Source organism: Flavobacterium sp. (assembly GCF_052437795.1).
Lineage (GTDB): Bacteria > Bacteroidota > Bacteroidia > Flavobacteriales > Flavobacteriaceae > Flavobacterium.
The window spans coordinates 1-115,343 of sequence record NZ_JBQVPA010000006.1 but is presented as its reverse complement, the minus strand read 5'-3'; the positions used below and the strand labels follow the sequence as shown (position 1 = coordinate 115,343).

103 protein-coding genes and 2 tRNA genes (1 of these 105 running past the window's edge) are annotated in these 115,343 nt (G+C 45.4%); 54 read left to right on the top strand and 51 right to left on the bottom strand.

The window, feature by feature from the left end:
• A protein-coding gene (locus tag ACT6R0_RS17280; protein WP_444655109.1) for an AsmA family protein crosses the window boundary here: on the bottom strand, window positions 1-1,896 show its 5' portion. 570 nt of this gene lie to the left of the window's left edge; only the first 1,896 of its 2,466 coding nucleotides appear in the window; the start codon lies at window positions 1,894-1,896; the stop codon falls past the left edge of the window.
• A gap of 248 nt (window positions 1,897-2,144) precedes the next feature.
• Here ACT6R0_RS17280 and ACT6R0_RS17275 point away from each other — a divergent pair, with 248 nt between their 5' ends.
• From ACT6R0_RS17275 to ACT6R0_RS17255, 5 genes are all read left to right on the top strand, one after another.
• Complete coding sequence (locus ACT6R0_RS17275; protein WP_444655108.1) at window positions 2,145-2,480, top strand: hypothetical protein; 336 nt, start codon at window positions 2,145-2,147, stop codon at window positions 2,478-2,480.
• Between the two features lie 206 nt (window positions 2,481-2,686).
• Window positions 2,687-3,244 (top strand): 2'-5' RNA ligase family protein, encoded by a 558-nt coding sequence (locus ACT6R0_RS17270; RefSeq protein WP_444655107.1) that lies wholly within the window; start codon window positions 2,687-2,689, stop codon window positions 3,242-3,244.
• Between the two features lie 54 nt (window positions 3,245-3,298).
• Entirely contained in the window at window positions 3,299-3,913 is a 615-nt protein-coding gene (locus tag ACT6R0_RS17265; protein WP_444655106.1) for a 2'-5' RNA ligase family protein, read from the top strand.
• A 75-nt stretch (window positions 3,914-3,988) separates the two neighbouring features.
• Window positions 3,989-4,567, top strand: a complete 579-nt coding sequence (locus tag ACT6R0_RS17260) for a hypothetical protein (protein ID WP_444655105.1) — start codon at window positions 3,989-3,991, stop codon at window positions 4,565-4,567.
• A 58-nt stretch (window positions 4,568-4,625) separates the two neighbouring features.
• Window positions 4,626-4,699 (top strand) — tRNA-Ile (locus tag ACT6R0_RS17255).
• Window positions 4,700-4,826: 127 nt separating this feature from the next.
• On the opposite strand, the gene ACT6R0_RS17250 is transcribed toward ACT6R0_RS17255, so the two are convergent.
• Window positions 4,827-6,041 carry a hypothetical protein gene (locus ACT6R0_RS17250; RefSeq protein WP_444655103.1) on the bottom strand — a complete coding sequence of 405 codons (1,215 nt, stop codon included), beginning with the start codon at window positions 6,039-6,041 and terminating at the stop codon, window positions 4,827-4,829.
• 136 nt (window positions 6,042-6,177) lie between these two features.
• Between ACT6R0_RS17250 and mce the strand changes: the two genes are divergently transcribed.
• The 6 genes from mce (at window position 6,178) to ACT6R0_RS17220 (ending at window position 10,515) form a co-directional block, all read left to right on the top strand.
• Window positions 6,178-6,585, top strand: coding sequence for a methylmalonyl-CoA epimerase (gene mce / locus ACT6R0_RS17245; protein ID WP_444655102.1), 408 nt, complete (start codon window positions 6,178-6,180; stop codon window positions 6,583-6,585).
• A 119-nt stretch (window positions 6,586-6,704) separates the two neighbouring features.
• Entirely contained in the window at window positions 6,705-7,097 is a 393-nt protein-coding gene (rbfA, locus tag ACT6R0_RS17240; RefSeq protein ID WP_444655100.1) for a 30S ribosome-binding factor RbfA, read from the top strand.
• A gap of 1 nt (window position 7,098) precedes the next feature.
• Window positions 7,099-8,304 (top strand): ABC transporter permease, encoded by a 1,206-nt coding sequence (locus ACT6R0_RS17235; protein WP_444655099.1) that lies wholly within the window; start codon window positions 7,099-7,101, stop codon window positions 8,302-8,304.
• A 179-nt stretch (window positions 8,305-8,483) separates the two neighbouring features.
• Window positions 8,484-9,908, top strand: a complete 1,425-nt coding sequence (locus ACT6R0_RS17230) for an MATE family efflux transporter (protein WP_444655098.1) — start codon at window positions 8,484-8,486, stop codon at window positions 9,906-9,908.
• Window positions 9,909-10,216: 308 nt separating this feature from the next.
• Window positions 10,217-10,291: a T9SS type A sorting domain-containing protein gene (locus ACT6R0_RS17225; protein ID WP_444655169.1), complete on the top strand. Its 75-nt coding sequence runs from the start codon at window positions 10,217-10,219 to the stop codon at window positions 10,289-10,291.
• On the top strand, window positions 10,288-10,515 hold the full coding sequence (locus ACT6R0_RS17220) for a hypothetical protein (RefSeq protein WP_444655096.1): 228 nt from the start codon (window positions 10,288-10,290) through the stop codon (window positions 10,513-10,515). Before ACT6R0_RS17225 ends, ACT6R0_RS17220 begins: the two co-directional genes overlap by 4 nt.
• Before the next feature lie 36 nt (window positions 10,516-10,551).
• Here ACT6R0_RS17220 and dusB read toward each other — a convergent pair whose 3' ends face one another.
• The gene (dusB, locus tag ACT6R0_RS17215; RefSeq protein WP_444655167.1) at window positions 10,552-11,544 is read right to left on the bottom strand and encodes a tRNA dihydrouridine synthase DusB; all 993 of its coding nucleotides are present in this window, start codon (window positions 11,542-11,544) and stop codon (window positions 10,552-10,554) included.
• A gap of 472 nt (window positions 11,545-12,016) precedes the next feature.
• On the opposite strand from dusB, the gene ACT6R0_RS17210 reads away from it, so the two are divergent.
• From ACT6R0_RS17210 to lepA, 3 genes are all read left to right on the top strand, one after another.
• A complete protein-coding gene (locus ACT6R0_RS17210; RefSeq protein ID WP_444655622.1) occupies window positions 12,017-16,057 on the top strand; it encodes an immunoglobulin domain-containing protein in 4,041 nt (1,346 codons plus the stop codon).
• Between the two features lie 5 nt (window positions 16,058-16,062).
• Window positions 16,063-16,281: a hypothetical protein gene (locus ACT6R0_RS17205; protein ID WP_444655093.1), complete on the top strand. Its 219-nt coding sequence runs from the start codon at window positions 16,063-16,065 to the stop codon at window positions 16,279-16,281.
• 477 nt (window positions 16,282-16,758) lie between these two features.
• Window positions 16,759-18,555: a translation elongation factor 4 gene (gene lepA, locus ACT6R0_RS17200; RefSeq protein WP_444655091.1), complete on the top strand. Its 1,797-nt coding sequence runs from the start codon at window positions 16,759-16,761 to the stop codon at window positions 18,553-18,555.
• A gap of 73 nt (window positions 18,556-18,628) precedes the next feature.
• On the opposite strand, the gene ACT6R0_RS17195 is transcribed toward lepA, so the two are convergent.
• Both ACT6R0_RS17195 and ACT6R0_RS17190 read right to left on the bottom strand, forming a co-directional pair.
• Window positions 18,629-19,732 carry an AbiH family protein gene (locus tag ACT6R0_RS17195; protein WP_444655166.1) on the bottom strand — a complete coding sequence of 368 codons (1,104 nt, stop codon included), beginning with the start codon at window positions 19,730-19,732 and terminating at the stop codon, window positions 18,629-18,631.
• Window positions 19,733-19,821: 89 nt separating this feature from the next.
• On the bottom strand, window positions 19,822-19,944 hold the full coding sequence (locus ACT6R0_RS17190) for an AbiH family protein (protein ID WP_444655089.1): 123 nt from the start codon (window positions 19,942-19,944) through the stop codon (window positions 19,822-19,824).
• Between the two features lie 379 nt (window positions 19,945-20,323).
• On the opposite strand from ACT6R0_RS17190, the gene ACT6R0_RS17185 reads away from it, so the two are divergent.
• The 6 genes from ACT6R0_RS17185 to ACT6R0_RS17160 all read left to right on the top strand — a co-directional run bounded on the left by ACT6R0_RS17185 (window position 20,324) and on the right by ACT6R0_RS17160 (window position 27,162).
• Entirely contained in the window at window positions 20,324-21,184 is an 861-nt protein-coding gene (locus ACT6R0_RS17185) for a succinate dehydrogenase cytochrome b subunit (RefSeq protein WP_444655087.1), read from the top strand.
• A gap of 15 nt (window positions 21,185-21,199) precedes the next feature.
• Window positions 21,200-23,206, top strand: coding sequence for a fumarate reductase/succinate dehydrogenase flavoprotein subunit (locus tag ACT6R0_RS17180; protein ID WP_444655086.1), 2,007 nt, complete (start codon window positions 21,200-21,202; stop codon window positions 23,204-23,206).
• Window positions 23,207-23,218: 12 nt separating this feature from the next.
• Window positions 23,219-23,980: a succinate dehydrogenase/fumarate reductase iron-sulfur subunit gene (locus tag ACT6R0_RS17175; protein WP_444655084.1), complete on the top strand. Its 762-nt coding sequence runs from the start codon at window positions 23,219-23,221 to the stop codon at window positions 23,978-23,980.
• A 254-nt stretch (window positions 23,981-24,234) separates the two neighbouring features.
• Window positions 24,235-25,650 carry a glycoside hydrolase family 30 protein gene (locus tag ACT6R0_RS17170; RefSeq protein ID WP_444655083.1) on the top strand — a complete coding sequence of 472 codons (1,416 nt, stop codon included), beginning with the start codon at window positions 24,235-24,237 and terminating at the stop codon, window positions 25,648-25,650.
• Window positions 25,651-25,658: 8 nt separating this feature from the next.
• Window positions 25,659-26,351, top strand: a complete 693-nt coding sequence (locus tag ACT6R0_RS17165) for an SMI1/KNR4 family protein (protein WP_444655082.1) — start codon at window positions 25,659-25,661, stop codon at window positions 26,349-26,351.
• Window positions 26,352-26,397: 46 nt separating this feature from the next.
• On the top strand, window positions 26,398-27,162 hold the full coding sequence (locus tag ACT6R0_RS17160) for an amidohydrolase (protein ID WP_444655080.1): 765 nt from the start codon (window positions 26,398-26,400) through the stop codon (window positions 27,160-27,162).
• On the opposite strand, the gene ACT6R0_RS17155 is transcribed toward ACT6R0_RS17160, so the two are convergent.
• On the bottom strand, window positions 27,146-28,777 hold the full coding sequence (locus ACT6R0_RS17155) for an Ig-like domain-containing protein (RefSeq protein ID WP_444655078.1): 1,632 nt from the start codon (window positions 28,775-28,777) through the stop codon (window positions 27,146-27,148). The two genes, ACT6R0_RS17160 and ACT6R0_RS17155, sit on opposite strands and share 17 nt — an antisense overlap.
• 175 nt (window positions 28,778-28,952) lie before the next feature.
• On the opposite strand from ACT6R0_RS17155, the gene ACT6R0_RS17150 reads away from it, so the two are divergent.
• Entirely contained in the window at window positions 28,953-30,947 is a 1,995-nt protein-coding gene (locus tag ACT6R0_RS17150) for a PKD domain-containing protein (RefSeq protein ID WP_444655076.1), read from the top strand.
• On the opposite strand, the gene ACT6R0_RS17145 is transcribed toward ACT6R0_RS17150, so the two are convergent.
• The gene (locus tag ACT6R0_RS17145) at window positions 30,948-31,628 is read right to left on the bottom strand and encodes a ComF family protein (protein ID WP_444655074.1); all 681 of its coding nucleotides are present in this window, start codon (window positions 31,626-31,628) and stop codon (window positions 30,948-30,950) included.
• 111 nt (window positions 31,629-31,739) lie between these two features.
• On the opposite strand from ACT6R0_RS17145, the gene ACT6R0_RS17140 reads away from it, so the two are divergent.
• Window positions 31,740-33,281, top strand: a complete 1,542-nt coding sequence (locus ACT6R0_RS17140) for a glycine--tRNA ligase (protein ID WP_444655072.1) — start codon at window positions 31,740-31,742, stop codon at window positions 33,279-33,281.
• An 87-nt stretch (window positions 33,282-33,368) separates the two neighbouring features.
• Here the strand turns inward: ACT6R0_RS17140 and thiL are convergent, their stop codons facing one another.
• The 3 genes from thiL to ACT6R0_RS17125 all read right to left on the bottom strand — a co-directional run bounded on the left by thiL (window position 33,369) and on the right by ACT6R0_RS17125 (window position 35,862).
• A complete protein-coding gene (gene thiL / locus ACT6R0_RS17135) occupies window positions 33,369-34,424 on the bottom strand; it encodes a thiamine-phosphate kinase (protein ID WP_444655070.1) in 1,056 nt (351 codons plus the stop codon).
• A gap of 134 nt (window positions 34,425-34,558) precedes the next feature.
• Entirely contained in the window at window positions 34,559-34,975 is a 417-nt protein-coding gene (locus ACT6R0_RS17130; protein WP_444655068.1) for a response regulator, read from the bottom strand.
• Window positions 34,976-35,010: 35 nt separating this feature from the next.
• On the bottom strand, window positions 35,011-35,862 hold the full coding sequence (locus ACT6R0_RS17125; protein ID WP_444655066.1) for a ChaN family lipoprotein: 852 nt from the start codon (window positions 35,860-35,862) through the stop codon (window positions 35,011-35,013).
• A 201-nt stretch (window positions 35,863-36,063) separates the two neighbouring features.
• Here ACT6R0_RS17125 and ACT6R0_RS17120 point away from each other — a divergent pair, with 201 nt between their 5' ends.
• Window positions 36,064-37,356 (top strand): aminopeptidase P family protein, encoded by a 1,293-nt coding sequence (locus tag ACT6R0_RS17120; protein WP_444655064.1) that lies wholly within the window; start codon window positions 36,064-36,066, stop codon window positions 37,354-37,356.
• Between the two features lie 170 nt (window positions 37,357-37,526).
• Window positions 37,527-38,309, top strand: a complete 783-nt coding sequence (locus ACT6R0_RS17115; protein ID WP_444655062.1) for an alpha/beta fold hydrolase — start codon at window positions 37,527-37,529, stop codon at window positions 38,307-38,309.
• 142 nt (window positions 38,310-38,451) lie between these two features.
• Here the strand turns inward: ACT6R0_RS17115 and ACT6R0_RS17110 are convergent, their stop codons facing one another.
• The 4 genes from ACT6R0_RS17110 to ACT6R0_RS17095 all read right to left on the bottom strand — a co-directional run bounded on the left by ACT6R0_RS17110 (window position 38,452) and on the right by ACT6R0_RS17095 (window position 47,202).
• Complete coding sequence (locus ACT6R0_RS17110; RefSeq protein WP_444655060.1) at window positions 38,452-41,223, bottom strand: PD-(D/E)XK nuclease family protein; 2,772 nt, start codon at window positions 41,221-41,223, stop codon at window positions 38,452-38,454.
• 65 nt (window positions 41,224-41,288) lie between these two features.
• Complete coding sequence (locus tag ACT6R0_RS17105; protein WP_444655058.1) at window positions 41,289-42,677, bottom strand: OmpA family protein; 1,389 nt, start codon at window positions 42,675-42,677, stop codon at window positions 41,289-41,291.
• A 109-nt stretch (window positions 42,678-42,786) separates the two neighbouring features.
• The gene (gene kbl, locus ACT6R0_RS17100; protein ID WP_444655056.1) at window positions 42,787-43,980 is read right to left on the bottom strand and encodes a glycine C-acetyltransferase; all 1,194 of its coding nucleotides are present in this window, start codon (window positions 43,978-43,980) and stop codon (window positions 42,787-42,789) included.
• Window positions 43,981-44,058: 78 nt separating this feature from the next.
• On the bottom strand, window positions 44,059-47,202 hold the full coding sequence (locus ACT6R0_RS17095) for a UvrD-helicase domain-containing protein (RefSeq protein WP_444655054.1): 3,144 nt from the start codon (window positions 47,200-47,202) through the stop codon (window positions 44,059-44,061).
• Between the two features lie 118 nt (window positions 47,203-47,320).
• Here ACT6R0_RS17095 and ACT6R0_RS17090 point away from each other — a divergent pair, with 118 nt between their 5' ends.
• Complete coding sequence (locus tag ACT6R0_RS17090; RefSeq protein ID WP_444655052.1) at window positions 47,321-47,929, top strand: superoxide dismutase; 609 nt, start codon at window positions 47,321-47,323, stop codon at window positions 47,927-47,929.
• Between the two features lie 120 nt (window positions 47,930-48,049).
• Here ACT6R0_RS17090 and pyk read toward each other — a convergent pair whose 3' ends face one another.
• The 5 genes from pyk to ACT6R0_RS17065 all read right to left on the bottom strand — a co-directional run bounded on the left by pyk (window position 48,050) and on the right by ACT6R0_RS17065 (window position 52,517).
• Window positions 48,050-49,480, bottom strand: coding sequence for a pyruvate kinase (gene pyk, locus ACT6R0_RS17085; protein ID WP_444655051.1), 1,431 nt, complete (start codon window positions 49,478-49,480; stop codon window positions 48,050-48,052).
• 2 nt (window positions 49,481-49,482) lie between these two features.
• Entirely contained in the window at window positions 49,483-49,962 is a 480-nt protein-coding gene (locus ACT6R0_RS17080) for an IPExxxVDY family protein (protein WP_444655050.1), read from the bottom strand.
• Between the two features lie 116 nt (window positions 49,963-50,078).
• The gene (gene rnc / locus ACT6R0_RS17075) at window positions 50,079-50,825 is read right to left on the bottom strand and encodes a ribonuclease III (RefSeq protein WP_444655048.1); all 747 of its coding nucleotides are present in this window, start codon (window positions 50,823-50,825) and stop codon (window positions 50,079-50,081) included.
• A 10-nt stretch (window positions 50,826-50,835) separates the two neighbouring features.
• Window positions 50,836-52,089, bottom strand: coding sequence for a beta-ketoacyl-ACP synthase II (fabF, locus tag ACT6R0_RS17070; RefSeq protein ID WP_444655046.1), 1,254 nt, complete (start codon window positions 52,087-52,089; stop codon window positions 50,836-50,838).
• A gap of 191 nt (window positions 52,090-52,280) precedes the next feature.
• Window positions 52,281-52,517, bottom strand: a complete 237-nt coding sequence (locus ACT6R0_RS17065; RefSeq protein ID WP_007137004.1) for an acyl carrier protein — start codon at window positions 52,515-52,517, stop codon at window positions 52,281-52,283.
• Window positions 52,518-52,692: 175 nt separating this feature from the next.
• Here ACT6R0_RS17065 and purN point away from each other — a divergent pair, with 175 nt between their 5' ends.
• The 3 genes from purN to rnhA are packed head-to-tail and all read left to right on the top strand — an operon-like array spanning window position 52,693 to window position 54,241.
• On the top strand, window positions 52,693-53,262 hold the full coding sequence (gene purN / locus ACT6R0_RS17060) for a phosphoribosylglycinamide formyltransferase (RefSeq protein ID WP_444655045.1): 570 nt from the start codon (window positions 52,693-52,695) through the stop codon (window positions 53,260-53,262).
• Entirely contained in the window at window positions 53,259-53,702 is a 444-nt protein-coding gene (locus ACT6R0_RS17055; protein ID WP_444655044.1) for a DUF4348 domain-containing protein, read from the top strand. The genes purN and ACT6R0_RS17055 overlap by 4 nt, the downstream gene beginning before the upstream one ends.
• Window positions 53,703-53,761: 59 nt before the next feature.
• The gene (rnhA, locus tag ACT6R0_RS17050) at window positions 53,762-54,241 is read left to right on the top strand and encodes a ribonuclease HI (RefSeq protein ID WP_444655043.1); all 480 of its coding nucleotides are present in this window, start codon (window positions 53,762-53,764) and stop codon (window positions 54,239-54,241) included.
• 12 nt (window positions 54,242-54,253) lie between these two features.
• Here rnhA and ACT6R0_RS17045 read toward each other — a convergent pair whose 3' ends face one another.
• Window positions 54,254-54,733 (bottom strand): hypothetical protein, encoded by a 480-nt coding sequence (locus ACT6R0_RS17045; protein WP_444655042.1) that lies wholly within the window; start codon window positions 54,731-54,733, stop codon window positions 54,254-54,256.
• A 14-nt stretch (window positions 54,734-54,747) separates the two neighbouring features.
• On the bottom strand, window positions 54,748-55,098 hold the full coding sequence (locus ACT6R0_RS17040) for a hypothetical protein (RefSeq protein WP_444655041.1): 351 nt from the start codon (window positions 55,096-55,098) through the stop codon (window positions 54,748-54,750).
• 164 nt (window positions 55,099-55,262) lie between these two features.
• Here ACT6R0_RS17040 and ACT6R0_RS17035 point away from each other — a divergent pair, with 164 nt between their 5' ends.
• The 6 genes from ACT6R0_RS17035 to ACT6R0_RS17010 all read left to right on the top strand — a co-directional run bounded on the left by ACT6R0_RS17035 (window position 55,263) and on the right by ACT6R0_RS17010 (window position 61,854).
• Window positions 55,263-56,198, top strand: coding sequence for a PfkB family carbohydrate kinase (locus ACT6R0_RS17035; protein WP_444655040.1), 936 nt, complete (start codon window positions 55,263-55,265; stop codon window positions 56,196-56,198).
• A gap of 57 nt (window positions 56,199-56,255) precedes the next feature.
• Window positions 56,256-58,154 (top strand): amidophosphoribosyltransferase, encoded by a 1,899-nt coding sequence (locus ACT6R0_RS17030; RefSeq protein WP_444655039.1) that lies wholly within the window; start codon window positions 56,256-56,258, stop codon window positions 58,152-58,154.
• Between the two features lie 545 nt (window positions 58,155-58,699).
• On the top strand, window positions 58,700-59,476 hold the full coding sequence (locus ACT6R0_RS17025) for a Bax inhibitor-1/YccA family protein (protein WP_444655038.1): 777 nt from the start codon (window positions 58,700-58,702) through the stop codon (window positions 59,474-59,476).
• A gap of 279 nt (window positions 59,477-59,755) precedes the next feature.
• On the top strand, window positions 59,756-60,028 hold the full coding sequence (locus tag ACT6R0_RS17020; protein WP_444655037.1) for a hypothetical protein: 273 nt from the start codon (window positions 59,756-59,758) through the stop codon (window positions 60,026-60,028).
• A complete protein-coding gene (locus ACT6R0_RS17015) occupies window positions 59,976-61,220 on the top strand; it encodes a hypothetical protein (RefSeq protein ID WP_444655036.1) in 1,245 nt (414 codons plus the stop codon). Before ACT6R0_RS17020 ends, ACT6R0_RS17015 begins: the two co-directional genes overlap by 53 nt.
• A gap of 10 nt (window positions 61,221-61,230) precedes the next feature.
• Window positions 61,231-61,854, top strand: a complete 624-nt coding sequence (locus tag ACT6R0_RS17010; protein WP_444655035.1) for a DUF6705 family protein — start codon at window positions 61,231-61,233, stop codon at window positions 61,852-61,854.
• Between the two features lie 61 nt (window positions 61,855-61,915).
• Here the strand turns inward: ACT6R0_RS17010 and dinB are convergent, their stop codons facing one another.
• Both dinB and ACT6R0_RS17000 read right to left on the bottom strand, forming a co-directional pair.
• Window positions 61,916-63,025 (bottom strand): DNA polymerase IV, encoded by a 1,110-nt coding sequence (dinB, locus tag ACT6R0_RS17005; RefSeq protein ID WP_444655034.1) that lies wholly within the window; start codon window positions 63,023-63,025, stop codon window positions 61,916-61,918.
• Window positions 63,026-63,059: 34 nt separating this feature from the next.
• Window positions 63,060-65,099, bottom strand: a complete 2,040-nt coding sequence (locus tag ACT6R0_RS17000; protein WP_444655033.1) for a recombinase — start codon at window positions 65,097-65,099, stop codon at window positions 63,060-63,062.
• A 141-nt stretch (window positions 65,100-65,240) separates the two neighbouring features.
• Between ACT6R0_RS17000 and ACT6R0_RS16995 the strand changes: the two genes are divergently transcribed.
• Both ACT6R0_RS16995 and ACT6R0_RS16990 read left to right on the top strand, forming a co-directional pair.
• Window positions 65,241-65,714, top strand: coding sequence for a CYTH domain-containing protein (locus ACT6R0_RS16995; protein WP_444655164.1), 474 nt, complete (start codon window positions 65,241-65,243; stop codon window positions 65,712-65,714).
• On the top strand, window positions 65,702-66,673 hold the full coding sequence (locus ACT6R0_RS16990) for a YpdA family putative bacillithiol disulfide reductase (RefSeq protein ID WP_444655031.1): 972 nt from the start codon (window positions 65,702-65,704) through the stop codon (window positions 66,671-66,673). The genes ACT6R0_RS16995 and ACT6R0_RS16990 overlap by 13 nt, the downstream gene beginning before the upstream one ends.
• A 67-nt stretch (window positions 66,674-66,740) precedes the next feature.
• Here ACT6R0_RS16990 and ACT6R0_RS16985 read toward each other — a convergent pair whose 3' ends face one another.
• Complete coding sequence (locus ACT6R0_RS16985; protein ID WP_444655030.1) at window positions 66,741-67,799, bottom strand: PA0069 family radical SAM protein; 1,059 nt, start codon at window positions 67,797-67,799, stop codon at window positions 66,741-66,743.
• A 145-nt stretch (window positions 67,800-67,944) separates the two neighbouring features.
• Entirely contained in the window at window positions 67,945-68,835 is an 891-nt protein-coding gene (locus tag ACT6R0_RS16980; RefSeq protein ID WP_444655029.1) for a winged helix-turn-helix domain-containing protein, read from the bottom strand.
• Between the two features lie 206 nt (window positions 68,836-69,041).
• Between ACT6R0_RS16980 and ACT6R0_RS16975 the strand changes: the two genes are divergently transcribed.
• Window positions 69,042-70,067: a hypothetical protein gene (locus ACT6R0_RS16975; protein WP_444655028.1), complete on the top strand. Its 1,026-nt coding sequence runs from the start codon at window positions 69,042-69,044 to the stop codon at window positions 70,065-70,067.
• A 131-nt stretch (window positions 70,068-70,198) separates the two neighbouring features.
• Here the strand turns inward: ACT6R0_RS16975 and ACT6R0_RS16970 are convergent, their stop codons facing one another.
• The 4 genes from ACT6R0_RS16970 to ACT6R0_RS16955 all read right to left on the bottom strand — a co-directional run bounded on the left by ACT6R0_RS16970 (window position 70,199) and on the right by ACT6R0_RS16955 (window position 76,652).
• The gene (locus ACT6R0_RS16970; protein ID WP_444655027.1) at window positions 70,199-71,611 is read right to left on the bottom strand and encodes an efflux transporter outer membrane subunit; all 1,413 of its coding nucleotides are present in this window, start codon (window positions 71,609-71,611) and stop codon (window positions 70,199-70,201) included.
• 187 nt (window positions 71,612-71,798) lie between these two features.
• Window positions 71,799-74,963 carry an efflux RND transporter permease subunit gene (locus ACT6R0_RS16965; RefSeq protein WP_444655025.1) on the bottom strand — a complete coding sequence of 1,055 codons (3,165 nt, stop codon included), beginning with the start codon at window positions 74,961-74,963 and terminating at the stop codon, window positions 71,799-71,801.
• Window positions 74,964-74,969: 6 nt separating this feature from the next.
• Window positions 74,970-76,133: an efflux RND transporter periplasmic adaptor subunit gene (locus ACT6R0_RS16960; RefSeq protein WP_444655024.1), complete on the bottom strand. Its 1,164-nt coding sequence runs from the start codon at window positions 76,131-76,133 to the stop codon at window positions 74,970-74,972.
• A gap of 30 nt (window positions 76,134-76,163) precedes the next feature.
• Entirely contained in the window at window positions 76,164-76,652 is a 489-nt protein-coding gene (locus ACT6R0_RS16955) for a GbsR/MarR family transcriptional regulator (protein ID WP_444655023.1), read from the bottom strand.
• Between the two features lie 346 nt (window positions 76,653-76,998).
• Between ACT6R0_RS16955 and ACT6R0_RS16950 the strand changes: the two genes are divergently transcribed.
• On the top strand, window positions 76,999-77,544 hold the full coding sequence (locus ACT6R0_RS16950) for a hypothetical protein (protein WP_444655022.1): 546 nt from the start codon (window positions 76,999-77,001) through the stop codon (window positions 77,542-77,544).
• Between the two features lie 44 nt (window positions 77,545-77,588).
• Here ACT6R0_RS16950 and ACT6R0_RS16945 read toward each other — a convergent pair whose 3' ends face one another.
• From ACT6R0_RS16945 to uvrC, 12 genes are all read right to left on the bottom strand, one after another.
• Entirely contained in the window at window positions 77,589-77,963 is a 375-nt protein-coding gene (locus ACT6R0_RS16945; protein WP_444655020.1) for a septal ring lytic transglycosylase RlpA family protein, read from the bottom strand.
• Window positions 77,964-77,969: 6 nt separating this feature from the next.
• Window positions 77,970-78,449: a septal ring lytic transglycosylase RlpA family protein gene (locus tag ACT6R0_RS16940; protein ID WP_444655019.1), complete on the bottom strand. Its 480-nt coding sequence runs from the start codon at window positions 78,447-78,449 to the stop codon at window positions 77,970-77,972.
• 81 nt (window positions 78,450-78,530) lie between these two features.
• Entirely contained in the window at window positions 78,531-78,971 is a 441-nt protein-coding gene (locus tag ACT6R0_RS16935) for a hypothetical protein (RefSeq protein WP_444655017.1), read from the bottom strand.
• Window positions 78,972-79,173: 202 nt separating this feature from the next.
• Complete coding sequence (gene pgi, locus ACT6R0_RS16930) at window positions 79,174-80,814, bottom strand: glucose-6-phosphate isomerase (protein ID WP_444655016.1); 1,641 nt, start codon at window positions 80,812-80,814, stop codon at window positions 79,174-79,176.
• A gap of 6 nt (window positions 80,815-80,820) precedes the next feature.
• The gene (locus tag ACT6R0_RS16925; protein ID WP_444655015.1) at window positions 80,821-82,056 is read right to left on the bottom strand and encodes a peptidoglycan DD-metalloendopeptidase family protein; all 1,236 of its coding nucleotides are present in this window, start codon (window positions 82,054-82,056) and stop codon (window positions 80,821-80,823) included.
• Between the two features lie 22 nt (window positions 82,057-82,078).
• Entirely contained in the window at window positions 82,079-83,011 is a 933-nt protein-coding gene (locus tag ACT6R0_RS16920; RefSeq protein WP_444655014.1) for a tryptophan 2,3-dioxygenase family protein, read from the bottom strand.
• A gap of 2 nt (window positions 83,012-83,013) precedes the next feature.
• Complete coding sequence (locus ACT6R0_RS16915) at window positions 83,014-83,781, bottom strand: DUF3108 domain-containing protein (protein ID WP_444655013.1); 768 nt, start codon at window positions 83,779-83,781, stop codon at window positions 83,014-83,016.
• 302 nt (window positions 83,782-84,083) lie between these two features.
• Complete coding sequence (hppD, locus tag ACT6R0_RS16910; protein WP_444655011.1) at window positions 84,084-85,244, bottom strand: 4-hydroxyphenylpyruvate dioxygenase; 1,161 nt, start codon at window positions 85,242-85,244, stop codon at window positions 84,084-84,086.
• Between the two features lie 227 nt (window positions 85,245-85,471).
• A complete protein-coding gene (locus ACT6R0_RS16905) occupies window positions 85,472-86,629 on the bottom strand; it encodes a homogentisate 1,2-dioxygenase (RefSeq protein WP_444655009.1) in 1,158 nt (385 codons plus the stop codon).
• Window positions 86,630-86,923: 294 nt separating this feature from the next.
• A complete protein-coding gene (locus ACT6R0_RS16900) occupies window positions 86,924-88,402 on the bottom strand; it encodes an APC family permease (RefSeq protein WP_444655007.1) in 1,479 nt (492 codons plus the stop codon).
• 191 nt (window positions 88,403-88,593) lie between these two features.
• The gene (locus ACT6R0_RS16895; RefSeq protein ID WP_444655005.1) at window positions 88,594-90,798 is read right to left on the bottom strand and encodes a patatin-like phospholipase family protein; all 2,205 of its coding nucleotides are present in this window, start codon (window positions 90,796-90,798) and stop codon (window positions 88,594-88,596) included.
• On the bottom strand, window positions 90,798-92,594 hold the full coding sequence (uvrC, locus tag ACT6R0_RS16890; RefSeq protein WP_444655003.1) for an excinuclease ABC subunit UvrC: 1,797 nt from the start codon (window positions 92,592-92,594) through the stop codon (window positions 90,798-90,800). The genes ACT6R0_RS16895 and uvrC overlap by 1 nt, the downstream gene beginning before the upstream one ends.
• A gap of 107 nt (window positions 92,595-92,701) precedes the next feature.
• On the opposite strand from uvrC, the gene ACT6R0_RS16885 reads away from it, so the two are divergent.
• Window positions 92,702-93,664, top strand: coding sequence for a succinylglutamate desuccinylase/aspartoacylase family protein (locus ACT6R0_RS16885; protein ID WP_444655002.1), 963 nt, complete (start codon window positions 92,702-92,704; stop codon window positions 93,662-93,664).
• A gap of 84 nt (window positions 93,665-93,748) precedes the next feature.
• Window positions 93,749-94,318 (top strand): 5-formyltetrahydrofolate cyclo-ligase, encoded by a 570-nt coding sequence (locus tag ACT6R0_RS16880; protein ID WP_444655000.1) that lies wholly within the window; start codon window positions 93,749-93,751, stop codon window positions 94,316-94,318.
• A gap of 89 nt (window positions 94,319-94,407) precedes the next feature.
• On the opposite strand, the gene ACT6R0_RS16875 is transcribed toward ACT6R0_RS16880, so the two are convergent.
• The 3 genes from ACT6R0_RS16875 to ileS form a co-directional block, all read right to left on the bottom strand.
• Window positions 94,408-95,010: a lipoprotein signal peptidase gene (locus ACT6R0_RS16875; RefSeq protein ID WP_444654998.1), complete on the bottom strand. Its 603-nt coding sequence runs from the start codon at window positions 95,008-95,010 to the stop codon at window positions 94,408-94,410.
• Window positions 95,011-95,161: 151 nt separating this feature from the next.
• Window positions 95,162-95,542, bottom strand: coding sequence for a TraR/DksA family transcriptional regulator (locus tag ACT6R0_RS16870; protein ID WP_444654997.1), 381 nt, complete (start codon window positions 95,540-95,542; stop codon window positions 95,162-95,164).
• A gap of 8 nt (window positions 95,543-95,550) precedes the next feature.
• On the bottom strand, window positions 95,551-98,982 hold the full coding sequence (gene ileS, locus ACT6R0_RS16865) for an isoleucine--tRNA ligase (protein ID WP_444654995.1): 3,432 nt from the start codon (window positions 98,980-98,982) through the stop codon (window positions 95,551-95,553).
• Between the two features lie 163 nt (window positions 98,983-99,145).
• Between ileS and ACT6R0_RS16860 the strand changes: the two genes are divergently transcribed.
• The 4 genes from ACT6R0_RS16860 (at window position 99,146) to ACT6R0_RS16845 (ending at window position 101,870) form a co-directional block, all read left to right on the top strand.
• Window positions 99,146-99,517, top strand: coding sequence for a hypothetical protein (locus ACT6R0_RS16860; RefSeq protein ID WP_444654994.1), 372 nt, complete (start codon window positions 99,146-99,148; stop codon window positions 99,515-99,517).
• 93 nt (window positions 99,518-99,610) lie between these two features.
• On the top strand, window positions 99,611-100,036 hold the full coding sequence (locus tag ACT6R0_RS16855; RefSeq protein ID WP_444654992.1) for a response regulator: 426 nt from the start codon (window positions 99,611-99,613) through the stop codon (window positions 100,034-100,036).
• A 55-nt stretch (window positions 100,037-100,091) separates the two neighbouring features.
• Window positions 100,092-101,714 carry a PAS domain S-box protein gene (locus ACT6R0_RS16850; protein ID WP_444654990.1) on the top strand — a complete coding sequence of 541 codons (1,623 nt, stop codon included), beginning with the start codon at window positions 100,092-100,094 and terminating at the stop codon, window positions 101,712-101,714.
• Window positions 101,715-101,798: 84 nt separating this feature from the next.
• Window positions 101,799-101,870 (top strand) — tRNA-Arg (locus ACT6R0_RS16845).
• On the opposite strand, the gene ACT6R0_RS16840 is transcribed toward ACT6R0_RS16845, so the two are convergent.
• The 6 genes from ACT6R0_RS16840 to ACT6R0_RS16815 form a co-directional block, all read right to left on the bottom strand.
• A complete protein-coding gene (locus ACT6R0_RS16840; RefSeq protein WP_444655163.1) occupies window positions 101,833-102,969 on the bottom strand; it encodes a recombinase family protein in 1,137 nt (378 codons plus the stop codon). The two genes, ACT6R0_RS16845 and ACT6R0_RS16840, sit on opposite strands and share 38 nt — an antisense overlap.
• A 68-nt stretch (window positions 102,970-103,037) precedes the next feature.
• On the bottom strand, window positions 103,038-103,397 hold the full coding sequence (locus tag ACT6R0_RS16835; protein ID WP_444654989.1) for a recombinase family protein: 360 nt from the start codon (window positions 103,395-103,397) through the stop codon (window positions 103,038-103,040).
• 33 nt (window positions 103,398-103,430) lie between these two features.
• Window positions 103,431-103,589 (bottom strand): hypothetical protein, encoded by a 159-nt coding sequence (locus ACT6R0_RS16830; protein WP_444654988.1) that lies wholly within the window; start codon window positions 103,587-103,589, stop codon window positions 103,431-103,433.
• Between the two features lie 101 nt (window positions 103,590-103,690).
• Complete coding sequence (locus ACT6R0_RS16825) at window positions 103,691-104,017, bottom strand: hypothetical protein (protein WP_444654987.1); 327 nt, start codon at window positions 104,015-104,017, stop codon at window positions 103,691-103,693.
• Window positions 104,018-104,019: 2 nt separating this feature from the next.
• Window positions 104,020-104,409 carry a hypothetical protein gene (locus tag ACT6R0_RS16820; protein ID WP_444654986.1) on the bottom strand — a complete coding sequence of 130 codons (390 nt, stop codon included), beginning with the start codon at window positions 104,407-104,409 and terminating at the stop codon, window positions 104,020-104,022.
• Between the two features lie 24 nt (window positions 104,410-104,433).
• Entirely contained in the window at window positions 104,434-104,907 is a 474-nt protein-coding gene (locus tag ACT6R0_RS16815; protein WP_444654985.1) for a hypothetical protein, read from the bottom strand.
• Between the two features lie 170 nt (window positions 104,908-105,077).
• On the opposite strand from ACT6R0_RS16815, the gene ACT6R0_RS16810 reads away from it, so the two are divergent.
• From ACT6R0_RS16810 to ACT6R0_RS16765, 10 genes are all read left to right on the top strand, one after another.
• Complete coding sequence (locus ACT6R0_RS16810; protein WP_444654984.1) at window positions 105,078-105,467, top strand: helix-turn-helix domain-containing protein; 390 nt, start codon at window positions 105,078-105,080, stop codon at window positions 105,465-105,467.
• An 11-nt stretch (window positions 105,468-105,478) separates the two neighbouring features.
• Complete coding sequence (locus ACT6R0_RS16805) at window positions 105,479-106,852, top strand: DUF262 domain-containing protein (RefSeq protein WP_444654983.1); 1,374 nt, start codon at window positions 105,479-105,481, stop codon at window positions 106,850-106,852.
• On the top strand, window positions 106,849-107,985 hold the full coding sequence (locus ACT6R0_RS16800; protein ID WP_444654982.1) for an AAA family ATPase: 1,137 nt from the start codon (window positions 106,849-106,851) through the stop codon (window positions 107,983-107,985). Before ACT6R0_RS16805 ends, ACT6R0_RS16800 begins: the two co-directional genes overlap by 4 nt.
• The gene (locus tag ACT6R0_RS16795) at window positions 107,982-108,674 is read left to right on the top strand and encodes a hypothetical protein (RefSeq protein WP_444654981.1); all 693 of its coding nucleotides are present in this window, start codon (window positions 107,982-107,984) and stop codon (window positions 108,672-108,674) included. Before ACT6R0_RS16800 ends, ACT6R0_RS16795 begins: the two co-directional genes overlap by 4 nt.
• Window positions 108,675-109,125: 451 nt before the next feature.
• Window positions 109,126-110,196, top strand: coding sequence for a DUF932 domain-containing protein (locus tag ACT6R0_RS16790; RefSeq protein WP_444654980.1), 1,071 nt, complete (start codon window positions 109,126-109,128; stop codon window positions 110,194-110,196).
• 272 nt (window positions 110,197-110,468) lie between these two features.
• The gene (locus tag ACT6R0_RS16785) at window positions 110,469-110,858 is read left to right on the top strand and encodes a plasmid mobilization protein (RefSeq protein WP_444654979.1); all 390 of its coding nucleotides are present in this window, start codon (window positions 110,469-110,471) and stop codon (window positions 110,856-110,858) included.
• Window positions 110,846-112,102, top strand: a complete 1,257-nt coding sequence (locus ACT6R0_RS16780) for a relaxase/mobilization nuclease domain-containing protein (RefSeq protein WP_444654977.1) — start codon at window positions 110,846-110,848, stop codon at window positions 112,100-112,102. The genes ACT6R0_RS16785 and ACT6R0_RS16780 overlap by 13 nt, the downstream gene beginning before the upstream one ends.
• 117 nt (window positions 112,103-112,219) lie before the next feature.
• Window positions 112,220-113,779 (top strand): type I restriction-modification system subunit M, encoded by a 1,560-nt coding sequence (locus ACT6R0_RS16775; protein ID WP_444654976.1) that lies wholly within the window; start codon window positions 112,220-112,222, stop codon window positions 113,777-113,779.
• Window positions 113,780-113,899: 120 nt separating this feature from the next.
• Entirely contained in the window at window positions 113,900-114,328 is a 429-nt protein-coding gene (locus tag ACT6R0_RS16770) for a hypothetical protein (RefSeq protein WP_444654975.1), read from the top strand.
• A gap of 177 nt (window positions 114,329-114,505) precedes the next feature.
• Entirely contained in the window at window positions 114,506-115,057 is a 552-nt protein-coding gene (locus tag ACT6R0_RS16765; protein ID WP_444654974.1) for a restriction endonuclease subunit S, read from the top strand.
• Here ACT6R0_RS16765 and ACT6R0_RS16760 read toward each other — a convergent pair.
• Window positions 115,050-115,343: restriction endonuclease subunit S (locus ACT6R0_RS16760; RefSeq protein WP_444667426.1), on the bottom strand; the 294-nt coding region annotated here is incomplete at its 5' end. The genes ACT6R0_RS16765 and ACT6R0_RS16760 overlap by 8 nt on opposite strands.

The window sequence follows — 115,343 nt, the reverse complement described above, 5'->3', positions numbered from 1 at the left end:
GTTTACTTTCCCGCTCTGGGCTAAAAAACCATTAATGACAAGGCTGCCCCCTGCATGCTTCAATCCAGCATTTTTTACCACTACTCCGGCATCGGTCAGCAGCAGGTCGGCTTTTGCATCCGAAGCGTAAAACTTATTATAGTACAACTTGTCCACACGCAGCTTCATGTCAACATTACTTTTATCAAACAGTATATCCAGATCCTCGGTAATGTTGCCCTTGCTTTTTTTTACTGTAGGCAGTTTTCGCTGCCTGCTCCCCAAGAACCCCATGAATTCGCCCAGGTGCAACTGCGGGCTGTGGATGTCCCAGGTAAGCACGATCTTCTGCGGGTCGGTATAATACAGGTTGAGGAAATTTTTGATGCTTCCCTCCATGTTCACGACACTTTTCCCACTTTTTAATATGATCTTACTGATGAACAGGTCATCCTTAGTGAAGTTCAATCCTACCGAGACCCCTTTAAAATCGAGCTTCCTCGGCACATAGCGCACATCGGCATCCTTTACCTCAACGAGGCCTTTTACATATGGTTTAGACAGTTTGAAATCCACTATATCGGCCCGGAAGTCCAGCTTCACATTAGCAGTGCCTTTGGAGAACTTCAGCAGGTCATCATCTATCAATGCCTTAAGCTTTTCAATTTGGAATTTCGAGGAGAAGTCGCCTACCGCAACAGGATTCTCAAGGTCGAGGATAAATACCTTATTCATAACAATGGGTATGCCCGAATAATCACCCTTGAAGTTATACAGCTTTATGGCCGAATTGGCATCGGTATAGCCTTTGCCCCCAATATGCTCATTTGTGAACACACCAAAGAAACTACAGTTCTCCACTACTCCGCCCGGTGTGTCGAGCGTATTATCTTTAACCTCAGCATTTACCCGGATCAGCGGGTCGCCCTTAACATTGAATCCGCCCACTATGTCGCATTTTACAGCGATAGGCTTCTTCATGTCAAACATCTGCAGCCTGCTTGTGATATTTGGCGAAAGAAGATCACCGGCATTTTTCCATAAAATACTATTGTTCTCGATGTTAATGGCAAAGTCGGCATCCGGGCTTGCAGTCTTTATGTTTGCCCCGATGTAAAACTCCTCCCCGCCTATATCCAACCTGTTCCTGTCTACAATAAGGATACCCGTTCCCTCATTAAAGCTGATGTCAAATTTTCCTTCAATGCGCTTGCCTTTTACAAAACTGCCTTTTCGTGTACTGAAGGCCATGCTGTTCGCGAGTGTATTCAGTCGAATGCCTGCCTCCCAGCCCTCGTCGGTATAATCAATGCTTCCGTCCAGCTCATCTACAGAAAAACTGTACAGCTTACCCATTTTTTGGTTATCGATAACAAAATTTACGTTGTCGAGGTCGAGTTTGCGCAATTCGGGGAAGCTGCCTCCTCCACCACCTTCCTTCGCATTTTTATTTTTTTTAAAGACCGAAGCATTGCTATATCCTGTTGTATCGGTAAAAAGGTTTACGGCAGCATTGGCTATGGCGATCTTTTTTATTTCGATGGTACCGCGCATCAGGGCCAGCGCATTAACAGATACATCAAGGCTACCTGCTTTAAGCAGCATTTTTCCGTGGTTGTGATAAAGGCTGTCCTTGAGCATCACATTTTCGAGCCGCAAGGCCACCCGCGGAAATCCCTGCAGGAATGTTGGCTCCATATCGCCAATTTCCAGCGATCCCGAAATGCCTTCATTCAATTCTTTGGTGACCGATGCCAGTACTTCCTCTTTGTGTGTATTAATATACCATGCCAGGGAAACGTAAGCCACGATCATGAAAAGAAAAATGACAAGTACTCCACGGAATACCCATCGGGCCCATCGCGGTATATTTAATGTGGTTGCAAATTTTTTAAAAGCGGTAATTCTTTCTTTCATATACATTTCCAGTTCCGTTTGTACGGAAAACTTTTAAAGTTACATATCGATGTGATGCACAACAGCCTAAACAATGTTAAAATTAAAGCCCGCATATTCAGCATACTATCAGGCGGGATAAAGGTCATTTGTATAGACAAAGTATAGACAAGGGGTATTTTTAGGCTGATCTTCCATCGACATAGCTTAAATTCGCCATCGCAACCAACATGCGCCCCCACCGCAATTACTAAAACACACCTACCAAAATGCCTGCTCTATTTACCATGCCACAACGCGTGCAGATCCTTCGGCGCGCATTTGAAATATTCCTCAAAAAAGGAAAAAAGATCAAGCTCCTTTACTTTAATCATGTACCTGATGCCGACAGTAGAGATACGCTCATCATCAGGTACAGATTTACTAATGCCATATATTATTCTGTAGACGGGAACACCACATTTGATACCCGCCATGTGTTGGTACGCCCCGACGGTACAAAACAGATAGGGCTGACGGTTTATGGCCTTTTCAGGAAAAGCCATTACAAGATCACTGTGGAGCCTAACAATATTTACATTTCCAAAGTATTGCAACCTACCTAAACCTTTCTATTTTTAACCATGAAAGGGTCGCTCGCGGGCGACCCTTTTTCATAACCCCACATGAATGATCAGGAAAACTACTTACCCATTTTTATATTACGTGGTAGTATTGCTCCAGTATCTATTTTAGAAAGACCTGCTTCTTCGGATGGTAAGTCTTTCACGTCCCGGGCGCTACTTATTGCTATGGTTTAGTATATTTGTATATGCCACGCGAAAACCTATACTTTATAGCGCTGTTGCCACACGAGGCCATATCGGACGAGATAACCGCGTTCCGGCAGGACCTTGCACAAAATTACAACAGCAGCCGCGCCCTGCGCAACATGCCCCACATTACCCTGAAAGCGCCCTTTAAGCTGGACGGCAGGGAACATGGGACACTGCTCAAGTGGTTTGAAGGCATCCGTCCCAATACAGGCGTTTTCAATGTGGAGTTGGAGGATTTTGGAAGTTTTGATAATAAGAACAACCCTGTTATTTATGTAAAGCCCCTGATGACCCCACAGCTCGAGGCGTTGCAGCTTTCGGTGATCAATGCCTTTGAGAATAATTATCCCGAGATCGGGATCCATTACGTCGAAAGGAAGTTCCACCCGCACATGACCATCGCCTACCGCGACCTTACGCCGGAACAGTATGAGCGCGCCATGGACGTGTACCAGCACAAAAAATACAATGCCACCTTCAGGGCCGACCGTTTTTTCCTGCTGAAGCACGATGGGGAGCAGTGGAATGTAATTAAGGAACATTTGCTGAGCTGACCGCTAAGATCAAATCCCCATAAAAACCTTATTTTTGCACCACAAATCACCGGAATGGCCAAAAAGAATACAGCACAATTAAGCCTGTTCGCAGAGACCGTATATGAGTACTTCATACTGTTGTCACCTTCTGATCCTATTAAGGAGGAAGTAGACCGTATGAAGGAGTTGCTGCACGGCATGATAGGGCTTGAGCCTTTTAACCGCAATTCCGTTGCACATGTATCTTTATTCAAAACCGAAGCTGTTGAGAATGGCCCTGTAGTTCGGCAGGTAAAAAAGATAGCCTCGGCTGTAGCGCCCTTTACCATAACCCTTGCCGGCCATGAGGTGCTGAAGCACGGTGGTGTTTCGCGCACGCTGTGCCTGAAAATTGAAGATCCAGAACCCATAAATAAGCTTGTCGCACTGCTTAACCCCGCCCCGCAAACTAAGCGCAGCTATCGCCAAACCAGTATACTGGACAAGCGTACACGAGCTAAAAAGATCATTCACCCACATATAACCATAGCGCGCAGCATTCCCACTGCCGACTTCGACAGGGTCGACGACCTATCCGCATTCGATATCTCAGGGGAATGGCTTTGCGACCGCATTACCATATTACGCAGAATAGCCGGGAGTACCGGGCATTTTTCACCTGTGAGTGAAGTGGTGTTGGGGGGTTAGGAAAAATTCCATCCTATATTGCACGGCAAACTTAAAAGCGTATTTTTATCCCACCAATGATCAAATCCAATGAAAATGAAACTCACCACCTTAACATGCCTTCTTCTTTTTGGCATATCTGGAACTGCGCAGTCCATTGCTGAAAACAAAACAGATGCTGTAACCGGAGGCCGTACTATAAGGACCAATAACAATAGTGGCGGTGAACTTAAACTGGGTGACAGCGTAGTAAATGATGGCGCGGTATTCTTCTCGGCAGGCTACCAGTCGGCAAAACCGGGCTCGAAATTAGTAGAGACTTATTTTATTGAACTGTATATCATCCACAACGACAACAGGCTTGGCTGCCTGAATACATATGACAGCCGAATTTTACTGCAATTGGAAGATGGCACAAAGATCGACTGTTTTCAGGTCTCAGAATCGGATTGTGACCCTGTAACCTTCCAGGCAGGGTTTGCCCTTATGCCAAGGAACGGGACGCCGGAGACGATGAAGGAGAATTTTGAAAAACTTCTGACCACCAATATTTCGGGATTGGTGATCGTCACATCAGAAAAGAAGATGGATTTCAAAATTAAGAAAAGCAGCAGGGACTATATGAAAAAACATTTTGCGCTGATTGACAAGACCGTAAAAAGCAGCACGAAATAATCCCTTAAAATAATTTGGATGCAATGAAAAATAGTAGTAATATTGCAACCTCAAAACCGGTCCTATAGCTCAGCTGGTTAGAGTCCCTGACTCATAATCAGGTTGTCCCTGGTTCGAGCCCAGGTGGGACCACTGGTTTTCCGAAAGCCTTCACAGCAATGTGGAGGCTTTTTTGTTTACCATAAACAAAAAACAGCGGTAATTCTCATTACCGCTGCTTCAGGAATTCCTTCCTAAACTAACCCAAGTAACACATATTTTAGTTATGGTTGTATGTCCAGTGTGTCGATTCGCCACTGTTCAGCGTACCGGTCTTGGTCATCACCACGTTATTATTATTCATAACCTTTATCGTAAAGTTGGAGGATGTACTGCCGCTTCCGCAATCGCCATAATAGTCTACCCAAAAAGTATATTGCCCGGAAGGGCCGTTCTCCCAAAACACATTTTCCTGGTCGCAGGCATCACCGCAGGCACAATCAACATCGTGTGTACCGCCCTGGGCTGTTGTATTGCTGTAGTTGATTATTGAGCCATTAGGGGTCTGTACATACAGATCAAGGTCTACATTGCCGCTGTTGCTAAACTGCAGGTTGAACCTCGGGTCGCCGTTTTGGCCGTCAAGTCCGCCACCTTCACATTCCTCGCCATCTTTCTCAAGGCATATTGGCGTAACAAATCCACCATCAGGAGTAGTAACAGTACCGCTGTCGGTAGTGCCATCCATCCAAACCACAGTGTACTCATATTCGGTATTTTCATCAAGTATGAACTGGATCACCGAACATTGTGTAAATGTTTCATACTGTCCATTGAGCATCAAAAGAGTAATATCGGTACAGTAGATCTGGGATTCTTTATTATCCAGGTTAAATCGTAGCTGATGGTGTCCAAAATAATAATTCGAGCAACGGCTTTCCTGCTGGTAGTAGCGATCCAGCCCGCTAAAGGTTACCCCGTTAATAGTGACCGAAGCCAGGCATACCTCATCATGTGTAAATGTTACCCCTGATTTCGTGAGGGCATCCCATCCGCCGTCGTTCATTACATTAGGGTTTTGCGCATTGCCACCAACAGTGACGGGCGAGCCATCGGCGTTGGTGCCACTCAGGTAAATTGTACGTGTATTCACGTCGATAGATCCTGTTATGCCTTCTACTCCTTCAAAGGCGCCGGTAACCTCACTGACAGTAATGTTATAACTATCGCCCGATCTTACCGAAGTGCCTTTCATACTCCCTATCAGCAGGTTGAGTTTTGTCTCACCATCCTCTTCAATGGTTACATAACCTTCTAACTGGGTTGTCTGCCCGTTCTTGTTAAGTGTCCCGGTAAAAATTCCTGAGAATTCATACGCGCTAAGCGGCTTGTTCGAACCTCCTCCGGATGAGTCGTCTTTGCTGCACGCCACAATTAAGAGCAGGCACATAAAGGCAATCGCCGATAATTTTTTTAAAGCTTTTGTTGGTTCCATTTATGGTAGTTGATGTTTATTAATTGATATTGAAGCAAATATAGTGGCGGAGAGTAGGCAAAAAAATACCTATTAGGGGGTATTTTCTTACCACTGTTTATGTGTGGGTTTTTAAGAATATTGAATATATTTGGGTATGAGAAAGATAGAACACATCGGGATAGCGGTAAAGGACCTGCAAACCTCTAACCTGCTTTTCGAAAAACTCTTTGGAGTACCGGCATATAAGGAAGAAGAAGTAGCCAGCGAAGGGGTAAAAACTTCCTTTTTTATGAACGGTCCCAATAAGATCGAACTGCTGGAAGCCACAACGCCCGAAAGCCCCATAGCCAAATTCCTTGAAAAAAAAGGCGAAGGCATACACCATATCGCTTTTGACGTGGAAGACATCGTGGCCGAGATCGAAAGATTGAAAGCTGAGGGCTTTACCGTACTGAATGAGATCCCAAAGCGTGGTGCCGACAATAAGCTGGTGGCTTTCCTCCATCCAAAAGGAACTAACGGGGTATTGGTGGAATTGTGCCAGGAGATGCGCAATGAATAAATGTAATGATCTAACGATGTAACAATTGGCATGTCAGGACAGTTATACTTTTACATTTATAATTGGCGTTGCAGGCACATTGTTACAGTTACACATTAATAAATTGCTACCTTTGCAGTATGGAAACAAACAGGCAAAAAAAGATAGGGGCGCTACTCCAAAATGATCTGGTAGATATATTGCAGGGTGAGGTGAGGAAAAATGGCATCTCCAACCTTATCATTTCCGTATCCAAAGTTGTGGTAACTACAGACTTGTCCATTGCCAAGGTATACCTGAGCGTATTCCCTTCGGAAAAGGGCGGCGAAATGCTCAATGCCATCAAGTCGAACGCGCCGCTCATCAAGCATGACCTTTCGCAGCGCGTAAAACTGCAGCTGCGCAAAGTGCCCAACCTTGTGTTTTACATAGATGACACGCTGGACCAGATCGAAAAGATAGACCGTGAACTTAGCGGCGAAAATAACCCGATCAAGAATCCTGAACTCTTAGAACGACGCAAGAGATCATAATTTGGGCTTCCCTTTTTACATAGCAAGGCGCTACACCATCAGCCGTAGCAAAAGCACTGCTGTAAATATCATTACCGCAATTGCCGCTGTGGGCATACTGGCCAGTACCGCCGCGCTGTTCATCATCATGTCGGCCTTTAGCGGGCTTCGCGATTTCAGCCTTTCGTTTACCGATGCTACCGATCCCGACCTGAAGCTGTCGCCGGCAAGCGGAAAAACGATGGTCCTGTCCCCTGGGCAGGAACAACAGCTCAAAAACCTTAAAGGCATTGCCGTATACAGCAAAGTCGCCGAAGAACGTGTACTTTTTTACTTCGACGGAAAAGAGCAGGTAGCTATACTTAAGGGCGTAGACAGCCTATTCCAAAAAGTAAGTACCATGCCCGAAAAGCTGGCAGGCGGGCAATGGCCCCTTACCGAAACTACACAGGCGGTAGCAGGTGCCGGCATTTTTAATAAATTATCGCTGGGGCTGTTCGACTATAACCGTGTGCTGGAAGTATATGTGCCAAAACCGGGCAAAGGCACCATTGACACACCTGAAGATGCTTTCAATAAAAGTGGCTTATCGGTAGTGGGCGTGTATAACATCAATGACGATATCGACAGCAAATACGTGTTCTGCAACCTTGACCTCGCACAGGAGCTACTGGCTTTTGAGCCCAACAGGATATCTTCATTAGAACTTAAAATGTCGGCAGGCGCCAATGAAACACAAGTGCGCCAACAGCTGGGAACGATCTTTCAAAATAAGGTGATCATCAAGAACAGGGCGCAGCTGAACGACTCGCTTTATAAAATGCTCAACGCCGAAAACCTGGTCACTTACCTTTTTTGTTCACTCGTAGTCGTGCTTACGCTTTTTTGCCTTGCAGGCGCCCTCATCATGCTGATACTCGACAAGAAAGAAAATATACGTACGCTGTACTGCCTTGGCACCGAAGTGAACGGCCTGCGCAAAATATTCCTCTACCAGGGCATATTCATTACCGCTTTGGGTACTTTTTCCGGGATGGCGATAGCAACAGTGCTTATTCTTGTACAGCAGCATTTCCAGCTTTTTATGATCACTGACCAAATGGCCTACCCGGTCGCCTTTCGCGTGGAAAATGTAGCGATAGTTTTGGCTACCATCTTCATCCTCGGCATTCTTGCCTCATTTATAGCGGCTGGCAGGGTAAACAAAAAACTTCTCGAAAATTCATAAAAAATTAGCATTTCTGTAAAAAGATCCATTTATATTTGTGCTTTACTTCAAAGCATATGATAGTATTTGCCTTTGTCCGTACCCGCTAAGCGGAAGACAATATCCACTTATCGCAAATATTCCAGGCATTCGTCTTGCGCAATGCCCTATCTTATTATAAATCTTTTTAATAAAATATCATGACACAAAAAGGAGATCCCTCAAGTGCCGTATCACGTTTTTATACGTTATTAAAGCAATCCCTTAAGGGAGAAAATATAGACTTTACACAAGGCAGCATTCGCCGTGCCGTATTGCTTCTTGCCATACCCATGATGCTGGAAATGGCTATGGAATCGGTATTCGCATTGGTCGACCTGTATTTTGTAGGCCATCTTGAGAATAGCAGCTTCGCCGTACAAACTGTTGGGCTTACAGAATCCGTACTGGCAGTGGTCTATTCCATCGCCATAGGCATGAGCATGGCCGCGACCGCCGTTGTAGCGCGCCGCATAGGCGAAAAAGACCCTGTGGCTGCGGCCAAAGCAGGTATGCAGGCCATCATCATCGCAGTGGCGGTGAATGTGGTCATTGCCGTTCTCGGATTTATTTATGCGACCGACATACTCGTTATGATGGGGTCATCGCAGGAATCGGCGGAGTTTGGTACCGACTTCGTTCGCATCATGATGGGCGGTAGCTTCGTGATCATGCTATTGTTCCTGTTCAACGGAATATTCCGCGGCGCAGGCAATGCTGCCATTGCCATGAAAAGTCTTTGGATAGCCAACATCTGCAACATCATACTCTGCCCCATACTCATCAACGGATGGGGCCCTGTACCGGCCTTCGGGCTTACGGGCGCAGCCATTGCCACCACCATAGGGCGCAGCGTGGGTGTACTGTACCAGTTATACAACCTGTTTAACGGCAATGGCATCCTCAAGGTATTCGTATCCTACTTCAAGCCGAATTTTGACCAGATAAAAGAGCTGGTCAAAATTGCCGCACCGGGCGTACTGCAGTTCATCATTGCCTCCTGCAGCTGGATATTCCTGGCACGGGTGGTAGCACAAACCGGTGGCGACGAAGGTTCGGCAGGTTACCAAAGCGCGCTGCGCATCATGATGTTCTTCATGCTGCCGGCATGGGGGCTTAGCGGTGCTGCAGCAACGCTCGTGGGGCAGAACCTGGGCGCTAAGGATGTGGCCCGTGCCGAACGGTCGGTATTCGTGACCGCTAAGTTCAATGCGATCTATATGGCAGTTATCATGGCCATAACCCTTTTGGCGGCTGAGCCTATGATAACCTTTTTCACAGTTGATAAAGAAGTGCATGACATTGGCGTGGAAGCCATCCGGATATTGAGCGCCGGATATGTGTTTTACGGTATAGGTATGGTGCTCATCAACGCCTTTAATGGTGCGGGCGACACCAAAACACCTACATGGGTCAACCTGTTCGGTTTTTGGGTGTTGCAAATTCCGCTCGCCTACGTGCTGGCGCTACACTTTAAAATGGGTCCGACGGGAGTCTTTCTTGCCATTCCTATAGCCGAAACTGTGATGACGATGATCAGCATTGTGCTGTTCAAAAAAGGACGATGGAAGAAAGTCGAGGTATAATCTGACATTACATTGTAAACACTATTCACTACTGTAGTGTTAATACCAGTTAAATTATAACTTATAAGCCCGCACATTGCGGGCTTACCTTTTTATACTGCTAATTATTATTACGATCTCTGCACATATCACAATAGTTCCGGTTATTTATAAATTAACTTAACATTCTGATTTTTCGGACATTATAACTGTCTCTTTACATCCCACCAAAATCTTAAAATTATGATGATGAAATGTAAAAGAGCTTTCCTGTAGCCTCGTCTACAGCCCACTCAGGTTCAACACTTGAAGTTACACCACTTAGTCCCATGGCATCGGGCATATACATGGTGAACATAATGCAGGGAACGCAAACAACCACTAAAAAATTGATAATACTATGAAAATGATAATGATGTTTAAAAAGGCGGCGTGGGCAGCAGTTATAATATTCCTATTCCTGTCGGCAGCATTGTCGGCAGCACAGGAATTCGAGGATGATGTAGATGACGAAGTTGTTGACGAAGAGCCACCTGTCCCTATAGATATTTATATTCCCATACTGCTTGCAGGGGGAACACTAATAGGATACTGGTTACTGAAAAGGCCGTACGTAAATGTAAAATAAGAAAAAGGGACGATCTCGAAAGGATCGTCCCTTTTTTTATGCTGTCTTATAATCCGCGAATTTCTCCCTAACTTCATCCAGCACTGCATATACATCGGTAGCGGCATCGTGGGTTACCATGCGCTGGCGGTATTCCTTAAAGTTCGGAATGCCCTTAAAGTAGTTGGTATAATGCCTGCGTGTTTCAAATACCCCTACCCTTTCGCCTTTCCAGTCGATGGCCCATTGCAGGTGGTTGCGGGCAGCCTCTACCCTGTCTTCGAGGGTTGGAGCGGCCAGGTGTTCACCTGTTGCCATATAATGCTTTATCTCATTGAATATCCATGGGTAGCCAATGGCGGCGCGGCCTATCATGATGCCGTCTATACCATAGCGGTTTTTATATTCCAATGCCTTTTCGGGGCTATCAATGTCCCCATTGCCAAATATGGGAATGTTGATGCGGGGGTTGTTCTTCACGCGGGCAATGTGGCTCCAGTCGGCCTCACCCTTATACATCTGTGCGCGGGTACGGCCGTGTATGCTCAAAGCTTTAATGCCTACATCCTGCAGGCGTTCGGCTACCTCTTCGATGTTGATGGAATCATCGTCCCAGCCGAGGCGGGTCTTTACGGTCACGGGAAGGTCGGTACTTTCAACCACGGCTTTGGTAAGGCGCACCATCAGGCCGATGTCCTTTAGTACAGCGGCGCCGGCGCCCTTGCAAACCACCTTTTTTACCGGACAGCCAAAGTTGATGTCGACAATATCGGGGTTTACAGTGGCGACGATCTTAGCGGAAAGTGCCATTGCTTCTTCGTCCCCGCCGAATATCTGGATGCCTACCGGTCGCTCATAATCGAATATATCGAGCTTCTGCCTGCTTTTCATCGCATCGCGGATCAGTCCTTCCGACGAGATGAACTCACTGAACATAAGGTCGGCGCCATGGGTTTTGCATAGCCTGCGGAACGGTGGGTCGCTAACATCTTCCATAGGCGCAAGCAATAAAGGGAATTCCGGCAGCTCTATGTCTCCTATCTTAACCATCTTCTTCATTTTGTGCAAAATTACATTTTATTGTCCAAATATAAAGAGGCATTGATCACTGACTTGTATGCTCATTGAAAACTCATGAAGTTAGTACCATAATTAGACAATTTGGATATCTTTCCTAGCAGCCATAATGTTTTTTTTAACATTTTAAATTTTCTAAGATCCTAAACAGCTAATTAACAGACGCATTAGATGTACTATAAATTTCATCAATTATGATATAGATATATAATCGCACTATAATTATTCAAAAATACGTACAGAACTTATTTTTGACCACACAAATGGCAAGAAAATTAACTCAAATATTAAAAATGAAAGAAAATACTCTCAAAATTAAACGTTAATAAAAAGATATTTAACATTTTGTTAAAATTTGCCATCCTTTTTAATCCCTTATTTTGTACCGTCCACATTCAAAAATTAATTTATGATTCACACAATTACCCTCAAAAAACAATTAACCATGTTGTTTTTGCTGATAGCCACAGGGTTATCTGCGCAAACGCTTACAACTACCTCACCTACCCTGGTCACCCACAGGTCAGCAATGATCCTAAACGGATCAGGATTCACTGCGGGTCTAACTGTTCGTTTTTACACAAGCGGTTCTTCAGCAACATCCTCTACTAATTTCGTTGATGTAACACCATCATCTGTCACATCAACGCAAATGTCGGTTATTGTCCCTGCGGTAGCGTCTGCCGGTGCGGGTACAGTAACCCGTTCTATAAGATTTAACAACGGCGGAACGCTCTCCAGTGCTTATAACTACACTTATGTAGCACCTGTTGCTACACCAACAGGGTCGGGCATCACACAGATCGTTACCAATTTTGGAGGAAGCTGGGTTTCCAGCACCGCAGCTAATAATTCTGTTCAGCCGGACACCGGACACAGTGTGGTTGGATTTCGCTACGGCGGGGTGCTTTATAGTACCGGTAGTGAACCTGCAGTAGCAAATGTTCTTACTGCAGCAGGATTTGCATCGGGCAACGGCACGACTGCAAACACTTACCTACCCGGAAATTTCAGGGCACTACCCGTTAAAAGCATTTCGGGAACCGTGCCTGCGTCAAACAGCAGTAACCCATGCCTTATCATATTAGGTAATAAAACGGACGGCAGCTCTACAACCGCAGTACATACTGCCCCCTCTGTAACCGGCCTTTCACCACGTGATGTACTTATTGACGGTATTCGCGGAATGGGAATCGGATCTGGTGTGACTAACCTGCCTACTTATTCTGTATTATCTTTTCAGTCGGGCAATATAGTAAATGACAATACCGTACTTACAGATGCCATACCAGATATCCTTGTATCGCAGATCGCGTCACCAAGCGGCGAATTTGATGTATTCAGCTTTATCGATGTCAATGGTAACATTGTAGGGAATCCGGTTCAGATCGGGTTTAGCGGAACTAGTTCCGCCATTTTGGGACATAATAAGATAGACCTGTTCACCATGGCTACACCAGGGCAGCTTGACACTGCGATCATAAACGGAAGCACCGTAATTGGTACAAATACACGTGAAATACGCATGGTAGGCTATAAGTTATCTGATTTTGGTATCACAGGTACGAATAAAGCCCAGGTAGCGAGCTTTAAGGTAATGCCCTCGGGAACCAGCGACCCGGCCTTCATGGCTTATAACAGGAGTACATTCGAAATTCCTGCTCCGGAGATCAACTCTCAGCCGGTTAGCCAGGCAGTATGCCCGGGCGGCACAGCATCGTTTACCATATCTGTTACCGTTGGAGGCAGCGAGATCACCTACCAGTGGGAAAAAAATGGTAATCCGATCTCTAACGGAGGCAATATAAGCGGCGCTACTTCGGCTACCCTGCAAATAGCAAATGTTACGGCTGCCGATGCAGGTGTGTATCGCTGCCTGGTAACCAACAATACAGGAGCGGCATTCTCTAACGCTGCTTACCTGAACACTGTTATTCTATCGGCTACGGGCACAACGGGCTGTGTGAACACAGGAACCAACACTACCCGCTTTGTAGAAGCAGGAGCACAGGGCATCAACCTTGCTTACCAGTGGTATGATAACGGGACAAATAACAGCAACACAGGGGGTTCACTTATAACAGGAGCTACATCAAGCACCTACTACCCACCAATGAATACGATCGGTACAAAGTATTATTATGCAAAAGTATATAACACAGGTACCTCAACAGCACAATGTACTGCAGTATTTACCAGCGCTGTAGCCGCTACAGTTACAGCTACCGCGAATGCAGGCATAGTATCGGCGAACCAGGTAGTGTGCTCAGGCTCAAGTGCTATATTTACCACTACAGGCTACACAGGCACACTGCAATGGCAGGACTCCGCTGACGGTACAACGGGATGGGCTAACGTTACCACCGGATCTGGAGGTACGACACAAACCTACACCACTGCCCCGCTAACACAGGCACGTTACTATAGGGTGATCGCAACATCGGGCGGTGGAGACTGTACAGCTACATCACAGACAAGAAATGCGACCTTAACAACATTTGCTGTATGGGAAGGCGACGTAAGCAACGATTGGAACACGGCAGGCAACTGGGCTTGCGGCGTAGTACCTACTCTATTGACCGACGCGCAGATACCTGTGGTTACCTCGCCAAACGTATACCCAAGGATAACGGGCGCTACCGGAGGCGGATTTGCAGATGTAAGGAACATAACCATTGCGACCGGAGCCAATATCGTAGTTGCAAACGGTGGATCGGGTGTTTTCCGTATCGCGGGTACAGTGAATAATACCGGCGTATTTGATGCACAGGACGGTACAGTGGTGTTCATGGGAACTTCTGGCGCACAGGCTGTGGGCGGTGATACCTTCTTCAACAAATATGTAAGGAACCTTACCATAAACAATACCAATGGATTTACCCTTGCCGGAGAACTGAACCTTACAGGTATACTTACAATGACAGCCGGCCAATTCACTACAGGAAACCAGCTTACCCTGAAAAGTAATGCGGTACATACTGCAATGATAGCGCCGGTAACAGGAAGCATAAGCGGAACAATGACCATTGAGCGTTACATTCCGGCACGCAGGGCTTTCAGGCTGATAAGCTCGCCTGTTGACGGTTTATCTATTTATGCCAACTGGCAGCAAAGTGGCAGTGACCTGCCAAACTGGGGTACAGACATTACAGGTGCAGGCGGTGCCGCGAACGGCTTCGATGTATCAGGAAGCAATAACCCTTCACTATTTACTTATGACAACGCGGGTGGCACATCGTGGAACGCGGTAACAAGCACACTAACCAACAACCTTATCGCGGGGCAGCCATTGCGTATGCTTGTGAGGGGGGACAGGACAATTAACCAGGCATCGAACTATGCTGTACCAACTACAACAACGCTACGATCTACAGGTACGATAAAAACAGGCACTGTTACAGTGACCGACCTTCGTGATGTTGCAGGAAAATTCAGCTTTGTCGGAAACCCATACCAGGCACCGGTAAATATGGAAAGTGTAATGGCAGAAGCGACCAATATCAACACCGGGTTTTACTATATGTGGGACCCTACCCTTGGAGGAGCGAACCCTACTGTGGGCCAGGCTGGCGGACGCGGCGCATACGTGACCGTACTCCTTCCGGGCGGAACCAATACGGCAGGCTCGGCAGCGAACAAATATGTTATGCCAAACCAGGCTTTCTTTGTGCAGACAGTTAATGATGGAGCTGCGTCACTTACATTCAGGGAGAGCCATAAAACACTCCTTACGAACAACACTCCGAACGTGTACAGGTCGGCTGCGGATGCTACCGACGCATCAATAGCGCTTAAGATCTACGATCAGGCATCGTTCCAGCAGAACGAAACGCCATCTGACGGTTTGATAATCGATTTCAGCGATATGCACTCTAATGAGCTTGATACTATGGATGCTCCTAAAATGGGCAATCAGGATGAGAACCTTGCGATACTTAAAGGGACAGCACGCTATAGTGTAGAGCGCAGGGCTACACCTGTACTTAACGATGTGATACAACTCTTCAACAACCAGTACAGAAAAGAGGCTTACACATATGCGGCCGATGTAAATGGCATGGAGAATGGCCTGACAGCTTACCTGCAAGACAAGTTTGCCAATACAATGACAGAATTGGTGAACGGCGAACGTACACTGTATAACTTTAATGTGGATGCTAACAACCCGCTAAGCGTTGCTGAGAACCGTTTTGACATTATTTTCCAGACTACTGCTTTAGGTAATGGCGGATTTGACGCAGCATCATTTAAAGTATACCCTAACCCGGCTTCTGGAAGCGAATTCTTTATTGATATGCCCGCTTCACCTGAGAATACCACTGTTATTATCTTTAATACCATTGGGCAGCAGATAGGGACAAGCATAAGCACACAGGCAGGGAACACTGTAAAAGTAGTACCTGATACAAAACTGGCCGATGGTGTTTACATGATAAGGATAAGCAATGGCAAAAGCGTTGCGACGAAGAAACTAATAATAAAATAAGAGCCATGAAAAAAACAGTTATAAACAATATATACAAACCGGTACTATTAGTTTTGTTGATGCTGATGCCTGTGATCGCAGTTGCGCAGGATGAGGATACAGAATTTGAAGATGATGTGGATGATGAAGTTGCCATGCCCATCAATGGCTATGTTGCAGCCTCCCTTTTGGGAGGATGCGCAATGGGCTATGTACTATTAAAACGTGGACAGAAAGTCTCATAAATTGATAATTATTTGATCGGAGAAGCGGGGTTAACAGCCCCGCTTTTTTATTTTGAGGATATTTACAATATTTATATAATAAATAAAAGTATTGCATTGAATTTATAGTGAAATTACTACTGACAGCTACAACGTTGTAGTGTTAAATTATTAACATTCTTATAAATTCACCCCTGATAATGTGAATGTTATGAATATTATTTGTTGTTTTGCAATACAATTTCAAGATATCTTTAGAGAATGATAACCCCTGCCCCTGAGGTTATTTATTAGTAAAAACATATTTCTTTAAATTTACTTTGCTATAAGTAAACAGTGCATGAAGCCCCCATTTCATGCACTGTTTTATTTTACGCCCAGGCTGTTTACTACTTGCTAACTTTAACTATATTTGCCGATTAATTAAGCTCCTTTATGGAGGCCCGCACGGAACGCGCCAAATTTTGCCGTACCTGCATAACATGATAACTGACGAAGATGAAGAATATCAGGAATTTTTGCATCATTGCGCACATTGACCACGGGAAAAGCACCCTGGCCGACCGCCTGCTCGATGCCACACAAACGGTGACCGCCCGCGAATCGCAGGCACAGCTGCTCGACAACATGGACCTGGAACGCGAGCGAGGCATTACCATAAAGAGCCACGCTATCCAGATGGAATACACCTATAAAGGCGAGCAGTACATCCTCAACCTTATCGATACTCCCGGGCACGTGGATTTCTCCTACGAAGTTTCACGATCTATAGCCGCCTGCGAAGGCGCACTGCTTATCGTAGACGCCGCGCAGAGCATACAGGCACAAACCATATCGAACCTGTACCTCGCACTGGAGAACGACCTTGAGATCATCCCCGTACTAAATAAGATCGACCTGCCAAGCGCCAACCCGGAAGAGGTAAGCGATGATATCGTAGACCTTTTGGGCTGTAAGCTCGAGGATATTATCCCGGCAAGCGGTAAGACCGGCCTTGGTGTAGAAGCGATACTGGCTGCCATCATTGAGCGCATACCGGCACCAAAAGGCGACCCGGAAGAGCCATTGCAGGCACTGATATTCGACTCGGTATACAACCCGTTCCGTGGGATCGAGGTTATATTCAGGGTGAAGAACGGATCGATAAAAAAAGGACAGAAGATCAAGTTCATGGCTACAGGCAATGAATATTTTGCCGACGAGATAGGTACGCTGAAACTGAACCAAGTGCCGAAACAGATAGTGAGCGCAGGAGATGTGGGTTATCTTATCTCCGGCATCAAGGAGGCAAAAGAGGTAAAGGTAGGCGATACCGTTACCGATGCCAAAAACCCTACGACCAATATGGTAAGCGGATTTGAGGATGTAAAACCGATGGTATTCGCGGGCATTTACCCTGTAGATACCGAGGATTATGAAGAGCTCCGCAACTCGATGGAGAAGTTGCAGCTGAATGATGCCTCATTGGTATTCGCGGCAGAAAGCTCGGCCGCATTAGGCTTCGGTTTCCGATGCGGATTCCTGGGCATGCTCCACATGGAGATCATACAGGAGCGCCTGGAGCGCGAGTTCAACATGACGGTGATCACCACGGTACCCAACGTGTCGTACCTTGCTTACACCAAAAAAGACCCGACCACGCCACTGATCGTAAATAACCCGAGCGACCTCCCGGAGCCGTCCAAGCTGGATCACGTGGAGGAGCCGTACATCAAGGCGACCATCATCACCAAGTCGGATTTCGTGGGCAACGTAATGAGCCTGTGTATCGAGAAGCGCGGCATCATCACCAACCAGACGTACCTGACCACCGAGCGTGTGGAACTGAACTTCGACATGCCGCTGGCAGAGATCGTGTTCGACTTCTACGACAGGCTGAAAACGGTATCTAAAGGCTATGCTTCGTTCGACTACTCCCCTATCGGGATGCGTACGTCGAACCTCGTTAAGGTCGACATACTATTGAACGCCCAGATGGTCGATGCACTGTCGGCGCTTATCCATGCGGACAACGCCTACCACATTGGCAAGAAGATGTGCGAAAAGCTAAGGGAGCTGATCCCGAGGCAGCAGTTCGACATCCCTATACAGGCAGCGATCGGCGTAAAGGTAATTTCACGCGAAACGATAAAAGCCCTCCGCAAGGACGTTACCGCCAAGTGTTACGGTGGTGACATCTCCCGTAAGCGCAAGCTCCTCGAAAAGCAGAAAAAGGGTAAGAAGCGCATGCGCCAGGTGGGCAACGTAGAAATACCGCAGGAAGCGTTTATGGCGGTTCTTAAATTGAACGATTAGTCTTTATTAGACGTTGAGATAAAAGATAATAGATGAGACCCGTAGCAGCAGTGTTACGGGTTTTTTTGTAGATTTATTTAGGATAAGTACCAAAGTTTTTGAACATATTACTTTTATATGAACCTTTTTCGTCGAATCTTACACCCTGAGGTAAAGGCTGACATAGTGATTTGTTTACAATTTTATCTCGCATCATTTTCTTTTTATTAAAATGTCGCGATATATTTTGTACTATGTCTGTATAATTGTCTTTACCATTCCTTTCATGATAAAATACTTTTATTGATCGACAATTATTATGTTCAAAAATAGTGTTGAGTAATATCCTATCCGACAAACCGCAAGAATGACCCATTATATAAACTTGAAATTTATCGCTTTCAATAAAGTCCAACATGTCCTTGTAGTTCGAGTTTTGAAGATATTGAAATGATTTTATATTTCTTAAATATTCATTGTCATCTTTCTTTTCAAGCAAATTGTAGCCCTCATCCATTTCGTCTCCAAATCCAAAATTAATTGAATTTGCAACATCGAATAGCTTGCCATGAATTTGTATCTGCCAAGTTTCTCCGAAAGCAATATTTCGATGCAAATGTGTACCATTTCTTGCTTCAGAAATATATTTATCTATAACCGGAGTGTAATTAAAATTTAATATTAAATTTCTTTGATTAATTTCTCCACTATTAAAATCTTGTTGAAGCGTCCTATTGTACCACGAATCAGCTAATTTGTTGTCAAAAGTTATAAGATCTTTATAATCTTCTTCTGAAAATTCTTTAAAATAAATATGGTCAGGATTTCTACTTAAATACAGTGGCTCTACTGAGAAAATTCTCAATATTTCTTTATAGTTTTCATTGGGAATCTGGAAATCATATCTTTCAGCAATATTGTCTTTTAAATATTGTTCTAAGAGATTTTTTACTTGTTCAAATTCCTCATTTAGTTTCCTAACTTTAGAATTGTCTTCTTCTTTCAGACAATCTTTAAGTAGCTTGTAATATTCATTCTCAATATCGACCCAATTTTGTACCACTTTTTTACTGCAGACAGAGTTGAAAAAAGAATTGCTATAACCTATCTTACACCTATTAAATTGATCTGCAAACATTGGATCATAAGATTCAGAATATTGTTCTACAAAATTCATCATTGTAGAATAATCCGTAATCTTTTTAAAATCGTTACTTGCCGATAAATAGCTTGACGCCTTGAAAGCGAACTTTATATTTACGAATTCATCATCGTATGATGCGCCATTTAATGTTGTTTTGAAATGTTCCCTATTATTCCACTCCAGTATGAGTCAATAAAATGACCATACCCTGTGGGTAACCCATGTGCTAAATCAAAGCCGTTTCCAATAATAACTAACCTGTTCATCTTTACTTGTTTGACTCAAATATAGATTATTAATCAGTATTATGAAAGGCATCTACGAAATGATCCAGGCCTTCCGTAAATTCAAATCATAATCGCCCGGTAACGACGCAGGCACTGCGTCTCTATCCCAAAACTCCAAGCGATAATTCAGTTTCAAAACCCGCCCTCCAACCAAATGAATTCCCAATACTTAAAAAACTTTGAATTATTTTAAGTATTTAACCGTAAAAAAATACAGAATATAATTTTAAAGGGAATAAACCTTAAATATTTCCCACTTTATATTCATTATAAATTAGCCCGAAAAGGTTGTAGCTTTTGAGTTTCTGCCGTAAATTTGTTTGATTTTTCAAAACTTTACCTTCTTTAAACAAACATTATGGCAAAATCTGCACTATTGAAGTCCTCCATAGGAAAAAAATACTGGATGGCTTTAACAGGTTTATTTCTCTGCCTGTTCCTTGTCGGGCACTTGATCGGTAACTTACAGCTCATTTTTGCGGATGCGAAGGCATTTAACGACTATGCGGTCTTTATGACCACTAACCCAGCCGTAAAGATCCTTTCGTACGTTACTTACGCCTCGATCATTTTCCACGCGATCGACGGCATCATCCTTACAGTCCAAAACCAAAAGGCGAGGCCGATAGGCTATGCTATGAACAGACCTTCGAAAAACTCCATGTGGGCTTCGAGGAACATGGCGGTATTGGGTACCGTTATCCTGGTCTTCATTGTAACGCACATGGTGAACTTCTGGGCAAGGATGCACTTTGACGAGAATATGCCGCTTGCCAGCAAGGAGATCACCAACATGGGTGGTACGCAAAAAATGGCTATCGGTGTACTGGGCTCGCCAAACGCAATGATCCCGGTAAGGCCGGACGGCACGATAGACCCTGAATTGCTGAAGCAGTACAAACTGAAGCAGGTACACGTAACATCGGTCGTAGATGAAAAAGGCGAGGAAGTTTTTAAAGGCACCAAAGACCTACACAAAATTACAGTGGATTTCTTCAAGCACGAAAAGTACGGCCTTATCGCCACAATATTATATGTATTCTCAATGATCGTTCTTGGCTTCCACCTGTACCACGGTTTCGGCAGCGCGTTCCAGTCACTGGGCGCCAACAACCCGAAATACAATGGCTTCATCAGGGGCTTCGGTTATGCGTTCGCCATCATCGTGCCGGCGCTGTTTGCCGCCATTCCGCTTTACATTCACTTCTTACTAAAATAATCAACATCACTAAATATGTTAGATTCTAAAATACCTGCCGGGGAAATTTCCCAGAAATGGACAAAATATAAAGACCACCTCAGGCTTGTTGCCCCAAACAACAGGCCGAAGATCGACATCATCGTGGTGGGCACGGGCCTTGCGGGCGCTTCGGCTGCCGCATCGCTTGGAGAGATGGGCTATAATGTAAAAGCGTTCTGCTTCCAGGATTCGCCCCGTCGCGCGCACTCGATCGCAGCACAGGGCGGTATCAACGCCGCGAAGAACTACCAGAACGACGGCGACAGTATCTACAGGCTTTTTTATGACACTATAAAAGGGGGTGACTACCGTGCGCGTGAAGCGAACGTACACCGCCTTGCGGAAGTTTCGGGCAACATCATCGACCAGTGTGTTGCGCAGGGTGTTCCATTCGCACGCGATTACGGCGGAATGCTCGACAACCGCTCTTTCGGTGGTACACAGGTACAGCGTACCTTCTATGCCGCAGGGCAAACAGGACAGCAGCTGTTGCTTGGCGCCTACTCTGCATTGTCAAGGCAGATAGGCCAGGGCAATGTACAGATGTACAACCGCCACGAAATGCTAGACATCGTAAAAATAGGCGGCAAGGCACGCGGCATCATTGCCCGTAACCTTATCACCGGCGAATTGGAGAGGCATTCGGCACACGCGGTGATCATCGCTTCAGGAGGCTACGGGAACGTATATTTCCTTTCGACCAACGCAATGGGCTCTAACGTGACCGCCGCATGGAAGATACACAAAAAGGGTGCTTACTTTGCCAACCCCTGCTTCGTACAGATCCACCCGACCTGTATCCCGGTACACGGCGAGAACCAGTCGAAACTGACCCTGATGTCGGAATCGCTGCGTAACTCAGGCCGTATCTGGGTACCTAAAAAGAAGGAAGATGCTGAAGCGATCCGTTCAGGAAACCTGAAGCCGACACAAATAAAAGAAGAGGACAGGGATTACTTCCTTGAAAGAAGGTATCCTGCGTTTGGTAACCTGGTGCCGCGCGACGTGGCATCGAGGGCAGCGAAAGAGCGTTGCGATGCCGGTTTCGGTATCGAGGCCAACGCGACCAACGAAGGTGTTTACCTTGACTTCTCCTCGGAGATCATAAGTAAAGGAAAGCAGGCAGCTTATGCCACGGGTAACCACAACCCATCTGAAGATGAAGTTATAAAACTGGGTAAGGCGTGGGTTGAAGAGAAATACGGCAACCTTTTCCAGATGTACCAAAAGATCACCGACGAAAACCCGTATGAAACCCCGATGAAGATATACCCTGCGGTACACTATACCATGGGCGGCGTTTGGGTTGACTATAACCTGCAAAGCACCATAGAAGGCTGCTTCGTGGCTGGTGAGGCTAACTTCTCCGATCACGGTGCCAACCGCCTTGGAGCATCGGCACTGATGCAGGGACTTGCCGACGGTTACTTTGTATTGCCATACACGGTTTCCGATTACCTTTCGGCAGATATCCGTACAGGAAAGATACCAACAGATACACCTGAATTTGATGAAGCCGAGAATGAAGTAAGGAACTCTATCGAGAAATTCCTGAACAACAACGGCTCCAAGTCGGTTGACCATTTCCACAAAAAACTGGGCCACATTATGTGGAACAAGGTGGGCATGGGCCGTAACGAACAGGGGCTTACCGAAGCCGTTCGCGAGATCGATGAGCTAAGGAAAGAATTTTACCGCGATGTTTACGTTCCAGGCAGCGCCAATGAGCTTAACCCTGAACTGGAGAAGGCGCTTCGTGTGGCCGACTTCATGGAACTGGGACAGCTTATGGCAATGGATGCATTACAGCGTAAAGAATCGGCAGGAGGTCACTTCCGTGAGGAGTACCAGGATGCGGAAGGCGAAACGCTTCGTGATGACGTGAACTTCAACTTCGTAGGCGCATGGGAATATGGCGGAAGCGACATCAATGCCGAAACTCTCCACAAAGAGGTGCTGAACTACGAATACATTAAGATCGCCGCAAGGAACTACAAATAAAATACAAGAGAGATGGCTTCTAATAAAAATATAAACATCAACCTGAAGATATGGCGCCAGAAGGATGCCAAAACAAAAGGTAAAATAGAAACATACAAGCTTGACAATGTGTCGACCGACAGCTCTTTCCTTGAGATGCTCGATCAGTTGAACGAACAGCTGGTGAACAACCGTCAGGAACCTGTGGCATTCGACCACGACTGCCGCGAGGGTATCTGCGGGATGTGTTCGCTGTACATCAACGGACGCGCCCACGGACCCGATACGGCTATCACTACATGCCAGCTGCACATGCGTACGTTCAAGGACGGCGATACCATCTTTGTTGAGCCATGGAGGTCGAAGGCCTTCCCAGTAATAAAAGACCTTGTAGTAGACCGCAGCGCGTTCGACAGGATCCAGCAGGCAGGTGGATTCGTTTCGGTAAACACTACCGGGCGTACCATTGATGCTAACGCTACACCTGTACCAAAACACGATGCCGACAGGTCATTCGAGGCTGCGGCATGCATCGGTTGTGGCGCGTGTGTGGCAAGCTGCAAAAATGGTTCGGCAATGCTATTTGTAGGTGCAAAGGTATCGCAGTATGCGTTGCTTCCGCAAGGTAAGGTTGAGGCTACGCAAAGGGTACTTAACATGGTAAGACAGATGGACGAAGAAGGGTTCGGTAACTGTACCAACACCGGCGCGTGTGAGGTGGAATGCCCTAAAGGGATATCCCTTGAGAACATCGCCAGGATGAACAGGGAATACCTTTTCGCCAGCGTTAAATAAGAATTACACAAGTTTTATATAGAAAGCATCTGCCTTACGGTAGGTGCTTTTTTTATTTTACCACAAGGGCCACAAAGATTTTCACAAAGGTCACGAAGTTTATCGCCTTTGTGAGGCCACAAAGCTTTATGGATTTAGCTTTGTGAACCTTGTGCAATACCTTTTCGGGCCTTGTGGTAAAAATCTTGTAGTAAGTTGTCCATAATTGTCGTAATTTGGATTTCCGAAAACATCAAACATTCTAAAACGCTACCATGTTCAGAGCAAAACATATAACAGCCGGATTGTCGGCAATACTACTTGCAGGCCTTTTAACAGGTTGTGGGTCTTCCGTAAATAAGAGATCACCGGGCGCGGGACTGTGGGCCACCATGCCGGATAAGTCAATGCTGTTGGATAAACAGCCGGTATCCAACAATGCTTCCGCCGATCACATCAAACTTACCATTAGCCCCGAAGTGAAATACCAGGAAATGGATGGCTTTGGCTGTACGCTGACTGGGGGCAGCGCAATGCTCCTCACAAAAATGGATAAGCGATCACGCGCGGAGCTCTTGCAGGAAATTTACGGAACAGGACAAAATGATATCGGGATGAGCTACATCCGTGTGAGCATTGGCGCATCTGACCTTGACGAGCTGCTATTCTCTTACAACGATCTTCCTAAGGGCCAGACGGATGTTGACCTGAAGAAGTTCGACCTTGGCTACGACAAAAAATACCTGATCCCCGTGTTACAGGAAATATTGAAGATCAACCCTAAGATAAAGATACTCGGTTCGCCATGGTCACCCCCCGTATGGATGAAGGACAACGGCGATACGCGCGGGGGCAGCCTGAAACCTGAATATTACACGGCCTATGCCAAATACCTCGTAAAGTATGTTCAGGAGATGAAGAAGAACGGCATCACCATCGATGCGATCACGGTACAAAACGAGCCACTGCACCCGGGCAATAACCCAAGCCTGCTGATGGAAGCGAAAGACCAGAAGGTATTTGTGCGCGACCACCTTGGGCCTGCTTTCAAAAAGAACAGCATCAAAACGAAGATCATATTGTACGACCACAATGCCGACAGGCCTGACTACCCTATTTCAATTTTAGATGATAAGGAGGCTGCCAAGTATGTTGACGGCTCGGCGTTCCACCTTTATGGCGGGACGATCGACGCGGTATCTAAAGTACACGACGCGCACCCTGAAAAGAACCTGTACTTCACTGAGCAGTGGGTGGGCGCTCCGGGTGATTTTGCCAAAGAGCTTAACTGGCATATAGAGAACCTGAGCATTGGCGCGCCACGTAACTGGTGCAAGACCGTACTGGAATGGAACCTTGCCGCCGACGAAAAACAGGACCCGCACACCGACAGGGGTGGCTGTGACCGATGCCTTGGAGCCGTGACCATTTCCGGTAATAAAGTGACCCGCGAACCTGCCTATTATATCATTGCGCAATCGTCGAAGTTCATCAGGCCGGGTTCGGTAAGGGTGGAGTCGAATACCGTGGAAGGACTGCCTAGCGTGGCCTATAAGACTCCTGACGGCAAGATCGCGGTGCTGTTGCAGAATACCTCCAAAGAAGATAAAACAGTGGATGTAAGCACCGGAAACAAAAAAGCGACCGTGACGCTGAAAGCAGGAATGGTGGGGACGCTGGTGATGAAGTAATTTAATAAATGGAAAACCAGATAGCCAACATAAAGGACAAACTTGAACAGCTAAGAAAGCTGGACAAAAAGTATGTTATCTTTGGTTCTCCCAAACACCGTTACCAATTAAATCCGAAAATTTCAAAACAACAGATTGAAAATTTCGAAATAAAGTATGGAATCGAACTGCCTGATGGATATGCAAAATTTTTGATGCATTTGGGAAATGGCGGGGCCGGGCCTTTTTATGGAGTAGAAACTTTAGAAGGCTCCCTGTTTGATGATTTGGATTATAAAGATCCGGATACAATATTGAATCTTTCCAAACCATTTCCGCATAGTACTGCCTGGAATTTGAATTTCGATTCTGTATTCGATGTAAATGAAAACGAAGCCGAATACTATTTAGAACTTGAAAAATTTGAAGAAGTTTATTTTGCAACTTCACTAATGGATGGCAGTCTTGCTGTTTGTAATTTAGGCTGTGGTATAAATGTTCATCTTATCGTAAATGGAAACGAATACGGCAATATGTGGACTGACAATAGGTCTGGCGATTATGGCATACACCCTTTTGATGAACTTGGTAATAAAGAACGGATAGGATTTTTGGATTGGTATGAACTTTGGCTGGATAATTCGCTTGAAAAGATCAACACTGAACTTTCAGTACAAAACGCTTCTTCCAACCAACCAAAACCCTGGTGGAAAATATGGTAATCTCTTTAATTTATGAAATTAGCTTAATTCGTGGCTCAACAAAACAATGAAGATCTCCCTCATACAAACCTCCCTAACCTGGGAAGACCCGCAGGCCAATCGTGCGAGCTTCGAAAAGCTCATCAACGGCATCGATGCAACTGACCTTATTATACTGCCGGAAATGTTTGCAACCGGATTTACCATGAAACCTGAAGCTGTTGCTGAAACCATGGAGGGCGAAACCACTACGTGGATGAAGCGAATGGCCGCTGCCAAAGACTGCGCCATAACCGGAAGCATGGTAATTTCGGAAAACGGGAAGTATTATAACCGCCTGCTATTTGTTTATCCTGATGGGGAGATCAAAACGTACGACAAGAGGCACTTATTCTCTCTTGCCGGGGAAGAAAAGGCATATACAGCTGGCAGCGATAAACTGATCGTGGAATATAAGGGCTGGAAGATATGCCCGCTGGTGTGTTATGACCTGCGCTTTCCTATGTTCGCCCGTAATGTGGAGGAATACGACCTGCTGCTGTATGTTGCCAACTGGCCGTCGCCGCGCATTTTTGCGTGGGATATTTTACTAAAAGCCCGTGCCATCGAAAATATGTGCTATGTGGCAGGCGTGAACCGCATAGGCGAAGATGCCAACGGCCACCCCTACCCCGGCCATTCGGCAGTGGTGGACTGCCTGGGTGCAACGGTTATTGATGCTTTAGGTGAAGAAGGTGTTTTTTCCGTAGGATTAGATCGTGATAAAATGCTGGAAACGCGCAAAAAGTTCGGTTTCCTGAACGACCGCGACCACTTTACCCTCCGAGGTTAAAGGACTGCTCCACATCCCAGTTTTGCCGTACGTCAATAAGGTCGTCGCGCCCGTTGGTAAACCAAATAACTTCTTCGGGCTGGCGTTTGTCGAGATAGCTTCCGGTGTCCCACTCACGGTCCTTATTGTCGTCGTAAATTACGCGGAGTCGATATTTATCCGGCAGTATCGCATCAAAATTGATCTGTGTCTCCCCTTCGGAATAATAGGTTTCCTTAACCTCTCCTTTGGCATTGGTCAGTTCAAGTATCAGCGGGAAACGGTTCACATTTTCGAGCTTTACCCGCATATTACCGTATTCGCTGTACGTCCTGGTGGCAAGGGAATATTTTAGAGAGTCGGTTTGTTTACCGTAAAAGTCTGTCATAGCGCCCGGCATGAGCCTAAAAGTATACTTCTGGTTTTCTTCTTTGACAAAATCAAATTCGAGCTCCTGCCTGAGGTCATTATACACATAGGTGAACGGCACCCGCACAGAATCTTTGTTGAACAGCCTTATTTTAGTGCTATCTATAGCAACGAGCGGTGTCGATGGCTTCAGCATGAACTTTTCCCTGAAGTGAAGCCCGCCTTTTTGAACTGCTTCTACCTTTAGCGAATCGACCGCTTTCATTTCCTTGAACTTAACGGTAAAATCCTTTATCGAGTCGCGATGGCTTACCTGCACTTTCAGCGAATCAGCCACCAGGCCGCGTGGCAGCCATACGTTAAGCGAATCCTTACCCGGGAACTTTGTCACCACCGATGCGATCTCTTCTGTTCCGGCACCATTACGCACTTTTACCCTCATATCTTTAGGATCGCCCTCATAGGGGGCATACAACCTGTTAGACGATGCCTGTGTAGGCTTAAAATACTTGAAAGCTGGTTTTTCCTGAAAAAGTTCCAGCTGATATCCTGTTATAAGGCTGTCAGGAACATTTACAGTTTCATTCATGAACGCGATCTTATCCGTCTTGGGATCAAACCTGTAATTGTTGTTCTTATCCTTAAGGGCGATAAGATGGTACTTTCCTTCCTTGAGATTTTCCAGTGAGAAGTTGACCATGCTGTCGAGCGTGTTGGTCACATACCTGGGACGTTCTTTATAAATGGTGGAATCGTTGAATGTTTCGTTGGCTTCATACAGCATTACGGTCACGAAATTGTCCGTATCGCGCGAATAAGCATCTTTAATGCCCCCTCTTAACGTGAGCGAGTCGATATAAGTTCCCGTTGAGAAGATGAACTTGAACTGCGAATAAGGGTTGCTTTCATTATTGTCGGTAATACTCTGCCCGAAATTAAAACTATAGGTGGTATTTTCCTGCAGCGTATCTTTTATCTTAATGCTGATAAACCTGCTTGCACTTCCCATTGGGATGATGTCAGGCTGGGTCTTCATCGGCGGGGAAATGATAAGCTGTTTATTGATGTCCTTTACCTTGATGTACTCGTTAAAGTCGATGCGTATCTCCTTGCCTTTGAACCCTGTGCTCATATTTCGTGGCGAACTGCCAACAAGCACTGGCGGAATGGTATCTTTTGGGCCACCGGTAATGCCGCCACGTTTGGCGCATCCGGTCAACATTATCGAAATAAGGAATATATAGAGGAAAAATCTACTTTTCAGCATGTTGTATTCTTTGACTGCACAAAATAACGATTATATTCAGTGTAATTAAAATGTTTTTGGAAAATGTTTCGCCGGTAGGGTTTTTCCGTTGATAAGTGTTACCATGTAACCAACTAGTATAAACTAAGACAATACAGCCTCATTCGCAGGCTGCGGTCGTACATTAACCTGCCAAATGAAAAAAAATTATCTCCCGGCCACATTTTTTATCAACACATTATTGCTTTTAACTTCAATAACCGGCTTTTCGCAAACCCTTCAATGGGGCAAGCGCGGGGGAAGTAGTGACGAGATACCCGGCGGGCTGGTCATGAGACACGAACAAGTAGTCTCAATGGCTGCCGACCATCAGGGAAATGTTTTTGCCTTATCACCAGTTGGGATATCATCGCTGAATGTTGATGGCGTTGAGAAAGAGAACTACAGTGCTTATGACGGAGGCGGAGGCCCGGGGCTTGATTATATGATATCCAGCTTTGATTGCGATGGCGAACTTCGATGGGCCAAGGTGATCGGCGGGCCTGACAGCGATTATTTCAGGACTATAAAAATTGATGGTGCGGGCAGTGTATATACCGCGGGCGATATGTGGAACCTACAAACTACATTTGCTCAGGACATACATTTTGATGAAGACCTCGTGATCCCTTATGGCGATGGTAGTGTGAACAGGCAGTCGCTTTACCTTGTAAAATACAGCAATGACGGCGAACTCGAATGGGTGCGCACACCGCAGCCTGCCGATATAGATTTTGTGGAATCGATCACAAAGAACCGTTCACTTGGCAACGAAGTTGATAAAGAGGGCAATTCCTACTGGCTGTGCAGCATCATGCAGGGAAGCTACTGCAATGGCTCCTACATAAACACTGCCGAAGGCAGTACGCTGCATATTTTTAAATATAATTCAGCAGGCGAATTCGTTTCTGCACATCCTATGGACATTCAGATACAAGGCTACCCCATGTATACTTTTAAAATGGTGCGCAATAACGACACAGGCATAGTATATATTGCAGGCCATCGCTACAGTGCTGAAGAAAGCGATAAGGTCATAATTGACGGACAATTACTGCAGAGTACCATGTACATTGCCGCTTTTGATGATGAAGGTTCATTCTTATGGAAAAAGGAAAATATAGAAACGGTGCAGGGACCATGGCTTAATGACCTTACGCTCGACCCGCAGGGCAATGTTTATATTACCGGCGGAACATGGAACAACGATGGATTTGGCAACCATGTATTCGCATCGCCAACACCTTATATATTCCCGTTTGTAACGAAATTCTCGTCAGGGGGTAATGTGCTTTGGGCCTCCCACGCCATCACTGAAGCCGGGATCGATGCCAAGGCGATCATTGTAAATGGGAACGAAGTGTTAGTGACAGGTGGGGGCATAGGTATCGAATGGGGCAATTTTGAAGTGCCTATGGTTATGAATGCAGGATATGATATTTACATGGCACGCCTTAACCGGGAAACCGGCGCCGCAGTGGGCCTCACATCTGTAGTAAGCGGTGATCCGTCGTGGGACTACGGTTCTGCGCTTGCTTCTGCGAACGGCAACTATTATGTAGGTGCAGAATTTTCTACCAACATTACTGTGGCAGGCGAAACATTGTATAATACAGGCTCGCAATCCGATTTTGCAGTGATGAAGTACGGCACGGAGTCCTGTTGCGTTTTCCCGTTGCCGGAATTCAGCTTTGAAGGCGAAGAAGGCGAATTCAGTTTTGACTATACCGGAGAGGGCTTTACTACTATCGCATGGGACTTTGGCGACGATACCGGGACAGCAACTATAGAAGACCCTGACCATAGTTATACGGAAGATGGCGATTATGTAGTGTGTGTTACCGTTACGAACGACTGTGGCAGTCAGCAATATTGCAGGCAGGTAACTGCAGCCGGAACAGCTGGGACAAGTGATCGTGCATTGGAACAGGTAAAAGCGTATCCTAACCCGGTAAACAATTTACTTACCATAAGCAGTAACAGCGAACTCTCTTATGTTTTATATTCTGTTCCAGGTGCTAAGATACAAGACGGCTCATTGTTTACCGGCCAGCAACAGATCGACATGCGATCATTGCCATCCGGATTTTATATCTTAACGCTTAAGAATGGCCAGGGTGAACAAAAAACAATAAAGGTGGTAAAAGAGTAATTACGAATGTGCGAATGCCATTGCCACTATGCTCACGCGCGCGCCGGGAATCTTCAGCAATTCCCTTCCGCAGGCCTCCAGCGTTGATCCCGTGGTAATAACGTCGTCGACAAGCAAAAAGTGTTTGCCGTGGTCGGCTTCAGTAAAGTTAGCACCGAAAGCCGTTGCTATAGCGGCGCGTGCGGCAAGGTTTTTCTTCGTCTGCGTTTTGGTGTGTACGGTCTTTACCAAAATGCCTTCGTTATGATGCTTACCCAAACCATCCGCCAGTGCCTTACCGAATTCCGTAACCTGGTTGTAGCCGCGCTGGCGTAGTTTCTTCGGGTGCATGGGTACGGGAATGATATCGGTAACCGACCGAAGCGCCTCCACGGTTTTCAGGTCATTCACATACCATTCGCCCAAAAGCCTTGCCACCTCCTGCTGCCTGCGGTACTTAAGATTGTGGATCATCTGCTGCACCATGCCCTCTTTATGGAAATACACGAACGCTGACACATGCTCCACCGGCAGCCTCCCATAGAATTTTTTATACGCCTCATTCTCCGGGTTGAGGTGTTGAAGGGTAAAAGGCATGTCGTGGCGGCAGGCGGTGCACACTACGTCCTCGCTTTCCAGCAAAAGACCTGTGCAGCCGTTGCAGGTTTTCGGGAAAAGGAGGTTGAAGAGGGAGCGGAGCATTTAATGGCTTTTTGGATAAAGATATAAAACTTTTTATTTCTGTAACATCAGCCTGATTTTCTGTGTAATTTACTACACTTATAAATATAGGTTTTATATTTTTGCACCACTATGGCAAAACAAGAAGATCAATTCAAGAATGTTATCTCGCACGCAAAGGAGTATGGATTTATTTTCCAGTCCAGCGAGATATACGACGGGTTAAGCGCTGTATACGACTACGGCCAGAACGGAGCAGAATTAAAGAAGAACATCAGGGAATACTGGTGGAAATCGATGGTGCAGATGCATGAGAACATCGTGGGCATCGATGCCGCGATATTCATGCACCCTACCACATGGAAGGCTTCGGGGCATGTGGATGCGTTCAATGACCCGCTCATCGATAATAAGGATTCCAAAAAACGATACAGGGCCGACGTGCTTATCGAGGATTATGCCGAGAAGCTGAACCAGAAAGCCCAAAAGGAAATAGAAAAAGCACGCGTTCGCTTTGGCGAAGCCTTCAATGAAGAGGAGTTCGTTACGACCAATGCCCGTGTGGTGGAATACAAGGCCAAACAGCGCCAGATACTGGAGCGCATGGCCGCATCATTGGGCAGCGAGAACCTGGCCGATGTAAAAGCCCTCATAGAAGAGCTGGAGATCGCCGACCCGGAAACAGGATCGCGCAACTGGACAGAGGTAAGGCAGTTTAACCTGATGTTCGGCACCAAGCTGGGTGCTGAGGCTGCCAATGCTATGGACCTGTACCTTCGCCCGGAAACGGCGCAGGGTATCTTCGTTAACTTCCTGAACGTCCAGAAGACCGGCCGTATGAAAGTGCCGTTTGGTATCGCGCAAACGGGTAAGGCGTTCCGTAACGAGATCGTGGCAAGGCAGTTCATCTTCCGCATGCGCGAATTCGAGCAGATGGAAATGCAATTCTTTGTCCGTCCGGGCGAAGAGATGAAATACTATGAGTACTGGAAGGAAACCAGGCTGAAATGGCACTTGTCATTGGGTCTTGGTAAGGAAAACTACCGTTTCCACGACCATGAAAAGCTGGCACACTATGCCAATGCCGCTGCCGATATCGAGTTCAACTTCCCATTCGGTTTCAAGGAACTTGAGGGAATCCACTCGCGTACCGACTTCGACCTGAAAGCGCATGAGCAATTCAGCGGGAAGAAGTTGCAATATTTTGATAACGAGCTTAACGAGAACTACGTTCCGTATGTAGTGGAAACGTCTGTAGGGCTTGACAGGATGTTCCTTGCGGTATTCTCTACTGCATTGAAAGAGGAAACGCTGGAGGATGGCTCCACACGTACCGTACTAAGCCTTCCGGCTGTACTGGCGCCGACCAAAGCCGCCGTACTTCCATTGGTTAAGAAAGACGGGCTTCCGGATGTGGCAAAACAGATCATTGAAGACCTTAAATGGGATTTCAATGTGGCCTATGACGAGAAAGATGCTGTTGGCCGCCGTTACCGCAGGCAGGATGCGCTGGGCACGCCTTTCTGCATCACGGTAGACCACCAGACACTGGAAGACCAGACCGTAACTATCCGCCACCGCGACACTATGCAACAGGACAGGGTGAAGATATCCGAACTGAGAGGCATCATCAACGAAGAGGTTTCGGTAAGGAACTGGCTGATGAAGATGTAATAGATAAGGCTCCTTTCGGAGCCTTATTTTTTTGAATGACAATTTATGCAGTGTGAAGTTTTGAATTTAAATAAATCGTAATTTTATCTATTCAACTTCTTCATTCAAAGCATTCCATCCCCTTGCCTTCAACGGTATTTTTGTATTAGCACGCGTTATCAGGTGAACTCCCTCGCTTTCCTGTGTCATGTGGCCAATTACCGTAAAATTCGGATTGCCCTTTATCTTGTCGAAGTCCTCAATTTTAATGGTAAATAAAAGCTCATAATCCTCTCCGCCGTTAAGTGCCACGGTCGTGATGTCGATGTTGAACTCCTCGCAGGTATTGATAAGCTGCGGGTCGACCGGTATTTTTTCTTCGTACAGGTTGCAGCCCACACCACTCTTCTTGCACAGGTGGATGATCTCACTTGACAACCCGTCCGAAATATCGATCATCGATGTCGGCTGTATTTCCAGCGCCTTCAAAATATCCTTAACATCCCTGCGGACCTCCGGTTTCAGCTGGCGCTCTATCAGGTAGCTGTAAGCATCCAGGTCGGGCTGATTATTGGGATTTACCTGGAACACCTGCTTTTCGCGCTCGAGCACCTGCAGGCCCATATAGGCTGAACCCACATCGCCGGTAACCACAAGCAGGTCGGTGCTGCCTGCGCCTTTGCGGTAGGTAATGTCACTTTCGTCCGCTTCGCCTATTGCAGTAATGCTGAGGATCATGCCCTTGGTCGATGACGTTGTGTCGCCACCAATGATATCCACCCCATAGACCTTTGCGGCAAGCTTGATGCCGTCGTATAACTCATCCAGGGCTTCGATCGGAAAACGGTTGGACACCGCTATCGACACGGTTATCTGTGTCGGATTGGCGTTCATAGCGCAAATGTCTGACAGGTTAACTATTACTGCCTTGTAGCCCAAATGCTTGAGTGGCATGTACGCGAGGTCGAAATGTACACCCTCAATGAGCAGGTCGGTAGAGACTACCGCTTTCTTATCCTTAAAATCAAGCACCGCGGCATCGTCGCCAATGCCGGCAATCGTCGACGGCTGGGTTATTTCTATATTGCGGGTAAGGTGCTCTATCAGTCCGAATTCACCCATAGCCGAAAGGCTGGTGCGCTGCTGGTTTTTATCTTCGATCATTTTCTTTTGAGTTGCTCAGGTTCTTAGGGGCTTAGTTGCCGGGGGGGCAAAGGTACGAAGATCGTGGTGCAACGGCAAATAGGACTTTGGCAGTTCCAAAGCCGTATAGTTATCAATACATGATATTGAAGCTCCTATTCCGGTACTTTAGCTGCTTTCCAATACTCTATCACCTTTTTAATTACATCTCTGTATTCACTGTAATCTGTGATCTTGGTAAAAAATCCCTGCGCTGCTTTTTTGTAGGCCATTTTTATGGTCTCGGGATCGCTCGCGGTACTAAAAAATATATAGGGAACGGTCTTGTCATGAAGGTCGTTATCGGCCAATACCAGATCGCGCAGCTCATACCCGCTCATCTTGGGCATGTTGATGTCGGAGAAAATAAGGAATGGTGAACTTTCGGGCCTTTTCAGGTATTCCATTACAAGTGTACTGTCGGGCAATATAACTACTTCATTATCATAACCCAGATCATCGATTACTTCTTTCAGGATCTCTCCATCCTCCTTGTCGTCCTCAATAATTATTATCTGTCCGTTTTTCTTCATAAAAAAGGATTTTAGTAAATGTACGGTATTTAGTGCTAAAAAGTTTTAGTCATGTCCTCGTCTACAACAATGATAAAATCGGCACTGTTCAGGTATTCCTTTTCCAGTTTTGATATGTCCTTTTGCGATACGGCAGCAATGGTCACGATCTTTACGCCCGGCTTTTCCTTTTTGAGGTACCAGTTGATGCCCTCAAAGTTATCACTATGGTACGTACCATTGTAATGTACAAAGATCGTACCTTTTTTGAGGTTCTGAACTATAAAATACCCCATTGTGGCATCCTTTACCGCCTGTGCCTTCGGGAGGTTATCCCCTCCGTGGCCCCCGGCCATTTCCAGCATTTTTACATAGCCGGGCAGTGTGGCATCATAGGCTATGGGTAAAGGGGCGATCCATGTTCTCTCTTCGGCAGCCAGGGCATCGAGCGCTTCAAATCCGCCTTTATATACCTTGCTGGCATAGCGGCGCGGTATGTTGGTGGCAATGAACGGGTAGTTCTTTTCCTTGGCAAGGTCCACCAGCGGCTTGTAGTCGGTCTTATGGTTGTTCCAAAGCCGCGCCACGGTATCGAACGCCTTTTGGTCGATCTCACCCTTCAGGTATTGATCAAGTTGCTTTTGGTTATCGCGTTCTATCATTTCGGCGCCCAGCACAAGGGGCTTTTTTTCAGAAAGGTCTTTAGTAAGTTCCAGCTGCAGCCAGTGGATGAGCGAATTATCATGCTGCTCGCCGAACAGGACGACTTCGGTATCTCCGGCAGCTTTCAGCAATTTTTTATAGGTGGTCTTTTTGCCGTCTTTGTTATAAAGCTGGTAGGGCTGCTTGTCCTGGGCCAGGGATAAAGCCGATATAAGAAGTGTCGCTATAAGTATGCGGAGTTTCATCGTACATTGTTTAGTATTGCAAAAATACGGAATATTGTCAATACCTACTATCATAGAGCCACACTGTCTAAGGCCGGAAAAATGACTGGTCAAACTTTCCATAAAATAATAGATGATAGTGTTTTTCGGATCAATACTTCAAATGCACACAAATTTACCGATAATCTCCTTATTTTTGATGTCCAAACAAAAAGCTACATCATGAAATACCACCAGATAGCCAGCAGCCTTTTCGTTAAGAACCGTAAAAAGTTCATGGCCGAAATGAAGCCGAAAAGCGTTGCCGTATTCAACTCGAATGACATTTACCCTATAAGCGCCGACAGCACCATGCCGTTCCAGCAGCACCGCGACATTTTTTACCTGACAGGTGCCGACCAGGAGGAAAGCATACTTCTGCTATGTCCCGATGCACCGTATGAGCACCTGCGTGAGATCCTCTTCCTGCGTGAGACCAACGAGCACATTGCGGTATGGGAAGGCGAAAAGCTGACCAAAGCACGCGCTACAGAAGTATCGGGCATAAAAAATATCCAGTGGCTAAAGGACTTCGAGAAAACACTCTTCGAAGTAATGACCTACTGCGATACCATGTATATCAATACCAACGAGCATTACCGCTCGGCCGTGGAAACGCAGACGCGTGAGGACCGCTTCATCAAATGGTGGAAAGAGAAATACCCTGCACACCAGGTAGCCAAGAGCAACCCGATACTGCAAAGGCTTCGTTCGGTTAAGGAACAGGAAGAACTCGACCTGATGCAGAATGCCTGCAACATTACCGAGAAAGGCTTTCGCCGACTGCTTGGCTTCGTGAAGCCCGGCGTTTGGGAATACGAGATCGAAGCGGAGCTGATCCACGAATTCGTGCGCAACCGCTCGAAAGGGTTTGCCTACACACCTATCATCGCTTCGGGCAACAATGCCAATGTGCTGCACTACATCGAGAACAACCAGCAATGCAGGGAGGGCGACCTCATCCTGCTTGACGTAGCTGCCGAATATGCGAATTATTCATCCGACCTCAGCCGTACCATCCCGGTATCAGGCCGCTATACGCAAAGGCAGAAGGACGTGTATAACGCCGTATTACGCGTAAAGAACGAAGCGACTAAAATGCTCGTTCCCGGTACGCTGTGGAAGCAATACCATGTAGAGGTGGGCAAGATCATGACATCTGAACTATTGGGCTTAGGGCTGATCGACAAAGCCGATGTGCAGAACGAAGACCCTGCATGGCCGGCCTATAAAAAATATTTCATGCACGGCACCTCCCACCACCTGGGCCTCGACACACACGATTATGGGCTTTTGGCTGAGCCAATGCAGGCCAATATGGTATTTACCGTAGAGCCGGGCATTTACATCCCTGCCGAAGGCTTCGGCATACGCCTTGAAGATAACGTAGTGGTACAGGCCAGCGGTGAGCCATTCAACCTCATGAAAAATATACCGATCGAGGTGGAGGAGATCGAGAGTTTGATGAATGCATAGTTAGAAAGTTTCAAGTTTAAGGTTTAAGTTGCTTACTCCTGCGGAATACAAAAACAGCCCGCGGTCGCGGGCTGTTTTTTATTTAATATAACACTTTAGTTTTTGGATAACCTCTATTTTTGTACTTGTACAACTACTTGCCCCGACAGCGGCAACCTGAAACTTTACACTTGAAACTTCTAAACTATAAAAACATAAACCTTGCCTATTCCGATACCGGGAAGGGCACTGCCATTGTACTGCTTCATGGTTTTTTGGAGAACAGCACAATGTGGGATTTCTTTGCCGGTGAGTTTGCCAAGAAGTACCGCGTTATCACCATCGACCTGCTGGGCCACGGGCAGACGGAATGCCTGGGGTACATCCATACCATGGAGGATATGGCCGATGCCGTGCATGCCGTGTTGCACGAACTACGCATCCGCAAGGCAATATTCATGGGGCATTCGATGGGCGGTTATGTGGCTTTGGCCTTCGCCGAATTGTATCCCGATATGGTTAAGGGTATTGTACTGCAAAACTCCACCTCTTTGGCAGACAGCGATGAACGCAAGATCAACCGTGACCGTGCCATAAAAGCGGTAAAGCAAAACTATACCGCTTTTGTCCGCATGTCAATTGCTAATCTTTTCAGCGAAGAGAACCGCGAAAAGTTTGCCGATGAGATCGAGGCACTTCGAAATGAAGCCCTAAAAACGCCTTTGCAGGGTATCGTTGCCGCGCTGGAAGGGATGAAGGTCCGCAAAGACCGCGAGGTAATATTACACTTTGCGCCCTACCTTATCCTGCTGGTATTAGGCAGGCAGGATCAAAGCCTGATATATGACGAGCATGCGGGCCAGGTGGAAGGCACCGATGTAAAGTTCGTTACCTATCCGCATGGCCACATGAGCCACATCGAAAGCAGGGATGAATTGCTGAAGGAGGTTTTGGAGTTTTTTAAAAACTGCTAGTTGTCTTCCGTTCAGCGTCATTGCGAGCGCAGTTTATGGAGCGCGGCAATCTATACTTCGTTGTAATTAGTCTTATGATACATTGAAAGATCGCTTCGTTGTTCCTCCTCGCGATGACAGATTCGGAAACTGTGACCAAAAACTAAACCTTCTCCACAAAATCAATTCCCTGATCCAAGATCTCATTGATCAAGCCGACCAACTGTGTTTTGAACTCCTCCAATAGTTCGCCGTCTACCACATCCCTTTCTGGCGCCGACCTATCATAACCGTCCTTATAGCTAAAACTCATGAAGCCACTTTTCATATTCTTGAACGATATGATGCCTGCTTCGGTTTCCAGTCCTCCCGCAAGTTCTTCGTACATAAAAACATACGTGAGTAGCTGAATTATCTTTTCGTTCTTTATATCGCCCGTGAGGCCCTCCCAGGCTTTTAGCGTAAGGTCGCGCTTCTCTACTTTGCCGGTCTTGTAATCCACGATACGCAGCCTGCCGTCGCGCTGCTCAATGCGGTCAATATTTCCGGAAATGAGGACGGGATAAGGCAGCCTGACATCATTGAGCCATCGTTCGTAGCGATGCTCAAGTGCCAGTACCTTTACGGCATCGCCATTGGCTAATCCGCTCTTTTCCTGCTTCAGGAAATTATGCACATTGCGTTTGGCTACTTCAAAAGCCAGCAGGTTGCGGCCCTTGCGTATCTCCCCCTCTTTGTAGACTTCCCTAAACTGTACCATAACCTCATCATCGGCAAGCGCAGCCATGTTATCCACATCATGCACTGCAAGGAATTTATTGAGGTATGGCCTGTAGAGCTCTTCCAAAGCTCCGTGGATAATGGTTCCCAGCGTGTTCAGGGCAATGCTCTCCTCTACTTCCTCCGTTTCGCGGATGCGCAGTACCCGTTGGTAGTAAAACTGTATAGGGTTGCGGATGTACCCTGTGAGCGCCGACGGTGAAAACCCTTTATCGGTGGCGATCTCCTTAAGCCTGTCCATTACCTTTTGGGTCTTTGGCACAGTCATCGGGGTGTAGGCTTTATCGGGCAGATAGGCATTGTAAATAACGCTTTCCAGGTTGTGTGCGGGTTTCTTTTCTATCTCGAGCTGTGTCAGGAAGCGGCTTCGTTCGCCCGCATCGAGGCCTTCGCTTTCGGTATTGTACAGCAGGTAAACATTCTTTGCGCGCAACAGCAGGTGATAAAAGTGATAACTGTATATTGCATCCTTTTCCCTGTAGGTGGGCAGTCCGAGCTCGCGTTTTACATCATAGGGGATAAAGGAGTTCTGTACCTTGCCTGTCGGGAACTTACCCTCGTTGACCGATGTGATGATCACATTCTCAAAATCGAGCACACGGCTTTCGAGCACACCCATGATCTGCAGTCCGGAGAGCGGTTCACCCTCAAACGATACTTCAGCCAGTTCGATAACCTGCTTATAAATGGAATGCAGCACACTAATATTGTCCATCTGCGGGTGCGCCTCATAATAATTAATGAGTTTGTTGATGACCTTGAAAATGGAATACAGGAATGCCTTAGTGATCTTATCCTCTTCATCATCGGTGCCCAGGAACGACTTTATCATCAGCAAAAGCTGAGAAAGCCTTTCGAGTATCTGCCCTGCATTATTGTCCCAACGCCCGAACAATAAGTTGAAAAATGGTGATGCCTCCCCTTGTATCTCGAACAGCTTTGAAAGCGAGAAGAAGGTAAAGTTATTGCGGTTGATAATGTCAACAAGCTCTTCCGCGCCCACATAGGGCTCTACCAATGGGTGCGTGAGTATATCGAGCACTTCACGGTAATACAGCGTGTAACTTTTTTCACTTCGCCCAAGCGAATTGGTATGCAGCTTGAACAGCTTCTGCACCAAAATCTGCGCAGGGTTGTTGCGGCTGCTGTACCCCATGGTGATATTCAGACTGCCCACACTTGCCGGCAGGCTGTACAGTATGGGTATGAGCAGGTTTTCCTCTCCCAGTACCAGCGCGGTCTTGTCAAGGGTATGGCCGTCCTGCTGTATCTGCTCTATTATTTCGCCCGCGATCTTAGCCTGTCCCACCGTTTTGGGCGTACCAATGATCTTTATGTTCTTAGGCTTGCTGAACTCGTCTACGATCCACTCGAACGGATGTGTTGAAAACTGCTTCCATTCCTTTTGAAAACGACGAACGAAAAGCCCTGCATCGTGGTATGGATCGTTCAGGAAAGCGTGGTCTATATCCCAATATACCCTTGCCTGGCCCATGGATAGCAGGTGCTGGATGATCTTTTCCTCAGCAGCATTCAGGGCATTAAACCCTGCAAATACCATCTGTTCCTTTTTAAAAGCATTGGAAAAGTGGTTGATGTTGCCAACAGCCTCACGATAAATGAGCCCCTGGTAGCCCACGCCTTTTTCAAGCAAATGGTTATAAAGCGCATCGTAATACAAGGGCAGCTGTTTCCAGAATTCAAGATAGTTGGCGATCATCACGGTACGCTTGTCCACATCTACCGCCCAGTGTTCTATTTCCTGTATGTTCTCGAGATAGGTAAGCACATATTTTGGATCAAGCAGGTAGCGGTCTATCTCGTTCAGGTCCTGGAGGAGGGTTTTGGCCCAGTTGGCATAGGTTTCAAAAGGCTGCTGCTTATCCTTTGGCGTAAGCCCAAGGTAAATGGCGTAGAATTCGAACAACAGTTCGATAGCGTCTATCGAACGTATGCCTGCCATATCCTGTATGAGATCTTCAATGCTTATGATCTCCGGGGCAAAAATAGTCCCGTTCAGTTTTCGTTTCAGTGCTTCGATAAGGAAAACCTTTGCCCGCTTGTTGGGCAGCACAATTACGATATTGGATAACGAACTGCCATAATTGGCTGTTAGTTCGGTGCTGAGCTTGTCTAAAAAAGTCCTGTCGTCCATGCTATAAAAATAAAAAAACGTCCCGATACTATCGGGACGCCTTTCATTTATTTTGATATATCTACTTATTCTTTGATAAGCTTGATCTCAACCCTCCTGTTTTGGGCTTTGCCCGCAGCAGTTTTGTTAGTTGCGATCGGCTTGGTCTCACCGTAACCTGTAGACATTAGCCTGTCAGCAGCTACACCACCTTCGATAAGGAAGTTCCTTACTGCAGAAGCCCTGTTTTCAGATAGCGTCTGGTTAAGAGCGTTGCTTCCGTCGCTGTCAGTGTGTCCTTCGATGCTGAACTTAGCTTGTGGATATTCTTTGAAGATAGCAAGCATTGAGTTCAATACCGGCATAGTTTCTTCTTTAAATGTAGCCTTACCGCTGTTGAACAGGATAGTCCTTGCGAACTCGTTAAGACGCTTGATCACCTCTTCAGTAACTTCAGGACATCCGCGGTTCGCAGCAGTACCTCTTACGTTAGGGCAAAGATCATCTTTATCAAGTACACCGTCACCATCTGTATCTGGCCATGGACATCCGCCATTTTCTTTAGGACCGGCAACATCCGGACATTTGTCATCTTTGTCAGCTATACCGTCGCCATCAGTATCAGGACATCCCTGGAATTGAGACAGACCTGCAACATCCGGACAAGCGTCATCTTTATCAGCTATACCGTCACCATCACGATCCGGACATCCCTGGAATTCAGGAAGGCCTGCTTCTTGAGGACATGCGTCATCTTTGTCAGGAATACCGTCGCCGTCTGTGTCAGGACATCCCTGGAATTTCTCAGGACCTGCGATCTCAGGACAAAGATCGTCTTTGTCATAGATGCCGTCACCATCAGTATCTTTACCGCCAAACTTGAAGGTAAGACCTGCAAAGTGCTGTATATGCCTTGGCACGTTAGCCTCAGCCTGATCTTCGAACGTGTGCTTGTAAGTAGATTGAAGTGTAAGGGCTACGTTTTCTGAGAACCAGAAGTTAACACCCACGCCACCGTTCACAGTACCGTTACCCATGTCGTCGATCCATGTGTAACCACCACCTACTTGTACGAACGGGTTGAACCAGCTCTTTTGAAGGAAGCCGTACTTGATCATACCATCAATACCATAGTAAGTAAGGTTGTCAACTTCATTCATTACATAGTCCTGTGTACCAGGAGTACGTGTAATGACTTTATCAATTTTGTTCACAGATCCTGTAAGGCCAAAAGAGAATCCATCGCCTACGTGCCTTGACACGTTGATGTAAGATACAGACGGCAAGATATTCCAGTCTTTAACTTTGAAATACTGGCTGAAATTGTCGCTAACTTCTGATGCAGCACCAAAACGCGTACTTACCGCGTTGACACCAAATGAGATTGCCCAAGGATTGTCTTCGTCCTGTGCCTGAGCATTACCAAGCCCTAAGGCAAGCAACGCACCGACAAATAGTTTGTTAAGATGTCTCATACTTTTTTGTTTTAATTACGAAAGGTTATATGAGACAAAATTACAGTGTTAAAACAACACAGCAAAACCTTTTATTAATAATTATCCTACTTATTTGCCCAAATTGTAGTTAAATCACTGTTAAAGCTTTGCCAACTTCGGTAAAGGCAGTGATGGCTTTATCCAGATGTTCCTGCGTATGGGCTGCCGAAAGCTGTACTCTAATTCTTGCTTTTCCTTTAGGCACCACCGGAAAGAAAAATCCCGTCACATAGATACCCTTTTCCAGCAATGCATCGGCCATTTGCTGCGAAAGCTTTGCATCATAAAGCATTACCGGCACAATAGCCGAATCGCCATCGATGATATCAAAGCCTGCCTTCTTCATTCCTGCTTTAAAATAATTGGTATTCCACTCCAGTTTGTCACGTAGCGTGGTATCTTTTTTAAGCAGCTCGAATACTTTTATCGAAGCCCCAACAATAGCCGGCGCCAATGAATTCGAGAAAAGGTACGGGCGCGAACGCTGCCTTAATATTTCGATGATCTCTTTTTTACCTGTAGTATAGCCACCCATGGCACCGCCAAGCGCCTTGCCCAGCGTACCGGTAATAATATCCACCCTGCCCATAACGCCTTTGGCCTCCAGCGTGCCTTTGCCTGTTTCGCCGATAAACCCGGCGGCATGGCACTCATCTACCATAACCATCGCATCATATTTATCTGCCAGGTCGCATATCTTGTCCAGCGGGGCCACAAGGCCATCCATAGAGAAAACACCATCGGTCACTATGATCTTAAAGCGCCTGCCTTCTGCATTAGCTTTTATCAGCTGCTCTTCAAGTTCCTGCATGTTGCTGTTCTCATAGCGGTAGCGGGCTGCCTTACATAAACGCACACCATCTATGATAGAGGCATGGTTAAGGCTGTCAGATATAATGGCATCCTCTTCGCCTAGCAACGGCTCGAACACACCGCCGTTCGCATCAAATGCAGCTGCATATAATATAGTGTCCTCTGTTCCGTAAAAATCGGCGATCGCCTTTTCAAGGTTTTTGTGGATGTCCTGCGTACCGCAAATGAAGCGCACTGATGACATCCCGAAACCGTGTGTATCCAACGCATCCTTTGCCGCCTGTATCACTTCCGGGTGCGATGACAGCCCCAGGTAGTTGTTGGCGCAAAAGTTCAGTACCTTTTGCCCGCTGTCGAGCGTAATTTCCGCGCCCTGTGGCGAAGCGATAATGCGTTCTTTCTTGTAAAGTCCGTTCTCTTTAATAGATCCGATCTCAGCCGTCAGGTGATCCTTTATCTTTCCGTACATTTTATGTTGTTTAGTTTATAGTTATTCAAGCTCCATGGTGGTGATCATTGCAAATATATTATAAATTGCTCTTTTCAATTACAGAATTTCCATAATTGTAACGCCATCGCCAATATATACTAATGATCTTTTAACTACGACCAGTCCCATTGCCTCCAGCGCTTTTTGGTAATCGGCCAATTGCCTTTCGTATTTTGGCAAATGCGCACCGGTCTTATAATCCAGCAGCCAGGCTTTGCCGTTCTTTACCGCTACCCTGTCGGGCTTTATGGTCGGCATTCCGTAGGCTATGATGCTCTGCTCGCCGAATATCGCCATACCCTCTGCAAAGAACTCCGCGAGTTCAGGATGGCAGACTACTTCTTTTAGGATCGTTTCAACATCTCCGGCCTGCGAATGGACTATCAACCCGTTCTCAATAGCCTTCATTATAGCGATCGGGATGTCGTGGACAGTGGCCACGAACGATAATATTTCGTGCATAACGTTACCAAACTCGATAGCCATCAATTGCTTCGTGCCCCACATGAGCGATTCGCGCTGCGCGATCTTTACGGCTCGGGGATCGAACCGTTCGCGTACGACCTTTATTATTTTTTGCTCTTCGGTGTGCGGTCCTGTCCCCGATAGCTTTTCAGGATCGCCAAATCCGTATTCGGCCTTCAGGTTATCGAACACGCCCTTTTGCATGAGGTATTTTATGAAGTACGATGACATATTATTGGTAAGCTCGCCCCTCGATGTAAAATTCCTGTTGGATATGATGTAGAGCTGCTCCTCGGCCCGGGTAAGCGCCACATATAATATGTTGATGTTGTCCAGCAGTTCTTCCTGCGACTTGACGAAATACATTTCGGCTGCCTTTTCGCCATATTCGGCAACAGCCTTGCTGCTGTCGATGAGCGCTTTTTGGAATTCAAAGGTCTCATCGTCCACTTCCAGCCACAACTTGTCGCGGCGGGTGCGGGCGTAGTCCTCTTCGGCAAACGGAAAGATCACTACCGGGAATTCCAGCCCTTTTGATTTATGTATCGTCGTGATGCGTACGGCATCGTTGCCTTCGGGCGAAGGAATGCTGAATTTGGACCCGTTATTGTCCCAATATTCCAGAAAGTCCCCTATGCCCGACTGCGTACGGATATCCCTTTCCAATACCAGGTCGAGGAAATACTGCACGTAGCTTTGGTTGCTTTTATCCTTTATAAAGGCATCCACGATAGTTTCCACGGCTTCATACAGTGAGCGCTTCCTGCAATTTTTAAAAGAAATGTGTATGCCGTGCTTACCCAGCCAGTTTTGGAGGGTATCTTCATCGGGCTGCCCCATGCCTTCGGCAATAAAGTCGTGCACGCCCATGCCCTGGTTTTGTGTGGCAGCGGCAAAATACAGGAATTGTGCCTTGGCCTCAATATTGGCATTGCTCTTCAGGTAGCGCAACAGGCTGATGATGAGCTTTACCTCGGTAGCATTCTCTATCAGCAGCGTTTCCGATGATAATATCGGGATGCTGTTCTCGGTAAGGTAAGTGGCCAGCAATACGCCGGGCTGCCTCTTTCGCGTAAGCAAAACAATATCCTTATACTGAAATCCTTTTTCCCGGAGGTTTTTAATGGTTGCCAGTGTCGCCTGGAGGTACAGGTCATTCTTGCTTACCTCATCCTCGAGGTCGTCCTGCTGTATTTCCGGCAGGAAAGATATATTTACGTAGCCGCCTTTTTTTGTGTTATGCTCCTGCCTGCTTGTGGCATACATCGCCTGATAATCTTCATTGCCGAATTCTTCCGAGAGAAAACTAAAAAATTCGTTATTGAAGTCGATCACCTGGCTGTAGCTGCGGTAATTGGTACCCAACTCTATTTTGCCCCAATCGGGGTTCGAGAATGGATTGTTCCCCTTTGCCAGGTCAATGAACTGCTCTGCCTTGCCGCCGCGCCAACGATAAATGGACTGCTTGGGGTCGCCCACGATCATGAGCGAGCCTTTTGTGCCCTGCAGATCTTCTGACGCGAGTGAATTATCTATTAAAGGTATCAGGTTCTGCCACTGCATCTGCGAAGTGTCCTGGAACTCATCGATGAAAAAGTGGCGGTACCTTTCGCCAAGCCTTTCATAAATGAACGGTGCGGGCTGGCTCTGTATCTCCCTATGGATAATGGCATTGAACTCGGATATCGAGAGCACGTTCTGCTCCTTCTGTATACGCTCCAGCTCCTGCCCTATCGAGTTGAGCAGCGACAGCGGAGTGATGTTCTTTAAAAATGCCTGGTAAAAATTGCGCTTCTCATAGTTTTTATAGGCTTTCGCCAAAAGCTCCAATAACTGCGGAAGCAAGGCTTCAATGGCACTTCTGTCTTTGGCCGACTTATTGATCTGAACATCCTCGGGCGCGTGGAATTTTTTATGGGTATTGCTCAAAGTCCCCTCTCTTATATATCCTATATGATTTGGGAAAGTGCCACGGGAAAATGATGTTGGGTCGATGCCACTGTTCTCAAGTGTCGCAGCTAATCCTTCACCAATTGTTTTACACTCCAGCTCCAGCGATGCGACCGTTTCCCGCAGCTTCTCACGAATAAAAATAAATTCCTCTATTGATTTATCCTTAAACTGGTGCAGCTCATTACGGTTATTCTCATCGATGAGCAGGCGGCCGGTCTGAAATAACTCATGGGTCACGTCCCAGCTTTTATCATTATCTGTCTTGTCAAGGGAAAAATCGACAAGTAGCGATGTAAGCACATCATTTTCACCTGCCTTGGCAATAATGGCATCTACGGCCTCCTGCAGCAGTATGTCCGTTTCCAGTGAAACATCAAATGTCTGCGGCAGGTTCAGGTCGTGCGCGAATGCCCTGATCACCTTGTGGGTAAATCGGTCGATGGTCGAAATATCGAACGACGCGTAGTTATGAATGATGTTCTTGATGATCGCCCTCGACTTATCCTGTATTGTAGCCAGTGACAGGCCGGTTTCCCGCGAAAGCACCGTCATCAGTGCTTCGGCCCTGTCGCCCGGTTCGTCTTTGGAAAAGTCCGAGAGGTTCATGACAATGCGCCCCTTCATCTCCTCTACCGCCTTATTGGTAAAGGTTATGGCAAGTATCTTGCGGTAAGCATCATCTGTCGGGGCCTGCAATAATATGCGCAGGTATTCCTTGACAAGCATATAGGTCTTACCTGAGCCTGCCGAGGCATTGTATATGGAAAAGGCAGTTTTAGCCACTTAAAATGAAATGTTTACGATGACATTAACTAAATTATCACAAATTCTTATTTTGTGAGACGCGATAAATCTGTAAATTTGGATTAAAATTAGTACTAATCTTTTAATATACCATCTTATGGCATTTGAATTACCTAAACTTTCCTACGCATACGATGCCCTGGAGCCGCATATTGATGCCCGCACCATGGAAATTCACCATACCAAGCACCACAATGCTTATACTACCAACCTGAATGCAGCCATAGAAGGCACTGACCTTGCAGGCAAGACGATCGAGAACATCCTGATCAACCTGGATATGTCGAACAAGCCTTTGAGGAACAACGGCGGGGGATACTACAACCACAACCTGTTCTGGACCATCCTTTCGCCAAAAGGCGGAGGCGAGCCTACAAGCGAACTGGAAGAAGCCATCGACAAGGCCTTTGGTTCATTTGAGGAGTTCAAGGCAAAATTTGCCAAAGCAGCGGCAACACAGTTCGGATCCGGATGGGCATGGCTTTGTGTTAGTAAAGGCGGCAAGCTTGACATTTGCGCTACGGCCAACCAGGACAACCCGCTAATGCCCGAGATCGGCTGCGGAGGCACACCTATACTTGGCCTTGACGTTTGGGAACATGCCTACTACCTGAACTACCAGAACAGGAGGCCTGACTATATCGAGGCTTTCTTCAATGTAGTTAACTGGGAAGAAGTAGCAAGGCGTTTTGCAACAGAAAAATAAGAAGTTTCATTCTTTATATGGGAACGGGTGCTGAGAGGCATCCGTTTTTTGTTTGTCCCGGCGGGTATAAAAAAACCGCCCCATAATAGGGCGGTCCATTCAATGTTGTTTATATCGGGACTATTCTATTTCCGACACCCTTAGGGTATTTACCATACCTTTATCGGCTACAGGCATGGCAGCAAGGTTAATAAGGATATCGCCTTTTTCTACAAAGCCTTTTTCTTTGGCAAGGTTGTTCACATCCTCAACTGTTTCGTCGGTACTAAGGAAGGCATCATAATAGAATGCCCTTACACCCCAAAGCAGGTTAAGCTGTGTAAGTATCCTTCTGTTCGAAGTAAACACAAGTATGTGTGCACCCGGCCTCCATGCAGAGATCTGGAAAGCGGTGTAGCCTGAATTCGTCAGTGTGCTGATCGCCTTAGCCTTGATGGTGTTCGCCATTTGCGCCGCGTGATAGCATATCGATTTTGTAATAAAACGCTTGGTCCTTACCTGTGGCACGTTTTGCGGTACGTGGATAAGCGGCGAATCTTCAACTGCCTCAATGATCTGGGTCATCTTCTCGATAACCTGTACCGGGTAATTACCCACCGATGTTTCGCCCGAAAGCATCACCGCGTCGGCACCGTCCATAACAGAGTTGGCTACGTCGTTCACCTCGGCACGTGTTGGCGTAAGGCTGGTGATCATGGTCTCCATCATTTGTGTGGCCACGATAACCGGTATGCGTGCAGTTTTGGCACGGTTGATAAGCTTCTTCTGGATAAGCGGCACTTCCTGCGCAGGCATTTCCACACCAAGATCACCACGCGCTACCATCAGGCCATCGCAAAATGCAACGATCTTATCGATGTTCTCTACGCCTTCCGGCTTTTCTATTTTAGCAATGATCGGGATCTTGTGGTCAGAATGTTCGGCGATAAGGTCCTGAAGCTCTTCAAGGTCTTTAGGTGTCCTTACGAACGAAAGCGCGATCCAGTCAACATTTGCCTTGATGGCGAATTTTGCGTCGCGTATGTCTTTTTCAGTTAGGGCAGGCAGTGATACTTTTGTATTGGGAAGGTTTACCCCTTTTTTCGATTTCAACGGGCCTCCCTGGACCACTATAGCCTTAACCCTGTCGGTCTTGTTCGTTTCAAGCACCTGGAACATTAGCTTGCCGTCATCAAGTAAAACCATTTCTCCCGCAGTTACATCAGCAGGGAATGCCTTGTAGTTCATGTACACATTATCAGCGGTACCAGGTACGTCTTCAGCTGTCTGGAAAGTAACAATATCGCCTTTTTTCACGATCACGTCTTCCTTCATCACACCAACGCGGAGCTTAGGCCCCTGAAGATCGGCAAGGATCGAGGTGTTATAGCCAAACTCATCATTAAGTTCCCTTATAATATCTATGCGCTCCTGTACATCGGTATAATCGGCGTGCGAAAAATTGATCCTGAATACATTTACTCCGGCTTCGATCATGTCTTTGATCACTTCCTTTGTACTGCAGGCAGGGCCTAATGTGGCTACAATTTTTGTTTTCTTGTTTGTCGGCATTCTTAAAAGATTAAATTGTTTTTCGATTTTAGTTTGTGGTGGTCAATGGTGTAAGCTGTTGCAATGTGCTTTATGGAAAGCAGGCTCTCCACAACAGTATCCAACGCAAAAACATCGGGTGTATTTTCTATTTTGAGTATATAATCTACTTTTTTGAGTTCGGGCAGCAGGAATGTGCTGGTGGCTACATTAATTCCGGAGGGCGCGAACAGCGAACCCGTGCTTTGCGTGCTCACCACGCTGTTCTTGTTCTGCACAAGGTTCCAAAAGGTCTCATCAGGGTCTTCATATACGAACCTCGAAAAACCGCTTTCGCCTTCGCTGATCGAAAATGCAATGTCAACAGGGCTTTTTTCCAGCAGGATGCCCAATTCACGATTTATGAAATACGCCAGGCGGGAATCTTCAAGGGAGGAATGTATGGCAACCAATCCATAGTCGATTGTAATAAAATCGTCGATCGATAATTTGTGAATAGCCATAACGAAGTATCCAAATAAGCCGTAAATATACGGCTTATAACGCAGAATGTATTAAGAAAAATTAAACTTTTTGTAAATATTTCTACGAAAACGTTTGAGTAAACTGCTAACTTCTGTTATTTTTTGTTAATTTTCTCCTGAAATGCAAAAAACGCCCTTTGCGATGCTTTCTCCTCCGCTTTCTTTTTAGAAGTGGCCCTTGCACGCGAGATCACACGTCCGCCTATGGTAAGCTTCACGGCAAAATGCTTCTGTCCCTCCTTGCCATTGTCTTCATATACTTCGTAGTTGAAAGGCTTCTTTTCTTTTTGGCACCACTCGATCACAAGGCTCTTGTAGCTTATCACCTTGCCCTCAAGCTTGGCAATGTCCACATAGGGATGCACTACCTTTTTATGGATGAATTTCTCGCAGTACTCAAAGCCGCGGTCCAAATATATCGCGCCAATGAGCGCCTCGAAAAGATTGCCGTGGATGTTCTCGCCAAAATGCTGCGCCGACACCTTGCTCTCCACCCACTTGATCAGGTTGAGGTCGCGGCCAAGCTCATTGAGGTGCTCGCGGCTTACGATCTTGGAGCGCATTTTGGTCAGGTAGCCTTCGTCGCCGGTAGGCACTTCATTAAAAAGGTGCGCGGCTATGACCGACCCCAGCATGGCATCGCCTAAAAATTCCAGACGCTCGTAATTTACAGGGTGGCCGTTCTCGTCTAACTTGTTAGACGAGCGGTGGGTAAAAGCCCTGCGGTAAATATCAAGATCTAGCGGGAGGAAACCCAGCATTTTGTTCATTTCCTCAAAAAAAATCCCGCCTTCCTGAGGAAGACGGGGAGTTTTTGAAAATATTTTTTTAAATAAACCCATGATCAGGGAATTACATTTCCAATTTTTTAACCAATACGCAAGCATTGTGGCCGCCAAACCCAAAGGTATTGCTCATTACCACTTTCATGTCCCTTTTCTGGGCCTTGTTAAAGGTAAAGTTAAGCTTAGGGTCTATGTTCTCATCATCCGTAAAGTGGTTGATGGTAGGGGGTACGATACCATGCCTGATAGAAAGTATCGAAGCTATGGTCTCTATAGCCCCGGCAGCCCCAAGCAGGTGGCCCGTCATTGATTTTGTTGAATTCAGGTTCAGTGTGTACGCATGATTGCCAAACACTTCCAGTATCGCCTTAGATTCGGCAATGTCACCCAGCGGTGTAGAAGTGCCGTGCATGTTCACGCCATCTACGTCTTCAGGCTTTAAGCCCGCGTCGCGAAGGCAGTTCAGCATCACGTTGCGCGCGCCAAGCCCTTCCGGGTGTGGTGCTGTAATGTGGTGGGCATCGGCACTCATGCCGCCTCCGCCAATTTCGCAGTATATATTGGCACCCCTTGCTTTGGCGTGCTCATATTCTTCAAGTATAAGTGCGCCTGCCCCTTCGCCCAGCACAAAGCCTTCACGGTCCTTGTCCATTGGCCTGGATGCGGTTTGAGGGTCATCATTGCGTGTAGACAGGGCATGCATGGCATTGAACCCGCCCATTCCGGCAATGGTCACGGCAGCCTCGCTACCTCCTGTCACCATAACGTCGGCATGGCCCAGGCGGATGTAGTTAAAGGCATCTATAAGAGCGTTGGTAGACGATGCGCAGGCCGAAACTGTAGTGAAATTCGGCCCCCTGAAACCATATTTTATAGAGATATGGCCCCCAGCGATGTCGGCGATCATTTTTGGTATGAAGAACGGGTTGAACTTTGGCACACCGCTTCCGGCAGCAAAATTCATCACTTCTTCCTGGAAGGTTTCAAGCCCCCCAATGCCCGAGCCCCATATAACGCCTACCCTGTCCTTGTCCAGCCTGTCAAAGTCAAAATTGGCATCCTTCACGGCTTCCTCGGTAGAAACAAGGGCATACTGGGCATACCTGTCCATTTTCCTTGCCTCTTTTCTGTCTATAAAATCCTCAACCTTGAAATTCTTTACTTCGCAGGCGAATTTTGTTTTGAAGTGGGTAGTGTCAAAATATGTAATCGGAGCTGCACCGCTTACGCCGTTTACAAGGCTGTTCCAGTATTCTTCTACCGTATTGCCTATGGGCGTTAATGCACCAAGCCCTGTTACTACTACTCTTCTTAATTCCATAAGGTACTTTTTATAGTTTCAAATTATAGAACAATACCCATGTGTCGCTAATATACTATAGGAAAACATGGGCATTGATATTATTTTCATGAATGCTCTCAAAAAAAAGCGGTTCATTTTTAAGCGTTGAATGTAAGGCCAATAAATAACAACATCCATGCAATCATGACTGCATGGATGTCATTTATTTATTATTTTTTTGCTTCTTCAATGTAAGAGATAGCCTGACCAACAGTAGCAATGTTCTCTGCCTGATCGTCCGGGATTTGAATGTCAAATTCTTTCTCAAATTCCATGATAAGCTCAACAGTGTCCAGGGAATCAGCTCCCAAATCGTTTGTGAAGCTTGCTTCTGTTACAACTTCGTTTTCGTCAACACCTAATTTGTCTACGATAATCGCTTTTACTCTTGATGCAATGTCTGACATAATCTTTAATTTTAGAATTTAAATTGAACGGCAAAAATAAAAAAACTTATCTTATAACCGCGTGTTAGCCCAAAAATGTGACCACTAAAATAAAAAATTAATTTTACAATTTTATGAATTCGCCGTTATTTTGCAGATTATTTAAACATTTTTGCACTATTAAAAATTTGCCCTGATGAAAAATATAATTCTGTTCGCTTCCGGCGGCGGCTCCAACGCACAGCGTATCATGGAATACTTCGGGCAAAGGGACGGCTACCGTGTCAGGGGCCTGTTCACCAACAACCCGAATGCCGGTGCCATTGCTGTTGCCGACAGCCACGATGTACCCTCGGTCATCTTTACCCGCGAAGAACTTAATGACGGCACACTATTGCGGGAAGTAAAACAGTATGACCCCCACATTATCGTGCTGGCAGGCTTTTTATGGAAATTCCCCGCAGATATTATAAAGGAGTACCCGCATAAAGTGATCAACATTCACCCGGCGCTGCTGCCTAACTACGGGGGCAAGGGCATGTATGGCATGAACGTGCACCGTGCCGTGCATGAAAATAAGGATAAGGAAAGCGGCATTACCATACACTATGTAAATGAACATTACGATGAAGGCAATGTCATTTTACAGAAAGCCATAGCTGTTGAGGAATGCCTGAGCCCGGAAGAGGTGGCGCTAAAGGTTTTGAGCCTGGAGCATGAACATTTTCCGGAGGTTATTGAACAGCTTTTAAATAAGGAAGTATGAAAAACTTAATTTTAATATGCTTAGGACTATTGCTTTTCAGCTGTGATAAAAAAGAGCATAAGACCACACATGTACTGGCTCCCGAAAAGCATTTTAAAGACGCTTATAATGAAGGCCGCTGTGATACAGAATTTGATATTTTTTTCAAAAAATTCCAATCCGATAGCATTTTCCAAAGGCAGCACGTAAAATTCCCGCTTAAGAACACCTACCTAAACAGCGATGGCGATTACGAAGTAGTGAGAAAAGATATCACCATCTTAAATTACCGATTCCTCGATCTCACAAAAGACGTGGAAGCCGCAAAAGCAGAAAATGGTGCCTTTACCATCCATATCGAAAAACGAAAAGACTCGGTTTTTTACCAAACGAGGGGAATTGACAATGGCATTCATGCAGACATCAAATTCGCATTCATCGATGGTTGTTGGCATTTATAGCAATAGAGGATTCTTCAACATAACCGGATCAAGATATCAACAAATAAACCATATCAACATTGTCCCACACAGTCCACATATATACCGATGGCGCAGCCAAAGGAAACCCAGGCCCCGGCGGCTACGGCGTAGTCATGGAACAGGTGGGCACAGGCTACCGCAAGGAGTTTTACGAGGGCTTCCGGCTAACGACCAATAACCGCATGGAATTGCTGGCCGTGATCGTCGGGTTGGAAAAGCTCAGCAAGCCGGGGACAAGCGCATTGGTAGTGTCTGATTCCAAGTATGTGATCGATTCGATCACCAAAGGCTGGGTGCTCGGATGGGAAAAGAAAGGCTATGCGGGAAAAAAGAATCCCGACCTATGGAAACGCTTCCTGAAAATATACCGCCAGCACAAGGTAGATTTCAAATGGGTAAAAGGCCACAACAACCACCCGCAAAACGAGCGCTGCGACCAATTGGCAGTCATGGCGTCAATGCAACCGAAACTGAATGTGGATGCGTATTATGAAGCGGAGGGGAAGAAACTGACATGACAAGAAGTTCAACTATTCCGCTGATTGAACAAAATTGTGATGGTTCAATTTTCGCCCGTTGCTCCTGTAATTGTTTTTGTAGAAATAAAAATTAGTTTGGAACACGTTGTTGTATAAAACTCTGTTAAATCGGTCATAGGAAAGTGCGGAACAGGTCATTAGCCTTTTGTATAATGACAATAATTTAGGGAATACTTCCGGCTCGTTGTCAATATCCAGTCTAAGGCCAAAAAAGAACATGTCGTTTTGGTCGTCCTCGTGTTTCTGCAGGTCGAAGTAGGCAAAAACTTTCTTGTCATTATCCGAATGAAAAACTTCAACATCATTACTACCATGATATTTCTTACTGACTATGTGTTTGTCGAATGGTATCGCTAAAATTTCAAGCAATGCAGGTATTTCGGAGCCATCCAAATTAGTTTCCCACGAGCTGTTTTCATCCGGGAAAACCTCATAAAAACAACATGAAAAGTAGATCTCTAGATACTGCATAAGGTTAATTGTCATTAAAAATCCCACGAGAACGACCCAAAGATGATCGCTGTAAAAACAATGAGCACCACAACCTGTGCGATAATGTAACGCCCGATGGCCTGCTGCTTTTTGCGCTGCTTAATGGATTTGAAAACATTCAAAAAGGTAGGCGGTACTACGATCAGGGCAAGGTAGATGTAAAAGTTAGCCTGTGTAAACGTAAAACTGTCCTTTTCCAGTCCCCATACACGGATAGAAAACACGGGGTACAGGTGGTGCACGATGAATATCCATAAAACCTCGAGCAGCAATATTGCCCATCCACCGGCATAGTCAGTTTTAGCTACAGGCTTTTTTACTTCGGTTTCTTCAGGGTTTTCCATTTCCGTTTTTATGTTTCCCCAAAAATAAGCAAAAACCCGCTGCCAAGGTTTGTAAACCTGTAACTTTGAACTTTCCAACTTTGCGGCCTTCCAACTTTGCGACTTTGAAACTTTTGACTTTGCAACTAATATACTATCTTTGCGCCTTCAAAATCAAAACCTTTATGAACAAATTACTGATCGTTGGCACTGTTGCTTATGACGCTATTGAATCGCCATTCGGCAAAACGGATAAGATCCTTGGCGGGGCCGCAACCTATATCGGCCTTTCGGCTTCATTTTTCAAGGTGCAGTCGGCCATCGTGTCGGTGATCGGTGACGATTTTGACCAAAAGCACATCGACCTGCTGAAAAGCAAGAACATTGACCTTACCGGGCTTGAAACGGTAGCAGGCGGAAAGACGTTCTTTTGGAGCGGCCGCTACCACAACGACCTGAATTCGCGCGATACCTTGTCGACAGAGCTTAACGTACTGGCCGACTTCAATCCTATAGTACCGGAGCATTTTAAGGATGCCGATGTAGTAATGCTGGGCAACCTGCACCCTATTGTACAATCGGGCGTGCTGGACCAGATGACTGCCAAGCCAAAGCTTGTGGTGCTCGACACTATGAACTTTTGGATGGACTGTGCGCTGCCGGAACTGCTTGACGTAATGAAGCGTGTGGACGTAATAACGATAAACGACGAAGAGGCACGCCAGCTTTCGGGCGAATATTCGCTGGTTAAGGCGGCTGCCAAGATACACACCATGGGTCCAAAATATGTGGTCATCAAAAAAGGGGAGCACGGCGCTTTGCTGTTCAACGATAAGCAGGTGTTCTTTGCCCCGGCACTGCCGCTTGAGGAAGTGTTCGACCCAACGGGCGCAGGCGATACGTTTGCCGGAGGATTCGCGGGCTACATTGCCCAAAGCGAGAATGTATCATTCGAGAATATGAAGAATGGCATCATTTATGCCTCTAACCTTGCATCGTTCTGTGTAGAGAAATTTGGCACCGAACGAATGGAAACGCTACGGAAGGAGGAGGTCCAGGCACGCCTCCAACAGTTTAGATCGCTAACGCAGTTCGACATTGCGCTTGAAGAAGAAGAATAAAAGTAAAGGCCTCATTGTGGGCCTTTTTTTAATATGTAACTACACACAACAACAACTATGAGTGACGCTATCAAGCACGAATGCGGGATCGCAATGCTAAGGCTGCTAAAGCCTTTGGAATACTATAAGGAAAAATACGGCTCGGCTTTTTACGGCATACAAAAAATGTACCTGCTGATGGAAAAGCAGCACAACCGCGGCCAGGACGGCGCAGGATTTGCCAGCATCAAGATGGATGTAAAGCCCGGACAGCGCTACATTAGCCGGGTACGTTCGAACCATCAACAGCCCATACAGGACATTTTTGCGCAGATCAATGGGCGGATAAGCGAAGAGCTTGCCCTGCATCCGGAATACAATGATGATGTTGCCCTGCAAAAAGAACACCTTCCCTACATAGGCGAATTGTTCCTGGGCCACGTGCGCTACGGTACTTTTGGAAAGAACAGCATCGAGAGCGTACACCCGTTCCTGAGGCAGAACAACTGGATGCACCGCAACCTGATCGTGGCCGGCAACTTTAACATGACCAATGTAAGCCAGCTGTTCAACAATTTGGTTGAACTGGGCCAGCACCCTAAGGAACTTGCCGACACCGTGACCATCATGGAGAACATAGGCCATTTCCTTGACGATGAGGTAAGCGAGCTGTACCAAACCTGCAAAAATGAGGGTTACACGAAACAGGAGGCCTCGGCGATAATATCCGAAAGGCTTAATATTGCCCGAATACTAAAGCGCGCTTCAAAGCAATGGGATGGCGGCTTTGCCATGGCAGGATTATTAGGACACGGCGACAGCTTTGTATTCCGCGATCCGGCAGGCATACGCCCGGCATATTATTACCAGGACGACGAGATCGCCGTAGTGGCATCTGAAAGGCCGGTGATACAGACCGTATTTAACGTGCCTTTCGATAAAGTGCAGGAATTGGAGCCCGGTAATGCGATCATCATCAAGAAAGACGGTACTGTAAGCATGCAGGAGATCATCCCACCCGTTACAAAAAAAGCATGCTCGTTCGAGCGCATTTACTTCTCCCGCGGGAGCGATGCCGAAATATACAGGGAGCGCAAGGAACTTGGCAGGCTGGTATTGCCGCAGGTGCTGGAGGCAATTGACAATGATACCGATAATGCTGTTTTCTCCTACATCCCGAATACGGCAGAAACCTCATTCTTCGGGATGGTAGAGGCCGCGCAGGATTTCCTTAACGACAGGAAAAACACCGACATCCTGGAAAACAGGCATACCCTGAATGCCGAAACGCTGAAAGAACTACTTTCAGTAAAGATACGTACCGAGAAGATCGCCATAAAAGATGTAAAGCTGCGTACTTTTATTACTGAGGACAGCAGCCGCGACGACCTTGTAGAGCACGTATATGATGTGACCTATGGCGTGATAAAGCCCGAAGACAACCTGGTGATCATAGACGACTCTATTGTAAGAGGTACGACCTTGAAAAAAAGCATCATCAAAATGATGGACAGGCTAAACCCTAAGCGGATCGTAATCGTATCGTCGGCACCGCAGATACGCTACCCCGACTGTTACGGCATTGACATGGCCAAGCTGGAAGGGCTGGTGGCCTTCCGTGCCGCAGAGGAGCTGCTGAAGGAAAGGGGCATGGGCCACATCATTGAGGAGGTATACCAAAAGTCCAAAGCACAGGAAAACCTTCCCGACAATGAGGTGGTGAACTATGTGAGGGATTTCTATGCACCGTTCACCGATAAGGAAATATCTGATAAGATCGCCCAAATGCTGACGGAAGACCACATTAAAGCCGAAGTGAAGATCATCTTCCAGACGGTGGATAACCTGCATATAGCCTGCCCTAAGAATTTGGGAGACTGGTATTTCACTGGCGATTATCCAACACCGGGAGGCAACAGAGTGGTAAACAGGGCGTTCATTAATTATTACGAAGGTAATGATGCCCGTGCGTATTAAACCCTCACAAGCTAAAAATCTGCATTTCAACGAGTATATTGCGCATTTAGTCTAAACCGTTTGTGGGAATAAAACAAGCGCCGTATGTTTGCTCCAGAAAATAGCATTAGTAAATTTAATTTTACGGTATTTTTGGGGGCAGAAAAAGGGAAAACCATTCGTTTTCCCTTTTTTATTTTATTTGCTTTTTGTTTGTAGGAATCCTTCTTTATAGGTCAAAAGGTTAAAAATATAACATATGCATGCATTTCAACGATTTTAGCAGACATTTCATCAGATTTATTTTGCGGTAACAATATTCCTGCTTATGTTTGCTCCAGAAAATAGCATTAGTAAATTAATTTTACGGTATTTTTGGGGGCAAAAAAAGGGAAAACACATCGTTTTCCCTTTTTTATTTTATGCAGTTCCCTGCGATACAAATTCCCTATCTCTCTCCTCTATTAGAATTACGGCATTAGTTTTGCTGTCATTAATACATAGGTATAGCTATGGTTCTTGCCATTTAGCAATAAAAAACTATATTTGGATAAATTTATAAATCTATGAGATCAAGCAATCCATTTTTTAAAGACAGATCATTTACAGCAACGTCCCGCGTTTATGGAGCTGAGCAGGATGCCTACATTGTAAGCCGGAATGAGACCATGACGGTAAACGGTACTATTAATAGATCGATGTTCCTTTTTGCCATACTTGTTACCAGCGCTTTTTTTAGCGGATATTTAATGCTGTTCCAGGGTGTGCATCCGTATGCATTGATGGCGGGCGGTATTATAACAGCTTTGATAGTTGCATTGATAGCACGTTTCAAACCGGCCTATTCGGGCGTACTTGCACCGGCCTATGCCTTGTTCGAAGGGCTGTTCATAGGTGCTATTACACTAATATTCGAAGTAATGTACCCTGGCATTGCCATTAAAGCTTCGGGCGCGACATTAGTTACCTTCATGGTTTGCTTCCTGCTGTACAGGTTTGGCATTGTTAAAGTGACAGAACGGTTCAGGTCGGTGGTTATCGCATCAGTACTTGCCATTATGACCTATTATTTCATATCGTTCATTGTGACGTTAATTACCGGAACGCCATTGGTAGGGGTTTCCATGCAGGACAGTTCGTGGATGAGCATTGGCATCAGCGCGTTCGTATGTGTGGTAGCAGCGCTTAATCTGTTCCTTAATTTCGACATGATCGAACAGGGAGCGCAGCGCAGGCTTCCAAAGCACATGGAATGGTTTAGTGCAATGGGCCTGATGATGGCTGTTATATGGCTGTATTTAGAATTGCTTAGCCTGTTCGCCAAAATATCCGGAAGGGATTAATAGTAAGATATCCGATCTCGGATGTTCCTATTAGTATATAAATTAAGCCATCCACAAGGGTGGCTTTTTATTAATCCATTTTTTGATTAATGCATTATATAGCTATTTATTTAAGCGATGGCTTATTTTGAATTAATAAATAATTAGCCATGTCAATTTTTCATAATTATTTGTTAATTCAAAATATTGAAAATCATAATCCGTTAGTTTTATGACAATTAACCAAACCTTACTATGCAAGCCAAAAAACTATTTAAACAGGGGCTCCTGCTAATTTTAATGCTCTTTTCCCTAACTGGCTGTGACGAAGAGGCATTTGAATTCAACCGGAACAATGAAGAGACCATTACACGAAAGATCTCGCTGGAAGAACTGAAAAAAAGGCCGAAAGCTTACCAAAAGTTGCTGCAATATATGGAAAAGGCCGGCGCCGGCGATTCCCGTAAAAATGTGTATAATAGCAAATATGAATTTGCCGTTGATACGTCAGAGATCATCTATGTGGATAAGGGGGAATTATCATTCCTATACATTTGCGATATACCCGGATGATGACAAGGGTTATGTAGAAAACCTGTTCCTGCACCTACAGCCGGATGGCACCTACATGGCTTTCCTTGTACAGTATGATTTTAACGAGGATGACCTTGACAACCTTAAAAAAGGCAAAAACATGCCAAACCTGAGCGCGCAGACGGTATTTTATCCCCTGCCCGACTTTGACAGCGATGCTGTACTCCAGGGCCGCAGCTGCCTTATGTCATTTGTGGTAAACTGTACCTACCAGGTAACAGTAACCCAGACACCAAAAGAACAGGGTGACCTGGTGGGCTGCGACAGCCCCGACTGCCTGTATGACTACACTTATACCTATACCCTTATAGGCTGCACGTACAGCAGTACCGATTGTGGCGGCCTCATGACGACCGGACCGGTATATGACCGGTTCTCCGCTAATGGCGGCAGCGGGGGTGGCGGCCCTAAAATAGGGGAGCATCCTATAATAGGGATATCGGTTAGTGATGATGCAAAGCATATAAGGGAGTTGAACAGGATAAGCAACAGGACAGGGAACACGCCTAATCCGTTACGCGACTATATAGATAGCCTTAAGGCACAGCTGGGTACAGCGACCGAAGAAAATGGCATGGAGGTTCGCAAAGGACCTAACGGCACATATTACGAAATTGATCCAGTCGACAAAAACTTTGACTATGTTTCTTTTGCCGCGCCTATAATGAATACAGTTTTGTATTTGCACATACATCATAATTATACGTATATAGAAAACGGGGAAGACATATATATTGATCCCGTACCTAGCGGAGGGGACTTTTTTGGGTTCGCAAGGGCATTTGATATGTTAAGCGATACTAACTCACCCGACAAGGATAACCTCACATCAATAATAATCTCACGGAACGGATTGTATGCCATGAGGATTGACGACCCGCAAAAGGTAATTGATTTCTCCACTAATATATCTGAAAATGTAGATATGCAGAATGGGTTAGAAGAAGAGTTTTCTGAAAATGTTACTAAAAAGGGTAGAGCAGAAGCGAAGAACCAATGTAATGGATGCTCTACTGAAGAGTTAAAAGTACTGGAAGATATTGAAGTGGAAAAGGCTTTCATTAACCATATGAAAGATTATAATCAAAAATTTAGTACAGGTATAAAAGTATATAAAGGTACTTTAAATCCCGATACTGGTAACTACAGTTGGACAAAAATCATCGATTAATATTAAGATTATGAAAAAATATATTTGGATTGTTACTTTATTGACTTATGTAGGCTTATATTCTCAAGAAACAATAATTCCACTTGAGGAAAGATATACTAATGAGCTACCTTTTAGCAATCTTTACTTTAAAGATGTAACAGGGTACCTAAACAAATATATTGGAACGTGGGAACACAGTAGCAGTAGCGTTTACTTAAAAGTTAAATTCTACAAGATGCCACATGCCAAAGGAGGTTTTGGAACTTATGAGGATATATTTGAAGACGAGCTTCGTTCGTATATTTTGTATAAGGTATTGGAAAATGGTACTTGGATAACCAAGTATAATACATTTGCTGTAGCTCTTATTACAGATGATGATGCCAATTCACGATCAATTCGTGGCAACTTTAAGACTTATGACGATAAACTTAGTTTGAGCTACACTGAACCTACAACACATTGCAGAAGACGAAAAGCTGCTTCTTTAGACCTTAAAGTTTTTGATGAAAACGGGATAGGAAAATTAAAATGGGACAGGAAAATGCCAAGAAATAACCGTATTGGCGATGGCGTTTGCCCTGACGGGACCCTATGGGATGAATCTGATTTTATTATTCCAGCAAACATGATTTTGACTAAAGTAAATTAATCAAAGGCCATCTTCACCGATGGCTTTTTGTTTTTAAGGAATCCCTAATCTCATACTAAGATCAAAACTCAAATTTCAACTGTACCGCAACCGTCTTTGCGGGTTTACCGGTATCTGTTTCAGTATTGAGGTTGGAGAGCGATATCCCCAGCAGCCGCACAGAGTCCTTGGGCTTTTCCTGGTATAAAAGTTCTTTCACAGTTTCCAGGATAAGGCTTTTATCGGATATGAAATAAGGCAATGTCTTGCTCCGGGTTTGTACGGTAAAGTCGGAATACTTTATCTTAAGCGTAACGGTCTTGCCGGCGATCTTCTTTTTCCCAAGGCGGCGGTCAAGTTCATTAGCAATGTCGGTCAGCTTTTCCTCCATGAATACTTCTGATACCAGGTTCTCAAAAAAGGTATGTTCCGTCCCTACCGATTTGGCTATGCGGTTACTCTTCACCTCGCTGTTATGGATGCCCCGCACCACATAATAGTAGTAGCTCCCCGACTTCCCGAAATGCTCCGAGAGATATTCCTCTGTTTTTTCCTTCAGGTCTTTACCCGTGAAAATACCCAGTTGGTACATCCTTTCCTCAGTCACTTTGCCCACGCCGTAAAATTTACCGATAGGCAGGTTCTCCAGGAAGTCCGAAACCTCATCGGGGTTAACGGTCTTTTGTCCGTTAGGTTTGTTGTAATCACTGGCAACCTTTGCTATGAATTTATTGATGGAAATACCTGCAGAAGCTGTTAACCCCGTAACCTCAAAAATGCGCTTTCGTATCTCGGTGGCAATGAGCGTGGCGCTGGGGTTGCCTTTTTTGTTATGGGTAACGTCAAGGTACGCTTCGTCAAGCGACAGGGGTTCCACCTTATCTGTATACTCATGGAAAATTTGCCGTATCTGGCGCGAAACTTCGGTATACCTATCAAACCTCGGCTTGACGAATATAAGCTCAGGACACCTTTTTTTTGCCAAAAAACCGCTGATGGCACTGCGCACCCCAAACTTTCTGGCTTCATAGCTCGCCGCCGCCACTACCCCCCTGCTCGACCCTCCGCCCACGGCAATGGGCTTGCCCCGCAGTTCAGGGTTGTCCAGCTGCTCTACCGATGCATAGAACGCATCCATGTCTACGTGGATGATCTTACGTTGGTATATTTCCGGCAGCCCCTCTTCTTCCATACTGTAAAATTAGTTATTTTACGGCTAACGGAAATTATGGCTTTGGCTTTCCTAAGGCCGGAAAAAAGAATGACCCCGGCTTTCGCCTGAAATGCCTCCAGATGGACCTTGAAATGGGGCCAAGCTCGGAAAGCGGGATGGCACGCGAACGGAATGCCAGCCCCAATGAAAGCCCAAAGCTTACCAGGAAGTTCATCATGCCGATGATGCCTATTCCCACGACCCCCCATACTATCAGATCGGTCGCCACGTTCCAGTTGGCGCCGTAGAGCCCAAGTGCCAGATTTCCGGTAGCGAAAGTGATGTGGCGAACATCGATATCAAGTCCGAGGAATATTCCTATAGATGCCGTTGTACCCATGAACACGCCAAACCAGAAATTGGAGATTATGCCTGCCCATTTTTTTTCGTACAGCCCTGCCAGCTTTTTGGTTTTTACCCTGCCCAGGCTTTTTTTAAGCAGCGGGTGTTCCTGTATGCGGTAATACACATGCTCGTGCTTGTCGCGGTTGGCAACGCTTCCCGCAATAATGCCCGAAAGGAAAAGGTACACGCCCGCGATCCCGGCATGCAGCACCGCCAGTGAATGTATGGGGCTTTGATCGGTGACCAGGCGGTACCATTTGGTCAAGGCGAGGTTATAATGGAAAATAAGGTCGATGAGCCAAACGCAGAGCAGCGCCATGCCAAACGTGGCGAACACATTGCCCACAAAAGCAATGAATTGTGACCGGAATACGCGTGCAAAGAACTCGGCAAAAGCGCGGTGCTTTTCGTCCTCGCCAACCTGGCTCTTGCGACCACTTTCCAGCGCACGCACCAGTGCCGATGCGGTCATGGCAGGCTGCTTTGTTGCCAGTGTAAACCCAAGCACATAGATCGTGATGAAACCTATAGAATAATTTAGGCTGTAAAAGAAGGCATGTCCAAAAGCGCTGGTATCCATTTTTGAAAGGAAAGCCTTCACGATGCACAACATCCCTACGATCATGCCCCCTCCTGCCGAAGCCCAAAACATCCTGGCATATTCCCGCCGGTCTTTTGTTATGTAATGCTCGCCCGTGTCGGCAGTATGTTGGGTTACCTCGTAAGATAAAAGTTGAGTGCTTTCGTTAATGAGCTTGCGAACATTATTCTTATCGCAGTTGTAGGCAATGATATTCATCCCCAGGGTTATGGAATCTTTCGTAGATTCCTTTTCATCCTCAATGGCCAGGATCGGCAACAGTACCCCAAGCCTCTCCAGTTGTTGGCGGATGCGCAGCAGGCTTTGGTTCACCCTAATGGAGATACCATATTTTTCGCTGTTGCGAAAAGCCGCCCGCACATAGTCTTCGCACTGGTGAAGCAGTATGAGCATTTGCCTGTAGCCGATGTCATCGGGCGAAATATAATTACGGCTTTCCGCAAACAACTTTTCCGACAGCAATGCGAACTCTTTTTGAATGGCTAGGAACGGGCTTTCAAGCCCTTCATACTCCGGCACCATGTTTATTACTTCACTTTCCAGCGCGCGCCCTGCGATACGGTGCACCAGTACTTCCATGGCATACAGCAATTCGGACAACGGGCTTTTGGCTTCGGCCGAAACATAAAGCGAGCGGAACTTCATCAGTATATAAAATTCCTCTAATTGAGTATACGGAATAGAATTTAGCCAAACAGGGTCGGTCTTTTGGTAAAACACCTGGTTGAGCACATATTCAAGCGTGTCCTTTTGCGGCTGGTCGGGTATCAGCTTTGCAAAAAGGCGTTTCCTTACCTCCGACAGGAAAACGGCATCTGCCAATATCCCCGCGTCGGTAAGGATCCTGCTGAATCTTTTGTCCTTCAATATCCCTTTCAGGTAAAGCGAAAGTCCCGTACAGTAGCGCGGGTTATCCCTCAGCACTTGCAAAAGGCTTTCAATACTGGTCCCGCCCGTTCTCTTCAGGTCCTTTGGACGGAAAAGGTCAACAAGTTCGGCAAGGAGGTCTACCTCGTCGGCCTTGTACTCCCACAGGCTGTTCTCATCAAAATTCAATTTGAAGAATTCCTCAACTGTACTATTCGGTTTGGCCTTCCAGAATTTCATTGAAAAGTAAGGTTAGAACGTAAATTTACAAATCCAATCCAAATGCATTGCACGTTCGCCTTACTTTATACAAACGTTAGCATTTCAATAAATGGATTTCAAGCCCAATTCCGTACCTTGCCATTACAATTTACCATTACCATGATCGAGACCGAACGCAAGTTCCTCGTGCTTTCCGATGCCTTTAAGAAGGAAGCGCATACGCAAAAACGCATTACCCAGGGATACCTCAATTCGCACCCGGAACGCACGGTACGCATACGCGTTAAGGGCGATGCCGGTTACCTGACCATAAAGGGAAAAAGCAATAACTCCGGCACCAGCCGCATGGAGTGGGAAAAGGAAATATCGGTCGCAGATGCCGGACAGCTGCTGCCATTGTGCGAGAACGGCACGATCGATAAAGTACGCTATGAAGTTGATCGCGGAAAACACACGTTTGAAATAGATGAGTTCTTTGGCGAGAATACCGGACTCATCATTGCCGAAGTAGAACTTGCCGATGAGAACGAAGACTACGAAAGACCGGAATGGCTGGGTACCGAAGTTACAGGGGACGAACGCTATTATAACGCTTACCTGAGCAACCATCCATACAATACATGGAAGAAATAAAGCCATACGACCTCATTATAGTGGGCGGCGGGCCCATCGGCATGGCGTGCGGTGTTGCCGCGCAGCGCAAGGGCCTCAATTACCTCATCCTCGAAAAAGGCGCACTGGTCAACAGCCTCTTCAATTACCCGCTGTACATGACCTTTTTCTCGACCGCCGAAAGGCTTGAGATAGGAAATGTGCCCTTCAGCTGCATCGCACCAAAGCCCGGAAGGCAGGAGGCATTGGAATATTACCGCAATGTGCAACGGCTTTTCGACCTCAACATCAACCTGTTCGAAGCCGTTATATCGATCAATAAGCAGCAGTCGGGGCAATTCATAGTCCATTCGTCAAAAGGCTGGTACAGGGCTAAAAATGTGGTTATTGCCACGGGTTTTTATGACATTCCCATTACCATCGCTGTGCCTGGCGAAAACCTGCCGCACGTGCGCCATTATTACAAGGAAGCACATGAGTATGCATTTAGGAAAGTAGTAGTGATCGGGGCCAACAATTCGTCGGTAGATGCCGCCTTGGAATGCTACCGCAAAGGAGCAGATGTAACTATGGTGATCCGCAAGGGAGAGATCAACCCAAGGGTAAAATACTGGGTAAAGCCCGATGTGGAGAACCGCATTGCCGAGGGCACCATCAAGGCCTATTTCTATTCGTGGGTGACAGAGATACGGGAAGACGGAGTGGATATCTTCACACCCGACGGAAAAGTGACCCTTGAGGCCGACTTTGTGCTTGCCCTTACCGGATACCGCCCTGATATTGAGTTTTTTAAAAAATGCGGCATCGCAATAAGTGACGATGCGCTATGCACCCCGCAGTACGATCCAGAGACCATGGAGACCAACATACCGGGACTATATCTTGCCGGTGTGGTGTGTGGCGGCATGGAAACACACAAATGGTTTATTGAGAACTCAAGAGTGCACGCGGAGTTGATCATGACCAATATCATGGAATAGTTCCACAGTACATTCCCGTATTATCAAGTGAAGCTGATCCACATCCCTTACCAGGGCTGGGGAGAGCTTAAAACAAGCTAAGCTGTTCCCCTTTTGTACCATCAAATAAGTCCGTACGCAGACGGAATATCTCATCCTTGTCGTGCGAAAAATATTTTTGGCGGCCCACCCTAAAGGTAGTGTGTATCATCTCCGCGATATTCCCTTCGCCCGTGCGCCGCTTGTACACCTTCTTTTCACCCAGCTTGCCCCCGTGCATGGAGGCGATCTGGTGCAGCACCTTGTCTTTCCTGTCAGGATAATGTTGTTCCAGCCATTCTATGAATACAGGCTCAACCGTATCGTTTAACCGCACCAAAGTGTACCCAAAACTGTGCGCGCCTTTTTCGGCAATGGCCTTCAGCGTGGGAAGTATTTCCATGCTGTTTAGCCCCGGGATGATGGGTGCGACCATGATATTGACGGGTATGCCATTTTGCGAAAGCGTTTCTATCGCCTGCAATTTTGTATTGACGGATGATGTGCGTGGTTCGAGCACACGGCGCAGTTCTTCATTGGTGGTTGGAATGCTAAGGGAAACCGTTACCAATTTTTTTTCGGCAAGCTGTGTTAGGATGTCGAGGTCGCGGGTCACGAGGGCATTCTTGGTCAGGATGTTCACAGGGTGGCGGTAGTCCAGGAAAGTCTGCAATATCCTGCGTGTTATCTGAAGTTTGCGTTCAATGGGCTGGTAGCAGTCGGTATTGCCTGATAGCAATATCGATTCCGGTTTATATCCCCTCCTTTTGAAAAATCGCTCCAACAATTCCGGTGCATTTTTCTTGACCATTATTTTCCGCTCAAAATCGATGCCCGCGCTGTAGCCCCAGTATTCATGGGTAGGGCGGGCAAAGCAATAAGCACATCCGTGCTCACAGCCCTGGTAAGGGTTCATGGAATAGGCCATGGAGAGATCGGGGCTTTTTACCGGATTTACAATGGTTTTGGGGAATACCTCAATAAATTCGGTTTTGGCGATCTGCTCCTCATAGTCATCCTGGTAAATGCTGGCCTCATACCTGTTCTTTATAAAATGGTTGTGCACATTGCTTACCGCTCCCTGCCCCCTGATCTTTTCCGGTTTCATCGTTCCTTCACTTTGCGTAAAGGTAAAAATTACTATTAGATTATTTTCTTATATAATAGTAAAATTATCAACATAAAAAATCTGGCGAAGAAGAATAATTGCCTGGCCCTAAAATGAAACGCTTATGAATACCCCGAATATGAATTTACTGAGTTATTTCAAGCTTGTACCCTTTGCCGCGTATCACTAGAATATTAATATTGGGGTCAGGTTCCAGTTTCTTCCTGAGTTTTGAAATGAACATGTCCAGGCTACGGCCGACCACCACGCCTTCATCTTCCCATATTTCTTTTTGAAGGCGGCTTCGCTCTATTGCCTGGTTGGGAGACTGTGCAAAAATGAGCAACAGGCGGGTTTCTGTGCCGGTAAGGTCCGTGGTTGTTCCATTTATTACCAGCTTGCGATTCTTAGGGTCAAATGATGCGGCTCCTAAAGCCAGCACATCGGTATGTTGTGCTCCCGGCGAGGCTTTGCCGGGTTTGATCGACCTGAAGATCAGGAATCCCGCGAAAGCTAAAAACGGCAGGCTCCCCAAAAGATATCCATTCTTTGCTGTGTTGATACCCCCGGAACTAAATTTTACACTGATGGTATAACATCCTTTTGGCTGCAGCCTTCCCCTACAGGCTACAATGTCGTCCTTCTTATCTTTAGATATGGCATATCCGTAAACCACACCGGTGCTGCCGCAATTATGTACATTAACTACATAGTCGCTTGCCACGGGATCTTTGGCCAACACCCGGCCTGTGATATTTAGAAGTGTGTCCGGCATGAATGCGAACTCCTTTTCGAACGCTATCCGGTATTCGTTCCCGGCTATCTTCTCTACCGGAAGCACCCTGGATGTACTGTCGCCTGATCGCAGGAGCAATTCATGCCCAACTTTGCGAAGCAAAACCTCCCTCCTATCACCATTAAGATCATCGCCGCCGGACATACTGAAAGCCACGCAGGCGAATGCGATAAGCAAGAGTACCATCACAACGGGCATGGAGCGCCGCTTGCCGGAAAAGAGGTCTCGGACATCAAACATACTGTATGCGTTTTATTTACAAAGTTTACATTTTTATTTACAATCCATATCCCTCAAGCCCGAAAATATGAAGATAATTTTGCTGTACCAACTTTTCGCGGGTGATCATACTGGCCAATTGACCCCGCAATGATACAAAGGTCAGAATTCAGCATCCTGAAGACCGGCTTTGCTAACAACTATGTTTTAATTTAAAATTTTAAAAAATGAAAAGATCGATCGTATTTATTCCAGTCTTTGCCCTGGGGATGTTCTTAGTGAATTCCTTTGCCCAAAAAGCATCCCGAACGGAAGAAACAATAAGCTATGCCACCAAAGCGAAGAGTAAAAACCCCGGTGCTGCCAACATCATATTAAGATCTCCCGACGGTGGGAAGACATGGCAGGACATTAGCGGGACAATGCCAACAGCTGAACAGCCTGTCAGTTTTTTCGTGGGAGGAACGGACATGTACCTGCATGTAAATAATGCCATGTACCATAGTAAAAGCGATCTTATTACCCCTGTTTGGAAAAAAACAGATGTACCAGAACTGAAAGGTGCCTATTCATCACCCCCTACTTCCATTGCCTTCAGCCGCTCAGGGATAGTGGCATACAACTATAACGGGCAAATGTATCAAAAGGCGCCCACCACGGAAGCCTGGCATCCGGTGCATACAAATTTCAAAAAATATTCGATGCGCTCTGTTTTTGAAACATCCGACGGAACGCTGCTGGCCGGTTATGACAGTTATGGGCTTTACAGATCGGTCGACGATGGAAAGAACTGGAAAAAGGTGTATGAGAATGGACTGGTAACCGATATCACAGAGTCTGGCGGGGTGATCCTTGCAGCAGGCAGTGGCGGCATCCTGCGATCAGTAGATAACGGAGAACACTGGCAAGTGGTGGTCAGCGAAGGCGGCGTGGGCATAGCTGTAGAGAACATCAGGGAAGGGTTTGCCGCCATAGCCTATAACACCGCGACCGGTTCGAGAATGGTCCTTATTTCGCAGGACTACGGAAAAACATGGCAGTCCATTGAAAAAGGTTTGCCTCCGTGTTCGTCTATCTCGTCGATAATTCAAATGGGCAGCTACTTGGTATGCGGCCATCCCGATGGCATATTCCTCTCAGCAGATATGGGTAAAACGTGGAGCAGGGTTCATCCCGGCATTAAAGAAGGCGTATTCACGATATATGCCGCCAGTAATGCATTGTATGCCGTGGCAGGTAATACGGGATGTTAGTCCAAGACCACAAGCTTCAAAGGGGTTTGTATAATACAAAGGCAAAACCGCCCGGTACATTGCTGCAACGGGCGGTCTACATAAAACAAACAATTAATTCTAAAATAATCGGAAAGTTCCCAATTATGCTGTTAGCGCCATCCGCCCCCCAGGGCTTTGTATATATTAATGATGGCGAGGTATTGCTGGTACCGGTTGTCGATAAGCTGAAGTTCGCTGTTCAGGGCATTGTCCTTGGCGGTAAGCACCTCAAGGTAGTTGGCAAGGCCGTAGGTAAGCAACTCATCGGAATAATCTGCCGCCTTGGTTAAGGCATCTACCTGTTTTTCCCTTATCGAGATCTTACGTGTCTCATTATTGTAGTCGGCAAGCGCATCATTCACTTCCTTACTTGCATTTACGAGTGCCTGCTCAAACCTCACATAGGCTTGCTCCTGCTGTGCTTTTGCGATCTCATGGCGTGTACGGATCTGCCTTCCATTGAATATGGGTGCCGTAAGCCCTGATACGATGTTCGCGAAAAGTGAGTTGGTACTGAACCAGTCCTTCAGCTCAATACTCTGTAAACCACCCGTACCGGTTATCCTGAATTGCGGGTAAAAGTTGGCGCGGGCTACATTGGTCAGCTCAAATGCATTGACAAAACCAAATTCGGCAGCTACAACATCAGGCCTGTTCCTGAGGAGTTGTGTAGAAAGCCCAAGCTTTATCTCAGGGTTCAGTTCCTGCATATCAAATGTGCTTCGCTCTACTTTGCGTGCCGGTTCGCCCATCTGTATGCTCAGGGCATTTTCTAAAAGTACGATGCCGTTCCTCAGGTCTTCAATAATAAGCTCAGTGGCATATTTCTGCGCTTCGGTCTGCTTCACGCCTACCTCGGTCACATTGCCCGCATCCTTCAATGCTATAATGGCCTCTACGCTTTGGTTACGGTTTACCAGGGTCGACTCGGCCACCTTCAGCTGCGCGTCCAGCGAAAGCAGTTGGTAGTACAGTGCCGCAATATTAGTAATTACCTGCGTTTTCACAGCCTGGTTGGCGGCAATGGTCTGCATGTAGGCTGCGGCAAAAGCTCTTTTGTTACTGCGTATCTTTCCCCATATATCGGCTTCCCAGCCCAATGTTGCAGTAAGCTGGTACTGGTCTACATTGGTCGCTCCGCCACTTTGGCTGATGATGCGCCCAAACTGCGTGTTCTTCGACAGTTCCTGGTGCGTCCAGTCGGCACCCAGGCTAAGGGTAGGAAAATAGCCTGCCTTGCCCTGCTTCAGGCTTGCTTCGGCAGCTATAATATTCTGCATCGCGATCCTGATGTCAAAGTTATTCTGCAGGCCTTTTTTAATGTGCCCCTGCAATACGGGGTCGGTAAAGATCTTGTCCCATGACACGTCCGCCACCGATGTGGTATCGTTAGATACTATTTCTGTACGGTACAGGTTCTCGGCCTTTATGTCGGGCTTCCTGTATTCCTTTGCCGCAAAACACGATTGCAACAGCAGCCCGCCTAAGGACATGATCAATATTCTATATATTGTGCGTTTCATTTTTTTCGGTTTTCTCGCTGAGTTAATTTAACCACATAGGCACATAGGTTTAATTTGTTCGCAGTAGTTTCAAATTAGCGGCACAAAGGCTGAAGCTTGCTCCAGCTGTGTGAGCTCATGTTGATCTCCTGTTCCTTTGACTATAGATCCTATGTTCCTATGTGGTTAAAATATTTTAGACAGTTGATTATTCTTCAGTGTTTTCGTGTGCTGCTTCCCGGGCTACGCGCTTTGCTGTCATTTTTTCCTGCAGGCTTTGGAATATTACGAACAGTACCGGGACAACAAATACCCCGAACAGCGTTCCTATAAGCATCCCGCCCACAGCGCCCATACCTATCGAGCGGTTACCTACAGCACCCACACCTCCGGCGAACGCCAATGGCATCAATCCAAAGATGAATGCGAACGATGTCATGAGGATAGGCCTCAAACGTGCCCTTGCACCTTCGATAGCAGCTTCCATGAGCTCCATACCGTGCTTACGCCGCTGTATGGCAAATTCTACGATAAGGATGGCATTTTTCGCCAAAAGTCCAATGAGCATGATGAGCGCCACCTGGAAGTAGATGTTATTCTCCAGTCCCGCCAGCTTCACGAAACCTATCGCCCCGGCAATACCTACCGGCAGCGACAACAGTACTGCCAGTGGCACCACATAACTTTCGTACTGTGCGCTTAGCAGGAAGTACACGAATACAAGGCTCAGCAGGAACACGCCTATCGCCTGGTTGCCCGCTATGATCTCCTCACGTGTCATCCCCGAGAATTCGTAGGTATAGGATTTCGGCAAATGCTGGGCTGCGACCTCTTCGATGGCCTTGATGGCATCGCCCGAGCTGAAGCCCGGCTTCGACTTACCGTTCACGTTCACCGCCTTAAGCATATTGAAACGCGATACGGCTTCCGGTCCATAAATCTTCTTAAAATCGATGAACTGGCTTATCGCGACCATTTTACCTTCGGCATTGCGTACGTAGATGCTGTTGATGGATCTTTCTGTAGCCCGTGCTTCAGGCTTGGCCTGTATCATCACGCGGAACTGCTTACCGAATCGGTTAAAGTCAGTAGTGTATAATCCGCCATAATAGCCCTGCATGGTGTTGAAAATGTCGCTTACCGATACGCCCGCATCCTTCGCCCTTTCCACATTAATGTCCATCTGGTACTGCGGGAATCCCGGGTTAAAGTTGGTAATGGCATACTGTATCTCCGGACGCTGCATCAGCGCGCCAAGGAACTCATTGCTCACCTTGCTCACAGTTGCCCAGTCGTCATCGCCCTTATCCTGTATCTTGAACTCGAAACCGTCTGCCGTACCGAAGCCCTGCACCGATGGCGGCGTGAAGAAGAGTATCTTGGCATCCTTAATGCCTGCGGTACGCCCAAAAAGTTCACCTACCACGGCATCCACATGCTGGTTGGCCTCTTTACGGTCCTTCCAGTCCTTCAGCTTCATGATGGTAAAAGCATACGAACCACCATTGACCCTGTTAAGGAGGCTAAAGCCAACTACGCTCATCCTGGCCTCAACGATAGGCATCGAAACGATTATCGAGTCAAGCTGGTTTACAGCTTCCTGCGTTTTCTCAAGTGTCGTACCCGGAGGCATGGTCAGGTCGACCATGATGATACCCCTATCCTCATTCGGGATGAACCCTGCCGGCGTAGTGCTGAACAGCAGCCATGTGATCCCCGTGAATACCAGCAAGGCAATAACGGTTATCCATTTTTTCCTGCCGAGGAATTTCAATGAGCTTGTATATTTATTGTTCATCGAATCGAAACCGGCGTTGAAGGCGGTAAAGAAACGGTCTTTCAGGTTCTTCTTTTTATGCTCCCCTTCATGCTCATGGTCGTGGGGCTTGAGCAACAATGCACAAAGTGCAGGGGAAAGCGTTAAGGCATTTACCGCTGAGATAAGGATGGCTACCGCAAGGGTAATGGCGAACTGCTGGTAGAACACACCCGACGGCCCCTGAAGGAACGACACCGGAATGAACACCGCCGCCATAACCAATGTTATCGAAACGATGGCACCCGTGATCTCGCTCATGGCAGATAGTGTTGCCTTGCGGGGCGAGCGTTCGCCCTCGTCCAGTTTGGCGTGTACGGCCTCGACGACTACGATGGCATCATCCACCACGATACCAATGGCCAGCACCAATGCGAACAGCGTAAGCAGGTTGATGGAGAAGCCAAAGATGTTGAGGAAGAAGAACGTACCTACAATCGCCACCGGAACCGCGATGGCAGGGATGAGCGTGGAACGCAGGTCCTGCAGGAACAGGAACACCACGATGAATACCAGTACGAAGGCCTCGATCAGCGTAGAGACCACTTTTTCTATCGAAGCATCAAGGAACGATTTGGTATTGAACGGTATTACGTAGTCAATGCCTTCAGGGAAGCTTGATTTGCTTTCCTCCATGATAGTCATCACTTCTTTGATGATGTCGTTGGCATTGGAACCCGATGCCTGGAATATACCCATAGCCACACCGTTGTTGCCCATACCGAAGTTCTTCTGCGCGTAGTTGAAAGCGCCCAGCTCAATATTGGCAACATCCTTCAGCTTAAGGAAATTCCCATTGCCTGTAGATTTGATAACGATGTTCTCGTATTCCTCCACTTTAGAAAGGCGGCCTTTGTATTTTATCACATATTCGTAAACGCCTTCGGCATTCTCCCCGAATTTACCCGGGGCAGCCTCTACGTTCTGTTCCTGCAACGCGGCTTGTATGTCTTTTGGGGCAATGTTATAAGCGGCCATTTTTTCGGGGTCGATCCATATACGCATCGAGTAGTCCTTACCGCCAAATACGTTCACCTGGCCAACACCCTTAACCCTTTGCAGTTTCGGCACAAGGTTGATCTTGGCGAAGTTCTGCACGAAGGTCCCGTCATAATCCTTGTTGGTCGAATATAGCGACAGGAACATCAGCGCGCTGGTCTGGCTCTTTACGGTAGTTACACCTGTTTGTACAACAGCAGCTGGGAGCTTGCTCGTGGCACGCGACACACGGTTCTGCACGTTTACCGCGGCAATGTCGGGGTTAACGCCCAATTCGAAAAATACGCTAATTGTGGCAGTACCGTCGTTGGCAGCGGTAGAGGTCATGTAGGTCATGTTCTCCACCCCGTTGATCTCTTCTTCCAGCGGAATTACCACGGAGTTAAGTACGGTGGTAGCATTGGCCCCGGTATATGTCGCGGTGACCTGTACGGTTGGCGGGGCGATCTCAGGGTACTGCTCCACCGGCAGCGACATGAGGCCCAGTACACCCAATATGGTTATCAATATCGAAATTACGGTACTCAGTACCGGCCTTTCTATAAATACTTTTAGCATCTCAGGTTATTTCTTTGTAACGGTTGTTGTTTTGGTTTCGGTCTTGCTCGTGGCAAGGGTATCGGCTTTAGGGGCCGGAGCATCTTCGGCTTTAGCCGGCTGCGGTACTATCGCCATGCCATCCTTCAGCTTCGATGCGCCTTCGGTCACGATGGTCTCGCCCACTTCAAGGCCTTCGCTTACAATGTAATTAAGCCCCGCCGTGCCTTTGGTCGTAATGATCTTAGACTTCACGGTATTATCTTTGTTCACCACATAGATCATCTGCTTGCCCTGCATATCGAACACGGCCATCTGGGGCACCAGTATCACATCCTTCTGTTCGATCGGTATGCGTACTATACCCTTGCTTCCACTCCTCAATATCGCCTGTGGGTTTGGGAAATCTGCCCTGAACTGCGAAGTACCGGTAGCTTCATCAGCCAGTCCGTTCACCGTTTGCAGCCTGCCTTTTTGCTCATACTCGCTGCCGTCAACCAAGAGCAGGCTTACAGCCGGGGCATTCTTCAGTTTTTCCTGAAGGGTGGCACCGTTAAACCTCCTGCTGAAATCGATAAGCTGCTTTTCGTTCATCGAAAAATAAGCACGCATCCCTTTAGTGTCAGACACTGTTGTCAGCGGCTGTTCGTTGGTGGCGCTTACCAGGCTTCCTTCTTTATACGGAAGGCTCCCTATAACGCCGTTTACCGGAGATGTTATGGTGCCAAAGCCAATGTTGGCAGCAACACCGCTGTAGGCTGCTTTGGCCTGTGCCAGCCTTGCTTTTGCGGTTTCCAGCTGTACGCTGGAAATTATCTTGCGGTCCACCAGCGGCTTCAGCCTGTCAACCTCTACCTGTGCGGCAGTGACATTGGCTTTTGCGGCAGCAGCATCCTGGTTCAGGGTTTGGGTTTCCAGCTTAAAGAGCAGCTGGCCCTTGCGTACCTGTTGGCCTTCGTCTACATATATCTTCTGGATGAACCCGTTCACTTTCGGACGTATCTCTACATTTTGCTGCCCTTCGAGGTTGGCGGTATATTCTTCAAACACCAGTGCGTCCTGCTTAACTATCGCCTGTACCGGGAACGGCATTGGCGGTGGGGCAGCCTGTGCGGCCTGGTCTTCTTTTTTGCCGCACGATATTATCATGAGTAAGGCGGCCAACGCGCCTGCTAAGGATCTTTTTTTCATGGGGTAACTATTTGTTTTTTGGATTGATGATCATTTGTTATTGTTCTCTATTTCTTTAAACTTGTTGATGGTATTGGTAAGCAGCTCCTCCATCTGTAAAATGTGCTCTTTATACGCCTTCGTTTTCTCAAGGTCCCCTTTTTCGGCTACGCACATCGCAGTCTTTTCGCGGTAGGCCAGCATACGGTCCACTATCATTTTTTCAAACTCGATCATCTTCATGTAATTGCTAAAGCGCTCGCTGAAGGGAGATGGCTTAAAATATTTTTTACGGTCGCCCGGCAGTGTGTAGTAGGTGATCTTTCCGAGGCTAAGCAGCAGGTTCACATTCGTTGACACCGAACTCTTACTTGCGGCCATTCTTTCTACAAGGTCTTCAAAGGTTATCCCCTTTCCGCAGGCATCTAATATGATGGTGGCAAAAATACGTGCCCCAAGGGGCGGCATATGGTGAAACTTTTCGAAATGGATGCCAAACATCTCTATCAACTCTTCCTTCTCTTTCTGGGTGTCGGACATTTATTAAAAATTTTTGGCAAAGATAAAACTTAGTTCGTTACGAGCCGAACCAACCGAACTGAAATTTGCGTTAAAAATTTGTTAAGAAAAAGATGATGCTTTTTAATTCGATGTAAGATCGAAAGGCGATCTTGGTACCAGCGAGCCCGAAAGGGCTGGCAGAAGCGGGGAGAACTTTGCAACAGGAAGAGTAGTCTTAAAAAAAATACTTACGTTTATACCGCAAAAAAACCAAATGTTCTCACTTCTATACAATGGAGCTTAGTGTCGGTGGCAACGAAAAATTAGGCATATAAAAGTATTTGGCAAAAAATTATTGATCATGAAGTTTAAAACTTATCAATTTATGAAGAAGATATTTATCTTACTACTTATTTCTTTCACGGCGTGTACATCAAAAGAAGAAATTTACACACAAAAAGAAAAAGAGACCCTTAGGAGGGAAAATTTAAAGGCTCAAGCTCTAAAAAGTGGTGATGATTTCATGTATGGAAGCTATCTTGAATCTGCACAAAATGCAGATATAAAATATGAACAACTATCTGTATCACTTATTATGAACCATAAGTTCGATAATCAGCGATCATATTATGAAATTTATAGATCTATGGTTGAATTAAATAATAATTTTAAGTATGAAATAAGAAAGTTGGCTAATTTAAATGCACCTGATAAAGAATTTGCTATGTCATACCTAGTTAAGGGCGCCAAAAAAAATGATATTGATTGCCAAGCTGAATTAGAAAAAATTTACCGAAATGGCTATGGCGTAAAGATCGATCTAAAACGATCAGATAGTTTGTATAGCTTATTAGAAAAAAATGAAGGGATAGGTCACTTTTATGTCAGGCATAAACACAATAAGTCCAAGGTCGACGAGATAGGTGGTTAAACACTCCAACCATTACAGCCTTTGTCTACTTACATCGAATCAGATCACTTCGCTATCTCCAGCGTAACCTTTAAATTCCCATGGTTTTTATTGTCAGTAATGTCCATAAAAGCTTTTTTGGAAAGGTCGATATCCTTTCCTGCAGAGAATGGACCACGGTCGTTGATAATCACAACGACTGATCTGCCATTGGCTTTGTTGGTCACTTTTACTTTCGTGCCAAAGGCTAGTTTCTTGTGTGCTGCGGTATATTTGCTGTTACTGAATTTCTCGCCGCTTGCTGTTTTATTGCCGTTGAACTTATCGGCATAATAGCAGGCAACGGCATTTTTATCATATATGCCAAATGCACCTTTAGACGATGAACATCCAACAGCAATGACTGTAAAAATAAGCAGTACGGCGATCCTTTTGGCCATAGGGGATTATTTTTCCTTATCGATGATCTCCATTTTCACTTTGAACGAGCCGCATCCTTTGTTTGATGCGATCTCCATAAAGGCGGTCTTGGTAAGGTCGATCTCGAGTTTTTTGCTGAAAGGCCCACGGTCATTCACCTTAACATCTACGAACTTACCGTTTGATTCGTTGGTAACGCGCACCATGGTCCCGAAAGGGAGCTTCATGTGGGCAGCAGTATAGTGCTTGTTGTGGAAACGTTCGCCACTGCTGGTTTTCCTGCCATTGAACTTGTCGGCATAGTAAGTAGCCAACGCGCTCTTTTTATACAGGGTAAGCTTTGGGGTTTCCGGTTTTTCGGCAACAGCCGCTTCGGTCGTATCTGCCACAGTAATGGCAGCAACAGGTTTTTCAATTTTTCTTACGGCAACAGTTTCAGTAGTTGCGAAGCCAGTTATTATTATAAATAATAAAGCGGCACTGAAAATAAGACTACTATTCTTCATAATAAGTTTATTTTGGTCCTTTATTAAACAAATAATATGCCACGGATAAAAAAAGCCCACTGAGGGCTTCGTAGGGTTAGCTTAATCGAACCATTGTCCGTATGGTATCCTGCTTAAAAGCAGCACTAATCCTATAGCATATAATATTCCGATACTCTTGAATTTTTTAGCAGATTCCTCTGTCTTTTTGTGCTTCGACCATCCTATCGTGATAAGGGTAATCGCTATCAGGTTTACAAGCGGGTGCTCTACAATCAGCAAACGCAGGCTACTGTCTTTCATCACTGTTCCCATACCGGCAGATCTGGCGATAGCCATTGCGGGGGAAACAAAGATCAATACTAGTCCTATTACAAATTGTACGTGCGTGAATACCATGGCGATCATGGATATCTGCCTGTCTTTTGGTGTAAAAGCCCTCTTGGATGAAAGGCCCGAAAAGGCATTAAGGATGGCAATGACCAGCAATACTAAAACCGCGTATGCCCAATAAGAATGGAGGCCCAAAACACCTTCGTACATAGTTTTTCTAATTTTTAGGAAAAGCAAATATAACACATTACGTACGAAAGTCAACCCAAAATCCCCTGTTAATTAGTTGTTAACAGAGGATTATTGGCTGTGTGTAAGATGTTTAATGCTCGAATTTAACTTCAAACCATAAACAAAAATCCCTGTGATCGCAATGAACCACAGGGATTTTTAAAAGTCTGTGCGGGCTAAATTATTTACCTAAAAAAGTTTTCAACAATAGCGTCGTTGAACCGTCATGCTGTTTTACTTCCCCGGTGTTTATCTCGTCGAGGATAGAGTTAGCTAATTGCTTCCCAAGTTCCACGCCCCACTGGTCATAGCTAAAAATATTCCAAATAACGCCCTGTACGAATATCTTGTGCTCATACAAAGCTACTAGCGCACCAAGCGTCTTTGGTGTAAGCTTTTTGATGAGGAATGTATTGGTCGGCTTGTTGCCTGCGAATACTTTGAACGGAAGCAAATAAGCCGCTTTGTCACCCGTTACGCCCTGTTTTTCAAACTCGTCTTTTACCTGAGTTTCGGTTTTGCCGTTAAGCAATGCCTCGGTCTGGGCAAAGAAGTTCGACATCAGCTTATCATGATGGTCTTTGTTGCCGTGAAGCGGTTCAATGAACCCAATAAAATCCGTCGGGATAAGTTTGGTCCCCTGATGGATCAATTGGAAAAAGGCATGCTGCGAATTGGTACCCGGCTCACCCCAGATGATGGTCCCCGTTTGGTAATTCACCGGATCCCCGTCGCGGCCAACGCTCTTGCCGTTACTCTCCATAATACCCTGTTGCAGGTAGGGAGCCAGCTTTTCAAGGTATTGGGTATACGGTATCAGCGCTTCACTTTCGGCACCGAAGAAATTGTTGTACCAAATGCTAAGCAATGCCAGCACCACAGGGAGGTTCTTATCATGATCGGCCGTACGGAAATGCTCATCCATTTCGTTGGCGCCCTTCAGCAGGTCGTCAAAATTATCAAAGCCTACCGCCAGCGCAATTGTCAGGCCCACCGCGCTCCATAGCGAGAAACGCCCGCCAACCCAGTCCCACATCGGGAAGATATTAGCTTCGGCAATGCCAAATTCCGTTACCTTTTTGATGTTGGTCGATACGGCCACAAAATGCTTCGCCACATCTTCCTGCTTCGCCGACTTAAGGAACCATCCCCTTGCGGTTTCAGCATTGGTAAGTGTTTCCTGTGTGGTAAATGTTTTAGACGCCACTACAAAAAGCGTGGTTTCAGGATCAAGGCCCTTAAGGCTTTCCATTACGTGATCGCCATCTACGTTAGATATGAAGCGCACATTCAGGTGGTTCTTATAAAATTTCAGCGACTCCACCACCATGGCAGGCCCAAGGTCTGAACCGCCGATACCAATGTTCACTACATCGGTAAAAGCCTTGCCTGTGTAGCCTTTCCTGCTCCCGCTTATGACCTCTTCGCAAAACTGCTTTAGCTTGCTTTTAACCGCATATATTTCGGGAAGCACATTCACGCCGTCCACCTTCACATCGGCGCTCTCAGGCGCGCGTAATGCTGTATGCAGCACTGCCCTTCCCTCAGTTCGGTTTATGGCCTCTCCGCCAAAGTAGCTTTGTATGGCACCGGAAAGGCCTACTTCCTTAGCAAGGTTTTGCAGAAGCGAAATTGTTTTTTCGTTGATGATATTTTTAGAATAATCCACCAGGAAGTCTTCCCATTGTATGTGGAATTTTTCTGCCCTGCCGTTGTCTGCCGCGAACATTTCCGGCATTGAGGCGTGCTGCATTTCGTCAAAATGCGCGCGCAATCCCTGCCATGCGGCGGTACCGGACGGATCAATGTTTTGTAGTGCCATGTGAATTTATTTTTGGAATTTGATGTTCGAAATACTGTCCAGCTCTTTTTTGAGCGGGGTCATATAGGCTACGAAGCGCGGCTTATGCTTTGCCGACATCGGCTCGGAGCTTGGCAGCTTTTGACGCAGGGCATCCACCTGCACGCCATTCTTCCAGAAACGGTAGCATACGTGCGGCCCTGTTGCAAGGCCTGTACTGCCTACAAGCCCTATAACGTCGCCCTGGCTTACCCTCTGCCCCTGCCTTACCTTGATCTTCGACATGTGCAGGTACTGGGTAGAATAGGTGCCGTTGTGTTTCACTTTTACAAAGTTACCATTACCCGAGGTATAGCCTGTGCGCTCTACAACGCCGTTGGCCGTGGTCATGATGGGTGTACCGTGAGGTGCGGCATAGTCGGTGCCATTATGTGCCTTCCACGTCTGCTGTACCGGATGGAAACGCTTTGGCGAGAATCGGGAACTGATACGGCTAAACTGCAATGGCGCCTTCAGGAACATGCTCTTGAGCACCTTACCTTCCTCGTCGTAAAAGTCATATCGCTTTGCGTTCTCATCCTGTTTGAACGGGAAGGCATATATTTTTTTGCCCTTGTATTCAAAGTAAGATGCCTCGATGTTGTCAAGCCCGGCATATTGGGTACCGTCGATGTATTTTTCGTTTACCGTTACGGCAAATTTATCACCTTTTTGAATTTTAAAGAAGTCGATGCTCCATGCATAAATTTCGGAGAGTTCGTGTGCCAGCGCGGGAGTTGCACCTGCCTTGGAAAGTGTTTCCGCCAGCGAGCCTTCAATTTCGGCAGCGATGACACGGCGCTTAATGGTAACGGGCTTAATAGTTTTTGTAGCTTTTGCTATGGAGTCCCGAAGATCAACAACATAATAGCTCATGTTGTCGGGCTGGTAGATGAATACCTGCAGCTTGTTCGGGGCAGATCTGTCTTTCAGCATTGTGAACGGCTTGCCTACGCGGATGTTACGCAGGTCGAAAGAATCTTTAATGGCTTCGGTGATCTTATGTACCTGTGCGCCATCGTACCCTTCTTCGCTCAAAAGTTTCCCAAACGTATCCCCATTGTTAATGGTATCGCGCACCACCTTGAATTCTTCGAGCGTAAAGCCGAATTCTTTGGTCACGGGCGCGACAGGTTTGGCAACAGGCTTAGGCTTTGTGGTTTGTTCGTCTTCCTTACAGGCAAATAGCGTGAATAGTAATAGTATGGAGGCCAGGTACTTCAATTGTGCTCACTTGTTTATTCAATTATACATTCTCTCCCCACGACTTCAATTCTTCCTCGCTCCACAGCTCAGGGAAAAATATCCTGCGCTGGTATTTGGGGTGCATGTATTTTTTCCAGTCGCTTCCGCCGGTAGCTTCCTGCGGCCCGGAAACGCTTTCAATATATTTTTTTGCGGTATTAAGATGGCCCATAACCCACGTCACGTTCACCGTATAGTCATAGTGGCGCATGGCTTTTATGAGCATTGCATCTTTTTGATCGGCTTCCGGCAGCTGCCTGAATTTTTGCCAGATGTTGATGGTGTTGTATTCTTCCATGTGCCGAAGGAACTCTCCCTTGTACTTGCGCTCAAATTCGGCAAGCAGGTAGCTCTTTTCGCCGGTGTGGTAGTCCTTGCCTGCCGCCTGCCAGTATAGGTGCTCCAGCGCGTGCTCATAGGACGTATTGCGGTCTATGGTAGCGCGGTAGCGGTAATCGATAAGGTTAATGAGGTCGGTGCTGGCAAATTCTATAAGGCGGTACTGCGCGCTCTGGAAGCCGCTGGCCGGGGTAAGGGTATTGCGGAACTTCATGTACTGCTCTACCTGCATGCCGTCGCCCATAATGTCGAACGAGGTGGTCAGCATGTCAAAATAGCGGCTGATACGCATCAGCTTTTCGGTAAAAAAAGAAGTGGAAGGCGCTTCGTTGTGGCAAAGCTGCTCCACTTCCCAAAGTATCATTTTAAACAGCAGCTCGTTGATCTGGTGGTACATGATGAACACCATTTCGTCCGGCAGTGTGGTTCTTTGTATCTGCAAATTAAGCAGTGCATCGGTCTGGATGTAATCCCAATACGTTATCGGCTTAGCCCAAAGAAGTCCTTCGAGGTGGGTTTCTGTCTTTTGGTTTATTGCCCGGAATTTTTCATCAAGGTCGTTTAATTTTTCCTGTATCGGGGCTGTCAACTCCATGCTTATTTCTTTTTAACCGTGAACGGATGGGCAAGTCCCCTGTAGGATTCAAGGTCTGCTTTCAGCGACCCAACCGCAAGGCTTGCTTTGATACGTACCGGGATTTTATTATCATCGTCTGAAACCCAGACCGTTAAACTCTCTTCCTCTTTGAATACACGACCCGACTGGACCATAGGCCTGAACACCATCGTGGAAACGGTTCCAAATTTAGTTTTTATATCTTCTTTGCCAATGTATTTCAGCTTAAATTTTATCACCTCATCGTCAAAAAACATATCAAGCGCTATGTACTCATTGACTTTCATCGTATTGATGGCGGGGTGGTTCCTAAGGTAATAGAATGCCGAAACGACATCCTGTACCTTTTCAGGAACGGAATAAGTCTTTTCCTTATTCTTCTTCCTGTCCTTTACGGTAACGGTATTATTTGCCTGCTGGAAAAAAGCCTCCTGGTGTTTCTCATACCCGCCCTCGTCGATCTTGCGCAGGTGCTGGTAGGGCTTGCTGGTCGCTTTGTCGAAATAGCTTTCGTAGGTATCGTCTACCTTAAAGAAAAATTTGGTCATTCCGGAAGTATAGCCCTTACCTACTACGTGGTGGATCTTCTTACCGTTCCTCAGTGCTTCCTTAACCTCCAGTGTCGCATAACCGGCATTTACAACCCCATAATGGATGCGGAACTTAAAATATTCCCCCGTTGTAAAAGCCCCCTGTGAAAATGCATTGCAGGCCGTCAGAAGCAAAATCATTGCTATCAATCTTCTCATGGTAATTTTTTGTTTTTTGTGGATACCTGCCATAATTGCAATTTCTGTTCCAAAAATACTAAAACAAAAAAACCCAGTCAAAATAATGACCGGGTTTTTATGCTATTAACCAACCAAAAAACTATAAATTATGAAAATTTACTTTAAAGACCGGGGGCCTATGACCTCCCTCCGATTTTCGAGTGCAAAAGTAGATGCTTTATTGAAGAATAATTTATAAAAATTATACTTTAACACTTATTATGCAAAAAATAGCCTTTTGGAAGATTGAAAATTATACATCTTTCAAAAAAAGAACATTTTTATAGCGTTCCTCTCAATGCCTGTTCGCGTTCTATGCTCTCAAACAGCGCTTTAAAGTTCCCCGCGCCAAATCCGCGGGCACCCATACGCTGGATGATCTCATAAAAAAGCGTTGGCCTGTCCTCTACCGGCTTGGTAAATATCTGCAGTAGGTAGCCTTCTTCATCAGCGTCGATCATAATGGCCAGCTCCTCCAGTTTTTCCATATCTTCCTTCATCATACCCATGTGCTTGCCAAGGCGTTCCGGTATGGCCTCATAATAAGAACGCGGCGGACGCGAAAGGAACTCGACGCCCCTTGACTTCAGGTCCGATACCGTTTTGATGATATCATCTGTAGCGATCGCGATATGCTGAACGCCCGGCCCTCCGTAAAAATCAAGGTATTCCTCGATCTGCGAACGCTTTTTGCCTTCAGCAGGCTCATTGATCGGGAACTTGATCCTACCGTTGCCATTGCTCATTACCTTACTCATCAGTGCCGAATATTCGGTATTGATCTGCTTGTCGTCAAACGACAGGAAGTTCACAAAGCCCATTACCTCCTCATACCATTTTACCCACGTGTTCATTTCGTTCCATCCCACGTTGCCCACCATGTGGTCTACATATTTAAGTCCGGTCGGCTCCGGGTTATAGTCGCTCTTCCACTCACGGTAGCCCGGAAGGAACACACCGTTGTAGTTTTTACGCTCTACGAACATGTGTACCGTTTCGCCATAAGTATAGATACCGGCACGCACCACTTCGCCAAACTCATCAGTTTCCACTGTTGGTTCCATGAATACCCTGGCACCACGTTTGGTCGTTTCTTCGAACGATCTGCGGGCATCCTCTACCCAAAGGGCTACGACTTTTACGCCATCGCCGTGCTTTACGAGATGGTCGTTAAGCGGCGAATCGGCAGTAAGCGGCGTAGTAAGAACGATGCGGATCTTGTCCTGGACCAACACATACGACGCGCGGTCCCTAAGGCCTGTTTCCAATCCGGCATACGCTAATGACTGGTAGCCGAAAGCCGTTTTATAATAGTGCGCTGCCTGCTTGGCGTTGCCCACAATGAATTCTACATAATCAGTACCCATAAGCGGCAGGAAATCCTGCGCGCCTTCAAATATTTTTTCGAGTCCGTACTCGACACTTTTAACTTCTTTTTCCATTAGTTTATGTTTTAATTAACTGACGTGGTGTCAGTTGTTGTGTTGTTGTTGTTCCTCTCCCAGGCCTCTCCAAGGAAGAGGGTAACGGTATGGATATTGTCTCTGACCTCAAGCCTACCCCCTCTCCAAAGAGAGGGGCATTGGAGCGTGAAAATCGTGGTGAATAATTTATCGGTGCAATGTATCTGCTCCCCTCTCCTTCGGAGAGGGGCTGGGGGTGAGGTCTGTTACTCTACCCACGATCTATAATACTGCCCGTCATCAAGGCCCATGGCCTCTTCGGTTACCATCAGCGGGCGGAAGGTATCTACCATCACGGCCAGCTCCTGGGTTTCAGTATGACCTATGCTTCGCTCCATCGCGCCAGGTGCAGGACCGTGCGGGATGCCTTTCGGGTGCAGGGTAATGTGGCCCTGCTCAATGTTGTTGCGGCTCATGAAATCGCCATCCACATAGTACAACACCTCATCGCTGTCGATGTTGCTGTGGTTGTATGGCGCCGGTATCGCTTTCGGGTGGTAGTCGTACAGCCTTGGGCAGAATGAGCACACTACGAATGTAGATGTCTCAAATGTCTGGTGTACCGGAGGCGGCTGGTGTACGCGCCCTGTAATAGGCTCAAAATCATGGATACTGAAGCCGTACGGGAAGTTGTAGCCATCCCACCCTATTACGTCGAACGGGTGCGTGGCATATACCACTTCATGCATCATGCCTTCCTTTTTTATCTTGATAAGGAAATCACCTTTCTCGTCATACGTTTCCAGTTCGTTAGGCAATTTGAAGTCCCTTTCGCAAAAAGGCGAATGCTCCAGATGCTGGCCGCTGCTGTTTTTATAACGCTTAGGTGTATAGAACGGCGCTATGGATTCTACATAAAAGATACGGTTATCCTCGGTCTCAAATTCGATCTGGTAGATCATCCCGCGCGGAATGATAAGGTAATCGCCGTACTCAAAGGATATGTTGCCCATAAAGGTGCGCAGCTTGCCCTTGCCTTTGTGGATGAAAAGCATCTCATCGGCATCGGCATTTTTGTAGAAATATTCCCTCAGGGATCTTCTTGGAGCTGCCAGTCCTATGATACAGTCACGGTTTACCAGCATGGCTTTGCGGCTGTCCAGGAAGTCATCTTCAGGCTTCAGCTCAAAGCCTTTGAAAAGTAGTGATCTGATGTTCTTGCCGATCGCGATCTTTGGCTCTACAGAGTAGGATCTCAGTATCTCCTTTACCTGCGTTGGCCTGTGCACATGGTAGGAAAGCGATGAATGACCATGGAAACCCTCGGTACCGAACAGCTGCTCGTAGTAGAGGCCGCCATTGGGCTTCTCGAACTGTGTGTGACGTTTTTGAGGGAAATTTCCCAGTTTATGATATATAGGCATATTTGAAATGATTAGTATTAAACAATAGTCCGCATACCACTATTGCCTCATTCCGGATTTCTCTTAATGAGGTATTTTAAATATCCTAATAAACCGGCCCATTGTGAGTTCATATTACAAATATCGGAAAATTTTGGTTTTTTGATTGAATATTAGCGAAAAAAATGTCTGAAGTCTTGCGATCTGATCCGTGTGCCTTCATATCTGGCACCGTACTTCCACCATCTTACACAACAAAAAAATCCCGACAGTTTTCACTATCAGGACTTCAGGTGTGTTTGCTTGTATAAGATCTTATAGTTCTGTATTATCGATCGGCGGGTTAGCCAGCTTGCTCTTACGCTTACCATAGGAGAAATATACCAATATCCCTACCACAAGCCATGACAGCGACAGCAATTGCGCATCTACGCTCAGGTTGATCATCAGGTAGATGTTGATAGCGATGCCACAAACCGCGATCACCGGAAGTGCGGGCACTTTAAAGGTGCGCTCCAGGTGCGGCTGCTTTATCCTTAATATCCACACCGCAATGCATACCATTGTAAAGGCGAACAACGTACCAAAGCTGGTCATGTCGGCCAGTTTACTGATCGGTGTAAAGGCAGCTACTATAGAAATGAAAGTACCCAATATGATAAGGTTCCTTTTTGGCGTGCCTGTTATTGGGTGGACCCTTGAGAATACAGGAGGGATAAGGCCATCTTTTGACATACCAAGGAAGATCCTCGACTGCCCCATGATCATTACCATCAGTACCGAGATCAAGCCTATAGTTGCGGCAATGGTGATGATATATCCTGCCCAGGCCTGCCCTGCAATATCAAATGCATAGGCTACCGGAGCCTTGATAGCTTCAGGATAGGCGCCCTGCGGGTCAAAATTCTGGTAATCCATCATACCTGTCAGCACCAACGATACCATGATGTAAAGCGCCGTACAGGCAAGTAATGATGCAATGATCGCAAATGGAATGTCTTTTTTAGGATTGATGGCTTCACCGGCCTGGGTAGAAACAGCATCAAAGCCTACATAGGCAAAGAATATCGCTGCAGCCCCGGAAATGACACCGCCAATACCATAAGCCTCGTGCGGCTTTCCGTCAACCATTATAGTCTTCGCCTCGGGAATGAATGGCGACCAGTTGTCCATATTGATAAAGAAAAGCCCCGCCACGATCACGAATATTACAGCAGAAACTTTAAGTATTACAATAAAGTTATTCGCTTTTGCGGCACCCGATGTTCCCCTTGTAAGGATCCCCACTACGAACAGTACTATGAGTAATGCCGGAAGGTTCATCGAGAAGCCTTCGCCGGTATAACTTGAAGGGTCGGTGGTGAGGTAGTCGGGGAGCGATATCCCGAACATATGGAGCATCTTATTAAAATATCCCGACCAGGACACGGCAACCGTCATTGATCCCATGGCATACTCGAGGATAAGGCCCCAACCAATGATCCAGGCAAATACCTCGCCTATGGTACCATAGGCATACGCGTAAGCAGAGCCTTCTACCGGAAGTATGGATGAAAATTCAGAATAGCAAAGCGCCGCGAATACACAGGCAATACCTGCTATAACGAACGAAAGCGCCAATGCAGGCCCCGCGTGGTTGTAGGCACCCGTACCCGTAAGTACGAAGATACCGCCGCCAATAATGGCCCCGATACCAATGGCCGTAAGACTCCACTTTCCAAGTACCCGCTTTAATTCACTCTTTTTCATGTCTGCCTCAAAGGCAGAAACAGGTTTGACTCTCCACTTAGACATATAGATTTGTTTTATTAAAGTCCCAAATATAGGGTTTTTAATAAAATTATGAAGTTTTTAACTGTAAAAGGTTGATTTGTTTATTCGTTGATACGGTTATACGTTTATTTAATGGATTTGTTACGAATAGATCTGCTTTATTCCACCCCGGATATATAAACACATGAACAAATAAACCTGTCAACAACCAATTAAAACCAAAAGCCAACGCTTACCCATGTAGTATGCTTGTGGGTTTCGGGCGACCAGCTGTGCTTGAGCTCCAACGGACCAATGATCGTTTCCATGCCATAGCCAAGGGCATATCCGCTAAAGCTTGGCCAGGAGAACATCAGACCTTCCTCATACAGGTTGTAGCCAACATTGGCATAATTGGCAGAGAGGTTCAGGTGGTTTTTCCTGGCAAACTCATAATCGAGGGTCGCCATGCCTTTTATGTAGCTGTTACCCGATATGGTCAGGAAATCATAGCCGTAAAAATGCCGGAAGCTGTTGGTCATATAATATCCGTAGCCCCCAAGCATAAAGTCGAAAGTAGGCACCTGGTTCTCCCCCAGTGAAAGGCCTGTTTCCGACTGCAGCTGGAGCGTAAGCCCGTTGCATAGCGTTTTGGCAGTGCCTATCTCCCCTTTTATAAGCGTAAAACGGTCAAATCCGCCGGTATAGTCGGATGAATATACAAAAGCTTTTGCCTCTCCCGAAAAGAACCATCCTTCGCTTGGAAAATATTGGCTGTCATAGGAATCGAACTTAAGATAGCCATAGAGTGAGAGATAGTCGCTATCGTCAAACACCGGGTCGATGTCCTGGATCGTTTCCGATCTTATCTTTACATGCTTGTACTCCAGGCCTCCTCCCAACAGGAACCGTTGCGCGAATATGGTTTGCAGGTAGATCTGGTTGGTCCAATCGGAATAATCCACATTTACCGACTCGACACCCAAAATATCGCTAAACTCGCCCACAACATAATCAGACGAAATATTGCGGTTAAAGCCGTTAAAGTGAGAGTGCAGTCCGTAACTGATGTAAAAACCGTTGTCAATATAATAATCCAGGTTATAACGAAAGTTGTCTCCCAAGATCACGTCTACCGAAGCTACGTCGTTGCGGCGTATCAGGTTTTTTTGCGTTAGGTTCACCAGTATCGCGCTTTTATAGAGCCCGTCATAATGCAGGCCGAATTTCAGGTAGCGGTCTACCGGGTTCTCTGTTAGCTTAAGATTGAGTACCTCGCCCCTGTTGCCTTTGTCGAAGCAATACGAAATGCCCGTAAAGTTTTGCGTGGCATTGAGGTTGCTGATACCGTTATTGAAAATATCGTACGTGATCCTGCTTCCCGGCTTAAAGCTCAGCTTGCCTATAACATAAGCACGGGTATAGTTGTTCAGTCCATTTATCCTGATCTGCTCCACATACAGCGAATCCTGTACCGGCACACGCTCTTTTTCTATCCTGTGCCCAACGCCCAGTGGCCGCAGCCTGTCAATGATCGCCCTGCCCGCTTCCTCACCTTTCTTTATGATATCGATGCCGTCTTCAAAAGACACCACCGAAAATCCCGAAATGTCGGGCTTGATGTAGATATCCGTCATAGCGCGCTTATCTTCCATCTTTTGGATCATCTGGTAATTGTTTATCTGGATGAGCACACCCGTAGCGCCCTTTATCTGGTCGCGGGTCTTGAGCGGATCCTGCACATCCACACCGATAATGATATCGGCACCCATTTTCTTGACCTCCTCAATGGGATAATTATTGCTCACGCCCCCGTCGATGAGCAGCCGCCCGTCAATTTCCACAGGGGTGTACAATGATGGGAATGCCCCGCTGGCCAGGATCGCATCGGGCAGGACACCGCGGCGCAGCACTACCTCACGACCTGTTTCAATATCGGTCGCAATACAGACGAACGGAATGGGAAGGCTGTCGAAATCGCGTATGTGGCGCACGTGATCGGTAAGGCGGTTTACAGTGGTATAATTGTAAAGCCCCTTGGATAATGCGGCAGGGAAGCCAATGCGGAATTTTTTAAACGGAAGACTGAGCGCGTACAGCTCGTCGTTGCGCTTCTCGAAAAAGTTCTTGGAACCGCGAGGCGTATAGTCACGGAGGAGCGCATCGGCATCCAGCACACGGAATATCGAGTCCAATTCAGTAGCCGAGTAGCCCGCCGCATATAACCCACCCACAATGGCCCCCATGCTGGTACCGCCTATGTAGGAGATCTCAACGCCCTCTTCTTCCAGCACTTTCAGGACGCCTATGTGTGCGAGGCCTTTGGCACCGCCACCGCTCAATACTACGCCCACTTTGGGTTTGCCCTCCTTCTTCTCCTGCCCTTTCACAGAGCAGAAAACAAGCATGCATGACAGCAGGAGAAAAAATTTGTTCATTATTTTGTATTCGCCTTATAATATTCCGTGATCTTTTTTGCCTTACTCGGGCCTACAACCTTCGCGATCTCCTCTTCGGGCGCTGCCGTAAGCCGCTTTACCGACTTGAAATGCGTGATCAGTGTTACCATGGTCTTCTCCCCTATGCCGGGAATGCTGTCCATCGAGGTTTTCAGCGCACCCTTGCTTCGCTTGTCGCGATGGAAGGTGATCCCAAAGCGGTGCGCCTCGTTCCGCAGGTGCTGTATGATCTTGAGCGTTTCGCTTTTCTTATCTAAGTACAGCGGTACCGAGTCGCCGGGATAGAAGATCTCCTCCAGCCTTTTTGCAATGCCCAATATAGTGATTTTCCCACGCAAGCCCAATTCATCGATGCTTTTTAACGCCGAAGATAATTGCCCCTTTCCACCATCAATGATGATCAGTTGCGGCAGGGGTTCATTTTCTTCCAAAAGCCTTTTGTACCGGCGAAAGACAACTTCCTCCATCGAGGCAAAATCGTTAGGGCCGTCAACGGTCTTTATGTTGAAATGGCGGTAATCCTTTTTGCTGGGCTTGCCATCCTTAAATACCACGCACGCCGCAACGGGGTTGGTCCCCTGTATGTTGGAGTTGTCGAAACACTCAATGTGCCGGGGCTCTTCGGGCAGGCGAAGATCTTTTTTCATTTGCGCCATGATGCGGTTGGTATGCCTGTCCGGGTCTACTATCTTTATCTGCTTCAGCTGGTCGAGTCGGAAATAACGGGCATTGCGCTCGCTCATGTCGAGTATCATCTTTTTATCGCCCAGCTTGGGCACGGTCACATTTACGCCTTCGCCCAGCTCGAGCGGAAATGATGCCAGTATTTCTTTAGACCGCAGGTGGAAACGTTCGCGCAATTCAACCACGGCCAGTTCCAGCAATTCTTCATCCGGCTCGTCCAGCTTTTTCTTTATCTCCATGGTATGGCTGCGGATAATGGCACCGTGCGATACCTGTATGAAATTCACATAGGCCATGCTTTCGTCAGAAATAATGGAAAATACATCAAGATTGGAGATCTTAGGATTGAATACCGTGCTGCGCGACTGGTAATTCTCGAGTATGTCCATTTTTTCCTTAATTTTCTGGGCCTCCTCAAATCGCATATCCACGGCGAACTCCTGCATGCGCTTTTTAAAATCCCTGAGACTCTCCTTAAAATTACCTTTCAGGATTTCGCGAATCGCATCCACGTGATGCTGGTACACTTGAAACGGCTCATGGCCTTCACACGGGCCTTTGCAATTGCCTAAATGGTATTCCAGGCAGACCTTATATTTACCCGAACGGATGTTCTGCTCGCTCAGGTCGTAGTTGCAGGTCCGGAGCGGATATAGTTCCTTTATCAGGTCGAGCAGCGTATATACTACCTTGAAAGTGGTGTATGGCCCATAGTATTCCGAACCGTCCTTGATGATCTTTCGTGTGGAGAATATTCTGGGAAATGGTTCTTTTTTGATGCATATCCACGGATAGGTCTTGTCGTCTTTAAGGAGTACGTTGTAGCGCGGCTGCAGCCTTTTTATCAGATTGTTCTCCAACAGCAGTGCCTCGCTTTCGGTTAGCACTACAATGTGCTTTATGTTCACGATCTTGCGCACCATCACATTGATGCGGCCCGAATCGTGCATTTTATTAAAATATGACATCACCCTCTTTTTCAGGTTCTTCGCCTTGCCCACGTACAGCAGTTTGTCGTCTTTGTCAAAATACTGGTAAACGCCGGGGCTGTCAGGTAATGTTTGTATCTGTAGGTCTAAAGGGGTATTCATGGTGCAAAGTTAGTGAACAAATCAATCGTGTGCACTGGCCATTACAATAAGGTTAGCAGTTTTTCATCTCAATAACTTTCACTACTTTTAGCCTTTCGCAACAGCCTATGGACTACCTTAAACTTGTAATACTGGACGAAGAGATAAAGCCAGGCGACAGCAAGACCATTAACATGGAAATTGCCCGCCTGTATACCATGACCAAGCTCAAGATCCCTATAATCGTAGAGCGCTCCAATGTTGATGGCCCTGTAGTGCTTTTCTCCGCAGGGCTGCATGGCGACGAAATCAATGGCATGGAGATCGTACGGCAGCTTATCGTCCGTAACATCAACAAGCCACAGATCGGCACCATCATCTGCATTCCTGTTATTAATGTCTTCGGGTTCGTTAATAAGAGCCGTGAATTTCCTGACGGGCGCGACCTCAACCGCGTGTTCCCCGGCAGTAAGAACGGATCGCTCGCCAGCCGCTTCGCCTATTATCTTTTAAAGGAGATCATTCCCAACGTGGATTACTGCATCGATTTTCATGCCGGTGGGGCCAGCCGCTTCAACGCACCGCAGGTACGCATCGTACCTAATAATGCCGAATTAAAAGAGATGTCCGATGTATTCAACGCGCCGTTCACATTATACTCAAAGAATATCAACGGCTCCTTCCGAAATTCCTGCGATAAGCTGGGAGTTAAGATGCTGCTGTTCGAAGGCGGGAAATCACTTGACATCAACGATGACGTCACCCAGCACGGAGTACGCGGCGCCAAGAGGTTCCTTGCCCATTTCGGGATGCTCGACCCTGCCAAGAAAGCCCAGCCTGCCGACCGCCCAACCATTTACATTGATAATTCGACCTGGATACGTGCACGAAATTCGGGCCTTTTCCAGAATAAGACCAAGGCTGGTGAGTTCGTGAAAAAAGGCGAGGTCATTGCCTGCATCACCGACCCTTTCGGGAAATTCGAGAAGAAAGTAAAAGCGCCTAATACAGGGTATATCATCAATTCGAACGACTCACCTATAGTCTACCAGGGCGATGCGATATTTCATATCTCGCAGAGGATGGTATAATTTCGGCTGATCTGGTTATTGTGGATGCGGTTATTTGGTACTGCGCGATCGAATAACCAAATCCACATATCAACAAATAACCCCATGAATAAAAAAGACCTCCGCCTCAAATACAAAAACCTCCGGCAGGCCATGTCCCCGTTAGAGGCCGAAGAAAAAAGCCTCGCCATAGCCAACCGGCTGCTGCAGCTGGATATTTGGGGCAAGACGTATTTTCACCTGTTCCTGACGATGGAGAACCAAAAGGAAGTGCACACCGAGTACATCCTGAACATACTTGCCGGAAAAGATAAAGAGGTCATTGTATCGCGGTCGGATTTTGAGCGTTTTACTATGGTACATTACCTGCTCACGGACAACACAAAACTCATGGTAAGCCAGTACGGAATCCCCGAACCTGTAGATGGAATTGAGGTGCCGTCTAATAAAATAGATGTGGTATTCGTTCCCCTACTTGCTTTTGACCAAAGAGGCCACCGCGTGGGTTACGGTAAAGGCTTTTACGACCGTTTCCTTGCCGAATGCAAGCCGGACGTGATAAAGATAGGACTGTCTTTTTTTGAAGCCGAGGATGAAGCTATTGAACATAACGATACTGATGTACCTTTGGATCTTTGCGTGACGCCTTCAAGGGTTTATTCGTTTATGGGGTAATTTGGTTATATGTAGATGTAATTCGGTTATTCGTGGATTTGGTTACTTGGAGTTTCACCGAATAAACAAATCAACGCATCAACAAATCACTATTGCTTCGCGAATGCCTTCTTATTGAAAACAATAAGTATACCTACACCAACAGATATGGCGGCATCGGCAATATTGAAGATAGCATTGAAGAAAGAAAAATGCTGACCGCCAATGATGGGGATCCACGATGGCCATTGCGCATCGGTTATTATGGGGAAATACAGCATGTCTACCACTTTACCATGAAAAAGTGTCCCATAAGGTTTATCAGCAAATAGTGTTGCTACCTGTCCGTGGCTGTGGTCGAATATCACCCCGTAAAAAACGGAGTCAATAATATTACCAAAGGCCCCCGCAAGAATAAGCGCGATAGAAACGATCAGGTATTTCGACTGGTGCTTTTTCACAGCGTCCCAAAGCCACCATCCTATCCCTGCCACAGCAAGTATCCTGAATAATGTCAGCGTAAGCTTGCCACCAAGCCATGAAGGTATCTTTGCTCCCCATGCCATGCCTTCATTCTCGATGAACTGTATCTTGAACCAGCTGAATACATCAACACTCTCACTGATCATGAAGTTGGTCTTGATGTATATTTTAGATACCTGGTCGATAATCAATACAAGGATAACAATAAGGTAAGCTTTCTTTAAAGACATTTACAGAATTTTAGCCGCAAAAATAATGGAAAATATTGTAATAGTATAGCTTTTTTGTCCGAAGTCCGAACTCCGAGGCTACTAATGGACACCGTGATAGCTTCGGACTTCGGACATCTGACAAAAAAACGCCCCTTAAGGCGTTTTATTTTTATCGTTGCATGTTCTTGGCTTCGATGCTCATGGTGGCATGCGGAACCAGTTTCAGGCGCTCTTTGTTTATAAGCTTGCCGGTCACTTTGCATACTCCGTATGTCTTGTTCTCGATACGGATAAGCGCGTTCTTCAGGTCACGGATGAACTTCTCCTGACGTATGGCCAGCTGCGAGTTCGCTTCCTTTGACATGGTCTCGCTGCCTTCTTCGAATGCCTTAAACGTTGGCGACGTGTCGTCGGTACCGTTATTAAGGTCGTTCATATAGGCGCTGCGAATTAGGTCAAGATCGGCCTTAGCTTTGTCAATTTTCTTTGTAATTAATTCCTTAAACTCTGCCAAATCTGAGTCAGAGTATCGTATTTGCTCATCTACCATTTCTCTATCTATTTTGAAATTAATAATAAGGTTGTTATTTCGTCAAATTCAATCTGGGTTCCGTTCTCAACTTCCGGCAGGAATACCAGCTCATCCGTAAGGGTTTCGCTTTTTATGTATTCTTCGTTCGCCTTAACGGCCTCCTCCAGTGCAACACTATCCTGAAGGTATATTTTTATTCTGTCAGTCACTTCAAAACCGCTGTCTTTCCTGATGTTCTGTATCCTGTTCACCAGTTCGCGGGCTATGCCTTCCTGCTTCAGTTCTTCAGTTAATGTGATGTCCAGTGCAACAGTTATGCCATTTGCATTGGCCACCAGCCAGCCCGGTATGTCCTGCGATGAAATCTCTACATCTGCAGAGGTTAAAGTAATACTTTTCCCCGACACTGCAATATCAAGGCTGCCGTCCTTGTCTATGGCGTTGATCTGCTCCTGAGAGAAAGCCTGTATCTCTTTGGCTATCAATCCCATGTCTTTTCCAAACCTTGGGCCCAAAGCCTTGAAATTTGGCTTTACCTGCTTCACCAAAACGCCCGATGCATCGTCCAGAAGCGTTACCTCCTTTACGTTAACTTCCGCTTTTATCAGCTCGGCAACGGCTTCAATTTCAGCCTTCTGTTTTGCGTCAAGTACCGGAATCATTACCTTTTGCAGCGGTTGGCGTACCTTGATCATCTCCTTCTTCCTTAGTGAAAGTACAAGTGACGAAATGATCTGTGCCTTCTGCATCCTGCTTTCCAGCGATTTATCAACAAAGTTATCAGCATATGCAGGGAAATCGGCCAAATGTACGCTTTCGCACTTTTCTTGTTGTGAAGCCTGTGTTAAATCTTTATAAAGCCTGTCCATGAAGAACGGCGCTATTGGCGCGCTTAGTTTTGCTACGGCTACCAGGCAGGTGTACAGCGTCTGGTAAGCCGCGATCTTGTCCTGGGCGTACTCGCCTTTCCAGAAACGCCTCCTGCACAAACGAACGTACCAGTTGCTCAGGTTTTCCTGCACAAAGTCGGATATTGCCCTGGCAGCTTTCGTAGGCTCATAGTCGGCATAGAAGCTGTCAACATCCTTGATCAGGGTATTCAGCTCACTCAGTATCCAGCGATCGATCTCCGGCCTTTCGTTAAGCGGCACCTCAGGTTCCGCGTAAGAAAAACCATCGATATTAGCATATAACGCAAAGAACGAGTACGTATTATATAATGTACCAAAGAACTTGCGGCGCACTTCGGCCACACCTTCAATGTCAAATTTCAGGTTGTCCCATGGGTTGGCATTGCTTATCATGTACCAACGGGTAGCATCCGGGCCATATTCGGCAAGGGTGGTGAACGGGTCTACCGCGTTGCCAAGGCGCTTGCTCATCTTCTGCCCGTTCTTGTCGAGCACAAGGCCGTTAGATACTACATTCTTGTACGACACCTCATCGAACACAAGTGTTGCGATGGCGTGCAATGTATAAAACCATCCACGGGTCTGGTCTACCCCTTCGGCAATGAAGTCAGCAGGGAACGCCTCGTGGTTATCGATAAGTTCTTTATTCTCGAACGGGTAATGCCATTGCGCATATGGCATGGCGCCACTGTCGAACCAAACGTCGATCAGGTCACTCTCACGGTGCATCGGCTTGCCCGATGGCGAAACCAGCACGATCTTATCCACCACATTCTTATGAAGGTCAACCAGGTCATAATTGGCTTCGCTCATGTTGCCCGGCTCAAAACCTTTGAACGGATTCTCTGCCATAAGGCCTGCTTCAATAGCTTTTTCAATGCCGTTAAATAATTCCTCTACTGAACCGATAAGCATTTCCTCGGTTTTATCCTCTGTCCTCCATATCGGGAGCGGGATGCCCCAGTAGCGGGAGCGCGACAGGTTCCAGTCGTTGGCGCTTTTCAGCCAGTTGCCAAAGCGTCCTTCGCCGGTGGCCTTGGGCTTCCAGTTGATGGTATCGTTCAGGTCGAACATACGCTCCTTAACATCGGTCATTTTTATGAACCAGCTGTCAAGCGGGTAGTACAGCAGCGGCTCATCCGTCCTCCAGGAGTGCGGGTAGCTGTGTAAGTATTTCTCCACCTTAAAGGCTTTGTTGTTTTCCTTTAAGTATATTGATATCTCTACGTCGGCCGACCTTTCCGGTGCGGTGCAGGCATCATAGTATTCGTTCTTTACATATTTGCCTGCCAGTTCCAGCGGTTTGCCATTAGGATTATCAAGGCTTCCTGAATGTGACGTAAACCTCCCCTGCATGTCAACAAGCGGTACAGGATTGCCATTTTCATCCAATACGAGCATTGGCGGTACTTCGGGTTTGGCTTCTTTCGCCACTTTGGCATCATCGGCACCAAAAGTAGGCGCGGTGTGCACGATACCGGTACCGTCTTCTGTCGTTACGAAGTCGCCTGCTATTACACGGAAAGCATTTTCCGGATTTTGGTACGGCAATACGAATGGCAGTAATTGCTCATAACGAATGCCTACCAGGTCTTTGCCCTTTGCTTCAGCAAGAACCTTATATGGAGCACTTTTATCACCGTCTTTATAATTAGTAAAATCGGCATCATCTGTACTTTCAAAATAACCTTTACCGAACTGCTTGCCAACAAGGTTCTTTGCCAACACAACATTTATCGGTTGGAAAGTATACTGGTTAAACGTTTTTACCAAAACATAGTCGATGTTCGGGCCAACGGTTAGCGCAGTGTTACTTGGAAGCGTCCAGGGCGTGGTTGTCCAGGCCATGATGTCCACATTGCCAAATCCCTTAAGGAAATCAGGCAATGAATCGGAAAGAGTCTTGAACTGCGCCACGATCGTGGTATCCGTAACATCCCTGTACGCGCCCGGCTGGTTCACCTCATGCGAAGAAAGCCCTGTACCCGCCTTTGGCGAATACGGCTGTATGGTGTAGCCTTTATAAAGGAGTCCTTTGTCATATATTTGCTTCAGGAGCCACCAAACGGTCTCCATGTATTTTGGCTTGTAGGTCACATATGGGTCTTCCATGTCTACCCAGTAGCCCATTTTTTCAGTAAGGTCGTTCCACACATCGGTATAGCGCATCACCGTGCGCTTACACGCCTCATTATATTCTTCTATGGAGATCGTCTTGCCGATGTCTTCCTTGGTAATGCCAAGCTCTTTTTCGGTACCAAGCTCTACCGGAAGGCCGTGGGTATCCCATCCCGCCTTACGCTTTACCTGATGACCCTTCTGTGTTTGGTAACGGCAAAAGATGTCCTTAATGGCACGCGCCATCACGTGGTGTATCCCCGGAAGGCCGTTCGCGCTCGGCGGGCCTTCATAAAACACATATTGCGGCTTCCCTTCGCGGGTCGTTACGCTTTTCTCAAATATCTGCTCCTTCTTCCAGAAATCAAGCACTTCGCCTGCCAGTCCGGCAAGGTCAAGTCCTTTATATTCAGTAAACTTCTTACTCATTGGTAGTACCTTCTAAAAATCAATTTGCGAAAGTAACGATTTTTTTTATGCAATGCAGAAAATGGTAAAATATGTGGGAATGATAACGTTTTCGTGAATGTTTAACTTTTCATGATGCAACCTTTCTTCACTATCCTGCATCTATAAATAAAAGACTGTTACTATGGAACCCCATTTTTCCTTTACTGATGCCAAATTTGAGCGCCTGTTCCAAAACCGGTCGTTCGAACCTGCCCTGTTCACACACGAAGCCCACATCCGCCTGGCCTGGATACACATACGCAAGTACGGATTGGACAAAGCATCGTATAACATTGTCAGCCAGTTGCAGGAATACACCAAAGCGCTGGATGTTCCCGATAAATTCGACCTTGCACTTACCATTGCTTCGCTGAAGACCATACATCATTATACGGAAGAAAGCAGAAGCGATTCGTTTGAAGCATTCATTTTAGAATTCCCAAAACTCACTACCCATTTTAGCGATCTGCTCGTACAACGATCGAAGCATCATCAGGAAGAGCCGGCACTTTAAAAAGTTATAATAAATTTTTAACAACTGTTTAACAGCGCTCGGTCAGCCCAGCTTAGGGATTATCGTATATTTATCCCTCTTTAAATTTTACCTATGGCCCAGCGCACCTGTTTCCTTATCGATGACGACGAAGACGACCGAGAGATCTTTGAACTGGCAATGGAGGCGACAGATGATCCCTGCAGTTTCATCTCGTCTAAAAATGGCGTTGAGGCCCTGAAGATCATCGATGAAGATCCGGATTTTTTACCCGATTTTATTTTTATCGATCTCAATATGCCCTACATGACGGGTAAGGAATGCCTGGCCGCCCTTAAGCAGATACCCCGGATGGCCAATGTGCCTGCCATTATATACACTACCTCGTCCTACAGCAAAGATGCCGAAGATGCCCTTGCCCTTGGCGCCTCGCATTTCCTGGTGAAGCCAGCGAGCATTTCGGCGCTTACACAGGCACTGTCGGCGATACTGCAAAACACTGTCCAACCCTATTTTATTGATCCGGTTGCCGTCAGCTGATATTGAGGACCATTTGCAAAATTTAGTATCTTTTTAGCCATCTTACTGTAATTTCATGCAAAACAATACCCCAGATCCGTTATTTGCCGCGGCTATGCTCAGCAAGGCCAACCCGGCAGGCTATATTACCCTACTCGAGGCTGTACCGGCACCCATATACACCTGCGACAACGAAGGCCGCATTACTTTTTTTAATACCGCTGCCGAAGAATTATGGGGTGACACCCCCGAACCCGGTGTGAGCCTGTGGTACCGGTTCATAAAAGTATTTAAGCCCGACGGCACGCCTTTGCCGTATGAAGAGTGTCCTGTTACCGAAGCAGTACGACTGGAGCAGCCCGTAAAGGAAAGAGAGCTGCTGCTGGAACTGAAAAACGGTGCAAAACGGCATATTTTGCTGAATGTGCATCCCCTTATAGATGGTAACAATAAAGTTTCGGGCGTGCTGAACATGGCTATCGACATTACCGACAAGAAAATAGAAGAGGAACTGCTGCACAAAAACGAGGACCGTTACCGCTCGCTATCCGAACTGCTTGAAAAGAGGGTGGCGGAGCGCACCATCAGCCTGAAGGAAAGTGAAGAGCGCTATCACAAAATGATCGAGGAAGTACAGGATTATGCCATAATCCTGTTGGACCGCGATGGCTTCATCCTGAACTGGAACCTGGGCGCCGAAAAGATAAAAGGCTATACTGATGAGGAGATCGTGGGCAGGAATTTCAGGATCTTTTATCAGGACCACGATCGCGAAAGCCTGCTCCCCGAAAAGCTGATCAATGAAGCACACGATACCGGCAGGGCCACCCACGAAGGCTGGAGGGTACGCAAGGACGGCAGTACCTTTTGGGGATCCATCGTTATTACGGCACTGCATGACGATGATGACAACATCATTGGCTTCTCGAAAGTTACGCGCGACCTTACCGAAAAGAAGCTTACTGACGACCGGATGAAGAACTACGCTATGGAGATCGAATTCCGCAACAAACAGTTAGAGGAATATGCCTACATAGCCTCGCACGATCTGCAGGAGCCGCTACGTAAGATACAGATATTTGCCGAAATGCTGGAAAGCAACATTGGCAACGAAGCTATGGTAAAAAAGAACATCGAAAAGATCAATTCGGCTGCGCAGAGGATGTCGAACCTTATTAAGGACGTATTAAAGTACTCGCAGCTTTCGCGTGCCGATGAGATGTATGAAACAGTAGACCTGAATACCGTGATCAGCACCATTAAAGACGATTTCGAGCTCCTGATCGAACAAAAAAACGTACAGCTGAAGCATGAAGGCCTGCCTGTTATAAAAGGTATCCCGATACAGCTGCACCAATTGTTCGCCAACCTGATAAACAATGCCATAAAATTTGCCACGGACCATCCGCTGATCGAAATCTGCAGCAGCACGGCAGACCCTGTGGGGGCAAACGCGTACCCGGGGCTCAATGCCTCGCGCCCATTTGTAAAGATAAAGGTAAAAGACAACGGCGTGGGCTTTGAGCAGCAATATGGCGAGCAGGTATTTAAAATGTTCAAGCGGCTTACCGATAACAGCGGAACGGGCATTGGCCTTGCCCTGTGCAAAAAGATAGTGGAAAACCATGGCGGGTATATTGACGTTGCCAGCGAACCGGGCGTAGGCACCGAATTCACGATACTCCTCCCGGTTGAATAATACTGATCAATCGCTATTATTTTTTTTCACATTTAACTTTCAAACATAAATAGAATTTCTATATATTTGCACCTCGAAAATAATGGCCTCGTAGTTCAACGGATAGAATGGGAGTTTCCTAAACTTTTGATCCAAGTTCGATTCTTGGCGAGGCTACAAGACCGGAAAGGAGTGATAAATCACCTCTTTTCCGGTTTTTTTTATTCTGTAACTCGCTATTAATCATAAACATAAACCTCGCTGCCTCGTTCACTCTAAAAGTTCGACATTCATTTCCGTCAAAACAGATCTTTTCAGGAAATATCGAACTAATTATTTCTCTTTTTGTCCTGATATCACCCTCCTGATACAATATATCTAATCGCGAAAGCACTAATGATGCGGCATCCAGCAATTTTGAGACAGTTCGAGAATTGTTCGGTCTTCCATTTGCCTCTGTAAGTTCAGCTTCAAGCCTGTTGACCTTATTCTCGCAATCACTCTTTATCTCTTTATACTCTTTTGGATCAAGGCCATCTGACAATAGTAGCTCTCTCGCTTTTGATAATCTTTGATTGACTTTCTCGATTTGCTCTGCTATTTGCTTACTACCGTTTTCGACCTGCTTCGACTTCTTGTTATACAAGTCATTCAAGATTATTTTATACAAATCCTTAACACCCGCATGTGGAACATACTTCTTTAATTCATCTTCAAAGATTACATTTAATTTTTCAGCCCTATAGCGGAATTTGCATGGAGATACGCAGTGGTAATAGTAATATAGGCTATACATGCCTTTAGACGCACTCCCAGTCAGCATACGGCTGCAATTGGGGCAAACAAGGAATCCTCTTAGAGGAAATTGTTCCTTTACCTCTAAAGTCGTTCTGATACGCTCTTTGCGTTTCCTAACGTCAAGCATATCCTGAACCTTGTAGTATAACGATTCTGTAATTATTGGTTCATGTAAGCCAGGAACAAAATGTGCTTCTTCGTCTTTATACTTTGGTATAAAGATTTTACCACAATAAACAGGATTACGTACCAACATCCAAAAGTTGGCACGGCTGCACTTAAGGCCTTTCTTATTAGTTTCTCTCCTCACCTCTTCAGCGCAAAGAATACCTTTAGCCAACTCTTTGAATGCAAATCGAATAATTGATGCTTGCGGCTCCTTAATTATTATTGACTTTTTACCATTCTCATTGGTAACATTCTTATATCCAATTGGAGCAATGCCTAAGCATCGTCCTTCTTTCTTTGCTCTGCGCATCCCATGAAATGTATTTAATGCCCGGCGGTCATTTTCCACTTCAGGCGCAGCAAGGTAAAATGCTAGCATCATTTTATTTTCAGGAACAGATAAACTAAAGGCTGCTCGATGGCCTGGGGTTCCACTCCATATGAGCGAAGCTTGTTTATCATTTGATAAGCATCACCTGCATTACGGCTAAACCTATCCCATTTTGTAAAGAGCACTAAATCTACTTTACCCTTAGTCTTTTTTAGACTTGACTCTAGTTTTTTCCACTCTGGCCTTATAAATGTTTTTGCTGAATGGTCTTCAAAGATTGTGTTGCGGACTTGTATTGAGTTGATTTCACAATACCTTTTCAGGACTTCTTCCTGATTGCGCTGTGAATAGCCTTTATCAGCTTGTTCGTCTGTACTGACACGTATGTAAAGATCTGCGATTTTCATAATTATATTTTTTAATGTTCTTACCTCCCAGTATTATGGGGGTATTTTTAAGTATTTACTGATTGCTACTTCCGCTATCAAATAAAGGAAACATAGAATCTTTTCTGCTTGCTCCCTTGATACAATGAGCCCTTTTCTCCTGAGTACCTGCATCGCAGCTTCAGGAGTCATTTTGTCTTTTTCATTTTCCATAACTCACCTCCTTTTTTCGTTAAATGAAAAAGACCGTTTCCGGTCTTAAGTATTCGACTGCTAAATATAGGCGGCAAATTTGAAATTATCATAGTCAAAATTTACCCTTGACCTTCCTTAGGTTTAGGTTCTCTAATTTGTTCTAAATACTGTTTATAAAGCATATCAAGGAGATTTCCCTCTTCCATTGGAACAAGGTCGTAAATTATCTCCAACAATTTGGCAATGCTTCGGCCTTGCTCGTCGTCATTTTCTAAAGCCAATATAGCTACTTTGAGTAGGTCACTGATAATAATAAACAAATCATTATAGCCTGTGCATGTAGTCATAACTTCGAATTTATCCCGTCTTGTATTAATCGGTTTAAACATCACAAATATGTGTTGAGGATCTGCAATGAAGTCGATTGCTTTTGCTTGATTTTCCATGATTACTCTTTTTTAGATTGTTTATTTTTACCTAGCCTTTCAAGTCTCTGAATTTCTTCTTCAATGAGAACTATAGCCTTTTCCTGAAATAACCTGCATCTTCTCTGGAGCAATTCTGTATGTAAGAAATCAATCGCTCCAAGGTTAGCACTCCTAAGCTTGCTGATGTGCTTTGACAGTATCTCAAACAGTTTTATTTCCTCTTCTGTATTCCTCGGGAAAATCTCTCGAACTAACGGGCAAAACAAATTACAGATATCAAAGAGATATCCAAGATGGAAGTGTATTGGCCGATAGCCGAGGAACGTATCTATAAGAGCCAAGGCAATGTTTTCCATAGCAACCTGCATCATGGCTTCCTGAATAGGCTCGGTGTCCATGCCTTCTACCATCCTCTGCGATTCTAGGAATACTTCCTATACACGGTTACGGTTGCGCCAATAGGCTTTTATGTAAGCAATATTGCGCTGTGGTTCTTCTTTGAAACTGATGCATGGCGGTACTAGCTCATGCTCATACAGATTTATCCCTTTATTCATGGCATGGTAAAAGAAATAGCTTTTCTCTGAAGTGAATTGTCTAACGGTTGTAGCCAAATGTATAAATAGCGTAACAGTGTACTGCCCCTTGCTTTTTTTCCTGATGATATCGCTGAGATCGGCAACTGCATTTAATTTGTTGTCCATGCTGTAAACCAACAAATAGTAATGAGTGTGTTGCTTTGCCGTTACTTCGCCATTCAATGCATTGCTGTACATCTTGTTTTTGTGATGGATCCCAAAGCAATACAGCCCTGATAAATCTGTGTTGTCCAAAAGGAACTTTTTGATAAACTGAAGCCCTTTGTCTTCATTAAAATCTTCTTCATTTTTTATAACTTGCTCTGACATAACTATAACTTTTTAATTAAACATTGGTGAAAAAGCTTATTTTTGCTATTACACAGCAAGTAATGAAGTTATAGTAAAGTACCGAACCACAGCAGGTTGTAGTTTACCACTAACTACTTGTATTTTACCAACTAAATAAAACCTTACAGAATTTTCAATATCTTTGAGTTATGAGCACAGCAACAAAAAATCACATAGGAAGAAAGATTAGCCGCATCCGTGAACTGCGCGGTATGAAACAGGAGGCTTTGGCGGTAGCTTTAGGTATAAGTCAACAAGCTGTTTCAAACATTGAAAAGAGTGAGATCGTTGAGGAAGATACTTTAAACAAGATAGCGGAGGCGCTAGGTGTCTCAGTTGAAGGTATCAAGAATTTTAATGAGGAAACTGTTCTCAATATTATCTCTAATACTTTCACCAGTAATGATAGTTCAACAATTAATGCTATCAATGTTCAGCCAACTTTCAATCCCCTTGATAAGGTTGTAGAACTTTATGAGAGATTATTACAGGCTGAAAAGGATAAGGTAGCTTACTTGGAAAAGTTAATTAGTAAATAATTCCAATATTAATGGAAATAAGTTTAAGACTAGTATCCGGCGAAGAAATAAGGCTTAAGCCTATAACCCTCGAAAGTGAAGATAATACTGTATATGGACTTGTCCCACTCGCGGGAGGTAAAGTGTATTTAAAATTAGGAGTTCATAATAATCAATTTATAGTTCTTAATAAAGATGAAGAAGTCGATGAAGAGGAAGTTATATTGCAGGAGAAATTAGATGAATTACTACTTCTTATTAATCCTGACTTAGCATCACTTGGAACAGAGGATAATGAAATAGAGGAAAATGAAGAAACACCTTATGATCCAGAGAAGATTAGGGTAGATACTAAACCATTTTCATTGCGTCAGATTTATGATATGATTAGAGGTGGAGATATTGATTTATCTCCTGATTTTCAACGAAATCTTGTTTGGAACAACTTACGAAAGTCCAGGCTTATAGAATCGATTCTTCTGAGAATTCCACTTCCAATGTTTTACTTTGCGCAAGATGACGAAGGTAAAATTTCTGTTGTTGATGGACTTCAACGCCTAAGTACTATTCGCGAATATATGGATAACCAATTTGCTCTTAGTAATTTGGAATATCTTGAGGATAAGTGTAGAGGGCGTTTTTTTAAACACGAGAATCCAGATAAAGCTTTGGAAGCCAAGTACGTGAGATGGTTCAATATGACGCAAATTACAGTCAATGTAATTGATCCGTCATCTCCTTTTAAATTAAAATATGACATATTCCGGCGAATCAATACCGGAGGACAGCCATTAAATGCGCAAGAAATTAGAAATTGTCTTGCGAGCATTGATTTAAGGTCAGCCTTAAAAACAATGTCAAATTTAGAAAGTTATAAACGTGCAACAGGATGGAGTGTGAAGGATGTTAGAATGGAGGCACAAGAGTTAGCATTGAGATTTATACTCTTCAGTAGAAAGTATAAAAGTGATAATACCTTAAATAATTACAGTGGAAATATTGACTCCGAGCTAAATTCATTAACTGAACTTCTAAATAAAGAAAAAACGTTTAATTATTCTGCAGTTATAGATTCATTTGATAATGCTATGAAGAATGCCGAATATCTTTTTGGCACGTATAGTTTTAGAAAATGTTTGATTGAGCATCTTCAACCAAATGCAAGAAAACAGCTAATAAACAAGGCTTTATTTGTTAGTTGGTCTGTTTTGTTGAGCGATCTTGATCATAATTTAATTGCTCAGCAATTTAATCATGGGGATTTTGCATATCCTTTAGCAAGTAAGATTACAAATGATCATGAATTATTAAGCTATCTTACTTATAGCACGAACTCGAAAGCTAATATTCAAGCTGCGTTTAAAGCTGCCAACGAATTAATAAACGAACATCCGCTTATACTATGACAAAGCTTAAAATAAATAATTTTAAGTGCTTCAAGGACATCGACATTGAGTTACGTCCTCTTACAATAATGGCTGGCGGAAATGGTAATGGCAAAAGCACAGCAATTCACGCATTACTATATTTACGACATTCTATAGAATCATTGTTTAAGTTGTTTGAAGGGTATTATGTATCAGAAAAACCTGACATAAATCAGGATATTGCCTTGAATGATAAATTCCTGTTGTCATTAGGTAACAGTGGATACGTTATAAATAGAAATGCGAACAAAGAAGAAATTTTGATTGGGATAACCGATACAGAAGACGATTTTGTGATGACGTATTTGGCTGACAGTTATCAGCCTAGGCTATATTTAACTGCTTCTAAGTGTAGTGGTTATAATGCTTCAAAGCACTCAATTTTTAAAGCTGACTTTTATTACCTTAATGCTGAAAGAATAGGACCTAGATTAACTCAAAGAGTCCAATTCTTTACATATCCAAACGCAGGTTGGCAAGGTGAATATGTCGCACAATTAATATCAGAAAGAAGTGGCTATCTACCAATTGAAGATGATCGTTTATTTCCTGGCACAACTAATCCGGGTATAGAGTTCCAAGTCAATGAATGGCTTAACTTTATTATGCCTGGTGTCAGAGTAAGTGTCAGAAACAATCCTGAAACTTTTACCGCACAAATTCAAATTGAGAATATTTATACAAAAGGGGATCCAACGGTGGCTACTAATATTGGTTTTGGGATTAGCTACGTCTTACCTATTATAGCTACTGGTTTAATTGCAAACAAAAATGCTTACTTTATAGTAGAAAATCCAGAGGCGCACTTGCATCCTTCAGCGCAATCTAAAGTGGCATTATTTCTTGCCATGGTTGCAAATTCAGGCGTTAATGTAATTTTGGAAACACATAGTGATCATGTTATAAACGGTATTCAAATTGCGGTCGCAGAAAAAAAAATTGATAGTACTCAAGTAGGAATTAATTTTTTTGATCAGGATCCTCAAACCGACCAACCGGTTGTAAATGTTATAGGTATTACAGCTAAAGGTGAGTTAAGTGAGTGGCCAAATGGTTTCTTTGATCAGAGCCAAATTGACTATGCTAAACTTTTTAGGTTACGTAAGACATGAGCAATTTCTTTCTACAAAATCCAGCGATCGACATAGGCGATTTTGAACTTTTCAAAGATGGCATCTCTAACTTAATTGGAATTGATAAGTTAAAGGGCCACACTTTTTTTAAGCACGAAAGTTTGTATTCGCTACCAATCCTAGTTGAATATTTATATACTGCAAAGCATAATCATGAAATTCAAGAAATTTATAAATTTTTAGAACAGCTTACCCCTTGTTGCAAAAATATTCTAACTGAAAATGATGCGTTAGAGTTTTGTAAGTCTGATAGAAATGGCTTTTTAGGAATTGACTTTTCTCGCTTAAATATTATTGAAAATAAACAGATTATCGGGGAAGAATCATATATGAATTGGTGCTATAAATTTCATAGCACACCTGAAGATTTAGTTGAAGAATATAAAGGAATAGCGGCAGAAAAAAAAATTCACTTAGCTGATCACCATGGAAAGAAAGAGTTGCAGGATTTTTGCGACAGGATTAAGAATAGTCCTTATGTAGTGGAAATGAGGTCAACCGATTGGGGAGGCAAAAACTTTATTCGAAAAATTCACAGCAATGGTATTATTGAAATTGTCTTGCATAAAACTGATCGACAATATGCATTGCAAGTACAAACTACAGGCTCAAATGAGCAACAGACAACATTGATAGCTGAAATGTTGAAACAACGTTATGATAACTAGCTAGCAACTATTTTACTGAAATTTCGGCTAATCAAGCATGTGTTTTTACCTATACAAAACCTTCCGGCACACCGTCAGGATTTGTTTTCGTACTTCTTCAAGAGCATGCACCTTCAGGCATGCACTTTTTGTCCTTTCTATATCCTAAAGATTCTACTATTTTCTGCTGATTGTTTTCCACCTGCGAAAACGTCAAAAAAGGCAGCAAAGTTATTGCGGGCGCAGCTCACGCTGGCAAACCAAAAGACTACGGCATAATGGCTCGTGCCTCGCCACCCTGGCGGGACTTATTCCGTTTCCTTTTGGTTTCCCGCTGCGCCCGCACGGTTTATCTGCTTTCTTTTTTTCCGTTTTTTCTTTGTGGAAAACTAATGTGATTTATGGAGGCTGACGGCTTATAAAGGAAAGTGATGAATTCGTAATACATAACTTTTTTTAAATCTTAGAAATCATGGGACACAATCTGAATTTCAACGAAAGTACAGGCCATTATTCTTTCTTCAGCGTAAAAGAAAAAGCATGGCACAATTTAGGTCAGGTAGTAACCGACTACCCAACAAGCGCAGAGGCAATCAAGCACGCGGGACTGGATTATGAAGTGGTAAAATCTCCGCTGTTTACTAATAGTATTGAAACGGTACAGGCTGCCACAGGTTTAACTACTGGCGAGCCTGTCACAGTACCGAACTACTTTGCCAATGTGCGGAGCGATAGCAATACCGTTTTGGGCGTAGTGGGCAAGGATTACCATATCGTGCAGAACCGTGATGCGTTCGCTTTCTTTGATGCTATTGTAGGAGGTGGGAGTGGAATCTTATACGAGACAGCGGGGGCGTTAGGTAATGGCGAGCTTATTTTTATAACGACTAAACTGCCCGGATATATCCGTGTGGGCAATAGCGATGATGTAACCGAAAAATACATTTTCCTGACCACCTCGCACGATGGGAGCGGAAGTATTACCGCAGCCTTTACACCCGTGCGCATTGTCTGCCAGAACACGCTTAACGCGTCACTTAAAAATATGACCAATGTTGTACGCATTAAACACACCTCTGGAGCAAAGCAACGCCTGGAGGATGCGCACAAAGTTATGGGACTGGCAAACACCCTGAGCAGCCAGTTAGAAAACATTTTTAACGAGTGGGCAACGGTAAGGGTAAAAGATGATGAAGTAAAGAAATTGATTCAACTGGCGCTATGCCCGAATAAAGAAACCTATGACCTTTTAAAGAAGGGGGCAGAAGATGAATTATCGACCACATTTAAGAACATGGTGGAAGATGCATTTGCTTATGCTATGGTAAATGACACCCAACAGATGGACACCACCAAAGGCACTTTATTCGGGGCTTACAATGCTGTGACTGGCTACTATCAAAACGTGAGAAACTACAAAGATGAAGAAGCCAAATTGCAATCGATTGTTATGGGAGGGACGGCACAGACAAGGGCACAAAAAGCCTTTGAATTGTGCAATGGTTTTGCCAAGAATGACAGCGGGATATTCCTTCTAAACTGATACAGGATTATACTAATTTTAAACAGGGCAGGTAAATTAACCTGCCCATATTTTATGCTACCATAGTCAAAATTTACTTATGATTGTATTTATCCTCTGAACCAGCTTACATTAGTGGGAAGCATAGAAAAGGCTGCGGGCGATTGCCTGGTCTGCGGCAATGGCAAGATGTCCCGTTGTCGGACAACGGCATCTTGCCGCCCATACTCCGGAGTCGTGGGCGGGGGGACACTGCTATGCTTTACAACTGTTGAACCAATGAAGAGGATAGTATGGAGACTGAGAACAACAACCGCAAAAAGCGTATATATGTGCGTCTTACGGACAAGGAATTTACAACCCTTGAAAGCCGCTGCAAGAACACCACCTGCCGCAGCGTGAGCGACTATGTGAGGCACTGTCTTTTCAGCAAGCCGATCACTACCATTACCAGGGATGCATCAGCCGATGAAGCCATCACTCAAATGAGCCATCTGAACAGGGAACTGAATGCCATCGGCAACAACTTTAACCAGCTGGTTAGGAAGGCTAACGCGTCATCACAGGCTGTCGAAATTAAGGGATTGCTATTGCTTTTTGACAGCCAAAAGAAAGCTATGTTTTCTAAGATTGACGAGGTTAAAGAACAACTTCAAAAGTTGGCTGAAAAATGGTTGCAATAATCAAGACCGGGCATTCTATCAGGGCAATGCTGAACTACAATGAGAACAAGATAAAGCAAGGCAAAGCCGAATGCATTGGCCAGGGAAATTTTCCTGTGGATGCCGACAGGCTGACCTATATAATGAAGCTGAACCGCCTTGAAAAGCAATGCAAGCTGAATGAAAATGTAAAACGGAACACGGTGCATATCTCCCTGAACTTTGACCCAAGCGAGGCAAGCCTGCCAAAAGAAAAACTATTGGAGATAGCAGGGAGTTATATGGAGAAGATTGGCTTTGGAGACCAACCTTACTTAATCTACAAACATAACGACGCAGGACACCCGCATATTCATATAACTACAATCAATGTACAAGAAAATGGAAAGCGGATTGTCATGCACAACATTGGTAAGGACAAATCAGAACCGGCGCGTAAAGAAATTGAACAGGCTTTTAATCTTGTAAAAGCCGAGCACCAAAAGAAGAAAGAGTTCAAGCCGGAACCTGTTTCCGTAAGAGTCCAATATGGTAAGACAGAAACAAAAAATGCTATTGAGAATGGGCTGAACTTTGTAGTGAATAACTACAAATTTACCAGCCTGCCGGAACTGAACGCTGTGCTGAAGCTGTACAATATCGAAGCCGATAAAGGAAATGAAAATTCAAGAGTTGCGAAGCATAGTGGATTGCTATATCATGCCTTAAATGGAAAAGGAACTCGTGTAGGCGTTCCCATTAAAGCAAGTAGATTTCACGACAAGCCAACACTAAAGAAGCTGGAGAAGAAATTTGTAGCCAATGAGATTAAGCGGCAAACAGACAAGTCCAGGATCAAGAACGCAATTGACAATGTTCTTCTAAGGAACAATATTATCATTCTGCCTCAGCTCGTAAAACAATTAAAGAAAGAAGGAATTGATACAGTCCTGCGGCAAAATGCTAAAGGGTTAGTGTATGGTGCAACGTTTGTTGATCATAAGACGAAGAGTGTTTTTAATGGGAGTGGAATTGGGAAAGAATACAGTGCGAAAGAGCTTCGGGATAAGTGTGGTGCTAATTTAGAAAAACTTAAAGGCGAATTTCAGAAAGCCTATTCAAGGGATGATCTACTTAATATGATTAAAGAGGACAGAGGCTTGTTAAGCATTGATGACATCACAAAAATCGTAGATTTGTTAAGTAAAACTGAATCTACTTTTGATTATTTAAACAAAGATTTTCTTAAGCAAAGAAGAAGAAAAAGACATCGCCGTGGGAATTAATTATGAGAGGTTGAAGCAGGTATTTTTAACTTAAGATTTAATTCCTTTCCTTTGGCAGAAAGAAATTATAATTTTATACATTCCTTTTTATCTTAACCAGCTTACAATAATTATCTCATGTCAGAAGAACAGAAAAAGATACTGGAGCAACAACTTTGGAATATTGCCAATACGCTACGTGGCAAAATGAATGCTGATGAGTTTAGAGACTATATTTTGGGATTTATTTTTTATAAGTATTTAGCTGAAAAAATGGAAATCTATGCGAATTCTATTTTAAAGGAAGACAATATTCAGTTTCGGGAAATTCAGGAAGATACGAGCGAAGGCCAGGAATATATCAATGCTATTCGCGAAGAAGCGCTCCAGACTTTAGGTTATTTTTTAAAACCCTCAGAACTTTTCGGTGAAATTGCTAAACGTGGAAGCAGCGGCAGTAATAATTTCATTCTTGAAGATTTGCAAAAAATCCTCATAAATATCCAGCTGAGTACAATGGGGACACAAAGTGAAGAAGACTTTGAGGATCTTTTTTCGGATATGGACCTAAACAGCAATAATCTGGGACGCACGCCTGAAGCGAGAAACGCAATTATTGTAAAAGTTCTTATGCACCTGGATGAAATTGACTTTAAGCTTGAACACACTGAACTGGATGTACTAGGTGATGCATATGAATATTTGATTGGCCAGTTCGCAAGTGGTGCGGGTAAAAAAGCTGGAGAATTTTATACGCCACAGGAAGTTTCAAAAATCTTGGCGAAGATAGTGACCACTGGTAAAAACAGACTGAAGTCGGTATATGATCCGACGTGTGGTTCCGGTTCCTTATTATTGCGTGTGGCCAGGGAAGTAAAAGATGTTACCAATTTCTATGGTCAAGAAATGAACCGTACTACCTATAACCTTGCAAGAATGAATATGATATTGCATGGTGTACATTATTTGAAATTTGACATAAAGCAGGAAGACACCCTTGAACACCCACAGCATTTAAACGATATGCCTTTTGAAGCCATTGTGGCTAATCCTCCTTTTTCGGCGAATTGGAGTGCAAACCCTCTTTTTTTGAGTGATGACCGTTTCAGTCAATATGGAAAATTAGCTCCGGCAAGTAAGGCAGATTTTGCATTCGTTCAGCACATGATCTACCATTTGGCTGAAAATGGTACCATGGCTATTGTTTTGCCTCATGGTGTATTATTTAGAGGCGCGGCGGAACTGCACATTCGTAAGTATTTAATTGAGCAAAAAAATTATTTAGATGCTGTAATTGGTCTGCCAGCGAATATATTTTATGGCACCAGTATTCCTACCTGCATATTGGTATTTAAGAAATGTAGGGAGACTCCTGACGACATTTTATTCATTGATGCCAGTAAAGAATTTGACAAGGTAAAAAACCAAAATATGCTACGCGAAGAGCATATTTCCAAAATTGTTGATACCTACCGAAACAGGACAGTCATAGAAAAATATAGTCATCTAGCGACATTGAAAGAGGTTGCTGACAATGATTACAACCTTAACATTCCGCGTTATGTTGATACTTTTGAAGAGGAAGAAGAGATAGATATCCAGGCAGTAATGCATGAGATCAAAGAGCTTGAAGCCAAAAGAGTTAGACTCGATAAAGAAATTGAGGTGTACTTTAAGGAACTTGGACTTGTTTTTTAATACCCTTAATGTAAATACTAACGAAAACTGAATAGTCGAGATGGCAAAAGAAAATAATAGTACGAGTAAGGTTCCTAATTTGAGATTTCCCGGGTTTGAGGACGAGTGGACAATTACAGATTGGGAGAAATTGCGACGTTCTCAAAAGGAAAAGGAATTTCCAAAAATGATATTGATGAAATGGGAATTACTGAGTGTATAAGATACGGTGAGCTTTACACATATTATGGCGAAACTATTGATGATGTTAGATCAAAAACTAATGTTGGTGTAGATACTTTGATATTAAGCGAAGCAAACGACGTTATTATTCCGGCATCAGGCGAAACAATGATAGATATTGCCACAGCATCATGCGTTTTGAAGTCGGGAGTTGCATTAGGAGGTGATTTAAATATAATAAAAACAAAAAACGACGGGGTATTCTTGTCATATTATCTTAACAGTAAAAAGAAGCTTGAAATAGCTAATCTCGCACAAGGTATTTCTGTGGTACATCTTTACTCAAGCCAACTATGTTCTTTATCTCTTAGGTTACCAACATTATAAGAACAAAAAAGAATTGCCACATTTTTAGCGTTACTTGATAAAAGAATCCAAACCCAAAACAAAATACTACAGTATTATCAATCCCTAATCCAAAATCTTAGAGAATCTATATTTAAACATAAAATTAGTTTTAAAGATAGGGATGGATATAATTTTCCCGGTTGGGAAATATGTAAATTGAAAAACATAGCAGAAAGAGTTGTTAGTAAAAATTCAGATAATTATCAAAATGTTCTAACTATATCCGCGCAACATGGTTTAATTAGTCAACTTGAGTTTTTTAATAAATCAGTTTCTGCTAAAAATGTCGAAGGTTATTATTTACTAACAAAGGGTGATTTTGCTTATAACAAAAGCTACTCGACTGGTTATCCCATGGGGGCTATTAAAAGATTGAGTAGATATAGTCAAGGAATTATTTCCACACTATACATTTGTTTTCGTTTTAATGAAAAGGCTAACCCAAATTTCATGGAACATTATTTTGAATCACAAATTCAAAATAATGAACTTGAGAAAATTGCGCAAGAAGGTGCTAGGAATCATGGTCTTTTAAATGTGGGCGTTAGCGATTTTTTTAATATTGAAATTCAACTTCCTTCGATTAATGAACAAGTTGAAATTGCTAAATTTCTATCAAGTTTAAACATGAGAATAACCATTGAAAAAAGTATTTTAGAAAAACTTAAGCAACAGAAGCAATACCTTTTGCAAAATCTTTTTATATAAATAGATTCTTTAAAAGATATCGTTTTTGGTTATTATATAGCCGCAATACCTGTTTTTCGATTTCAATTTTTCGTTCGAAATAAATCAACATACTGGCTATCTTAATCTGCTCGTTGATGGTTGGATAAGGTAATTCTATTTCTGAAAAATATGAGTAGCTTATCATCTTTCCGTCTCTGATACCTTCAAGCTTTTTGTTGAGCAATTTTATATAATCTGCTGTTTTGAAATAATATTTATAAAAAAGTTTTTCAACCTCATGCTTGCTTTTAAGAATGATATAGGC

What these genes read in the sequence shown, in the direction of transcription:
- ACT6R0_RS17275 (WP_444655108.1), top strand. Translation starts at nt 2,145, where the DNA reads ATGCCTGCTCTATTTACCATGCCACAACGCGTGCAGATCCTTCGGCGC.
- ACT6R0_RS17270 (WP_444655107.1), top strand. Translation starts at nt 2,687, where the DNA reads ATGCCACGCGAAAACCTATACTTTATAGCGCTGTTGCCACACGAGGCC.
- ACT6R0_RS17265 (WP_444655106.1), top strand. Translation starts at nt 3,299, where the DNA reads ATGGCCAAAAAGAATACAGCACAATTAAGCCTGTTCGCAGAGACCGTA.
- ACT6R0_RS17260 (WP_444655105.1), top strand. Translation starts at nt 3,989, where the DNA reads ATGAAACTCACCACCTTAACATGCCTTCTTCTTTTTGGCATATCTGGA.
- ACT6R0_RS17250 (WP_444655103.1), bottom strand. Translation starts at nt 6,041, where the DNA reads ATGGAACCAACAAAAGCTTTAAAAAAATTATCGGCGATTGCCTTTATG.
- mce (WP_444655102.1), top strand. Translation starts at nt 6,178, where the DNA reads ATGAGAAAGATAGAACACATCGGGATAGCGGTAAAGGACCTGCAAACC.
- rbfA (WP_444655100.1), top strand. Translation starts at nt 6,705, where the DNA reads ATGGAAACAAACAGGCAAAAAAAGATAGGGGCGCTACTCCAAAATGAT.
- ACT6R0_RS17230 (WP_444655098.1), top strand. Translation starts at nt 8,484, where the DNA reads ATGACACAAAAAGGAGATCCCTCAAGTGCCGTATCACGTTTTTATACG.
- ACT6R0_RS17220 (WP_444655096.1), top strand. Translation starts at nt 10,288, where the DNA reads ATGAAAATGATAATGATGTTTAAAAAGGCGGCGTGGGCAGCAGTTATA.
- dusB (WP_444655167.1), bottom strand. Translation starts at nt 11,544, where the DNA reads ATGGTTAAGATAGGAGACATAGAGCTGCCGGAATTCCCTTTATTGCTT.
- ACT6R0_RS17210 (WP_444655622.1), top strand. Translation starts at nt 12,017, where the DNA reads ATGTTGTTTTTGCTGATAGCCACAGGGTTATCTGCGCAAACGCTTACA.
- ACT6R0_RS17205 (WP_444655093.1), top strand. Translation starts at nt 16,063, where the DNA reads ATGAAAAAAACAGTTATAAACAATATATACAAACCGGTACTATTAGTT.
- lepA (WP_444655091.1), top strand. Translation starts at nt 16,759, where the DNA reads ATGAAGAATATCAGGAATTTTTGCATCATTGCGCACATTGACCACGGG.
- ACT6R0_RS17190 (WP_444655089.1), bottom strand. Translation starts at nt 19,944, where the DNA reads ATGAACAGGTTAGTTATTATTGGAAACGGCTTTGATTTAGCACATGGG.
- ACT6R0_RS17185 (WP_444655087.1), top strand. Translation starts at nt 20,324, where the DNA reads ATGGCAAAATCTGCACTATTGAAGTCCTCCATAGGAAAAAAATACTGG.
- ACT6R0_RS17180 (WP_444655086.1), top strand. Translation starts at nt 21,200, where the DNA reads ATGTTAGATTCTAAAATACCTGCCGGGGAAATTTCCCAGAAATGGACA.
- ACT6R0_RS17175 (WP_444655084.1), top strand. Translation starts at nt 23,219, where the DNA reads ATGGCTTCTAATAAAAATATAAACATCAACCTGAAGATATGGCGCCAG.
- ACT6R0_RS17170 (WP_444655083.1), top strand. Translation starts at nt 24,235, where the DNA reads ATGTTCAGAGCAAAACATATAACAGCCGGATTGTCGGCAATACTACTT.
- ACT6R0_RS17165 (WP_444655082.1), top strand. Translation starts at nt 25,659, where the DNA reads ATGGAAAACCAGATAGCCAACATAAAGGACAAACTTGAACAGCTAAGA.
- ACT6R0_RS17160 (WP_444655080.1), top strand. Translation starts at nt 26,398, where the DNA reads ATGAAGATCTCCCTCATACAAACCTCCCTAACCTGGGAAGACCCGCAG.
- ACT6R0_RS17155 (WP_444655078.1), bottom strand. Translation starts at nt 28,777, where the DNA reads ATGCTGAAAAGTAGATTTTTCCTCTATATATTCCTTATTTCGATAATG.
- ACT6R0_RS17150 (WP_444655076.1), top strand. Translation starts at nt 28,953, where the DNA reads ATGAAAAAAAATTATCTCCCGGCCACATTTTTTATCAACACATTATTG.
- ACT6R0_RS17145 (WP_444655074.1), bottom strand. Translation starts at nt 31,628, where the DNA reads ATGCTCCGCTCCCTCTTCAACCTCCTTTTCCCGAAAACCTGCAACGGC.
- ACT6R0_RS17140 (WP_444655072.1), top strand. Translation starts at nt 31,740, where the DNA reads ATGGCAAAACAAGAAGATCAATTCAAGAATGTTATCTCGCACGCAAAG.
- thiL (WP_444655070.1), bottom strand. Translation starts at nt 34,424, where the DNA reads ATGATCGAAGATAAAAACCAGCAGCGCACCAGCCTTTCGGCTATGGGT.
- ACT6R0_RS17130 (WP_444655068.1), bottom strand. Translation starts at nt 34,975, where the DNA reads ATGAAGAAAAACGGACAGATAATAATTATTGAGGACGACAAGGAGGAT.
- ACT6R0_RS17125 (WP_444655066.1), bottom strand. Translation starts at nt 35,862, where the DNA reads ATGAAACTCCGCATACTTATAGCGACACTTCTTATATCGGCTTTATCC.
- ACT6R0_RS17120 (WP_444655064.1), top strand. Translation starts at nt 36,064, where the DNA reads ATGAAATACCACCAGATAGCCAGCAGCCTTTTCGTTAAGAACCGTAAA.
- ACT6R0_RS17110 (WP_444655060.1), bottom strand. Translation starts at nt 41,223, where the DNA reads ATGGACGACAGGACTTTTTTAGACAAGCTCAGCACCGAACTAACAGCC.
- ACT6R0_RS17105 (WP_444655058.1), bottom strand. Translation starts at nt 42,677, where the DNA reads ATGAGACATCTTAACAAACTATTTGTCGGTGCGTTGCTTGCCTTAGGG.
- kbl (WP_444655056.1), bottom strand. Translation starts at nt 43,980, where the DNA reads ATGTACGGAAAGATAAAGGATCACCTGACGGCTGAGATCGGATCTATT.
- ACT6R0_RS17090 (WP_444655052.1), top strand. Translation starts at nt 47,321, where the DNA reads ATGGCATTTGAATTACCTAAACTTTCCTACGCATACGATGCCCTGGAG.
- pyk (WP_444655051.1), bottom strand. Translation starts at nt 49,480, where the DNA reads ATGCCGACAAACAAGAAAACAAAAATTGTAGCCACATTAGGCCCTGCC.
- ACT6R0_RS17080 (WP_444655050.1), bottom strand. Translation starts at nt 49,962, where the DNA reads ATGGCTATTCACAAATTATCGATCGACGATTTTATTACAATCGACTAT.
- rnc (WP_444655048.1), bottom strand. Translation starts at nt 50,825, where the DNA reads ATGGGTTTATTTAAAAAAATATTTTCAAAAACTCCCCGTCTTCCTCAG.
- fabF (WP_444655046.1), bottom strand. Translation starts at nt 52,089, where the DNA reads ATGGAATTAAGAAGAGTAGTAGTAACAGGGCTTGGTGCATTAACGCCC.
- ACT6R0_RS17065 (WP_007137004.1), bottom strand. Translation starts at nt 52,517, where the DNA reads ATGTCAGACATTGCATCAAGAGTAAAAGCGATTATCGTAGACAAATTA.
- purN (WP_444655045.1), top strand. Translation starts at nt 52,693, where the DNA reads ATGAAAAATATAATTCTGTTCGCTTCCGGCGGCGGCTCCAACGCACAG.
- ACT6R0_RS17055 (WP_444655044.1), top strand. Translation starts at nt 53,259, where the DNA reads ATGAAAAACTTAATTTTAATATGCTTAGGACTATTGCTTTTCAGCTGT.
- ACT6R0_RS17045 (WP_444655042.1), bottom strand. Translation starts at nt 54,733, where the DNA reads ATGCAGTATCTAGAGATCTACTTTTCATGTTGTTTTTATGAGGTTTTC.
- ACT6R0_RS17040 (WP_444655041.1), bottom strand. Translation starts at nt 55,098, where the DNA reads ATGGAAAACCCTGAAGAAACCGAAGTAAAAAAGCCTGTAGCTAAAACT.
- ACT6R0_RS17035 (WP_444655040.1), top strand. Translation starts at nt 55,263, where the DNA reads ATGAACAAATTACTGATCGTTGGCACTGTTGCTTATGACGCTATTGAA.
- ACT6R0_RS17030 (WP_444655039.1), top strand. Translation starts at nt 56,256, where the DNA reads ATGAGTGACGCTATCAAGCACGAATGCGGGATCGCAATGCTAAGGCTG.
- ACT6R0_RS17025 (WP_444655038.1), top strand. Translation starts at nt 58,700, where the DNA reads ATGAGATCAAGCAATCCATTTTTTAAAGACAGATCATTTACAGCAACG.
- ACT6R0_RS17020 (WP_444655037.1), top strand. Translation starts at nt 59,756, where the DNA reads ATGCTCTTTTCCCTAACTGGCTGTGACGAAGAGGCATTTGAATTCAAC.
- ACT6R0_RS17015 (WP_444655036.1), top strand. Translation starts at nt 59,976, where the DNA reads ATGTGGATAAGGGGGAATTATCATTCCTATACATTTGCGATATACCCG.
- ACT6R0_RS17010 (WP_444655035.1), top strand. Translation starts at nt 61,231, where the DNA reads ATGAAAAAATATATTTGGATTGTTACTTTATTGACTTATGTAGGCTTA.
- dinB (WP_444655034.1), bottom strand. Translation starts at nt 63,025, where the DNA reads ATGGAAGAAGAGGGGCTGCCGGAAATATACCAACGTAAGATCATCCAC.
- ACT6R0_RS17000 (WP_444655033.1), bottom strand. Translation starts at nt 65,099, where the DNA reads ATGAAATTCTGGAAGGCCAAACCGAATAGTACAGTTGAGGAATTCTTC.
- ACT6R0_RS16995 (WP_444655164.1), top strand. Translation starts at nt 65,241, where the DNA reads ATGATCGAGACCGAACGCAAGTTCCTCGTGCTTTCCGATGCCTTTAAG.
- ACT6R0_RS16990 (WP_444655031.1), top strand. Translation starts at nt 65,702, where the DNA reads ATGGAAGAAATAAAGCCATACGACCTCATTATAGTGGGCGGCGGGCCC.
- ACT6R0_RS16985 (WP_444655030.1), bottom strand. Translation starts at nt 67,799, where the DNA reads ATGAAACCGGAAAAGATCAGGGGGCAGGGAGCGGTAAGCAATGTGCAC.
- ACT6R0_RS16980 (WP_444655029.1), bottom strand. Translation starts at nt 68,835, where the DNA reads ATGTTTGATGTCCGAGACCTCTTTTCCGGCAAGCGGCGCTCCATGCCC.
- ACT6R0_RS16975 (WP_444655028.1), top strand. Translation starts at nt 69,042, where the DNA reads ATGAAAAGATCGATCGTATTTATTCCAGTCTTTGCCCTGGGGATGTTC.
- ACT6R0_RS16970 (WP_444655027.1), bottom strand. Translation starts at nt 71,611, where the DNA reads ATGAAACGCACAATATATAGAATATTGATCATGTCCTTAGGCGGGCTG.
- ACT6R0_RS16965 (WP_444655025.1), bottom strand. Translation starts at nt 74,963, where the DNA reads ATGCTAAAAGTATTTATAGAAAGGCCGGTACTGAGTACCGTAATTTCG.
- ACT6R0_RS16960 (WP_444655024.1), bottom strand. Translation starts at nt 76,133, where the DNA reads ATGAAAAAAAGATCCTTAGCAGGCGCGTTGGCCGCCTTACTCATGATA.
- ACT6R0_RS16955 (WP_444655023.1), bottom strand. Translation starts at nt 76,652, where the DNA reads ATGTCCGACACCCAGAAAGAGAAGGAAGAGTTGATAGAGATGTTTGGC.
- ACT6R0_RS16950 (WP_444655022.1), top strand. Translation starts at nt 76,999, where the DNA reads ATGAAGAAGATATTTATCTTACTACTTATTTCTTTCACGGCGTGTACA.
- ACT6R0_RS16945 (WP_444655020.1), bottom strand. Translation starts at nt 77,963, where the DNA reads ATGGCCAAAAGGATCGCCGTACTGCTTATTTTTACAGTCATTGCTGTT.
- ACT6R0_RS16940 (WP_444655019.1), bottom strand. Translation starts at nt 78,449, where the DNA reads ATGAAGAATAGTAGTCTTATTTTCAGTGCCGCTTTATTATTTATAATA.
- ACT6R0_RS16935 (WP_444655017.1), bottom strand. Translation starts at nt 78,971, where the DNA reads ATGTACGAAGGTGTTTTGGGCCTCCATTCTTATTGGGCATACGCGGTT.
- pgi (WP_444655016.1), bottom strand. Translation starts at nt 80,814, where the DNA reads ATGGCACTACAAAACATTGATCCGTCCGGTACCGCCGCATGGCAGGGA.
- ACT6R0_RS16920 (WP_444655014.1), bottom strand. Translation starts at nt 83,011, where the DNA reads ATGGAGTTGACAGCCCCGATACAGGAAAAATTAAACGACCTTGATGAA.
- ACT6R0_RS16915 (WP_444655013.1), bottom strand. Translation starts at nt 83,781, where the DNA reads ATGAGAAGATTGATAGCAATGATTTTGCTTCTGACGGCCTGCAATGCA.
- hppD (WP_444655011.1), bottom strand. Translation starts at nt 85,244, where the DNA reads ATGGAAAAAGAAGTTAAAAGTGTCGAGTACGGACTCGAAAAAATATTT.
- ACT6R0_RS16905 (WP_444655009.1), bottom strand. Translation starts at nt 86,629, where the DNA reads ATGCCTATATATCATAAACTGGGAAATTTCCCTCAAAAACGTCACACA.
- ACT6R0_RS16900 (WP_444655007.1), bottom strand. Translation starts at nt 88,402, where the DNA reads ATGTCTAAGTGGAGAGTCAAACCTGTTTCTGCCTTTGAGGCAGACATG.
- ACT6R0_RS16895 (WP_444655005.1), bottom strand. Translation starts at nt 90,798, where the DNA reads ATGAACAAATTTTTTCTCCTGCTGTCATGCATGCTTGTTTTCTGCTCT.
- uvrC (WP_444655003.1), bottom strand. Translation starts at nt 92,594, where the DNA reads ATGAATACCCCTTTAGACCTACAGATACAAACATTACCTGACAGCCCC.
- ACT6R0_RS16885 (WP_444655002.1), top strand. Translation starts at nt 92,702, where the DNA reads ATGGACTACCTTAAACTTGTAATACTGGACGAAGAGATAAAGCCAGGC.
- ACT6R0_RS16880 (WP_444655000.1), top strand. Translation starts at nt 93,749, where the DNA reads ATGAATAAAAAAGACCTCCGCCTCAAATACAAAAACCTCCGGCAGGCC.
- ACT6R0_RS16875 (WP_444654998.1), bottom strand. Translation starts at nt 95,010, where the DNA reads ATGTCTTTAAAGAAAGCTTACCTTATTGTTATCCTTGTATTGATTATC.
- ACT6R0_RS16870 (WP_444654997.1), bottom strand. Translation starts at nt 95,542, where the DNA reads ATGGTAGATGAGCAAATACGATACTCTGACTCAGATTTGGCAGAGTTT.
- ileS (WP_444654995.1), bottom strand. Translation starts at nt 98,982, where the DNA reads ATGAGTAAGAAGTTTACTGAATATAAAGGACTTGACCTTGCCGGACTG.
- ACT6R0_RS16860 (WP_444654994.1), top strand. Translation starts at nt 99,146, where the DNA reads ATGGAACCCCATTTTTCCTTTACTGATGCCAAATTTGAGCGCCTGTTC.
- ACT6R0_RS16855 (WP_444654992.1), top strand. Translation starts at nt 99,611, where the DNA reads ATGGCCCAGCGCACCTGTTTCCTTATCGATGACGACGAAGACGACCGA.
- ACT6R0_RS16850 (WP_444654990.1), top strand. Translation starts at nt 100,092, where the DNA reads ATGCAAAACAATACCCCAGATCCGTTATTTGCCGCGGCTATGCTCAGC.
- ACT6R0_RS16840 (WP_444655163.1), bottom strand. Translation starts at nt 102,969, where the DNA reads ATGCGCAGAGCAAAGAAAGAAGGACGATGCTTAGGCATTGCTCCAATT.
- ACT6R0_RS16835 (WP_444654989.1), bottom strand. Translation starts at nt 103,397, where the DNA reads ATGAAAATCGCAGATCTTTACATACGTGTCAGTACAGACGAACAAGCT.
- ACT6R0_RS16830 (WP_444654988.1), bottom strand. Translation starts at nt 103,589, where the DNA reads ATGGAAAATGAAAAAGACAAAATGACTCCTGAAGCTGCGATGCAGGTA.
- ACT6R0_RS16825 (WP_444654987.1), bottom strand. Translation starts at nt 104,017, where the DNA reads ATGGAAAATCAAGCAAAAGCAATCGACTTCATTGCAGATCCTCAACAC.
- ACT6R0_RS16820 (WP_444654986.1), bottom strand. Translation starts at nt 104,409, where the DNA reads ATGGTAGAAGGCATGGACACCGAGCCTATTCAGGAAGCCATGATGCAG.
- ACT6R0_RS16815 (WP_444654985.1), bottom strand. Translation starts at nt 104,907, where the DNA reads ATGTCAGAGCAAGTTATAAAAAATGAAGAAGATTTTAATGAAGACAAA.
- ACT6R0_RS16810 (WP_444654984.1), top strand. Translation starts at nt 105,078, where the DNA reads ATGAGCACAGCAACAAAAAATCACATAGGAAGAAAGATTAGCCGCATC.
- ACT6R0_RS16805 (WP_444654983.1), top strand. Translation starts at nt 105,479, where the DNA reads ATGGAAATAAGTTTAAGACTAGTATCCGGCGAAGAAATAAGGCTTAAG.
- ACT6R0_RS16800 (WP_444654982.1), top strand. Translation starts at nt 106,849, where the DNA reads ATGACAAAGCTTAAAATAAATAATTTTAAGTGCTTCAAGGACATCGAC.
- ACT6R0_RS16795 (WP_444654981.1), top strand. Translation starts at nt 107,982, where the DNA reads ATGAGCAATTTCTTTCTACAAAATCCAGCGATCGACATAGGCGATTTT.
- ACT6R0_RS16790 (WP_444654980.1), top strand. Translation starts at nt 109,126, where the DNA reads ATGGGACACAATCTGAATTTCAACGAAAGTACAGGCCATTATTCTTTC.
- ACT6R0_RS16785 (WP_444654979.1), top strand. Translation starts at nt 110,469, where the DNA reads ATGGAGACTGAGAACAACAACCGCAAAAAGCGTATATATGTGCGTCTT.
- ACT6R0_RS16780 (WP_444654977.1), top strand. Translation starts at nt 110,846, where the DNA reads ATGGTTGCAATAATCAAGACCGGGCATTCTATCAGGGCAATGCTGAAC.
- ACT6R0_RS16775 (WP_444654976.1), top strand. Translation starts at nt 112,220, where the DNA reads ATGTCAGAAGAACAGAAAAAGATACTGGAGCAACAACTTTGGAATATT.